This window comes from Spongiactinospora rosea, assembly GCF_003315795.1.
GTDB lineage: Bacteria > Actinomycetota > Actinomycetes > Streptosporangiales > Streptosporangiaceae > Spongiactinospora > Spongiactinospora rosea.
In genome coordinates, this window is the sequence record NZ_QMEY01000001.1 from 114,785 (window position 1) to 225,897 (window position 111,113).

Consider the following 111,113-nt stretch of genomic DNA (forward strand, 5'->3'; position numbering starts at 1 on the left):
CCGTCGATGGTGCTGCTGCGCGGGCTGTTCGGAGCGCGCCTTTCGTACGTGCCCTCGTTGCTCAACACCGTCCAGATGATCGGCTGGGGCGCGTTCGAGCTGTGGGTGATCGCGAACGGCGCGCAGGCGATCTTCGGTACGGCGGTGCCGTACTCCGTCTGGGTCCTGCTCGGCGGGCTGATCACGGTCGCGCTGACCATCTGGCCGCTCGGCTCGATCCGGCTGCTGCGCAGGTTCGTCACCGCCGGGGTGGTGGTGGCGATGATCTGGCTGACGGTGGCGCTGGTCCAGCGGGGGCCGTCGCTGAGCGGCGGGTCGTGGGCCGGGTTCGCGCCCGCCGTGGACTACGTGATCGCGCTGTCGGTGTCCTGGGTGCCGATGGCCGCCGACTTCACCAGGCACTCGCGCTCGCCCCGGGCCGCGTTCGGCGGGGTGTTCGTCGGCTACTCGATCGCCCAGGTGGCCTGCCTGGGCCTCGGCGTGGTGGCCTTGGCGCTGGTCGGCAACGACGCCGACAAGGTGTGGGGGGCGTTCGTGGCGGCCCCGCTGGGCGCGCTGTTCTTCGGGATCCTGGTGCTGCGCGAGACCGACCAGTCGTTCGCCAACACCTACTCGACCACCATGTCGCTCCAGAACCTGATGCCGAGGGTCGATCGCCGGATCATCTCCGTGACGGTCGGCGTGGTGATCAGCGCGCTGGCGCTGGGCGCCGACGTCACCGACTACACCGCGTTCCTGGCGCTGATCGGCGCGGTGTTCGTGCCGATGTTCGCGGTCCTCGCGGTGGACTACTTCGTGCTGCGCGGCATCACCCGCTGGGACACCGGGGAGCAGGCCCCTTCCCGCTGGCTGATGCTGGTGCCGTGGGTGCTCGGGTTCGTGACGTGGTGGCTGGTCGCGGCGCTGCCCGAGGTGGAGTGGTGGGAGTCGCTGTGGACGTCGGCGCGCGCCGCGCTCGGCTTCACGCCGCAGCCGTGGATGAGCGCGGCGCTCGCGGCGTTCCTGGTCGCGGCCGTGGTCACGCTCGTCGTGGCCCCACTTGACCGCAGGCTGCGCCCGGCCCGTTAGGGGCGGGCCTCCAGGCGGAGCAGCAGCTCCTTGGCGGCGGTCCCGCCCGCGTACGCGCCGGGGCCGTCGTCGTCCACCACCCGGTGGCACGGGGAGATCACGCAGACCGGATTGGCCGTCAGGGCGTTGCCCACCGCGCGCAGCGCCCGCGGGCGGCCGATCCGCTCGGCCATCGCCCGGTAGGTCGTGGTCGTGCCGTACGGCACGCCGCTGACCAGGGACAGCAGGCTGCGCGCGAACGCCGCGGCGAGCTGGAGGTCCACCTTTGTGGTGAAGGTGCGCAGCCGACCGGCGAAGTAGGCGTCCAGCTCGCGGCGTACCGGGTCGAGCCGGCGCGGGTCGGGGCCGATGAACGTGCCGATGGCCCGGCTGACCCGCTCGTACACGGTGTGCTCGTCGTCGAAGCTGCACACCGCCACCCCGCGCGCGGTGACCGCGAGGACCAACGTGCCCGCCGGGCTCTCGGTCGTGCCGAACGCGATGTCAGGTGGCCCGTGGCCGCGGTAGCCGGGCGAGGTGACGCGCAGCAGGGCGTCGAGGTCGCCGGACACTGGCCCTCACCCTCTCGCGCCCATCGGCGGCCGTGTGACGGCCGCCGACCATAAGACGCACTAGACACCGCTGAGCGCAGCGTATCGGACGGATCGGCACAACGGACGCGGCGACACCCGCACCTCGCACGGCGGACCGGACGAAAAGGCCAAGATCGGGCTACGGAAACGGGCACTATGGGATTGTGGGTGACGAGAAGGCCGAGAGTGATGACGGCATCGCGCGGGCGGTGCTGGACAGCTCGCCCAATGCCATCGTCGCCCTGGACCGCGACCAGACCGTGGTGCAGTGGAACAGCGCGGCCGAGCGGCTGTTCGGCTGGACGGCGGCGGAGCTGCTGGGCAGGCGCGCGCCGATCGTGCCGCCCGAGCTGACCGCCGAGCACAACGCGGTGCTCGAACGCGTCCGCACCGGCGATGTGGTCTCGCTGCGCACCAAGCGGCTGCACAAGGACGGGCGGCCGATCGACGTCCGGGTGGACATCAGCGCGTTGCGCCACGACTCGGCGGCGATGGTGGGCTACGTCTGCGTACACCACTCGGTGCGCGACGACCAGACCGCCCGGCACCGCGGCGAGCAGCGCGAACGGCTGGTCCGCAGGCTCACCGACGTGGTCGGCGACATCAACGCCGAGCTGGAGCTGCCCGCCGTGCTCGACCGCATCGCGGCCAGCCTGACCGAGCTGACCGGGGCCGACGCCGGGGGCTTCGTGCTCATCGAGGGCGAGCGGCTGCGGCTGGTCAGCGCGCACAAGCTGCCGCCCTCGCTGCGCGGGGCCACCGCCGACCTGCGTACCAGCCTGGTCGGCAAGCTGCTGCGCACCGGCAAGACCGTGCTGCTGGAGACCCAGGAGGTCGGCGACCTGATCTGGGCCGAGCTGCCGGGGCTGCACTCGATCGCGCTCGGCATCGCGGCCGTCGGCGGCCGGCCCTACGGGGCGCTGTACGCGCTGTTCGCCAAGCGCAAGGCCGGGCACGTCGAGCTGGAGCTGCTGGAACTGCTGGCCGGGCACGCCGGGATCGCGGTCGGCAACGCGATGGCCTACCAGGACGTGCTGCGCCAGCGCGCGCACGAGCGGGCGGTGTTCGACGCCAGCGCCGACGGCATCGCGGTCCTCGACCGGCGCGGCGTGGTGATCCAGTGGAACCCGGCGGCGGGCGAGCTGACCGGCCACCACGCCGGCGACGTGCTCGGCGGGCCGCCGCCGTTCCCGCTGCCCGCGCCCGGCGAGAAGGACACCTTCCAGCTCCCCAGCGGCGTGTGGCTGGACGTGGTCAGCGCGGCCATCCCCGAGACCGGCGAGACGGTCGTCGACTTCCGCGACGTCACCCGGGCCAAGGAGCTGGAGGAGGCCAAGGACCTGTTCCTGGCCACCACCAGCCACGAGCTGCGCACGCCGATCACGGTGGTGCGCGGGTTCGCGGGCACGCTCGACGCCCGCTGGGACAAGATGAGCGACACCGAGCGGCGTTCGGCCGTGCGCACGATCGCCGAGCGGTCGCGTTCGCTGGCGCAGCTCATGGACCACCTGCTGCTCGGCGCGCGGGCCGGGGCCGAGGAGCTGGCCGTGCGGGCCGAGCCGTTCGACCTGGCCGAGGTCGTACGCCGGGCGACGCTGGGGCTGCCGGAGCTGTCGGCCAGGCACAAGATGGAGGTCGAGCTGCCCGGCGACCTGCCGCCGGTGCTCGGCGACCCCGCGGCCACCGACATCGTGCTGTCGCAACTGCTGGAGAACGCCTTCAAGTACTCCCCGGACGGCGGGCTGATCCGGGTCGAGGCGTGGCCGGAGGCGTCCTGCGGGAAGGACGGCGTGGTCGTGGTGGTGGACGACGAGGGGGTCGGCATCGCCGCCGCGGACCGCGAGCGGATCTTCGAGCGGTTCGTCCAGATCGACACCGGCGACCGGCGCAGGTTCGGCGGGGTGGGGCTCGGGCTCTACATCGTGCGCAAGCTGGCGCGCGCCCAGGACGGCGATGTGAGCGCGCATCCGCGCCCGGGCGGCGGCACCCGGATGCGGTTGTTCCTGCCGTGTGCCACTACCAGCAGGGACATACGGGAGGGGTAACGAACGGGTAAGCGAAGGCCCGGTCTATCCTCCAATGAGCACAAGCTGTAATCGCCGTTCGGTTTCTCGGGCGGTCTAACGGGGCATTTCGGTCGTACTGGGGTGTGCTCCCCGGGGGACATCAGGGAATGGGGGAGGTGAGTTCGTCGAGCGCCGTGCTGCTGCCCTACGCGCTGTCCAGCGTCGCCGTCGCTCGTCAGCGCATCTATTCCGACCTGCGTGAATGGGGGGTCTACGGCACCGCCGTCGACGATGCCGTGCTGGTGGTCAGCGAGTTGCTGAGCAACGCGCTGCGGCACGCGCACCCGCTGCCGTCCGGTCAGGTGGGGGTCGCCTGGCAGCGGATGGACGGCCACGTCGAGGTCGCGGTGAGTGACGGCGGCGCGACGACGGAGCCGCGGGCCGCGGTTCCCGCGCTGTCCTCCCTCGGCGGGCGCGGGCTGGGCATCGTCGAGTTCCTCGCCGAGCGCTGGGGGGTCAGGTACGAAGGCGAGGTGACCACGGTCTGGGCGGTGGTCGCCTGCCCGCAGTCGATGAACGGCGAGCGTGCGAACAACGACGTGCCCGCCCTGCAGGAGTGACCCGGCGTCAGGCGGCCACGGGCTTGGGGTAGAAGAGCGCCCGCTCCGCGGCCGTCCAGGCCGTGGTGGTGAGCAGGTAGAGCGCCGCCGCGAGCGGCATCACCAGGGCCACGAGCACCGCCCCGTAGGGCAGCAGCGGCGCGATCCTGCGCATGACCTCCGGCTGCCCCTCCACCGCCACGGCCGTCAGCCGGACCCGCCGCGATGAGAGATATGCCACACCGGCGATCAGCCCGATCACCGCCGCGAACACCAGGACCGGCACGCCGAACGGCCCGTACGCGCCGATCACCGACGCCACCTGTGCCCCCAGCGGAGCCCCGAACAACGTGTGGGTGGTGGGCGCCGAGGCCGTCTGGAACAGCAGCATGAAGAACGGCGCCTGGGCCAGCGAGGGAAGAATCCCGGAGAAGGGCGAACCGCCCTCCTTGGCGTAAAGCTCCCTGATCTCCTTCGCCATCCGCTCCGGGCGGTGCTTGAACCGGCTGCGCAGCTTGGTCACCTGCGGGGCCAGCCGCTGCCTGATCCGCTCACCGCGGGCCGCGCGCAGCGTGAGCGGCACCAGCGCCAGCCGTACGGCCAGCGTGAACAGCACGATCGCCAGCGCCGCCGCATTGGGCCCCGCGATCGGGGCGACGAAGTCGGCGAGCCCGGCCAGCAGGCCGGACGTCAACCCGATCAGCCCGTCGAACACGCTCAGCTCACCGGGACTTGCCGAGGATCATGACGACCCCGACCACGACGACCGCGATCACACCGACGACCAGCAGCAGCTTCAGCAGGCCCGCGACCATCGGGACGACGAGCCCGAAGACCACATAGATAGCGAGCAGCACGCCAAGAATGCTCAGCACGATTCGACCCATGCGCTCCACGGTACGTCGCGCCCGACCGCCCCGCGACGCGGTTACCGGCGGCATCGGGTAACGATCAGGTGGCGATCACCGTACCGTTGAGGCATGAACGGCGCAGCGGCCCGCATCCTCGTGGTGGAGGACGATCCCACCGTCGCCGAGGTCGTGGCGAAGTACCTGGAGCGCGACGGGCACACGGTCGACTGCGTGGGCGACGGCGCGGAGGCGCTGCGCCGGGCCGTCGCCGATCCGCCCGACCTGCTGGTGCTCGACCTGATGCTGCCCAAGATGGACGGCCTGACGGTGTGCAGGAAGCTGCGCGAGCGCAGGCCCGTCCCAGTGATCATGCTGACCGCGCTCGGCGACGAGATGGACCGCGTGGTCGGCCTGGAGACCGGCGCCGACGACTACGTGACCAAGCCGTTCAGCCCCCGTGAGCTGGCCCTTCGGGTGCGCTCCGTGCTGCGCAGGGCGCGTGGGGCCACCGTGCCGGCCGGCACCGGCGTGCTGGCCGACGGCGACCTGCGGGTCGACGTGGGCGCGCACGAGGTACGCCTGGCGGGCCGCCCGGTCACGCTCACCGCCCGCGAGTTCGACCTGCTCGTCTACCTGATGCGCAACCCCAGGCAGGCGTTCGGCCGCGCGGCGCTGCTGGACCAGGTGTGGGGCTGGTCGTTCGGCGACTCCTCCACCGTCACCGTCCACGTACGGCGGCTCCGCGAGAAGATCGAGCCCGACCCGACCACCCCGCGCCGCATCGTCACCGTGTGGGGCGTCGGCTACCGCTACGAACCGCTCGACGACGGGTGAGCGGATGATCTGGCAGTCCCTCGCGGCGGCGGCCGGGTTCGCGCTGCTGCTCGCCGGGGCGGGCGTGGGCGTGCTGCGGCTGCTGCGCGGGCGGTCCATCGGCGTGATGTTCGCCGTGGTCGCGGTGATCACGGTGGTGGCCACGCTCGGCGGCGTCCTGGCGGTCACGCTGCGCATGCTGCTCCAGGGCGACTCGCGAGACGTCGTGCTCACCGTGGTCGCGGTGGGCGGGATCGTGGGGTTCGGGGTGGCGCTGGTGATGGCCAGGCGGGTGGTGCTGGCCAGCAGGCGGCTGGTGGGCGCGGTACGCGAGGTGTCGGCCGACGGCGGCGGCTTCACCCCGCCCGAGGGCCTGCCCGCCGAGCTGGCCACGATCGCGGGCGCCCTGGACGAGGCGTACGCCCGGCTGCGCGCGGCTCGCGAACGCGAGCGTGCGCTGGAGTTCGCCCGCCGTGAGCTCGTCGCCTGGGTGAGCCATGACCTGCGCACCCCGCTCGCCGGCATGCGGGCCATGGCCGAGGCCCTGGAGGACGGCGTGGCCGCAGACCAAGAGACGGTCGCCCGCTATCACAGGCAGATCGGCCTGGAGGTCGATCGGCTGACGGCGATGGTGGACGATCTGTTCGAGCTGTCCCGCATCCACGCGGGCGCGCTGCGCCTCGCCCCCGCCCGGCTCGACCTGCGCGATCTGGTCGCCGACGCCCTCGCGGCGGCCGAGCCGCCCGCCCGCTCCCAGGGGGTACGGCTGGCCGCCGACCCCGGCCCCCCGATCGCCGTACGCGCCGACCCGAACGCCCTCGGCCGCGCCCTGCGCAACCTGGTCGCCAACGGGATCAGGCACACGCCCCCCGGCGGTGAGGTGCGCATCCGCGCCGCCGCGCACGGCGAACGCGCCCGCCTGTCGGTCACCGACGCCTGCGGCGGTATCCCGCCGGGCGATCTGCCCCGTGTCTTCGACATCGCCTTCCGCGGCGAGACGGCCCGCACCCCCACCCCAGACGGCGGCGGGGCCGGGCTCGGCCTGGCCATCGCCCGCGGGCTCGTGGAGGCTCACGACGGGGTCATCACCGTCGCCAACGACGGCCCCGGGTGCCGTTTCGACATCGAGATCCCGGCCGGGACCCGTTAAAAGTTATCCACATAGAGGCTGTGGATAACCCTGTGGGCTGCGCGGAGTCGCCATCCCGGTCACGGGGCGATTGGGCTTATAAACCAGCAGTAATGGGACAAAGTCCCCCAATTTCCACCGTCTTGTTATCCACAAGTTATCTGTGGATAACGCTCAGGCGTGCTTGTGGGCGGAGAGTACGCCGCCGGGGCCACGCTCCTCGGCGAGGTCTTCCGGATGGCCCTGGTCGATGGGCCGGGCGCGGCGGTTCCACCAGGGGACGTCGAGCGTCTCGGCGACCGCGCGGAAGGTCGGGCACGGCCAGCGCCACATGCAACTGCGGCAGCGCATGATCGGGTTGGCGGCGTCGCTGGTGATGCCGCCCGCGTCGCGCGGCCGGTGCAGGTCGAGCAGGCGCAGCACCAGCTCGGCGAAACAGCGCACCTCCTCGCGCGCGACCTCAAGGAAGACCAGGTCGTGCGGGGAGAGCGGGGTGCTGACCGTCGCCGCCCCCTCCTGGCCGGGCAGCGGGCACGGTGGCATGGCGCGGTCGCGCCACGGGGTGGACTTCTCGGTGCGCTCAAGGGTCGCGTGCAGCGATTCCTTGAGCCGGAGACATTGTGGATCTTCCGGTTGGTCTGTTTTCATCTTTTTTTGACGGCCGAAACACCGCCCGACGCCTGCCCTTCAGTTGCGAAGGCACGACAGGACGCGAAGCCCCTGGACTCCTGCTGCCGGCCAAGCCGATGTCGCTCTGCGTCAATCTTTGCGCACCCAGAGTTTCCGTGGGGCGTGAATCGGGGACAAAGGCCGGACGACTCCCCGGCAGGCCGGATCTGCCGGAGAGCGTGACCCGGAGCCTTCGCGGCGCTAGTGTGCCCGCTGTGGAGCTAAAGGTCTCGACTCGATCACATGCCGGTCACGCCGTGATGGCCGTCGCCGGTGAAATCGATCTGTATACCGCGCCCCGACTCCAGGCGGAGTTCACCAAGCTGCTCGAAGGCGGGCCGTCGCGGGTGGTCATCGACATGTCCGGCGTCGACTTCTGCGACTCGACGGGCATGAACGTGCTGCTGTCCGCACTGAAACGGCTCAAGGAGCACGGCGGGGCGCTGGAGGTCGCCGCACCCCGTCCGGCGGTACGCAAGATCCTCCAGGTCACCGGGCTCGACTCGGTCTTCACCGTGCACGATTCGGTGCCGAGGGAGATGCCGATCTCCGAGTCCTGACCGCCCGGCCGCGGCTAGCATCGGTCACCATGGACACAGCGGTGATCATTCCGGCCAAGGACGAGGCCGACCGGATCGGCGCCACCGTGACGGCGGCCCGCGCGCTACCGGGCGTCGACCTGGTGGTGGTGGTCGACGACGGCTCGGGCGACGCCACCGGCCGGGTGGCCAGGGCGGCGGGGGCGCGCGTGGTCCGGCACAGCCGCAACCGCGGCAAGGCCGCCGCCATGGAGACCGGCGCGGAGGCCGTCCGCCTGCTCGACCCCGAAGAGGCCGGGCAGGCCAGGCACCTGCTGTTCCTGGACGCCGACCTGGGCGAGACGGCCGGTGCCGCCGCGCCGCTCACCGAGCCGGTGCGGGCCGGTGAGGCCGACATGACCATCGCCGTCTTCTCCACCCGGGTCAAGCTCGGCGGTCATGGTCTGGTGGTCGGCCTGTCCCGCGACGGCATCAAGAAGGCCACCGGCTGGACCGCCGCCCAGCCCCTGAACGGCCAGCGCTGCCTCACCAGGGCCGCCTTCGAGGCGGCCCGCCCGCTCGCGCACGGCTTCGGCGTCGAGACCGGGCTCACCATCGACCTGCTGCGCCGCGGCTACCGGGTGCGCGAGGTCGAGGTGGACATGGCGCACCGGGCCACCGGCGGCGACTGGGACGCCCAGCTCCACCGCGCCCGCCAGTACCGCGACGTCGCCCGCGCCCTCCTCGCCCGCAGGGCACTACCCCGCCCGTCACGCTGAGCGTCGTCAAACCGCTGGCGTTGTGCGGTTTCGCGGCGGCCGCCGTATCTGTGCTGGAATTCCCCCGTGACATTCGTGAGGTCGCCGCTGGCGCTGATCGGTGCGAGCGTGCTGCTCATCGTGGCGGTCGGGCTGCTGGGGCCGTCGGCGATGGTCCCGGCGCTGGACGGGCCCGCGTGGCAGCCGCCGTACTCGCTGGGGCTGCGCCCCGCGGGGCCGTTCGTGATCGCGATGGCCGCGGTGGCGCTCGTGCTCGGCGCGGCCGGCCTGGGCGCGGCGCTGCGGGCGGTACGCCGGGGCCGGTGGGCCGGGCTGCCGCTCGGCCGCTGGCTCACCCTGGCCGGATGCATGGCCGCCGGGGTGCTCGCGCTGCTGCCCCCCTCCGGCTCCTCCGACCACCTCAACTACGCCGCCTACGGCCGGATCGCCGCCCTCGGCCACGACCCCTACGCGACCACCCCCGCCGAGTTGCCGCAGGTCGCCGGGTGGCCCGAGGAGTGGAGGAACACCCCGAGCGTGTACGGTCCGGTGGCCTCGGCGGTCCACCTGCTGGCGGGCCTGGCGGGCGGCGGGTCCGTGCGGCTCACGGTGTTCGCGCTGGAGGTCGCGAACGCCGCCGCGTTCATCCTGACCGCGCTGCTGATCCACCGGCTGACCCGCGGCGACGCGCGGGCCGCGCTGCTGTGGGCGGGCAACCCGCTGGTCCTCTACCACCTGGCCGCCGGGATGCACGTGGACACCTTCGCCGCGTTCGCCGTCGTCGCGGCGCTGGCCGTGGGGGTCGGTACGGCGGGCCGCCGCGCGGGCACCGGCGCGCTGATCGGCCTGGCCATGGCCGTGAAGATCAACGCGGGCCTGGTCGCGCTCGGCCCCGCCTGGGCGCTGCGCCGCGCCCCCGCCAGGCTGGCGATGGTCGCCGCCGTGGCCACCGCGACCGTGGCCGGGACGTACGCGCTGGCCGGTCCGCACTCACTGGACCAGGTCGCGCGGGCCAGTCGCTCCCTGTCGCACGCCACGCCGTGGCAGTTGTTCCAGGCCGCCCTGCAGGGGCTGCTCGGCCCCGGCGGCTACGTGATCTGGATCCAGCTCGCCTCGCTGGCGGTGATCGCCGCCCTGGCCGCGCTGCTGCTGCGGGCCATGCCGGGGGAGGCATCGGCCGCGCAGGTGGCGGCGGCCGTGGTGGTGGCCTACCTGTTCGCCGCGCCGTACGCGTTGCCGTGGTACGACGGCCTGGCGTTCGCGCTGGTCGCGATGATCCCGGCGGCCGGGGCGCTGGACGCCTTCCTGGTCGCCCGGCTGGCGGCGCTGTCGCTCGCGTACCTGCCCGCGCGGGTGGTGGACCAGCCGCCCGAGCTGGCCAAATGGCTGCTCGAAGTGGTCAGGAAGCAGGCGGCGCCGTGGATTCTGCTGGCCGTGACCGTGGCTCTGGCGGTGTGGGCGTGGCGGGCCCGGCGAGTTGCAGCGCCCGTACCGCCGCCGCCAGTGTCAGCGGCACCGCGAACGTGAGCGCCATCGCCGGGATCGCCACCCCGGAGTCGTTGATCAGGAACCCGGCGAGCGCGCAGCTCAGCATCCCGAACAACGCCGGGCGCAGGCTCGGCGCGCGCCGGTAGAGGAGTTCCAGCGCGGAGGCCCCCCAGTTCGACGGCCTGGCCAGGACGAAGAACAGGAACGCCAGCGCGGCCAGTGACAGGACGGTCAGCGGCACGTTGCCCAGGGTGCCGATCATGGCGCTCAGCTTGCGGCCGAGCACCGGCCACGCCTCGCCGTCCAGCACCTGCTGGAAGAACGCCCCCAGGTGGGTACGCCGGTCGGCGGGCCGCCGCCAGTCCAGGAACGCGAACAGCGTGAGCAGCGCCGCCGCCGCCACCCCGACCAGCAGCAGGCGCGACACCGACAGCCTGCGGCCGGACAGCAGCGTGAGGAACACCGCGACGCCGACCACGAACGCGGGCACCCCGCCGAAGTCGGCCCCCCACGACGGCCACCCGTCGGCGAACACCGCCAGCAGGCCGTACGCCCCGCACACCACGAGCGCCAGGCGGCGCCTGCCCCGGGTGACGAGGGGGTGCGCGAGCCCGGCCAGCAGCATGATCGTGGCGGTGGCGAACACCGCGAACGCGATGTTCCCGAACCCGTAGAAGCGCCCGCCGGTGACCGGTTCGTAGCCGGTCACGGCGTTGATCTGGAGCTGGGAGCCGGTGGCGACGTCGAGCATCAGGCACACGGAGGTCACCCCGGCGACCACCGTCAGCGGCCCCAGTACCGCGTGCCGCCAGGGCCCGGCGAAGGCCAGGCCGGTGATCAGGAAGGCGAACCCGAGGATGGTCGCGATCAGCCCGGCCATCGCGCTGCCGGTGCTCCACCACGGCACGAGCTGCGCCAGGAAGCTGGACACCGCCACGGCGGCGCTGACCACGGCGACGACCTGGGTGGCGGCCAGCAGCCGCGAGCCGCCCCTGCCCCGCCGTACGGCGATGGCGGCGGCCAGGTAGAACAGCACCTGGACGATGACCAGGGCGATGTAGAAGGGCGTGCGGACGGTACGCAGGACCTGGCTGGCCAGGTCGGCGTCGGCCAGCTCGCGTACGGTCGCGCCGCCGGGGGCGTTGACGTGCCAGGGCCGGCCGCTCACCCCGGCCGGGGGCCGCTCCAGACCGGCCAGGTACAGCGCGGTGGCGGTCAGGTCGGTGATGGTGACCAGGCCCTGCTGGCGGGTGGAGGAGGCGGTGAGCCGCCCGGCGTATCGCTTGCCGTCCGGGCCGGGGCCGTGCCCGATGGCCACGTGCAGGTGGGCGGCGGTGGAGATGTCGGAGATGCCCGCGACGAGGACCGACGTCCCCGGGGGCAGGTGGGCCAGCAGCGTGCCGATCTCGCGGTCGGCGGTGGCCACGGCGTGCTCCCTGGCCTGCTCGGTGGGCGGGATGGGCTCGCCGGTGCCGTCCACGCCCCGGTCGATCCAGGCCCTGGCGAGCTCGTCGGCCTCCATCACGATCAGGCGGTAGGGGGTGAGGTCGTCGATGCCCTCCGGCGTGGCCGAGTATTTGGCGATATTTCCGCTCTGGTCGGCCGCACCGAGGGCGGCACCGGGGCCGATCGCCGCGACCTTCCACCCCTTGTCCGCCATCGCCTGCCCGAGCGAGCCGATCCGCGCCCGGTAGGACTGGTCGTCGTTGAACGCCCGCAGGTTGTCCCAGCCGGGCACCCGCGCGCCGCCGTCCGCAGTGGGCTCGGGCAGCGGCGGCAGCCCGCACCCGGCCCCCGGCGCGCCCGCCCGCTGGCCCGCCGAGATCGTCAGCCAGCCGGACACCGGGCAGGTGATCGCCCGGTTGGGCGGCGGGATGGTCCGTGTGGACAGCGACCCCACCGCGCCCTCGGCGGCCAGCCTCCACAGGTTGGGGGTGGTCTTCTGGTCGATGTCCGCCCATTCCAGGCCGGGGACGCCGATCACGGCCACCGGCACCGGAATCGGACCCGTCGCCGCCGCGGCGGCCCCGGGGACCGTCAGGACGAACAGCGCGGCCAGCGCCGCGAGCAGGGCGGCGGCGCGGGGGGAGCGGAGCGGGCCGTACGCGGTGCCGGCGTCCGGGCGATGCATGTGATGCCGCTCCTTAGTGCTTGCCTGCTCTGTCTGTGCCCTTGCTGTGTACTTGACGGGGCTTCGGGGGGCCCGCACCGGGCGGAGGCTCCACGGTAACCTCCCACGTCGTGAAGACTGGCGAGGTGCCCTCCGTCGAGCCCACCGTGACCACCGCCGTGAAGGCCGCGCGGTGGTGGGCGTGGCCGCCCGCCGTACTGCTCGTGGCCGCGGCGGTCGCGCCCCTGGTCGGCTACTGGCTCTTCAACGTAGACGACCAACGACTCGTCGATCTCGATGTGTACCGTACCGGGGGACAGGCCATCCTGGACGGCCGTCCGCTGTACGACTTCATCACCCCGGCCCCTCAGCTCCTGCCGTTCACCTACCCGCCGGTGGCCGGGCTGCTGGCCACGCCGCTGGCCGTGCTGAGCTGGCCAGTGGCGCAGTGGGTGTGGACCGTGGGGATCTTCCTGGCGCTCGCGGTGACCGTCGGCCACGCCTTCCGTGCCTTCCGTCCGTCGCTGGCCCGCGCTGGCGGCCTGGCCGTACCGCTGCTGTTCGCGGCCCTCATGATCGCCTGCACCTACCTGATGCCGATCAGGGACCAGGTGCGTTTCGGCCAGGTGGACATCCTGCTGGTCGCGCTCTGCCTGGCCGACTGCGTGGCCCGCCGTCCGTGGTGGCCGCGCGGGCTGCTGATCGGGATCGCCACCGCGGTCAAGCTCACGCCCGGGGTCTTCCTGATCTACCTGCTGATCACGAGCTGGGGCCGCGACCACGACAGAGAGCAGCGCCGGACGCTGTACGTGGCGGTTCTCACAGCGGGCCTGCTGACCGTCCTGCCGTTCCTGGTCATCCCGCAGGACGCCGCGCAGTTCTGGTTCTCCGCGCTGCTCGACAGCGACCGGCTCGGGGCCAACACCGGCACCACCAACCAGTCCATGCGCGGCATGCTGCTGCGGCTCTACTGGCCCGAACCGCTCAGCACCCTGCTCTGGCTGGCGCTGGTCGCCGCGGTCGGCTGGTACGGCTTCCGCCGCGCCCGCGAGGCCCTGGCCGCAGGCGACACGCTCACCGCGGTCGCGCTCACCGCCCTGATGGCCGTACTGCTGTCGCCCGTGGCCTGGATCCACCACCTGGCCTGGGTCGTCGTGGTGCTCGGGGCGCTGGCCGGCGACGGCCGCGACCGGGTGCGGCTGTGGGTCGCGGGCGGGGTGTGGCTCTACTACGTGGTGCCGATCCCGTGGTGGGGGGTCACGATCAGGGCCGCCGAGATCCCCGTGATCAGCCCGGTGTTCGGCAGGATCGTGCAGAACGCCTTCGGGCTCGGCGCGCTCGGCCTGGTCTGGCTGCTCGGTTCGTGGCTGCCCCGGCGGCGGGCATCGGTTGAATCGGACAGGTAGAAATTCGCGTTCACCACGCCGCACAGTGGCTACCCTGGTGATATGTCGAAACTCGCCTATCTGGGGCCCGAGGGCACCTTCAGCGAGGAGGCCCTGCGGATCCTGGCGCCCGAGGCAGAGCGGCTGTCCTGCCCCAATGTGGGGGCGGCGCTCGAAGCCGTACGGCGTGGCGTGGCCGACGCCGCGGTGGTCCCGCTGGAAAACTCCCTCGAAGGCGGCATCGCCTCCACGCTCGACGAGCTGGTCCGCGGTGAGCCGCTGCTCATCACCGCCGAGCTGCTGCTCCCGGTCCGCTTCTCGCTGCTCGCCCGGCCGGGCACCGAGATCCCCCACATCAAGCGCTTGCTGACCCACCCGGCCGCGCACACGCAGTGCCGCGGGTTCATCGCCCGCGAGCTGCCCGACGCCTTGGTGGTCGCCTCCGCGTCCACCGCCGCCGCCGCCCAGGAGGTGGCGCTGCCCGGCTCGCCGTACGACGCCGCCATCGGCGCGTCCATCGCGGGCGAGCACTACGGCCTGCTGGAGATCGCCTCCAACGTCGGCGACCGCGACGACACGGTGACCCGGTTCGTCATGGTGGGCAGGCCCGCCCCGCTGCCCGCGCCGACCGGGGCCGACCGCACCTCGACGGTCGCCTTCCTGGCCGAAGACCACCCGGGCGCGCTGCTGGAGCTGCTGACCGAGTTCTCCGTGCGGGGGGTCAACCTCTCGCGCATCGAGTCCCGGCCCACCGGCGACGGCATCGGCAGTTACTTCTTCTTCTTCGACTTCGAGGGCCACGTGGCCGACGCCCGCGTCGGCGAGGCGATCTCCGGCCTGCACCGGGTGTGCGCCGACGTGCGGTTCCTGGGCAGCTACCCGCGGGCCGACGGCATCGCGCCGCAGATCCGGCGGGGCACCTCCGACACCGAGTTCGCCGAGGCGGGGGAGTGGCTGGCCCGCGTCCGCGAAGGGCGCCTCTGAAAGCCGCCTCCGGCAGGGGCCGCGTCCGCGAGCGGCGCGGCCTTTCCCCCCGGTAGCCTTTGCACTGTGATTGACCTGCGTACCCTTCGAGAAGACCCGGACCGGCTCCGGGCGTCGCAGCGCGCCCGGGGCGAAGACGACTCGATCGTCGACTCACTGCTCGAACTCGACGCGAGCCACCGCTCCGCGCTCAGTTCCTTCGAGAGCCTGCGCGCCGAGCAGAAGTCCATGGGCAAGTCGGTCTCCAGGTCGTCGGGCGCGGAGAAGGACGCGCTGCTGAGCCGGGCCAAGGAGCTGGCCGCGCAGGTGAAGGCCGCCGAGGCGGAGGCCGAGGCGCTGGCCGGGCGGCTCGACGCGGCGGTCGCCGCGGTGCCCAACCTGGTCGACGAGGCCGCCCCGCACGGCGGCGAGGACGACTACGTGGTGCTGGAGGAGGTCGGCGCGAAGCCGTCGTTCGACTTCGAGCCGCGCGACCACCTGGACCTGGGCGAACGGCTCGGCGCGATCGACACCGAGCGCGGCGCGAAGGTCTCCGGGGCGCGGTTCTTCTTCCTGACCGGCGTCGGCGCCCGCCTCCAGCTCGCCATGCTCAACCTGGCCATGCAGCAGGCGGTGGAGGCGGGCTTCGTCCCGATGATCCCGCCTGTGCTGGTCAAGCCCGACGCCATGCGCGGCACGGGCTTCCAGGTCGAGCACGACAAGGAGATCTACCACCTCCCCGAAGACGACCTCTACCTGGTGGGCACCTCGGAGGTGCCGCTCGCGGCCTACCACGCCGACGAGATCCTCGACACCACCGCGCTGCCGCTGCGCTACGCCGGGTGGTCCTCGTGCTTCCGCAGGGAGGCCGGGTCCTACGGCAAGGACACCCGGGGCATCATCCGCGTCCACCAGTTCGACAAGGTGGAGATGTTCTCCTTCTGCCGCCCCGAAGACGCGGCGGAGGAGCACCGCAGGCTGCTGGCCTGGGAGCAGGCGATGCTGGCCAAGGTCGAGCTGCCGTACCGGGTGATCGACGTGGCGGCGGGCGACCTGGGCACGTCGGCGGCGCGGAAGTTCGACTGCGAGGCGTGGATCCCGAGCCAGGGCCGCTACCGGGAGGTCACCTCGACCTCCAACTGCACGGAGTTCCAGGCCCGGCGGCTGTCGGTGCGCCACCGCGGCGAGGACGGCAAGACCCGTCCGGTCGCCACGCTCAACGGCACGCTGGCCACCACTCGCTGGATCGTCGCGATCCTGGAGAACCACCAGCGAGCCGACGGCTCGGTGGTGGTGCCGGCCGCGCTCCGGCCCTATGTCGGTCTCGATGTGCTGGAGCCGGTGAAGAAATAGCCCGGCGCGGGGCTCAGTGGGTCCGTAGGGGCCCGCTGGGCCCCTTCTCGTACTCAGGGATCATTTCCGCATCCCGTGGCCGGAGAAGGGTTTTCAACGGTCCTGACCGGGACCGAACAACCCACTGATTCGCCCGCCGGATGTTTTGCCGTTAGATGCGCGAAAGGCGAGGTTCGCTTTGAGCGAACCCCGCCCTTTACGGCGAAGCCGGTGAGGTCGTCAGATACCGCGTACCTGCGAGGCCTGCGGACCCTTCTGCCCCTGTGTGATCTCGAACTCGACCCGCTGGCCGTCTTCGAGGCTGCGGTAGCCGTTGCCGACGATCTCGGAGTAGTGAACGAAAACGTCCGGCGCGCCGCCGTCCGGGGCGATGAAGCCGAAGCCCTTCTCAGCGTTGAACCACTTGACGGTTCCCTGAGCCATTAAAGCTCTCCCTCAGGATGTGAAACTTGGGATCCACACCTCGTGAATCCCGGTGTGTCGTACCGCGCAGCCCCGGGGTGGCTCAGACAGTCAAGCTGGTATTCACAACGGGATCAGCTAATACAACGTCAACATATCTAACACCATCCGGGGCCGTGGTGTTCCCGCCATCGCAAAGTTTCCTCACCGAGCATGGTTCCGGGCAGACTGTAACCCGTTATGACTAGACCCCGGCTGGTCGCCACCGACCTCGACGGCACCGCACTGCGTACCGATGGAACCATTTCCCCGCGTACGGCCGCGGCCTTCGCACTTGTCGAGCGCGCGGGCGCGCTGCTCGTCTTCGTCACCGGCAGGCCGCCACGCTGGATGAGCGGCGTGGCCGCCGCCGTTCACCACCGCGGACTGGCGATCTGCGCGAACGGCGCACTCGTCTACGATCTGCACACCGAGGCGGTCGTGGAGTCGCATCTGATCACGTCCGGAGTGCTGCGCGAGGCCATCGCGACACTGCGGGATCGGATGCCCGCACTCGCCTTCAGCGCGGAATATGAAGGTGGTTTCGCCCGCGAGGCCCGATTTCGGCCCGACGGTAGAGACAGCCGCACACCGGAAGGGCCCGCGGTGGACGATTCCGCCCTCGTGGCGCGTCCGTGCGCCAAGCTGCTGGCCCAGGACCTCACGATGGCACCCGACCACCTGCTGACGGCCGTACACGACGTGGTGGGGCATCTGGTGACCGCCACGCATTCCAGCCGGGGGGACGGCATCATCGAAATGAGCGCGCACGGTGTGACGAAGGCCACTTCACTGGCGGCGCTCGCCCGGCGGCACGGCATCACCGCGGAAGAGGCGGTGGCGTTCGGGGACATGCCCAACGATCTGCCGATGCTCGCGTGGGCCGGGACGGCGTACGCGGTGGCCAATGCCCACCCGCGGGTCCTGGCCGCCGTCGATCAGAGGACGGCGGCCAACGACGAGGACGGCGTCGCGGCGGTGCTGGAACGGCTCTACAGCGCCGTACAGCCCCTGCCCTGAGAAAGGGGGCGCCCTGGGCCGCTCAGTGCCTCTGAGCGGCTTACAGGCTTCGTGGGGTCACAGGTACGGGCCGGACGCGCGGTGCTGTTGCTGCAGCTGCTCCTCGCCCTGCGGGAAGCCGCCGGGCAGCGCCCGGCGCATCTGCTCAAGCTGGGCGCGGGCGGCCATCTGCTGCGCGAACAGCGTGGTCTGGATCCCGTGGAACAGGCCCTCCAGCCACCCGACCAACTGCGCGTGCGCGACCCGCAACTCCGCGTCGCTCGGCGGCTGATCGTCATTGGTGAACGGCAACGACAGTCGTTCCAGCTCATCGACCAACTCGGGCGCGAGGCCGTCCTCAAGCTCCTTGATGGAACTTTGGTGGATCTCCTTGAGCCGCTTGCGGCTCGCCTCGTCAAGGGGGGCCGCGCGGACCTCTTCGAGGAGCTGGCGGATCATGCTCCCGATGCGCATGACCTTCGCCGGCTGCTCGACCAGCTCGGTGACCGACCGCTCCTCGGAGTCGCCGTTCTCATCCTTGACCGGGACGCCCTGAGGGTCCACGACCACGATGTGCGGGGTGCTCTCCTCAGCATTCATGAATCTCAACCTAGCTCACCGGACCAGCAGGATTTTCCCGAAGTGGGCGCCTTCTTCGAGCGCCTCGTGCGCCCGGGCCGCGTCCGCGAGCGGGACCGTGATATCCACCACAGGGCGGACCGCTCCCGCGCTGATCAGCGGCCATACGTTGTCCACCACGCCCCGCACGATCACGCCCTTCTCATCGACCGGCCGCGAGCGCAGCGTGGTGGCGTGGATCGTGCCGCGCTTGGCCAGCAGCGCGCCGAGGTCCAGCTCGCCCTTCGTGCCGCCCTGCAGGCCGATCACGACGATGCGCCCGCCGGTGTTGAGGGCGCGGACGTTGTCCTTCAGGTACTTGCCGCCGATGATGTCCAGGATCACATCCGCGCCGAACGCCTTGGCGAAGTCGTCGGTCCGGTAGTTGACCCCGTCGTCCGCGCCGAGCTCGCGGCAGCGGGCCAGCTTCTCCGCCGAGCCCGCGGTGACCACGACCCGCGAGCCGTACGCCTTGGCGAGCTGGATCGCCAGCGTGCCGATCCCGCTGGCCCCGCCGTGCACCAGCAGGGTCTCGCCGCGGCGCAGCCGCGCCGTCATGAACACGTTGGACCACACCGTGCACGCCACCTCCGGCAGCGCGGCGGCGTCGGTCAGCGACACTCCTTCGGGCACCGGCATGAGCTGCTGCCAGGGCACGACCACGCGCTCGGCGTACCCGCCGCCGGACAGCAGCGCGCACACCTCGTCGCCCGGCGCGTACCCCTCGACGCCCGGACCCACCTCCGCCACGACCCCGGAGCACTCCAGCCCCGGGTAGGGCGAGGAGCCGGGCGGCGGGTCGTAGAAGCCCTTGCGCTGGAGCAGGTCGGCGCGGTTGACCGCGGAGGCGGCGACCTCCACCAGCACCTCACCGGGCCCTGGGCGCGGATCGGGGACCTCCTCCCAGCTCAGCACGTCGGGACCGCCGGGACGGGAGATGACGATGGCACGCATGCCGTCAACGCTAGCGCCCGGCCAGGGGGGAAGAAGTTGACCGTTGCCCTGTTGGCTGGAACGCGGGGCGATAACCTGCAATGTGTTTGCTGCACCTGATATGCCCAGCCCCTAGGGGGAAAACGGTGGCACGACACGATCGTGAGGATCCCCACTCGCTCGAAGAACAGCTCGCCTGGCTCGACGCGATCAAGGAGAACGAAGAGGCTCCGACCAGTGTCGTGGCCACGGCCGTGGAAGACACCGTGGTCTCCCCTTATCCGAAGGACCCCTGGCTGGCGGCGGCCAACGAGGCCGATCCGGCGGCGCTGTCCCGTACCTCGGGCTCCGCCGCCGCAGCCGACCCTGCTCCTGCTCCTGCTCCTGCTCCGGCTCCTGCTCCTGCTCCGGCCGAGGAGTGGAAGCAGGCCGCGGAGGTCTCCGGGGCCTTCACGCTGCCGCCCGCCCCTCCTGAGCGTTCTGAGGCCGGGGAGGGGGCGGAGACGGGCGACGAGGCATTCCTGGAGCCGCTGCGCCCGCTGCCCCGGCAGGAGGCAGCCGAGCCCGCTCCCGCGCCGGACGTGCCCTCCGAGGCGTCGCCGGAGGTGTCCTCGCCCGATGTGACGCCGCCCAGGTCCGTGGCGGAGTACGAGAACACGTTCGGTGCGGTGCCGCCGTTGCGTCCGGGGGAGCGCGGCCTGTTCGAGCCGCCGGAGCAGCAGCAGGAGACGGCGGCGGCCCAGCCGTCCGGCTCGTCGTCCACGACGGCGGAGGACCTTTCGCCTCCTCCGGCGTCCCTGCGGCTCCCGGAGGAGGAGCCCGCGGCGCAGGAGCAGAGCCAGTGGAGTTCGTGGAGCCCGTCCGCCCCGGCCACCGGCCCGACCAACCCCACCAATCCCTCCCTGCCTTCGCTGCCCTCCGAGTGGTCACTGACCCCACCAGGCGTCTCTGAAGGCACTTCGCCAGGGATGTCGGGGGGCACTTCGCCCGGGATCTCCGCGGGCACTTCGCCGGGCATCTCCGCGGGCACCGATCCCGGTGGTTCGGAGGCCGCCGAGCGCCCGGCGTACCAGGCCCGCCGCCGCCTCGCCGAGCCCCAGCCGCCCGCGCAGGCCCCGGCCCCCGCCCCCTCTCCACAGCCACAGGCACAGCCGGAACGGCCCCCGGTCGCGCCGACGTTCAGCCCGGCCCCGGCCCAGCACTCCACGCGGCGCGCGCGCAAGCCCGCCTCCGCCGTCCCCGACCTGTCCGGCCGCCCCAACGCCGACAGCCTCGACCCCGACTCGCTGCTGCGCGGCCGGCGCAACGGCCCCTCGGGCGGCTGGCGCAAACTGGTCTACAAGGCGTCCGCCGGCTGGATCAAGCCCGGCGAGCCCGCCGTCGTACGCCGCCGCAGAGAGCTGATCGCCCGCGCCCGCATCCCGGTCGCCAGCGGTCACCACCGCGTCGCCGTGCTCAGCCTCAAGGGCGGCGTCGGCAAGACCACCACCACGGTCGGCCTGGGCTCCACGCTCGCGCAGATCCGCGGCGACCGCGTGATCGCCGTCGACGCCAACCCCGACCGCGGCACGCTCTCCGACAAGGTCGAGCTGGAGACGTCGGCGACCGTACGCGACATGCTCAACGAACGCGCCCAGATCAAGCGCTATGTGGACATCAGGGCCTTCACCTCACAGGCCCCCTCGCGGCTGGAGATCCTGGCCTCCGACCGCGACCCGTCCGTGTCGGAGGCGTTCAGCGCGGGCGACTACCAGGCCGTCGCCCAGGTCCTGGAGAACTTCTACTCGATCTGCATCACCGACTGCGGCACCGGCCTGCTGCACTCGGCCATGTCGGGCGTGCTCGGCCTCGCCGACCAGCTCGTACTGGTCAGCTCGCCCTCGGTGGACGGCGCGCGGGCCGCCTCGGCGACCCTCGACTGGCTGGAGGCCCACCACTACGAGGAACTGGTGCGCAACGCCAACGTGGTGCTGTGCAGCGTGCGCCCGAGGTCGAAGTCGACGGTCGACCTCGACAAGCTGGAGGCCCACTTCGCGGCCCGCTGCCGGGAGGTCGTACGCGTGCCGTACGACCCGCACCTGGAAGAGGGCGCCGAGATCGACCTCGACCGCCTCCAGGAGGCCACCCGCGACTCCTACCTGCGCCTGGCCGCCTCGGTCGGCGACGGCTTCGCCCCTGTGCCCACCACGGTGGTCCGCTGAAAGGAGATCTGCGGAGGGTGTGGGATTCGAACCCACGAGACCATCGCTGGCCTGGCCGCTTTCAAGGCGGCTGCACTAGTCCACTATGCGAACCCTCCCGTGGACACCAACGATAGCGCTGCCGCCCCCCTGCTCGCGGCCCTTTATCCACCCCTTGATCTGTCAGAGCTGGTCGAGCAGCCAGCGCGGGCCGGTCACCGCCGCGTGCAGTTCGTTCACCCGCCGCCGCAGCTCGCGGTCCGCGGTGACGACAAGGACCCGCTCCCAGGCCGGGAGGTCGCGTACGGTGTGCACGATCGCGTCGTCGCCGCTGCCCTCGGCCCGTACCACGCCGACCCCCGGAGGCCCGCTCACCCCGCGCGCGGCCCCCTCCACCACGGCGACCACGCGCGGGAACCACCGTGCCAGCCGTGGAAACCCCTCTGGCGCGGCCCGCAGCCCGTCGTCCGCCAGATCGCGTACCGCCGACAACAGCTTCGCCGCCGCTCCGGCCCGATCCCGCCACCACCCGTGCTCGGCCCGCGCCCCGACGATGTTCGCGATGTCCAGCACCAGCACCACGGGGCTCAGCGCCGGCCGGATGTCCGGCCACGTCTCCACGAACCCCGGATGCAACCGCCGGTCCGCGACCTCGTCGGCGGCGACCCACACCAGTTCGTCGCTCTCCGCGCTCGCCGAGACCGGGAGCAGGCTCGCCGCCTCCGCGATGACCGTGTCGAAGGTCCACCCGCCGTGGTCGTCGTGGTACACCCCCTGCACCCGCAGCCCCTCGCCGTCGAGCCCGGCCTCCTCCCGCGCCTCGCGCAGCGCCGCGACGACCGGGTCTTCATGGCTGTCCCGAGCACCCCCGGGAATCCCCCACGTCCCCCCGTAGTGGCTCCACCATGACCGTTTCTGCATGAGGATGTAAGGCGTGCCGGTCATGTCATGATGTACGGCCAGCAGCCCCGACGCGCCGTGGACGCCCCAATGCCGATGCCCGCGCCCGCACTGAGCCCACCCGTCGCCGTCGTTGGCCGCCATGGGCTCCATCTTGCCCCAGCCATCAGCTCGCCACCGTCCGCTCACGGCGGATGACGGCGGCCGCATGGGGATCGCTTTACCTTCCGTCTCTGGGAAATCCCGGCCTTATTCGACAACCGTCGCCAAACGGTAAGTGGGCCCACATTCAATTATCACCGCCCGGCAACCGAGCTCCTTCCCTATACTGCGGCCCATTCGAAAGGGAAGGGACGTCATGCCGGATAAAGATCGCTGGACGACGCCACTGGGCATCGCCACCGCCCTGGTGGCGGTCGTCGGCACCACCCTCGCCGGACTGGCGTACTGCGACAGCCACCGCACCACGGATATAGCGCTCGAAGACAAGGAAAAAAACGAAAAACTCGAATCAGGAGACCCGATCCTTGTCTCCGAAGGGACCTCCTGGTTCGGCCCGGCCTGGTACGCCAGCGACCAAGTCCATTCCGTCGCCGGAATGCGGTTCCCGATGAACGGCTACGAGATCATCCACTGGCTCCAGGCGAACACCATCCACCTGGGCGTCACCGGCACCGCCATCACCGTCACGGCCCAGCACCCCACAACGGCCCTCATCCACGGCGCCGAACTCAGCGACCTGAAGTGCGCCGCCCTCTTCCACGGCACCGCCGTACGCCTCCCCGCCATCGGCGACGGCGGCGAGACCGCCCCACCGGTCACCATCGGCTTCAACCTCGACGCCCCACGCCCAATAGCCCAGAACGTCACCCGCTCCGGCACCCTCTCCGGCCCTTTCACCCAGCAGGTCGCCCTCGACAAAGGCGACTCACGCGAATTCGTCCTCAACTTCACCACCACCCGCAGCACCTGCACTTTCCGCGCCGCCTTCACCGTCACATCCCAGGGCGGAAAACACGCCATCCCCATCCCCGCCACCTGGCGAAACGGCAAACCCTCCAGCTACCTCTTCAAAGTCACCGCCCCCGCCAAGTCGTACACCCGCGCCTACATCACCGAGGGCGGCTCCGACTGGCACTTCAAATCCATCAATCCCCACCACCTGATCCCCGACAACGCCACCCTCACCTACACCAAAGACCGCTGACCCCTCACCTCCGCCACGGCTAATGGGGGAAATCGGGATATGACTGATCGCTTCGGCGGCGGCTGCCAAGGCCCGGAGAAAGGCACGCGATACCGAACCGAAGGCCACACAGGAAATGCCCGTTGATCGACGCGGAGCACGGCGGCGACCGGCCTTCACCGTCCTGGCCTTCGCCGTGATCGTGGCCTGCACATGATCGGCGCTCACCCTGCCCCTCCCGCAGTGGGCACGATGGGTCCTGATCGGCATCGCCCGGGCGTCCAGGGGCCAGCCGGGGGCCTGCTCATCTCCCAGTGAACGAAATCGGGGCGTCCAACAGATCACATCGGGAAGTCGGCCCCGGCGATCCGTGTTTCGGGCGATGCTTGTGGCGATCGGGACGTGGCTGTCGAGGAGGCGATATGGACGAGCTCGGACGGCGGTTTCATCGGGCCATGGTGACCGTTTACGAGACGGCGAAACGGGAGCTCGGCTACGACGCCAGGCGTTTTCTGCAGATGCTCAGCGAGCATGGCGGGGTCGCGACCGCCAAGCAGCTCGTGTGGGCCGACACGCCGTCTGACGGTTTCACGACGCTGTGGACCCGTGGCCGCCTGGACCTCACCGTCGAAGCCCACATGGTGCAGGCCGAATACGAAAGCCTGTTCACCGAAGAGGAACGCCTGAAGGCGGCCCGGCGGCTGGACGACTACGGCTGGACGGAGCATCGCCGGCACTGACGAACGGGCGGGTGTCAGCCGCCGCCCTTGCTGAAGTGCTGATAATCCTTGGTGCCGGACCAGGTGCCGCCCCATTCCCAGCCGAGGCGCTGGAAGGCGCGGACGACGCGGTCGCCGGGGTTGATCACGCCGGGCTTGTCGATGGGGCGGGTGGCGAATTTGCGGGCGTTGGCGTGGGCGACGGAGCCGCTGGCCGTGACGTAGGGGTTTTCCCTGGGGTTGATGTCGATGGCCTGGCCGTAGGCGTGTTTGGACCAGTTGCCCGAGCCGGTGGCGGCGCGGCAGTTGAAGGCGGAGGTGTTGTCGGCCTCGATGGAGTCGAAATCGCTGCCGCGGTAGGCGTCGACGCGCTTCATCTGCTTGATGGGGAAGCGCCATTCGTACAACTGCTTGAAGACGGTCTCGATGTCGTCGGTGACCGCGCGGTGGACGACGAGTTCGCCGGTGTGCGCCTTGTCGTCGAAACCCCAGTGGGTCAGGGTCACCAGGCGGAGGTCGCGCAGGGGGACCGGGCAGCCGGGTCGCCAGGAGTGGGGGACGTCGGCGCGGGCGACCTTGGAGACCTTGGCGGTGTACTCGGGAGGCCCGGTCGGAGTGGGGGACGGGCTCGGGGTCGGGGTGGCGGGCGGGGGCGCGCTCGTCACCGGGGGCTGGGGGGTGGTGCCGCCGGTGGGGCCGAGCGCGTTGCCCGCGCCGCAGGCCGTCGCGAGTGCCAGGCACCCGGACAGCAGAAGTGCCGGCTGGAGTGTTCTCCCACGTGAGGCCACATACGCAGCTTAAGCGACGAGTGACCGGCTCAGCCCGCAGGGTGATCGTGGCGGCGCAGCGCGTCGCCGATCCACCGGTGGGCGGTGACCTGCTCCGGCGGCCACTGCAGGCCGCGGATGGTGTAGATCAGCTCCCAGTACCGGTGCGAGCGTGGGTCGTGCTCGTCGTACTCCTTGCGCAGCGTCCGCCAGAACGCCGCGTCGTACGGCTGGCGGCGTCCCTCCGCGTTCAGGGCGACGATGCGCGCCAGGATCGGCGCGGCGGCCGGTGAGTCAGGTTCCACCCCGGCCCGGAGCGCGGCCGTGGCCTCCTCCATGACCCGCGCGCTGGCCTGCTGCCACGCCGCCAGGTCCATTTCGTTGGCGTCGTCCCAGAAGTCGGAACCCTGGCCGCGCAGGCTCTCGCGGTAGTCGTCGGTGGCCAGGAGTTCGGTCAGCTCCAGCCAGGCGTCGAGCTGTTCGATGGTGGGCTCGTCCGGCAGGTCGGGCACCATGGCCTCGCGCAGGCAGGCGAACCACTCGTCCAGCGCGGCGTTACCGCTGGCGACGTCGTCGGCGAAGTCGTTCGCGAGGCGGCGCATCTCCGCGGCGCCGTACCTGCCGAGGGCGTTGAGCCTGCGCAGGTCCTCGTCGGTCGGGTCGGTACGGTCCAGGGTGGCGCGCAGTACCGCGCGGGTGCGCTGGAGCGACCGCAGCCGCGTCTCGACCGCCTCCAGGTGGAGGGTGAGCACGTCGCGCAGGTCGCGGTCGCCGAGGCCGCGGATGGTGGATAGGTCCACCCCGATCTCCCGCAAGGTCCTGATGACCTCAAGCCGGGCCCTGTCCTCCTCGCGGTAGAGGCGGTAGCCGGCGGGGGTGCGCTCGTACTCGGGGAGTACGCCGCTGTCGGAGTAGAACCTGATCGTCTTGACCGGTAGCCCGGAGAGTCTGGAGAGCTGGCCGATGGTGTACATATTCGCTTGAGCCTCCCGTAACTGGAGACTTTAGCGTGCCGCTCATGGCAAAGAAGATCAGTCGCGTAGTGAAGATCCAGTCCAGGGCCGGTGAGGCGAACCCGGCGTCGGTGGGCAAGGACCTCGGCCCGCTCGGCGTCAACCTGATGGAGTTCTGTAAGCGGTACAACGCCGCGACCCAGGACCTTCGCGGGTTCGACGTCACGGCGGTGCTCACCGTCTTCGACGACCGCTCCTTCGAGATGGTGACCAGGAAGCCGACCACGGCGTCGCTGCTGCGGCACGCCGCCGGGCTGGCCGCGGGCAGCCCTCGGCCCGGCCACACGCCGGCGGGGACGATCACCCGGGAGCAGCTTCAGGAGGTGGTACGCGGGAAAATGTCCGATCTCAACACCGATGACCCGGTGGAGGCCGAGAAGATCATCGTCGGCACGGCACGCTCGATGGGCCTGGTCGTGAAAGGGTAAGGGGCTCTGACCTGCGGCGACGCGAGCCAGCAAGATCTTTACTCGGAATTCGGCGAAAAACTCGCGCAGGTGTTCGATGCCGCGCTAAAGTCGATAGCAATCGGATCGAACACGGGTTCGGACCACGATCTTACCTGCGAGGGGTGCGCCATGGGAAGAGCGATCATCGCGACGCCCGTCCCCGCGTGCGCTATGACGCTCAACGTGGCACCGCACCTGCTCGCTCCGAAGGCTCCGGGTCGGCCGCGGGCGACACGCCGTAGCACTTTCTACGGAAATCTACGACGGCCGCTATATCCCGTCATAAAGTCCGAGAGCGTGGATCCCGTGCGCAACCCCTATGCCCCCGGGGCCGGGCAGCGTCCGCCCGAGCTGGCCGGCCGCGATCGTGAGCTCCAGCAGTTCGAGGTCGTGCTGGAACGGGTGGCCCGTGGCCGCCCCGAGCGCAGCATGGTCCTCACCGGGCTGCGCGGCGTCGGCAAGACCGTGCTGCTCAACACGTTCAAGTCGATGGCGATGCAGCGCCTGTGGGGCACCGGCAAGATCGAGGCCCGGCCCGACCAGTCCATCCGGCGGGCGGTCGCCGCCGCGATGCACATGGCGATCCGGGAGCTGGCCCCGCGCCACCGCGCCCCCGAGCGCATCGAAGACTTCCTCGGCGTGCTCAAGGCGTTCGCGATGCGCGACCCCTCGGCCGCCAAGGGCACCTCCCACTGGTCGCCCGGCATCGACGTGCCCGCGAGCCGGGGCCGCGCCGACTCGGGCGACCTGGAGATCGACCTCACCGAGCTGTTCGTCGACGCCGCCTCGGTGGCGACCGACCTCGGGGTCGGCATCGCGCTGTTCATCGACGAGATGCAGGACGTGCAGGCCGCCGACGTCTCGGCGCTGTGCGCGGCCTGCCACGAGCTGTCGCAGAGCGGCGGCCCGCTGATCGTGGTCGGCGCGGGCCTGCCTCACCTGCCGAGCGTGCTCAGCGCCAGCAAGAGCTATTCCGAGCGGCTGTTCCGCTACGCCCGCATCGACCGTCTCGATCGCGCGGCGGCCGACCACGCGCTGATCGCGCCGGCCGAGCGTGAGGGGGTCGAGTTCACCCAGGAGGCGCTTGACGCGCTGTACACGGCGGCCGACGGCTACCCCTACTTCGTCCAGGCGTACGGCAAGGTCACCTGGGATCTCGCGCTCGGCTCGCCGATCACCGCCGACGACGTGCGACTGGCCGCCCCCGAGGCCGAGGCCGAGCTGGCGGTGGGCTTCTTCGGCAGCCGCTACGAGCGCGCCACCCCCGCCGAGCGCGACTACATGCACGCCATGGCCTCCATCGGCGACGAGCCGGTGGCCACCGCCGAGGTCGCCGAGGCGCTGACCAGAAAGCCGTCCAGCCTGTCCCCGGCCCGCGACAGCCTGATCAAGAAGGGCCTGATCTACAGCGCCGAACGGGGGTTGATCGCGTTCACCGTCCCGCACTTCGGCAAGTTCCTTCGCGCGCAGCCCGTCTGAACTGTGCGGCCCTGATCTGTGCGGCCCTGATCTGTGTGGCCGAGCCGGCCTCCTAGACCTCTATACGGCTCTCTAGTGGGGAAGCTAGAGAGCCGTATAGAGCTATATCGAGCTGTCCTCGGTTCCTAGGTTCCTAATTCTGGGCTTCTATATGGCGTTCTAGCGTCAGGCCGATACGGGGATAGATTCCCGTAGCGGCTCTACCGGCACGCCGTCCGCGCTCACCACCGCCGCCCGCACCGGCGGTCGTCGGCCGCTCAGGTAGACGGCGAAGACCACGTCGACCGGTGCCCCGTCGGGCGTCCGGCCGGCGAACGCGAAGAACCGCCAGCACAGTTCCCGCCAGCTGTCCACCGGCTCGCCGCCGGTGAGCAGCATCCGGTGGTCGTCCCAGGCCGCGCTGGCGCGCAGCCGGGAGAGCGCGGTGCCCGGCGCGAGCGGGCGCTGTTCGCACGGCGCGCGATGCCGGAGCCGCGCCAGCGCCTCCTCCAGCTCCGGCGAGAACACGGCCAGCAGCGCGAGGCCCACCGCCATGCATCCCGCCATCGTCCAGGTGATGCCGGACATCGCCGCCCATCCGGTGCCGGGGTACACGAGCGTGCCGGCGGCCATGGCGGTCAGCAGTACCGTCCGGCCGATCGAGCGCACCCCGATCGGACGCGAACTGACCTCGCCGAAGCAGCCGCACCCCACGTCGGGACGCCGCCGCCGCAGATCGACGAGCACATAGGTGGACATGGCGAAGAATCCCGCCGTCGCCCAGCGGAAGAACGGATGTGTCGTGAACGTCATCCCGGCGGCGAGCGTCAGCTCGCCCGCCGCGCATATGGCGAACGCCGGCACACGCCAGCGTTCGGGCACTAGTACGGCCGGTCCGAGCCTGGTCAGCCCGCCCGGTTCGGCGTCGGCGCGGATCGTTGCCACCTTCGCGGCACTCCCCAGCGCCAGCAGTAACACCACCAGCGGCAGTTGCGCCGAGGCGACCGTCGCCGGCATGTCACCCCAATCCGATCCTGGCATTGAAACACCCCTTGATCAGGTCTCCACCCAGTTCGACGAAAGAGACGGGCGACACCTCCGCAATTCTGCCGCGCGGTGATGTGTCGCATTCCACGCACCGGTCACAGAATCGCCCGGCGAGGCAGCCGCAGGCGACGATCGGGATCGACATCGCGCGTCCGGTGCAGGTGTTCTGCACATTGAGCAGCGAACCCAGCGCGAGGTACGGCAGGCCCGCGCACGATGTCCCCGCGTCGTCGCAGCCGCTGTCGGACCGTTCCAGCATGGGGTAGGCGGCTCCGTGGCCGTCGCCCGAGATGTACTGGTCCGTGGTGCTTCGGTGTCCGTTCCGTGCCCGGCGCCCGCTCTCTACTCGGTGTCCGCTCTCCGGGATGGCGTCCGACCAGGTGACCGTGCCGGCCACGCGGGACTGCGCCCCGCCGTACGCGGGCGGCGGAACCGGTACGGCCCGCGCCCGGTAGGGCGGTTGCGAGGTGGCGGGCAGCCGCGCGGACAGTACGTCGCCCTCGCGCACGCCGATCGCATCGAAGAGGTACCCCGGCTCGAATTTCGGATGCCGTACTCGGAGTCTTCCAGACGCCCGATAAGGGATGACGATCGTGTGCCGGCCCCGGTGCGGACCGGCGTCCAGTTCGACGAGCTGGTCCTTGCCGTCCGGGCGGATCGACACGATCGTCCCGGTGATCCGGGTCGTGTCAGCCCATATCCGGTCAACGACCTTGCCTTCGTGAACCGTACGCATGACCACGTTCGTCCCTGCGGGCAGATCCGTGACGGGCACGTCACCGCCGCGCCAGGCGACCGCCCACGGGGCGACCACCAGGCGCTCCTCCGTCCCGTTCCCGGCCTCGACGACGATCATGTGCGGGCTCGCGTCGAGGATCCGCCCGGTGACCGCGCGCAGCGGCTCTTGGCCGCCGTCCGGGCTCTCCGGCCGCTCGGGAGTGCGCCCGAGTGCGGCCGCGGCGAGGGCGCGACGCCGGTGAACGGTGGTCGGGTCGGTCATCCGCCTGTCCCAATCGTCTTTCTGGTCGTCCGTGCTCACCGGCGTCCTCGCGGTGCACGAGGTCCGGCGATCCCCTCTCTCGGCCACAGGGCTGGCCGCTGCGAGGCCCCTCCATGACCTCTCAGGAGACAGCCTCACACGGGCAGAGGGTGTATCGAGTATGTTCTGCTGATATTTCCCGACGGATGGTGTGGCAGATAGACATTTCCGTCCCTGAGTGGAAAAGTACGCCTACCGCTTCTCAGCAATCCTTACCCTGACCAGGGGTATCGGCTACCTGGCGGTTTCTCGCGGTTTGTGCTCCGGCTGTCCACAGCGCCGGCCGATGCCGCTGTGGCTGGATGGCCCGCTCTGGCCTCTGGTCGCCGAGTGGGTCCTGTTGCTCCTGTCTCGTTAGTTGGCCCTTCTTTGCTGTTGGCAGGGCGAAACCTGGATTTCGGTTCAGCCGTATCAGGCGGTCCGGCTGCGATTCTGGCCACAAGGGAGGTGTCCGGCAAATGCTGCCCGGCGTGGGGGCTATGGCCGTGACACGGTACCGAGGCGCACGGGCAAGCCCCTCTGTTGTCGGCGGGTGATCGTGATGGACGTGCAAACCGATGACTTCCGCGCGTACGTCGAGGCGCGCGGACCGGCGCTGCTCCGTACCGCCTGCCGGCTCACCGGCAACCCCGTGGACGCCGAGGACCTGCTCCAGTCCGCGCTCGCCAAGACGTACCTGGCCTGGGACCGCATCCAGGACCGCGCGGCCCTCGACGGATACGTGCGGCGGGCCATGGTCAACATCAACATCTCCTGGTGGCGGCGGCGCAAGCTGGAGGAGTACCCGGCCGAGGAACTGCCCGAGCCGCCCGCGGCCCCGCACGCCGGCCACGAGCACGCGTACGAACTGCTGGAACAGGCCCTCGACCGGCTCCCGGAGCGGATGCGGGCCGCGGTCGTACTGCGCTACTACGAGGACATGACCGAACCGGAGATCGCCAAGACGCTGGGCATCAGCGTCGGCACGGTCAAGAGCACGGTCTCGCGGGCCATGGCCAAACTCCGCGGCGAACTCGTCGTCCCGGCACAACGCCGCGCCTGACTAGGCCGAATGCCGTGGCCATGCGCCCGCTATGCGCCCTCTTCGCCGCTCGCCCCCGCGGTCGCGCACGGCCGTACGACGTCACGGATCACGCGCAGCGCCGCCAGCAGGCCGTCCAGCTGCTCGGGGGTGAGCAGCCCGGTGAACCACCGCTCGATGTCGTCGAGGTGCTGCGGAAGCACCTTCGCCAGCGCGTCGGCCCCCGCGCCCGTGAGCGCCGCGTACGAGGCCCGCCGATCGGTCTCGCACGCCTGGCGCTCGACCAGGCCGTCGCGCTCCAGCCGGTCGACGACGCGGGTCATGCCACTGGTGGACAGGGTGGTCTGGGCGGCGAGGTCGCTCATCCGAAGCCTGCGGCAAGGCGAGCGGGACAGCCGGATCAGCGTCTCGAAGTCGATCTCCGACAGCCCGGCGGCGGCGAACGACGGCTCCATCTTCGCGGACAATCCGGTCTGGACTTCGGTAAGCAGGCCCATGGCGGTGAGTCTGGGGTCGTCGAACGAGTGCATTCGAACAGTGTAGACGACGTTAGTTGACGAGAGGAATAGTGGTCCGATAGAAATCTGAGTGAGCAACCATCCGCTCTTCAACTATCCTCGCGAGGAGAAGACCATGGGCACCCGTGCATGGGAAGGTCTCACGATCCCGACCGCCGGCACCTACACCATCGACGCCGTGCACTCCAACATCGGCTTTGTGGTGAAGCACATGATGGTCAGCAAGGTCCGCGGCAGCTTCACGAAGTTCTCCGGTAGCATCACCATCGCCGAGAACCCCACGGAGTCCACGGCCGAGGTCACCATCGCGTCCGACAGCATCGACACCGGCGTCGCCGACCGCGACGGCCACCTCCGCGGCGACGACTTCCTGGCCACCGAGAAGTACCCGGAGCTGAAGTTCCGCACCACCCGCTTCATCGGCCGCTCCGGCGGCGAGTTCACCGTCGCGGGCGACCTCACCATCCGGGAGGTCACCAAGGAGGTCCAGCTCACCGTCGAATACGGCGGTACCGGGACGAACCCGTGGGGGCAGGAAGTATGGGGTTTCTCCCTCACCACGGAGTTCGACCGCGAGGACTTCGGCCTCACCTGGAACCAGGCCCTGGAGACCGGCGGCGTCCTGGTCAGCAAGAAGGTCAAGGTAGAGATCGAGGCCGAGGCCCAGCCCGCCGCCTGACCACCCCGCCACTTGCCCACATCCTTTGTCCACAGGTTGTGGACAAAGGATGTCGGGCCCTGCCCCTTGGTGGAGTCGAGAGGTGGTTTCGCCCCTCCACCTGCCAATCCGCTTTGCCGCTTGGCCCCGCTGCCGGTACGCTGTCGTGAGCCACAGTGGCAACCAGGAGGCTTCGCCTAGTCAGGTCTATGGCGCCGCACTGCTAATGCGGTTTGGGTTCACGCCCATCCCGGGTTCAAATCCCGGAGCCTCCGCACATCAAGGGCCCTCTCCCGCGTTCGGGAGCAGGGCCTTTTCGATCTCCATGGATGTCGTGGTTGCAGTTGCCCAGGTATCGCCCGAGAGAGTGCCCCCGATGCGGCCGGCCGTCGGGTGGCCCGGTGGACGTACGGCCGGACCTCGATGCCGTCGAACTCGGCGGGCGCGATGGGCAGGCCCGGTAGCACAGGGGGTGGGGTCGGCGTCCATCACCGGTACCTGCCTGGCGGGGCAGGCCGGTGGTTTCGTCCTTGGCCTGTACGTCGCCTTTGGCGTCGAAGTCGCGTGCCTTGACGATCTCGCGGAGGATATAGCAGCCGATGCTCGACCTGTCTACGGAAGGCAGTAGGCGGCGGTGGCGTCGTCGAACGGCTTGCCGCGTGGCCGGCGTTCGCCGTGCGGGTCGGAGTGTTCCGCGTGCCGTACCGCCTCGATCAATGCGGCCGGGCCGTCGTCGCGCAGGAGGTCCATGGTCTGACGCCAGGTCGCCAGCGCGAACAGATCGACCAGCCGGGACGCGCCGTCACTGAGCACCGCCGCCGCCTTGACCGCCGTGGCCGGTACCGAGCCGGTGAGCGCGTGTTCGGCGGCGAGTGGATCGACCGAGGCGACCCAGAACCCGCTCTCCCGGTTGCCGGAAGGACCGCAACGTCTCGATGTAGTCGCGCAGGGCGCGATCGTGCTCGGTGTTGTCACCGGGCGGGCACCGCGCGCCTGCTCCGCCGTACGGAGCGAACGCGCCGGCCGGGGTTGCCTCGCCGCCACACAGATACAGCCCTACGATCGCCACTACATCACCGGCCTCCGTAGATGGCTGGGGGCGATCGAGGATCCGTGCTTCGTACCTCGGCACGGCTCACCGAGTGACGTGGTTGAGGTCTGCTAGGGCGCGGCAGTCCTGCTTCGGATGGTGGTGACGGGCGCCCGCGCATCATGATGGACGGGTGCTGACTGAGCCGGAAGCGCGACGCCTTGCGGAAGCCGAGATAGCCCGCCTCTGCGAAGAAGGACGTGCGTACTTTGATCCGGAGGACACCTTCGTCGTGTCCGCCATGGAAGAGTGCTCAATCGGCTGGGTTTACCACTACCAATCTGCCCGGTACCTACGAACCGGAGAGTCCACCGCCGCGTTGGGTGGTAACGCGCCGATCCTCATCGGCCGCCGCAACGGTGCGATCTTGCCCACAGGCACCGCCTACCCGATTGAGCACTACATCCGCGATCACGAGGTATCGGGGGAGTAGTGGCAGGCGGCGGTCCTATGCGGCCGAGACGGGCTACTCTGCACCCCAGGTCGAAGCCTGTATCGCCTTTAGAGCGGTCACGAGCTGTAAAACCATCGGCAGTTCGACGCCGTGCCCGCCGCGCGCCGATGGGGCGGGAACGAGGGGGAACAGCGGGAACACGATCAGCGTGCTGAGATGCGTCTTCACAGGTCAAGGAAGATTGACATCTGTCTTTGTAAGCAGGGAATCGCCGAGGTCAGTGCTCGGCCCCCGCTCACCAGGGTACGGCGGTGCGGGCCGCCGCACAAATGCACCCTTATGGTCGTCACGGCATGGCCGGTCGCCGAACCTGGCCCGGGGCGATCGACGATACTCGATGTCCCGGAGGTGGAACAGCGACGAGAAGGGCAGCCCGACAGAGCTTGCGACTTTCCCGTGCCGTCAACGGCGCCCCCATCGGGCGAGAGCGCGAATGACGCTAGGGATGTCCTCTTGGCGTGCACGCATGAGCGCGACCAGACCGAGCACCAACCAAGGGATAACGGTGATCAAGACAGCGAAAGCCAATGACACGACAGAGTCACCTCCGGAGTCGGTGTCTGTCGCTGGAGCCTGCAACGCATCATGCACGGAGGCCGCGCACCCACAAAACAGAATCCAGCGCTCAGAACGCTGAGTTGAGAATCACATGTCGCATCGCCTCCCGTCAACCGCCCAAGTCAGCGGCCCACGGGCAATGCGAGCCCTGTGGGTCCGCCGGAACTCCTGCCCATGGATCGGGCCGAGCGCGACAGGGTCGGCGACACCTGGGAAGCAACTGGAAGGACCGCTCAGTCCTTATTCATCGTCGGCGTCACTCGTGTACGCGTCGTACAGCTTGCGGCGGAGGAGGTCGGTGCGGACGGTCAGGGCACCGAGGAGTTCTTCGTCGCTCAGTCCGTCGGTGGTCCTGAAGGCCCAGGAGGAGTGGCCTTCCTCATCGAGGCACTTCACGAGGACTATCGCGCCCAGGGCCGTCCATCCTTGGGGAAGCGGGTAGACGTCAAGGCCGTTCAGGGCCTGGCCTATGGGTACTTCCTCCTCTTCCTCGGCCACGGGGTCTCCTGCTGCTGGTCAATGGTGCCACGAAGGGAAAGTGCGGCTCAAGCGCGGCATGGTGGACGCCGGGACGGCCGTGTTTCCGATCATGTGCCGTCGGCTCCCCTCTATGCAACTGCTTTGATTTTCGGCGGCCCGGCCCTGGTGCTGGTTCGGTCCGGGGGCTCGTACGTCTCCGGCCTCCTGCTCGCGTCGGATGGGGCCGCCACTGTCCCCGCCCAGGGTCTGGGGTCGCCATTGTGGGGGATCGTCGTGGGGCTCCCGAGCATGACCTGCGTGGATAGGTGGCTAATAAATGGATAATAAGTGGATAGCGGAATGGGCTGTCGAACTTCCTTGGGGCTGATCATCATGATGGTGCCGAAAGTGCGAAGGTTCTGGAAGGAGATAGGCAGTGCGAAAGCTATTTCGCGGGGCTTTGGGTGCCGCGGCGGCTGCGCTGACCGTTCTGGTGGCCATGCCCGCCACCCCGGCGCATGCCACCAACGCGGTGAAGTGCCCCTCGTGGGTCTATTCGGAGTATCTTGAGTTCCATAACGACTACAGGGTGTGTTTCGCTAACGGCGGAGCCCTGTCGGTGGCCATTTACGGTGTGCACACCGTGTGGTCCGGGAACAACAGGGTCCGTTATGCGTTCCAGCGTAATATCGGAAGCCCCGTAGAATGGGGGCAGATCGACCGCAAGAACGGGGTGGCTTATCACCAGCCGAGGATTCACAAGATCACGGCCATCCAGGTCTGGTGATCAGTAGGGCGTAGGCAAGGGCCGCGTGTTCGTCGCGCGGTCCTTGCGCCGGTTGTGCGGAGTCTCCGCGACCACCCGGGTCACGCCCGATGTCCTCTGGGCGACCCGCTGTCAGCGTGGTCAATTCGGTTGCTCGGTGGGGGCGTGGTTCTCCATTGTCGGTGGGGTGAACATCCTGTACCGGCAGATTCGTGCCGCTTTCACCGACGAGACCATCACCGTGTACCAGGCCTACGATCCGGCGATCGCGGTGCCGGCGGTCGTCGCTCAGCGGTTCGTGGCGCCGTTCAAGCGGGAGCGGATGACCTGGATCAAGCCGTCGTTCCTCTGGATGATGTATCGCTGCGGCTGGGGGACGAAGGCCGGGCAGACGAGGGTGCTGGGGATTGACATCACGCGGGAGGGTTTCGAATGGGTGCTCCGGCATTCCTGTCTCAGCCATCCGGCGGATGGCGTCGATCAGGCGGCGTGGAAGGAACGGCTGCGGGCGAGCCCGGTACGGATTCAGTGGGACCCTGAACGCGATCCGCACCACAATCCTCTGGCGTATCGGTCGATTCAGGTGGGGCTCTCCGGGGAGGCCGTCACGCGTTACCTCGACGAGTGGATCGTGGGGATCAACGACCTCACTGATCGAGTCCACGAGATTCACCGGGCACTGCGCGACGGCCAGGACGTCACGGAGATGGTGCCCCGCGAGAGCCCCTATCCCTTGCCGGCGGACCTTGGCCGGGCCATTGGTGCCACGAGTCCCGCCGATTCCGGCCGGGACCCTGGCTAGGTGGCGCGTTCGTGTCAGGGGCGGGCCCCCGATAGCGTGCACTCCATGTTCGATGAGGGAAGCGGCGAGCTGGGGCGGTCCGGTCGGGTGGTGTTGCGGCGGATCAACTTCGGTGATCAGGAGGAGTTTCTGGAGCGCGTACGGGCCAGTGCTGAGTTGCACCATCCGATGGTTTCGCTGCCCGCTACCGCGAAGGAGTTTCTGGACTTCCTCGACCGGTTCGATGCGGGGCGCTCCGCCGAAGGGTTGCTGGTGTGCCTGCTTGATAGCGGGGCCATCGCGGGGAGTGTGAACATCAACAGCATCATTCGGGGGCGCTTCCAGAACGGCTCGCTCGGCTATGCGGCCTTCACTCCCTATGCCGGGCAGGGGTACATGTCGGAGGGGCTTGGGCTGGTGTTGCGGTACGCGTTCGAGGAACTGCGGTTGCATCGGCTGGAGGCGCAGATCCAGCCTGACAACCACGCCTCCACCAAGCTGGTCCAGAAGCACGGTTTCCGTCATGAGGGTTATTCGCCCGACCTGCTGTTCGTCGATGGGGCCTGGCGGGGGCATGAGCGGTGGGCCATCACCAATGACATGGCCGGGATCTCCGGTCTTCCGCATCCCACTCTGCCTGCTCGTTGAAAGTGGCTCCGACCTGTGCCGGGGCTAAGCCCCGGCACAGGTCGGAATGGCGCAGGTGTCAGTCGGCGGGGGTTATCCGGGTGAAGTGGAAGGGGCAGTGGGAGGCGCCCAGGCCGATGGTGGTGGGGCGGTCGAAGCGGAAGCCGTGCGCTTCGGGGTCGATGGCGTCGATCCAGTTGGCGTCGAAGGCGCACATCATGGGGGTCAGCTCGGGGGCGGAGTTGGCCGTCAGGACGTCGTGGTAGAAGCAGCGGCGGACATCGAGGTGGTAGCGCTGGTCGTCGTCGATCGTGCGGTCGAAGACGAACGTGGTGCCGAAGGCGTGTTCCTCACGGGACCTGGACATGGCGACCATGGCCGCGAAGGGATCTGGGGCGGCGTCCAGCATCGCGCGGGTGCCTGCCTGCATGGTGTCGCTGAGGGGTTCGATGAACGCCGTGCGTACGGCGTGCATGGCCGTCTCCCGGCCCAGGTGCGGGGTGAGGATTTCGTAGGCCGCGACGAGGGCCAGCGTGAGGCGGAGGTTGTGGCGGGAGGGCTCGTCGGCGATCAGGTGCCGGTTGGCCGCTTCCAGTTCGGACTGGCGTGACCGCATTTCGGTCACCAGGGCCGGGGGGAGCGCGTGGTCGCGCAGAGCAGCGGCGATGTGCGCGTAGTAGCCGTCGAGCAGGATCGTGGTGTCGCGGTCGGGGTCCGGGACGTAGTCGCCCTCGGAGAGGTGGAATCTGTCGGTGGACATCGTGCGCCTTTCGGGTACGGCTCGGCCGCACACGACCAGGTCACGCCTGGAGGCGTCTCTGGTCGCACTCGCGGGACGAGCGAGCACGCCAGCGCACTCCACCGACCGACCAGGCGCTGACAAGCATGATTGATGTTGTCCCGGCCAGTTTCGCACGCCTTCGCCGCCGCGTCGAACCGGCCGGGGTTGTCAACCGGAGCCTCCCTCCGATAAATTCGGAGGAAGGCTCCGGTTAGCTTTGCGAGAAAGTAGGGTCGCCATGCCGCGAGAGCTTGATGAATGGCATGCACGTACCGGTGGCTATGTGCCGCGGCCCGCCTTCGCGGCGTATGCGGAGAAGTACGCCGAGTACTTCAGGATGCGGCGCCGTGACGGAATCATCGAGGTGCGGATGCACACGGGGGATGGGCCCGCGCGGTTCGGGTTCGCCATGCACAATGCGTGGGGGCAGGCGTGGCAGGAGATCGGCAACGATCCGGACAATGAGGTGTTGATTCTCACCGGTACCGGGGATCAGTGGCTCGCCGCGCCGTCCGCCGCCACGGGGGCTGAGGGGACGCGGGAGTTCATGCGGGAGCCGCGGCCCAAGGATTTCGCGTACGAGCACACCTACTACGATGCCGTGAAAGTGCTGGAGAATTTCATATTCGGCATCGACATTCCCACGATCGCGGCCGTCAACGGGCCGAGTGTCGCCCATACCGAGTTCGCGTTGCTGTGTGACATCACGCTGGCGGCCGAGTCCGCGACCATCGTCGATCCGCATCTGCCGACCGGGGTCGCGCCCGGCGACGGACAGCAACTGACCTTGCAGCATCTGATCGGTACCAAGCGGGCGGCGTACCACCTCTACACCGGCGAGCCGATCGGCGCGCGGCAGGCGCTGGAACTGGGGTTGGTCAATGAGGTGCTGCCGGGCGAACGGCTGTTGCCGCGCGCCTGGGAGATCGCCGAGCAGATCATGAAGAGCCCGCGGGCGGCGCGACGGCTCACGCACGCGATCGTGCAGCGGCCCTGGAAGCGGCGACTGGTGGAGGATCTGGGCTTCGGCGTCGCGCACGAGATGTTCGGCATCGCCGCCGATCGCCTCAGGGGTTGATCGGGGGCGGGCAGGCTGAAGGCGTCCTCCCGGTTGGAAGGACGCCTTCGGTGCCCGGTGGGGGCCGCCGTCGGTGGCGCGGCGGCTGACGCATGCGATCGTGCAGCGGCCCTGGAAGCGGCGGCTGGTGGCGGATTTGGGTTTCGGCGTCGCGCACGAGACCTTTGGCGCCCTGGTGGGGCCGCCGTCAGTGGGCGGCGCGGCGGATGAGGTCGGCGACCGTTCCGGGGGCGGAGACGGCGACCGCGTGGGAGGCGTTCTTGGCGCTGACGGTGCGGGCGTGGGCGCGTTCGGCCATCCAGTACTGCGCCTTCGGCGGGATGTTCTTGTCCTTCCCGGCGACCAGCGCATAGGAGGGGACGGTCTTCCAGGCCGCCTTGGTGGCCTTCTCCTCCAGGGCCGCGATGGAGACTGGGCGCTGGGTGGCGGCCATGATCGCGGCGGTGCCCGCGGGGACGTCGTCGGCGAACTGCTTGCGGAACTTGTCCTGCTGGATGGTGGCCTCGGTGCCGGTGCCACCGCCCGGCAGCGGGTAGGAGGAGGTGGCCAGGGTCTCGCCCAGCGTGCTGCCCGGGTACTTCGCGGCCAGCGCGGCGGCGCTCTCCCCGGCGTCGGGGATGAAGGCCGCGATGTAGACCAGGGCCTTGACGTCGGGGTCTCCGGCCGCCGCCTCGGTGATCACCGAACCGCCGTAGGAGTGGCCGGCCAGCACCACCGGCCCCTTGACGCTGTCCAGGACGCTGCGGACGTAGGCGGCGTCGCTGCTCAGACCGCGCAGCGGGTTGGCGACGGCGATGACGCGGTAGCCGTCGCGGTGCAGCCGGGTGATGACCCCGGACCAGCTTGAGGCGTCGGCGAAGGCTCCGTGCACGAGCACGATGGTGGGCTTCTCCTTGGCCGCGCCGGCGGTCTGCGCGGCGGCGGCGCTGCCGCTGGTCGCGGTGGCGGCGAGCAGCGAACCGGCCAGGACGGGGGCGAGCGCCAGACCGGCGACGGTACGGCCGAAGGTGCGGGCGGCGGAGGGGTTCTTGCGGGACATCGTGTGGCTCCTTGCGGGTGGTGCGCTCTCTCTGTGGGCAAGACAATAGAAGACAACTAACTTGTGTGCAAGTCAATTGGCCACGCCTGGATCGCGCGCCACCATGAACGCCTCAGGAGGGCCGGCCCTCCACGACCCGATCCAGTTCCGCATCCGGACACGGCCCCGCTGAAGCGGGTTGAACCCCGCGTTTGAGGCTCGGACCCCCGCCACCTGCGCACGAGCACTCCCGACCTTCCGGGATCACTTCAACGGAAGGCTGGAATCCATGCTGATCACAGACAAGCGCTGGTGGACCCTCCCCGTGGTGAGCGCCGCCCAGCTTCTCGTGGTGCTGGACGGCACGATCGTGAACATCGCGCTGCCCTCCGCGCAGCAGGATCTCGGCATGTCCGACGCCGGACGACAGTGGGCGATCACCGCCTACGCGCTCGCGTTCGGTGCGCTGCTGCTGATCGGTGGCAGGGTGAGCGGCGCGTTCGGGCATCGGCGGACGTTCGTCGTCGGGCTGGCCGGTTTCGCCGCCGCCTCCGCGGTGGGCGGGTTCGCGGTGAATCCCGGGATGCTGTTCGCCGCCCGGGCGGCGCAGGGGGTGTTCGCGGCGGCGCTCGCGCCCGCGGGACTGTCGTTGCTGACCACCACGTTCACCGACTCCCGCGAACGCGGCCGGGCCTTCGGCGTGTTCGCCGCGGTGGGGGCCGCCGGGTCGGCGGTGGGGCTGGTCGCGGGCGGGCTGCTCACCGAGTACGCGAGCTGGCGGTGGTGCCTGTACATCAACGTCCCGGTCGCGGTGCTCGCGGTCGCCGGTGCGGCCCTCGTCCCCCCGGATCGGAAGACGAACTCCGGCGGGCGGCTCGACATCGCGGGCGCGCTGCTCAGCGGGGCCGGCTTCGCCGCCATCGTGTACGCCTTCAGCGAGACCGAGGCGCTCGGCTGGGGCTCGCCGAAGGTGCTGGGCCCGCTGGCCGCGGGCGTGGCGCTGCTGGGGGTGTTCGCCCTGGTGGAGAGCCGGGCGGCGAACCCGCTGCTGCCGATGCGGCTACTGCTGCACCGGGCCCGCGCGGGGGCCTTCGTGGCGATCACCCTGATGTTCACGGCGATGTTCGGCTTCTACCTGTTCATGAGCTTTTACACGCAGACCGTACTGGGCTACTCGCCGGTCCAGGCAGGCCTGACACTGATCGTCAACGCGCTGGCCACGCTCGCCGCGTCGACGTTCATCGCGGGGCGGCTGCACGGGCGCGTCGCGCCCGCCGTACTGATCGTGCCGGGCCTGCTCGCCGCCGCGGCCGGGATGCTGATCCTGACCCGCCTGACCGCGCAGAGCACGGACGTCCTGCCGCTCTACCTGACGCCCGCCCTCGTGCTCACCGGGCTGGGCCTGGGCTGCGTGCTGCCCCCGACCGCCGCCCTGTCCACCACCGGCCTGAAGTGGCAGGACATCGGGGCGGGCGCGGCGGCGTACAACGCCTTCCAGCAGCTCGGCGCGGCGCTCGGCACGGCCCTGCTCAACAGCGTCGCGGCCGGTACCGCCGCCGCCTACCTGGCCGAGAGCCGGGCGAGCACGGCGGCGGCCTCGGTCCACGGCTACACCACCGCCCTGACCGTCGCCTTCGTCATCCTGCTCGCCGCCGCCTGCCTCACCGCCCCGCTGACCATCGCCAGAACATCCCCGAAGGAGGCGAATGTCCATGTCTGACCCCACGCCGTTCCCGATGCCCCGCGCCACAGGCTGCCCGCTCGACCCGCCGCCGGAACTGACCCGGCTGAGCCGCGACCGGCCCGTGACCCGCGTACGGCTGTGGGACGGGAGCACGCCGTGGCTGGTCACCCGGTACGCGGACGCCCGCGCCCTGCTGGCCGACCCCCGCGTCAGTGTCGATGTCGCACAGCCCGGCTTCCCGCACACCAACGCCGTGAGCAGGGCCCGCGACGCGCGCATGAAGACGCTCATGCAGATGGACCCGCCCGAGCACACCGCGCACCGGCGGATGCTCATCCCCGGATTCACCGTCAGGCGCATGCGGGAGCTGCGGCCCCGCGTGCAGCGGATCGTGGACGACCTCATCGACGGCCTGCTCGCCGGCCCTGATCCGGCCGACCTGGTGGAGGCGTTCGCGCTGCCGGTCCCGTCGCTGGTGATCTGTGAACTCCTCGGCGTGCCGTACGCGGACCGCGGCTTCTTCCAGGACGTGGCCCGGTCGCTGGTCATGGACCGGGCCGACCCCGGCCAGGCCCTCGCCGCGAGCGAGAGCCTGAACGCCTACCTGGAGGACCTGGTGGTCAAAAGGAGCGCCGACCCCGGCGAGGACATGCTGAGCGGGCTGGCCGTGCAGCGGTACCGGACCGGCGCGATGTCGGCGACGGAGATCGCCACCATGGGGCAGCTCCTGCTGGTGGCCGGGCACGACACCACCGCCTCGATGATCGCCCTCGGCACCTTCGCCCTGCTGACCCATCCGGCCCAGCTCCGCGTCGTACGCGAGGGCGACCCCGCGATGATCGCGGGCGCGGTCGAGGAACTGCTGCGCCACCTGTCGATCACGCACACCGAGGCCCGCAGGGTCGCCACCGAGGACATCGAGATCGGCGGCCAGGTCATTCGCGCGGGCGAGGGCGTCATCGTGGCGAAAAGCACCGCCAACCGCGATCCCGAGGTTTTCCCCGATCCCGATGTCCTGGACGTCGGCCGTACCGGCCGTTCGCACATCGCCTTCGGCCACGGCGTACACCAATGCCTCGGCCAGTCGCTGGCCCGGATGGAACTCGAAGTCGTCTACGGCACCCTTTACCGGCGCATTCCCTCGCTCGCTCTGGCCGTGCCCCCGGCTGATCTGGAGTTCAAAGAGAAGGCGGTCTTCTATGGCGTAGGCGAACTGCCCGTGACCTGGAGCAGAACGGAAAATCGGAACCACCGGGCCCCTTGATCGGGCACACTTGCCTGCGTGACCACCCCCACTTCGGTTTCGGCCGAACCTGTCATCGCGGCCCGGCGGCATCGGGTGGCCGCGGCCATTATCGACAATGTGACCGTCGTCATCGCGTTCACCTTGATACGCACGGCTCTCGGCGGAGAGGAGACGTTCGAGGAATCGTCGCCCACTTCATGGCTCAACCTCTATGCGGGAAATCCCGGCTGGGTCACCGAAATCATGCTCCTGGCCCTCACCATCGGATACTTCTGGTCCCAGCACGCCGTATGGGGGCAGACGCTCGGCAAGCGGCTGTGCCGGTTGAAGGTCGTCGCCGCGTCGACCGGCGAGGCCCCGGGGGTGGTGTGGGCCGGGGTGCGGACCCTCGTCTACCCCGCGCTGAGCACGGTCCCGTACGTCTGGCCGGCCGTGTACGTGGTGATGCTGTGGTCGTTCGCCGACCGCAGGCGGCGCGGGCTGCACGATGTGGCGGCGCGGACCATCGTGGTGGACCTGACCGGGCCCGGCTCGGTGCGGGAGCAGGTGCGGGGCGCGCTGTTCCGCGTCGGGCTGCTCGTGGCGGTGTTCGCCGCGCTCGTGCTCATCTCTGTCATCGTGGCCAGGTGACGACGGAGCATCTGCTCGGGGTGGCCGGGAGCCGGCTGCGGTTCGGGTGTGGGGCGGCGGGGATCGAGCGGCTGGAGGCCGCGCTGGTCGGGGCGGCGTTCTCGCCGCACCGGCACGACACCTACGCGATCGGCATGACGCTGGCCGGGGTGCAGACGTTCCGCTACCGGGGGGAGCGGCGGGTGTGCCTGCCGGGGGAGTGGCACATCCTGCACCCCGACGAGCCGCACGACGGGGCGGCGGGCGGCGCGGAAGGGTTCGGGTACCGGATCCTGTACGTCGATCCGTTCCTGGTGCGGGAGGCGCTGGGCGGCGGGCCGCTGCCGTTCGTGGCCGACCCGGTGGTACGGCCGCAGCGGATGCATCCGGCGCTGGCGGGCTGCCTGCGGCGGATGGACGAGCCGCTGGACGAGTTCGCCCGGCTGGAGGTCGCGCTGCTGGTCGCGGCGGCGCTGACCCGGCACGCGGACGCGCCGCCGCGCGATGCCGCCACCAGACCGGCGGTGGAGGCGCTGACCCGGGTCCGCGAGCTGATCGCCGCCGATCCGGCCGCCGGGCACACGCTCGCCGACTGCGAGCGGGTGTCGGGGCTGGACCGCTGGACGATCGCCCGGCAGTTCCGGGCGGTGTTCGGTACCAGTCCGACCAGGTTCCGCACGATGCGCCGCCTGGACCTGGTGCGGCGCGCGCTGCGGCAGGGCACGCCGCTGACGGAGGCGGCGCTCGCCGCGGGGTTCGCCGACCAGAGCCACATGACCCGGATGTTCAAGCGGGCCTACGGCCTCACGCCGGGGGAGTGGGCCGCCGCGCTCGTCTGAGGGCCCTACAGCCCGCCGGTGACCTCCAGTACGGCCCCGTTGACGTACGACGCCTGCTCCGACAGCAGCCACACGATGGCGTCGGCGATCTCGCCCGGCTCGCCGGGGCGGCGCAGCGGCACCCGCTGCTCGGCCAGCCGGAAGGCCCGGCCCGGCTCGCCCGCGCGGGCGTGGATGGTCGTGTCGATGAAGCCGGGCGACACGGCGTTGACCCGCACGGACGGGGCCAGTTCCTTGGCCAGGCCCACCGTCATCGTCTCCACCGCTCCCTTGGTGGCCGCGTAGGCGACGTACTCGCCGGGGGAGCCGGTACGCGCCGCCACCGACGACACCGTGACGATCGCCTTGCCCGGCCGCCCCTTCCACCGCCGGGCGGCCTCCCGGCACAGCCGTACCGGGGCCACCAGGTTGACCTCGACGATCCGCCGCAGGTCGTCGTCCGCGAGGTCGGTGAACGGGCCGATCCTGCCGGTGATCCCGGCGTTGTTCACCAGCCCGGACACCTCGCCCAGCTCCTCGGCGAGGTCGAACAGCAGGCCGGGGGCGTCGTCGCCGGTGATGTCCAGCCGGACGCCGCGGACCTGCGGGCCGAGCCGTTCTTCCAGCTCACGGGCCTCGGCGTCGGAGGCGGAGTGGGTGAACAGCACGGGGACGCCGGTCGCGGAGAGGCGTTCGACGACGCTGCGGCCGATGCCGCGCGAGCCGCCGGTGACGATCACCGTCATGCCGGGGCCTCCTGCCCGGCCGTCCTGGCCTCGATGGCGCGGATGACGGCCGCCATGTCGAGCCCGCCGTGCCCGAGCGCCAGGGTCTCGGTGAACAGCTCGTGGCAGACGTCGATCAGCGGCGAGGCCGTACCGGAGGCGCGGGCCGCCTCGGCGATCAGCCGGTTGTTCTTGAGCACGTCGGCGATGGCCGCCTGGGCGGCGAGGTCGCCCTCGGCCAGTTTGCGCATCTTCACCCGGGACACCGCGCTGGCCATCTGGCCGGAGTCGACAACATGCCGGAAGCTTCGCATATCCAACCCGTGCCGTGCCGCGAAGTGCGCGGCCTCGGCCAGTCCGGTGACCGTCGTGAGCAGGAAGATGTTCGCCGCGAGCTTCATCAGCAGGCCGCCGGGCACCTCCCCGCAGTCGATGGCCTCGCGGCACATCGGCGGCAGCAGCGCGCGTACCTCCGCCACGGCGGCGGGCTCGCCCGCCGGCATGGCGACCAGCTCACCGGCCTCCGCGGGTTCGCGCGAGCCGGACACCGGCGCCTCGACGTACTCGCCCCCGGCCTCCCGTACGGCGGCGCAGAGCGCGGCCGAGTACGTCGCCGACGTCGTGCCCATGTGGACGATGATGTGCCCGGAGACGTTCGCCGCGAACGCCGCCGGGGCGCCCCGCTCCAGCACCGCGTCCATCGCCGCCTCGTCGGCCAGCATCAGCAGCACCACGCGCGCCCGCCGGAAGACCTCGGCCGCGCTCGCCGCCACCGACGCGCCCGCGGCGCGCAGCGGCTCGCACCTGGCGGCGGTGCGATTCCACACCACGAGCGGCGTCCCCGCCCTGGCCAGGTTGAGCGCCATCGGCCGCCCCATGATCCCCAGCCCGATGAACCCCACACCCATCGACCGACCTCCGCCCGCATGTCCGTTGGATGCCCTGTTGTACTGCGCACGCGGGCCGGGCGTCTTGAACGATTGTGATACCGCCCTGACCAGCGTTCATATCGAAATCCGCAACCTGTCCGCCCGCATATCGATATTTGACACTGACTGGATTGCCCGCTTTGCTGCTCGCCACGGGGTTCGATGGGGGAGGGGCGTAAATGTCCAGCAAGCGACTCGGTGCGCTGGCCGCGGCCGGGGTGGCGGCGGGACTGCTCGTCGCCGGGATCACGCTGCCCGCGGTCGGCGGGGTGGGCGTCGGCCTGATGGCGGCCGTGAACGAGGTCGGGATCGAGCCGAAGGCGCTCAGCGAGCCGCCACCGGCCGAGGTCTCGGTGGTCCGAGACGTCAAGGGCGGGCAGATCGCCCGGTTCTACGAGCAGTACCGGGTCGCGGTCGGCCTCGCGGACGTGGCCCCGGCGATGCGGAACGCGATCGTGGCGATCGAGGACTACCGCTTCTACCAGCACGGCGCGCTCGACATCGAGGGCACGATCCGGGCCCTGGCCAAGAACGTCCAGGCGGGCGGGGTCAGCCAGGGCGGTTCGACGATCACCCAGCAGTACGTCAAGCAGGTCCTGTTCAACTCCGCCGCCACCAAGGCGGACAAGGAGAAGGCCCTGGCCGCGAGCTATGCGCGCAAGCTGGACGAACTTCGCCACGCGCTCTGGGTGGAACAGAAGTACACCAAGGACCAGATCCTGGAGAAGTACCTGAACATCGCCTATTTCGGGGCGAGCGCCTACGGGGTGGAGGCGGCGGCCAAGCGGTTCTTCGGGGTCACCGCCGCCGAGCTGACCCTGGCCCAGGCGGCCACGCTCGCGGGCGCGGTTCAGGACCCGAACGCGACCGACCCCAACCTCGGCCGCGAGCAGCAGGAACGGCTCCGCAAGCGGCGTGACGTGGTGCTGGACCGGATGGCCGAGCTGGGCAAGATCAGCAAGGCGGAGGCGGCCACCGCCAAGGCCGGCAAGCTCGGCTATGTCGGGACGAAGCTCCCGGGCGGCTGTGAGACCAGCAAATATCCGTACTTCTGCTTCTATGTCCGCCAGGAGATCCTGCGCGACCCGGCCTTCGGCCGGACGAAGGACGACCGCCGCAGGTACCTCGAACGCGGCGGACTCACCATCAGGACGACCCTCGACCCGGGCATGCAGCGGGCGGCGGAGCGGGCCATCCGCGCCCGGGTGCACCCCACGGACGGCCCGGTCGCGGCCCAGGCGCTGGTCCAGCCGGGCACCGGCGCGATCCGGGCGATGGCGGCGAGCCGGGAGTACGGCTCCAAGAAGCACCAGATCTCCTACAACGTGGTGGCCGACGCCGCGCACGGCGGCCTCATCGGTTTTCAGGCGGGCTCCACGTTCAAGACGTTCACCCTGCTCAACGCGCTGAGCAAGGGCATGCGGCTGGACGACGGGCTGACCGCGGGGGCGGGCTTTCGCGCATCCGCGCCGTCCGACTTCGTCGACTGCGCGGGCAAGGCCGTCGGCGACCCGTCCCACACCGTCACCAACGACGAGGGCTCGCCCGGCTGGAAGACGCTGCGGACCGGCACCCGGCACTCGGTGAACACGTTCTTCATGGAGCTGGAGAAGCGCGTCGGGCTGTGCGACACCGTCAAGACGGCCAAGTCCCTGGGCATCCGCCGGGCCGACGGGCGTCCGCTGCAGGAGTACGAGACGTTCGTGCTGGGCATCAACGAGACCGACCCGGTCACCGTGGCCAGTGCGTACGCGGGCATCGCGGCCCGCGGCCGGTACTGCGCGCCGATGGCGATCACCCGGATCACCGGCAGGGACGGCAAGGCGGCGAACTATCGCCCGTCCTGCCGCCAGGCCATCGACCAGGGCGTCGCCGACGCGGCGGCGGAGGTGCTGTCGGGGGTGTTCACCGAGGGCACGATGAGCGGCGTGGGCGGCATCGGCCGCCCGGCGGCGGGCAAGACCGGCACCACCGACGGGTACGCCACGGCGTGGTTCGCCGGGTTCACCCCGGACCTCGCGGGCGCGGTCAGCATCGGCGACACCCGCGGATCGAGCCGGTACAAGCTGACCGGCGTGACCATCGGCGGCCGGTACTACGGCTCGGTACAGGGGGCGAGCATCCCCGGCCCGATCTGGAACGCCACCATGCGCGAGGCGCTGCGCGGCATCGCGCCGACGCCGTTCCCGCAGGTGGACCGGACCCGCTTCGGCGGCTGCGCCCAGGACTGCCGCAGCGAGCCCGAGGCCCCAGAGGACTCGGAAGACACAGAGGAGATCGGCTGATCAGGGGAACGGAGGGGCCAGGCGGGTGAGCGCGCGGATGATCGCGTCCGGTATCAGCAGGTCGGCCCGGTGCCGGGTGGCCGCGATGAGGTCCGCGTTGCGCTGGTCGGTACCGGTGGCCCAGGCCATGGCCGCGTCCGGGGCCTTGCCGAACCGCACGTGCCTGGCCACCAGGCGGCGCAGCCGCTCGCCGGGATCGAGGTCGCAGTACCACACCTCGGCCAGCAGGGGCCGCACCCCGGCCCAGTCCCCCTCGTCGTGCAGCAGGTAGTTGCCCTCGGTGATGACCAGCCGGGCGGCGCGCGGGACCGGGATGCTGCCCGCGATCGGCTGTTCCAGGTCGCGCTCGAAGGCGGGCGCGTAGACGACGTCGTCCCGCTCCTCGTCCAGGCGGCGCAGCAGCGCCGCGTACCCGGCCGCGTCGAAGGTGTCCGGCGCGCCCTTGCGGTCGCGCCTGCCGAGCCGGTCGAGTTCGGTGTCGGCGAGGTGGAAGCCGTCCATCGGGACGTGCGCCACCCACTCCGGCCCCGCCGTACGGCGCAGTTCGCGCAGCAGGTGCTCGGCCAGCGTGGACTTGCCCGCCCCCGGCGCGCCGGTGATGCCCAGTACGGCCCGCCGCCCTCCGTCGGCCAGCGCTCGGGCGCGCGCGGCCAGGTCCGCGAGGCCGGTCATCGGGCCGCGGCGGCGTGGAGCTGACCGGCGATGAACGCCCGCGCGTGCCGGGCCAGGTCCTCCCCGTCGGACCACAGGTTGCGCCAGATCGCCAGGTCGTTGGACAGCCCGCGCATGACCACGGCAGAGGAGAACGACTCGAACGTGATCGGCCCCCGGTACCCGATGTCGCCGAGCGCGTGGAAGAAGGAGGTGAAGTCGAGGTGCCCCGACCCGAGATAGCCCCGGTGGTTCTCCCCGATATGGACGTATCCGAGCCGTTCGCCCACCTCGTGGACCGGCCGGACGAGATCGTCCTCCTCGATGTTCATGTGGTAGGTGTCCAGGTGGATCAGCACGTTGCCGGCGCCGATGTCGTCGGCGAGCCGCAGCGCGTCGCGGGCGGTGTTCACCACGTTGGTCTCGTAGCGGTTGCAGATCTCCAGCCCCAGCGTCATCCCCCGGGCCTGCGCCTCGGCGGCCAGCCGCCGCAGCACCGCCACCACGTTGCGCCGCCCGGCCTCGGTGAGCGGGTGACCGTACTTCCCGAGCGCGCTGTACAGCGCCCCGGTCAGGTGCGTGCCGCCGAGACCCTGGGTGACCGCGAGCGAGTCGTGCAGCAGCTTCTCGCCGCGCTCCACCACGGCCGGGTCGTCGCTGGAGACGTCGGCGTCGAAGGCCAGCCCGCGCGAGCAGGCCACGCCGAGGCCCGCCGCGCGCAGCGCGTCGCGGGCGGCGGCGACGTCCAGGTTGACCGAGTCGTGCAGGGACAGCTCCAGCAGGTCGAACCCGGTGGCCCTGGTCTTCTCCACGGCCAGCGCGAGCGAGGCGGGGCTGGTGTCGCCGACCCACACCAGGGCGTGTACTCCGATGGGGTTGGTCAGCGTGTCGGTGGCCACCATGGGTGCCTTTCTCGGAGTGGTCGGGTCAGTTCTCGATGGCGCCGGTGATCAGGCCGACGATCTCCTCGCCGGAGGTCTCGGCGGTACGCCGTCCGCCCACCCGGCGGCCCGCGCGCATCACCCACACCTGCTGGCTGAGCCGCATGACCTGCGCGAAGTTGTGGCTGATCAGGAGTACGGCGTGGCCCTCGTCGCGGAGCCGCACGATCAGCTCCTCGACCCGGGCGGTCTCCTGTACGCCGAGCGCGGCCGTCGGTTCGTCCATGATGACCAGTTTGGAGCTGAATCCCGTCGCCCGGCAGATGGCCACGGCCTGCCGCTGCCCGCCCGACAGCCGCCGCACGCGGGAGCGTACCTCGGGCACGTTGACCGCCAGCGCCGAGACCATCTCCCTGGCGCGGGCCTGCATGGCCCGGCGGTCCAGCAGCGCCACCGGGCCGAACCGGCGGACGATCTCCCGGTTGAGGAACAGGTTCTGCCAGACCGTGAGGTCTTCCACCAGGGCGAGGTTCTGGTGGACGGTCTCGATCCCGGCGTCGCGGGCGTCCTCGGGGGAGTGGAACGCGGTCCCCTCGCCGTCGAACAGGATGCGCCCGCCGTCCGGCCGGTGGATCCCGGACACGCAGCGGACCAGCGTGGACTTACCGGCCCCGTTGTCGCCGACCAGCGCGGTGATCTCGCCCCGCCGTGCGGTGATCGAGACGTCCACCAGGGCGCGGACGCTGCCGAAGGTCAGTGAGACGTCCCGGCAGTCGAGCAGGACGTCTTCGTCGGTTGGTGCGTTCACTTCTGGAACCTCGTCATCAGCGCGGCCAGCACCACCACGATGCCGACGGCGAGCGGCTGGTAGAACTGCGCGACGCCGAGCAGCGTCAGCCCGTTGACCAGGGCGGTGAGCAGCAGCGCGCCGAGCACCGGGCCGACGATCGTGCCCCGGCCGCCGAACAGGCTCACCCCGCCCAGCACCACGGCCGCCACGGAGTTGAGCAGGAAGGAGGTGTTGGAGGCCGGTTCGGCCGCGCCGACCCTGGCCACCAGCAGGATCGCGCCGAGCCCGGCCAGCGCGCCGCTGATCGAGTACACCGCGATCTTGATCCGCCGGGTGCTGATGCCCATCGCCGCCGCCGACTCCGGCGCGCCGCCGGTGGCCAGCAGGTGGGTGCCGAACCTGGTGTGGAACAGCACGACGTGGGCGATCACCGCGACGGCGAGCGCGATCAGGAACGTCCAGCCGAAGATCCCCAGCCCGCCGGTGGACAGCCGCAGCAGTACCGGATCGACGATCGTCACCGGCTTGCCGTCCGCGAGGATCAGGGCGAGCCCCGAGGCCGCGGACAGCATGCCCAGCGTGACGATGAAGTCGGCGATCTTGCCCCAGGCGATGATCACGCCGTTCACCGCGCCCGCCACCCCGGCGGCGGCGACCGCGAGCAGACAGGCCGTGCCCAGCCCCCACCCTGCCGTGTAGGACAGGCCGAAGGCGACCGCGCCCATGGTCATCACCGAGGCGATGGACAGGTCGATGCCCGCGGTGGCGATCACGAAGGTCTGGCCGATCGCCAGGATGATCAGGATCGCCGCGGCGACCAGCATCGAGGCGATGTTCCCCGGGCTCAGGAAGGTGGGGTTGAGCGCCTGGAAGACGATCACCAGGGCGATCAGGCCGACCAGGGCCGCCCATTCCGCCCAGAGCGCCGGGTCCTTCAAGCGGGCCGCGATGCTCATCGGACCTCTGTCCCGGTCACTGGATGAGCGCCTTGAACGGGTCGTCGTACTCGCCGAACGGCTTGGGCGTGGCCGCCAGCGCCTGGTCGGCGTTGTCCTTGGTGACCATCTCGACCGGGGCCTTCACGTTCGGCGGGAGCGGCTTGCCCGCCGCCGCGGCCTGGCACGCCTCCACGCCCATCAGCCCGATCGCGTACGGGTACTGGGCGACGGTGCCGTCCAGGGTGCCCGCCTTGACCGCCTCCAGGGCGTCCTTGATGCCGTCCACGCTGATCACCTTGACCTGCCCGGCCTTGCCGGAGTTGGCGACCGCGCGGGCCACCCCGAGCCCCATGTCGTCGTTGGCGACGAAGAAGCCCTTCAGCTCGGGGTGGGCGCGCATCAGGTCGGTGGCGGCGGTGAGCGCGGCCTGGCGCTCCCAGTTGGCCGCGACGGTCTGGACGACCTTGATGTTCGCGGGCACCCCCTTCTGGAAGCCCTCGACCCTGGCCCCGCTGGTCACATCGCCCGCGATGCCGCCCACCACGGCGACCTGCCCGCCCCCGCGCAGCAGCTCGCCCATCCGCCGTCCGGCCATCGCGCCGGCCTCGGCGTTGTCGGTGCCGATGTAGGTGGCGGGCTTGACGCCCGCGCTCTCGGCGGCCTTCGCGTCCACGGGACTGTCGATGTTGACCACGGTCTTGCCCAGCGCGGACAGCTTGGCGAGGCCCTGGACCAGGTTGGTGCCGGAGATCGGGTTGACCACATAGCAGGAGAAATCCTGACCGGCCAGTCCGTCCAGCTTGTCGGCCTGCCCCGTGGTGTCGGTGATGGCGTTGGCGGCCTGCACGGTGACCTGCACGCCGCTCGCCTTGGCCTGCTCGTCGATGCCCTGCTTCATGGTCTGGAAGAAGGGGTTGTCCAGGCCCTTGATCACTGCGGCGATCCGGGGGGTCGCGGTGGTCGCGCCCGCCGTCTGACCGGCCGTGCCTGCGGGCTCTCCCGAACCGCAGGATGCCAGTGCGAGGGCGCCCGCGGCCACGAGCGCGCCGGCCGCCGCCAGGCGGCGGCCTCGGGCGTTGGCATGCATCGGATATCCCTAATCCCCGCTTCTGGCGTCTGGCAACCCTTCTTTCAACTTTTCCCGTCGAAAGTCGGGTGACTTACGGACAGTCTCGGTCATAGCTAGAGTGTCCGCATGGGCACTGTCCGGATGGGCGCGACGAGTCTCGCCGGGGCGCGGATGGGGGTCGGTTCGGGCGAGATCCTCGGCCTGTTCCGTGACGTCGCCGAGGGGCTGACCAAGGCGGAGGTGGTCAGCCGTACCGGGCTGTCGCGCACCACGGTCAACCAGCGGCTGGACGGCCTGCTGGCGGCCGGGCTCCTGATCCCGTCCCCCGTGGACGCGCGCACGCGCGGGCGTCCGGCGGGCCGGTTCGTCGTCAACCGGGGGCGCGGGGTGCTGCTGGTCGCCGACATCGGCGCGACCGGGCTGCGTACCGCGCTGTGCGACCTGGCCGGTGAGGTACTGGTCGAGCGCGAGACCAGGGCCGATGTCACCGAGGGGCCGCGGGCGGTGCTCTCGGTGGTGGACGGGCTGTTCGGCGAGATCCTGGCCGCGACCGGGCGGACGCCCGGCGACGTGCTCGGCATCGGCCTGGACGTGCCCGGCCCGGTCGACTTCGCCAGCGGGCGCGTGGTCAGCCCGCCGATCATGACCGGCTGGGACCGCTACGACATCCCGGGGTGGTTCGCGGCCGGCTACGACTGCCCGGTCCTGGTGGACAAGGACGTCAACGCCATGGCGTACGGCGAGCACCGGCTGCGCTACCCGGACGTGCCGCACCTGCTCATGGTCAAGATCGGCACGGGGGTCGGCACCGGGCTGGTCGCGGGCGGGCGGGTGCACCGCGGCGCGGACGGCGCGGCCGGCGACGTCGGGCACGTCCAGGTCCATGTGGACGACGTGGACGAGCCGCCGGTCTGCCGGTGCGGCAACGCCGGGTGCGTCGAGGCGTACGCGGGGGGCTGGGCGCTCGTGCGCGACCTGCGCGCGGCCGGGCGCGCGGTGACGACCGTGGACGACGCGGTCGGCCTGATCCGGGGCGGCGACCCGCTCGCCGTACGGCTGGCCCGGCGCGCCGCGCGCATCCTCGGCGGGGCCATCGCCGACACGGTCAACCTGTTCAACCCCCGGGTGATCGCGATCGGCGGCCAGCTCGCGCACATCGACGAACAGCTCTTCGCGGGCGTCCGCGAGATCGTGTACCGGCGTTCGCTGCCGCTGGCCACGCGCAACCTGCAGATCGTGCGCAGCGACCTCGACCCGCACGCGGGGGTGCTCGGGCTCGCGCAACTGCTCGCCGACGGCCTCTACACCCCCGAGCGCGTCCAGGAACTGGTGGACCGGGCCGGCCTCAGCGATGTCTCACCTCCATGAGGATGTCGTCGGCGGCCCACAGCACGAAGCGCTCCACCGGCACCACCGGGTGCCCCGCGACCGGGGCGAACTCCAGCCGTTTGAGCAGGACCGCCAGCACCAGTTCGGCCTCCACCATCGCCAGCCCCGACCCCTCACAGGCCCGCGGTCCCAGCCCGAACGGGACGAACGCGTGGCGGGGCCGGGCGGCGATGGCCTCCGGAGTGAAGCGTTCCGGGACGAACGCCTGCGGATCCGGCCAATACTGTGGATTCAGGTGTATCGCCCAGAACGGGTAGAAGATCGTCGTCCCCGCGGGGATGTGGTGGTCGCCGAGCGTGAGGTCGTGGGTGGCCTCGCGCGCGCCGTACGGGCCCGGCGGGTAGAGCCGCATCGACTCCTTGAGCGCCATCTCCAGGTAGGTGAGCCGCCTGAGGTCGGCGTACGCGGGCGCGGGCCGGTCGCCGAGCACGTCGTCCACCTCGGCGGTCACCCGGGCGGCGACCTCGGGGTGGCGGGCCAGCAGGTGCAGCGTCCACGACACGGCCACGCCGGTCGTGTGGTGCGCGGCCAGCATGATCACCAGCACGGTGTCCCTGATCCGCGCGGCGCTCATCCCGGCGGCGGCCAGCGCGCCGATCAGGTCGCCCTGGTCGCCGTTCAGGATGTCGTCCACGACGCTCCGCAGGTACGCCAGGGCCTGTCCGGCGTCGCCTTCCAGGACGGCCTGGAAAGCGCTCACCACGCGGTCGGCCGTACCGGGGTCGTCCAGGCCGCCGAGCGCGTAATCGCAGATCATCCGCAGCGACAGCGCACTCAGGTCCTTCTGCGACGCGACCGGCCCGTCGTGCGCCGCCCACCGGTCGGCCAGTCCGGTGGCCAGTTCGGTGAACCGCGCGAACCGCGCCTGGTGCGAACGCCGCCCGGCCAGCACCGAAAGCAGCACTTTGCGCCACGGCGTGTGCTCGTCGGCGGGCAGCGTTTGCAGATTGCCCGCCTCGCAGAGCGGGGCCAGGAACTCGAACGGCTTTTCCGGCCGTTTGTCGATATGCGCGGTGGCCTCCAGTAACACCGGATCGGCCACCGAGACCGCGGGCAGCCCGCCGGGCAGCCGGAACCGCGCGACCGGCCCGTATTCGGCGTGCAGCCGCAGCTGGTACTCGTGCAGGCCGCCCACCGGCGCCAGGTCCGCGCCGGGGCCGGGGCCCGGTATCGAATTCTCCGGCATTTCACTTCCTTTCTCCATGAACTAATCTGGGGGTGAGCCTGAGCGAGGGCGGGCACATGTCCAAGTGGCCGGATAGTGACCGAAATCCAGCGGAAAACACCCATAATGAGATGGCCGGAATGGCATTCGGATCGGTCGTCCAATTCCGCGATGTGCTCGGCGGTCTGCATTTGCACGAGCCGACCTCCCTGCCGGTGCCCAATCAGCTTCTTCCCCGTCCGCGGCTGGTCGATCGCCGGGCCACGCTCGCCGAACTCGACGCGATGCGGGAGGAGCACGCGCTCGCCGGAGTACCCGGGACGGCGCTGATCACCGGTTCGGCGGGCGTCGGCAAGAGCGCGCTGGCGCTCGCCTGGGCGCACAACGTCCGCGCGCACTACCCCGACGGGCAGCTCTACGCTGACCTGCGCGGGCACGCCGACGACAAGCCGGTGTCGCCCCTGACGGTCCTGGGGGACTTCTTGCACGCGCTCGGCGTACCGATCGAACTCATCCCCGGCGAACTGGCCGGGCGCGCCGCCCTCTACCGCACGGTGACCCACGACCGGCGGCTGCTCGTCCTGCTCGACGACGCGATGACCGCCGCCCAGGTACGCCCGCTGCTGCCCGCCTCACCGGCCGGCGTCACCCTGGTCACCAGCAGGCTGCGGCTGGCCGGGCTGCTGGCCGGGGGCGCGCGCGGCGTGTACGTGGACCGGCTCGACACCGCCGCCGCCCTGGACCTGCTCCGCGACACCCTCGGAGCCGAACGCGTGGACCGCGAACCCGAGGCGGCCACCGAACTCACCGAACTCTGCATGCGCCTGCCGCTCGCGCTGAGCGTCGCGGCCGCCCGGCTCGCCTCCCGGCCCAACTGGACGCTCGGCGAGATGGCCGCCGTCCTGGCCGGGGAGCAGCGGCGGCTCGCCGTGCTGACCATCGGAGACGACATGGCCGTACGGTCCGCCCTGGACCTGTCCTACCGCGCGCTGCGCCCCGACGCCGCGCGGACCTACCGGCTGCTCGGGCTCGTCCCCGGCACCACCTTCAGCGGGGGCGCCACCGCCGCGCTGGCCGACATCCCGGCGGTGGAGGCGCGGCGGCTGCTCGGCATCCTGACCGATGCCAACCTGCTCACCGACACCGCGGGTGGCCGGTACCGGTTCCACCACGCGCTGGTCCGGCTGCACGCCGTCCAGCTCGCCGACGCGAACGAGCGGGCCGAGACCCGCGAGGAGGCGGTGGTCCGGCTGCTCGGCTGGTACCTCGGCACGGCTGCGCGGGCGGAACGCCGGCTCCGGCCGTACCGTACGGGCCTGCCGCGCGACGCCGAACCACGGCCGTCCGAAGTCACCGATTTCGGCGGACCGGATGACGCCCTGGCCTGGCTCGAATCCGAACGCGCCAACCTCACCGCCGCCGTCACCACCGCCCACGACCGGGGACGGCACGCCACCGCCTGGCAGCTCACCGACGCGATGTGGAGCCTGTACCTGTTCCGCGGCCACCACCTGGAACGCCTCGACGTCGAACGCACCGGCCTCGCCGCCGCCCGCGCCTGCGGCGACCCTGTCGCGGAGGGAAAGATGCTGGGCAGGGTCGGCCTCACCCTGAACGCCCTCGGCGAGCCCGACGAGGCCGCCGCCCACTTCAACGTGGCCCTGGACCTCTGGCGCCGGCTCGGCGACCGCGACCGCGAGGCGGGCTCCCTACGCCGCCTCGGCGTGGTCGCGGCGGCCCAGGGCGACCACACCCAAGCCATCACCCGCTTCCTCGCCGCGATCGAGCTCTACCGCGAGGAACGCGCGGACCGCAAGGCGGCCCTGGCCCTGGTCGAACTCGGCGGAGTCCTCATCACCCAGGGCCGCGGCGCCGACGCGGTCATCTACCTGGAACAGGCCCGCCCTGGCCTGGCCAAGGTCGACGACGAGTACAACCAGGCCCGCCTGGAGATCATGCTCGGCCGAGCCCACACCAACGCCGGCGCCCTCCCCACCGCCGCCGCCCACCTCCACCACGGCCTCGCCCAGATGACCACCCTCGGCTCCTCGGTAGGCCGCGCCGCCGCCCTTGAGGCCCTAGGCGAACTCGCCCAAAAATCCGGCCACCGCGAAGAGGCCCGCCACCACTGGGAACAGGCCCTCACCATCCTCAACGACCCCACCACCGCCACCACCACCCGCCTCCACACCCACCTGGCCTCACTGAGTGAGGCGGCGACGGAGAGCGCGGATGGCCAGACGGGCGGAGCGCGTGCGCAGTAGCAGGGCGGTCAGGAGCAGGCACGCCAAGGACACTGTGACGATGAGCCACAGGTCATCGGTCTCCAAGACCTGCAACAGCGCGAGCGCGATGCCGACCGGCACGGTGAGGAGGGTGAACACCACCACCGTGGCGTTGACGCTGCGGTTCTCGTCGTCGCGGGCGAGGCGGTTGAAGTCGCTGATCTCCGTCAGGACCTGGTCGAAGCGCTCACGGAGCGCGTGTTCGCGCTGATAGGCGCTGAGCAGCCGGTTGGGTACGCCGTGCGGGGTCAGATGCTGGGCCCACAGCTGGTGGCGGAAGGAGCTGACGTCTCGTTCCAGGGCGGCCATCGTGGCGGCCATGGAGGAGTCCAGCGCCGCCATCATCCGTTCCTCCAGCGCGGTCAGCGCCTGGTCCTGAAGAAGACCGAGGAGTACGGCATCAAGGTAGATCGACCGCACATAGACCGCGGCATAGCCGAAGAAGGGGTCCTGGTGCCCCTGGTCGGGGCGAAGCCCGATCACCGCTGTCCCGTCGCGCAGGACGATCGCCTGCCAGTCCACCGACAGGCGGATGATGTCACTGTCGGCGGGTTCGAGGTTCTTCGGGTCGGGCGGGTAGTCCGCCAGGCTGGTCCGTGAGGCCAGGGACCACAGCCACTGGCCGGCGACCGGCCAGCGCCGGTACCGCACCGAGCGGTACAGCCGGGGCAGTCCGCCCTTGCCGTGCGTGGCGAAGGAGACGGTGTACGGCCGGGTGCCCGGCTCCACCTTGGCCTGGCCGTCCACAAGCGTCTGCGGGTCGAACGGCATCGGCGCGGCGTCACGGCGTCCGGCCAGGGATCTCAGCAGCTCGATCGGCGTACTGTGCAAGCACCGCAGATGGACGGCGATCAGGCCGTGTCCCTCGTCCATGCGCAGGGCCTCGACGCCCAGAATCTCGATGTCTCCGATGCGCTTGCGAGCGGCGTCGTGCCAGCGGCGCGGGGCGCCGGGGGTGCCGTACAGGATGCGGGCGGCTTTGGCGCGGTAGTAGTCGCTCCGGGCGGCGGCGGTGGAACTCATGCTGCGATGCCGCAGGACCAGAGGGCCTTCGGCCCAGGTGGGTGTCGTGGGAAAGTGCGCCGGGTAGACGGCGATGAGGCAGTGCCGAGCCAGGCCGGTCACCGGTAGTAGTCCTCGACGTCCGGCAGGTCCAGGCGGATGACGTACGCGGCGCGTTCGGGATCGTCGGCCGGCACGGTGAAGCGGACGCGTTCGCCGGTCCGGATGGTCCGGAACCCCTCGGTCACGATGTCGGCGTACATGAAGCTGTGCCGGGTCCCGGTCTCGCCGTCCTCCACGACGTAGGTGCCCTGGCGGCCGCCACTGCCGCTGCCGTGCGGCATGCGATCGACGATGCGGCCGAATCTCTGGCTCATCACACCTCCTCCACACAGCGGAACCCCACCGCGTTGCTGCTGACCCGTCTGCGGGCCAGCCCTTTGGACGAGGCCTGCAGCGCGCGGAAGGGATTGTCGTAGGAGCCGCCGCAGATGACGACCTCGCCGAGGTCGTTCAGCAGGGTAGAGGTGATCTCCCACACGTTGCCCGCCATCTCCCTGATGCCGTACGGCGAGACGTTGCCGGGGTGGTCGTCGACCGGGCCCGGCATGGCCCGCCCCAGCCGCCCGCCGTCGAGTTCTTCCCGCCACGCCTCGTAGGTGATCAGCGGCCGGCCACTCCAGGAATCGGCGCAGTTGACGACGCTCAGGTCGATGTCGTCACCCCAGGGGAACAACCTGCCATCGGTGCCGCGCGCGGCGGCCTCCCACTCGGTGGAGGTGGGCAGCCGCTTGCCATCGAAGGCGGCGAACGCGTACGCGCTCCAGGAACTGACGCAGATCGCCGGGTGGTTCGCATACGCGGGGTCGGTGTAGTAGCCGGGCACACGCAGGCGTTCCAGCCACGGCTCGTGCGTGATGCCGTCGGGCATGTCCGGATGGTCCCACTGCTGAGAGCCGTCCTGCCGTACGGCATCCAGGAACCGGTTGTACCGCTCGACGGTGACGGGGAACCGATCGAACCGCACCGGGCGCTCGATCGTGCGGAGCATCAGGTGGTGGCTCGGCCCGACCAGGTACGTCCCGGCGGGCAGCACGCAGTCATCACTGATCGCCGACGCCTGTGCACGGCGGAAGAAGAACTCACGGACCTGCTCGGTCAACCGGGGCGGGAGGGGATCGGCGAGCGCCGCCTCCCGGCCGGCCTGCAGGCGGAGGTGGTCGGCGGCCATGAGCTCCTGGTAGGCGCTGTGGGTGAAGGCGACACTGGAGGCGTCGGCGGGGCGGAACAGCGGACGCAGCCGGAACGCGTCATAGCTCAGCCGCCCGCGATCGAACACTTCGATGCCCAGGTGGTTGACGATGTCGATGAAGCCGAAGGTGGCCTGGTCGCGTAGGAACGCCGAGCCGAAGTAGCCGGCGATCTCGGGCAGGCGGTGGCTCAGCCCGGCCTCCGCGCAGGTCTGCTCGATGTGCTGCCAGGCCAGCTCGGCGAGGTGCGCAGGCTGCTCGCCGCCGGCGGCGAGCCGGTGGGACAGGCGTCGTTGCAGCGGTGTCGCGCTGGACGGGTCGTCGTGCAGCCGCAGCGCCGAGAAGCGGGGCACCTGCAGCGGGTTCACCCCTTGGGCGTGGAGCTGCTGGACGAGCTTCTCCGACACCAGTGCCGTGCCGTCCAGCAGCCGTCGTACCTGCGGGGTGTCCTCCAGGAACGAAACCCGCGAGGTGGTGACGACGGCCGATTCGGCCGAGAGTACCTGGGCGAGCTCGGTGAACAGCTCCAGGAAGCCCGCCTGGGTCATGGACGGCACCGCCTCGTCGATGCCGTCCAGCGCGCACAGCACCGACCCGGAACGGGCGAAATAGTGGAACACATCGAACACATGGGTGTTCTCCACCGACATGTACGGCGCGAGCGTGCGCGTCACGAAGTCGCGGAAGTCCTCATCACGCCGTTTCAGGCTCATGTCGAAGTAGAAGCGGTACCGCCGTCCGGCCGCCGCCGAGCGAATGACGAGCTGCTTCAGCAGCGTCGTCTTGCCGGTGCCGGACCGGCCGACGATCAGCAGGTTCCCGCCCGTGGTCGCCACCTCGTCCAGCAAACGGTCGGCGGCGCCCACCTGGACGATCCTTTGCTCGCCGGTCTGCTCGTCCGTAGTGAGCAGGTCGCCGGAGATGGTGATCTGCTCGGTGTCCGAGGGCTTCGGGTAGGCGTCGGCGACGTCGGCCAGATGGCGATCCAGGTCGACGAAGGCGTCCATGAACCGCTCGTATGTCACCACCCGGAAGTCTTCGCCCAGTGGCCCCGGCCGGTTCATGGTGCCGTTCTGTTCCAGGATCAGGAAGCGGGTGAGCTTGGGCAGCCGGGTCTGCAGCAACTCGCCGCCGGTGGTGTCGAAGACCTGGATGACATCGTCGACGCTCTTGCTGAGCAGCAGCTCGATGTACTCACTCCGCAGCCCGCGCTCCCGGAAGAAGAGCTGGTAGAGCGTGTTGCGCGACAGTTCGAAGCGTTTGACCGGCTTGAAGTCCAGGGTCAGGTACAGGCCGGCCAGGAACTCCGCCTTGACCGCGACATCCGGCGCGAGCTTAGGCACGTCCCCGCTGAGAATGCCGCTGCCGGTGCTGCTGAACCACGCCAGCACGTCAAGCAGCCGTCGTACCGCCGTCAGCCCGTCTTCATCGGCGATCTCGTACCCGTCGTGGGTGGATCGGTTCCGCAACCGCTGGATGTCCCGGAAGGCGTCCACGACGTTGTTACTGCGGATGTACGGCAGAGCGCCTTTGATCAGTTCGTTCAGCGCCTTGCTTCCTGGGTCGCCCGGAACGTTGTGGTGCCGCCAGAGCTGCTTGAGGATCCGCTCGGCGATCTTCCCCACCAGAGCGATCGCGTTCTCCGGATAGCCGTCGCCGATGGACTTGATCGGCCGCTCCAGGTCCAGTCCGAGGTGCCGGGCCACGCGGGAGTGGTCGTCCAGCTCGTTGCGGAGCTGGTGCAGGCGGCTGTCGAGTTCCACGCTCATGGGGCCGTCCCCAGAACGAACGCGAACCGGTCGGTGAAACGCACTTCCGGGCCGGGATGGCGGGCCAGGATCTCCTTGACGCCCTGTTCCAATTCGGCATCGGTGAAGCTGGACAGCAGCGACATGTAGCGGCTGCGGACCATGTTGATGTAGCGCTCACGGGTGAATACGAGTGGGAATCCTTCGTAGGTGACCTCGGCCCGCAGGCCGGAAGCGGTCATGGCCTCGGCGATGTGCTGAGGGTCCGGCTGGCGTTGCCTGAAGAGCCTCAGCGCCGCGTCGAACAGCGGATAGTCGATCATCGTGGGCAGCATGACCACGAGAATCCGTGCCCCTGGCCGTAATAGGCGGGCAAGACCGGCGAGGATGCGGGCGGGGTCGTCGAAATGGTGGACGACCTCCTTGAGCAGGATGGCGTCGTAGGCCTGGTGCGGGAGCCGTACTTTTGCATCGACGATTTCTTCGGCTCCCGCGTGCAGGGGGCTGAGCCGGGTGTCGGAAGGCAATTGCGCCAGCATGCCATTGGAGGGGTCGGCGCAGACCACCATGGCGGCATGCTCGGCCATGCCCCGCGAGTACAGGCCGGTGCCGCCGCCGAGATCGAGGACCGTGTCGGTGGGGCGCAGGCCGAGCCGGTTGACGATCGTGCCGGTCATCCACGCGATGAAATCCGGACTGTAGGCCCAATTATCCTCGTAGCTGGTCGCAAGCCGGTCATAGTGTGCCCGCGTGACATCACTGCGCACGTTCCCTCCACACCACGGCACCAGGGCATCCTCAGCATCTGACGGGGCCCGATCATAGTCAAGAAATGGTCACGGCCGGGCTGGGATCGGTGTTGGAGATGGGATTTTATTGGGATAAATGGCCGAAGAGGATAAATTGGTGCTCGGTGTAGCCGTGCGGGCGTCGCACCGCGCCGGATGACCGGACTTGCCGCGAGCGCCTCCGGAAAGGGGGGATCGACGGTTGAAGAAATTGGCCACCTGTCTCGTGCTGGCATCGGTAGCGGTGGCGTCGTGCGGCTACCTGACGGATCAGCGGGTCATACGCTCCTTCCCCGAAATGGAGCGGGTGGCACGGGCGACCGTGCCGGATGACCGGATGAGGGCTCGGCCGCAGAGGATCGGGGAGGTCGAGTTTCAGAATGTCCATCGGGAGGGCGACCGCGTCTATTTCGAGGTGGGCGGCAATGGCGTGGATCCCTATGGGTACGTGTGGAGCCCTGGGCGGGTTCCGGTGGACGACTCCAATCCGGCGGTCGCCTCGACGTTCCGGCACATGCAGGGGCCCTGGTATCGCTGGAGTGACAGCTACTGAGACGGGTGGCCGGTACGGCTGTGGGCGGCGGTGAAGGCGAGCAGGGGAGTGGCGGTCCTTGGGGGGTCTTCGAGGATGGGGGAGTGGCCGAGGCCGGGGAGCAGCTCGATCTTGGCGGCCGGGACGATGCGGTAGTCGGCGGCGGATGTGGAGCGCCATCTGCGGTCGTCCTCGCCGAAGATCACGAGGAGTGGCTTGCCGAGGGCGGCCAGCCGGTCCGGGAGGGGCTGCTCGGTCAGGTACTCGATGGTGGCCTGCATGGTGGCGGTGAGGGTGTGGAAGGTCATGAGGCGTACCTCGTCCAGCAGTTCCCGCGGGATCTGGTAGCCCGGACGGCTGAAGCCGGTGCTCGCGAAATCGCGGAGCTGTTCGTCCGATGGCGGCCACTGCGCGGCCGAGATGCCGCCGGGGCGCGGGATGTAGGCGTCCAGGTGGGGGCCGGTGTTGATGAGGACGAGCGCGTTCACCAGGTCGGGGCGCTGTTCGGTGAAGGCGGTGGCGGCGGCGCCGCCGCTGGAGTGGCCCGCGACGGTGGTGTGCCGGATGCCGAGCCGGTCCAGTACCGCGCCGATCCGGCGGCCCTGGTCGGGGAGGGCGTAGCTGCGGTCGGCGGGTTTGGCCGAACGGCCGTGTCCGAGCAGGTCGATCCGGATCACATGGTGGGATCCGGTCAGCAGCGGGACCATCGCATCCCATGAGCGGGTCGAGGACGCGGACCCGTGGAGGAGCAGGAGGGCGGGCGCGTCGCGGGGGCCGTCCTGCGACACGTGGATGTCGCCGTCGTCCAAGGACATGATCGTGGATTCGGTCATGAGGTCACTGTCTCCGCTGGTACGTGCCGCTGTCTTGAACGAATGTTCCGTGCGTAGCATGGGGTCGTGCGGACGTTCGTGCACGGTACGGCGGTGTGGGAGGTCGCGTGCCCGGGGTGGCCCAGCCGGGTGGGCGGGGTGGGCATGGCCGGGTTCCGGGTCCGTGACCTGGACGCCCTGCGGATGGTGCCGCACACGGCCGTGACCATGATCGTGGAGTTCGGCAGCGGTACGCCCGTCGTGGACCACGCCGCAGGCCGGGAGCGTGGCAGCATCGTGGCCGGGCCGGGGATCGGGTACGGCGGGGCGGTGTGGGCGCGCGGCGAGAACATCGAGTGCGTGCAGGTACGCCTGTCGCCGCAGATCGCCCGCGCGGTCCTGGGCGTCTCCCCGGCCGACCTGGAGGGTGCCGTCGTCCGCCTGGACGACCTGTGGGGCCGCGAGGTCACCCGGATCCGGGAACGGCTGAGCGACATCTCCTCCTGGGACGACCGCTTCGCCCTGCTGGACGCGCTGCTCGCCCGCCGGTACGCGGCCGGGTCGCCGGTGGACCCGGAGGTGGCCCATGCCTGGCACCGGATCGTCGGCAGCCGCGGCCTGGCCCGGGTGGACGGGCTCGCGGCCGAGGTGGGGTGGAGCCGCAAGCGGCTGTGGTCCCGGTTCCGGTCGCAGATCGGCCTGCCGCCCAAGCGCGCCGCCAGGCTCGTACGCTTCGACCACGCCGCCCACCGCCTCGCCGCGGGCGAGGAAACGGCCCGGGTCGCGGCCGAGACCGGCTACGCCGACCAACCCCACATGCATCGGGACATGGTGGCTTTCACCGGGGCGACCCCGGCGACCGTGGCCGACGAGCCCTTCCTGGCGGTCGATGACATCGCCTGGCCGGCCGGGGTACCGGCCACCGCCGGCGAAGGCGTGCCCCGCTAGTCCAGGCGCTCTCGGCGCAATCCTCATCATCCTCGACCGGCGAACCAGAAGGGACCCGCATGGCTAACCGCCCTCGCCGCCCAGGTGCGATGAGGGGCACCGTTCACCCCACCGCACCCAGGCAGACCGCTACACCACTTCGGCGGCCTTCCACTCCGTTTCCGACTCCGCATCACGCCCAGCCGGAACGGTCTTGTACGTCATCATGTACGCCTGCCCGCCGTTGAAGAAGGTCACCACGACGCTTTGGTCCTTCGCTTCAACGCGTTCGATTTCATCCGATCCCGCGTTCACGATCACAGCGGCGACGTAGGCCAGCACATCAGCAGTACGCACCTTGCCGCCGGTTACCGGCACAGCAGGCAGCGGTACCGGCTCCAGGACCGGCCCCCGCTCTGTCTCCGCCGCTTCACTGCCCTTATTACCGCCCCGTGGTGCGCCGCCAATGGTGCGCAGCAGCACACCGGCCCCCGTCCCCAGGCCCACGCGCACACCGGCCTCCGGCAGCGACGGCACCCCGAAGACCGTCACATCCTTAATGACGTCACCGCCCGCGGTGCTCAGCCATTCGACCAGCAGTCCACGAAACCGCGCAATCCGCATTGACCTCTACCTTTCTCCGCCTCAGCCCCACCTGACGACCGGCCTGAACACCCTACTGCCCGCCCCAACTCGCTACCTCCGCTTCTAACCCCCGCTTCGGAAACGCAACGAGCCCCCGGCAATGACCGGGGGCTCCGACGCCGCCCTACCAGCCCGGCGTATCCGGCAGGATTGGCTTGCCGACCCCCGAACACCGCTCACGCGTGCCCTTCTTCTGATGCTGAGGCGTCGGCTTACCCTGCGAGCCCGTCACCCGTAACCCGCAGTCCGGGCATTTCCCATCAGCAGCCATGAACCGTCTCCCATCACTAGTTGCTCTACCAGTCCCGCCATCGAGCCAACTGCACGCAGGCCACATGTCAAGGTCCCGTGCGCACGTGCGCTGGGGGACGGCAGAGCAGAGCGCACCCTGGTTCGCGCCGGTCACGTCCATTGCATCGCCCGCCCTCTCGCTCCCACCCGGGCGCGTCTACACATGATCGAAATCGCCGTGTTTGACCGCCTCCTCAACCTCCCTCCAGTGATCCAAGGTCGTCAGCACCGGCAGCCACACCCCCGGCACCGCGTCACCGACCCGCGCCGCGATCAGGTCCGTACCATCGACCGCCACCTCCGGCACCAAACCGCCCGATTTCACCCGCGCCAGGAACAGACCCCACCGGGCCCGGCTCACCCACACCGCGGTACTGGCCGTCAGGCGGCTCGGTGCCGAACGCGTCATCGCGATGAGCCGCCACGCCCCGCGCCAAGGAACTGGCCCGCTCCTTCGGCGCCACCGACATCGTCACTGAGCGCGGTGACGACGGCGTGGCCGTGATCAAGGAGCTGGCGAACGGGCTGGGCGCACACAGCGTCGTCGAGGCGGTCGGCACCCGGGAGTCGATGATGCAGGCCATCCGCTCCACCCGCCCCGGCGGTCACGTCGGCCATTTCGGGGTCGCCCACGACGTGGCGCTGCCCGGCGACGAGCTGTTCTTCTCTCTGGTGCACCTGCACGGCGGCCCTGCCCCGGTACGCCGGTTCCTGCCCGAGTTCATCGACCTGATCTGGAACCGCCGGATCGACCCCGGCAAGGTCTTCGACCGTACCCTTCCGCGCCCTCTGTCAGGTGAGGGGCAGTTCCGCCATGGCGTCCGCCAACTGCCCGGCAGTGTCCCCGGCGGCCCACACGTGCCCGTCCGGGCGGACCAGTACGGCGGCCGTGGGCCAGGGCAGTTCGGTCTCGTGCAGCCGGAGGTCCGTGCTCGTGGCCAGGTCCTTCAACTCCGGGCCGGCTTCCTGGGCCAGCAGCAGCGGGCGGCCCTCGCGCAACAGGTGCAGCTGCTCGCGGGTGGCCGGGAGGCGCCGGCCCGCCAGGGGATGGGCGCCCGGATAGCGCACGTCCAGCGCGGTCACCATATCGGCCAGCGCGCTCGCCACGCCGGGATGGGCGCGCAGCAGGTCCGCCATGAACCGGCGCAGGGACAGGCCCTCCTCGGTGGTGGCGGTGATCAGGGCGGTCTGGGCCTTGGTGTGTTCGCCCAGGGCCACGCCGACGGGGTGGCGTTCCTGGTGGTAGGTGTCCAGCAGGGCCGCGTCCGCCCGGCCCCGTTGGACCGCGGCCAGCTTCCAGCCCAGGTTCATCGCGTCCTGCAGGCCCACGTTCAGCCCGACGCCGCCCGCCGCGAAGTGCATGTGCGCGGCGTCGCCCGCCAGGAACACCCGGCCCTTCCGGTACTCCGCCGCGAGCCGGGTGGCGTTGCCGAAGCGGGACAGCCACACCGGGGAGTGCAGGCCGAAGTCCGTGCCCGCGATTCGTTTCGCCGTCTCCCGCAGGAACTCCAGGGTCGGGGCGGGGACCGACGGGGCGGACCCGGTGACGCGGTAGCGCCCGCCGGGGATCGGGGCCACGATCAGCGCGCCGTGTTCGTTGTGCCAGGAGCCCGGCCGCTCTGGCGGGTCGGTCAGCTCGACGTCGCCGAGGAAGCCGAAGATGGTCGAGTCGGTTCCGGGGAAGTCGATGCCCACCGCCTGGCGCACGATGCTGCCCGCGCCGTCCGCCCCGACCACGTGGTCCGCGGTGATCTCGTACTCGCCGTCCGGCCCGCTGACCCGGAGCATCACGCCGTGGTCGTCCTGGCTCAGCTCGGACACCTGGTGCCCGCGCCGGATCGCCACCCCGAGGGCCAGGGCGTGCCGTTCGAGCAGTTCCTCGGTGCGCACCTGCGGGTGCGCGAGCATGAACGGGAACGGCGTGGCCAGCTCCCGGAAGTCCAGGCGAGCGGGCAGCATGCCGAAGTGCCCGTCCGGCACGGCCACCCCGCCGTCGAGGAAGGGCTGTTCCTGCCCGCGCATCGCCAGTACCTCGATCGTGCGCGGGTGGACGGCCAGCGCCTTCGAGTGCGGGCTGCGCCGCTCGGCCCGTTCCAGGACCAGCGGCCGCCCGCCGCCCAGGGCCAGCTCCGCCGCCGCCCACAGCCCGACCGGGCCCGCGCCGACCACGATGGTGTCGTGTGCGTTCACAGTGATCACCCTCCGTTGGGCCGCGCCGAGCGACCCGTAGGTGTTACATACTGGTAGTGCGGTTGCACCCGGATGAGAGGTAATGGAGATGGCGTCAGCGCGGCAGATCACCGGTCCGTGCCAGGCATGGCCGCAGGACAGCGCCTTCATCCGTGAGGTGCTCGACCGCATCGGCGACAAGTGGACCGTGCTGGTCGTCAGCACCCTGAACGCCGGCTCGCTGCGCTACTCCGACCTGCACGCGAGCATCCCCGGGATCTCCCAGCGGATGCTGACCCAGACGCTCAAACATCTCGAACGCGACGGCCTGATCACCCGGACCGCGTACGCCGAGGTCCCCCCGCGAGTGGAGTACGAGCTGACGGACCTAGGCCGGTCGCTGAGGGACGCGGTGATGGCGATGGCCGGTTGGGCCGCCGCCCACCACAGCGAGATCGCCGGCAACCGGGCCGCCAGCGACCTGACCGGAGTCGGCCGGGGCAAGGCCCCGGCGTCGGCGGGCTGACGTGTCGGTGACGCTCATCGCTCGGTAGCGGCGGGCGCATCGCCCGCGGCGTCCTCGTTGTCCGCCTCGGCGCTCGGTACCTCGTCGGCGGTGTCCATGTGGCACACCCCGGTAGCGGGCTCGCACCACCCGCCGGCGGGGTCTACCACGATCTGAATCCCGTCCCTGGCCCCGCTCATGACACACGCTCCTCCGGCGCCGGCCCGGCCACCTGCTCCAGCAACTGGGCATAGCCCGCGACCTTCCGGGCGCCCGGGGCGGCCACCCGGCGGTCGAGGACGACGAACGGAACGCCGGTCGCGCCCAGTTCCAGGCCCTCGGCCCGGTCGGCGCGCACGCGGTCGGCGTACTCGTCGCCCGCGAGGATCTCGCGGACCCGCCGCCCGTCCAGCCCGGCCGACTCCGCGACGCCTGCCAGAGCGTCCGGGTCGAAGGGGTTGAGGGCGCCCGTGAAGAAGCCGTCCTGGACGTCGGAGAAGAACTCGAACCCGCGGCCCTGGTCGCCCGCGTACTGCACCACGCGGTGCAGGTCGAACGTGTTGGCGTTCAGGCGGTCTATGGAGTACTCCAGCCCCTCCTTGCGGGCCATGGCCTGCATCTGGCGCTCGGCCTGCAGGACGTGGGCCACGGTGCCGCCGTGGGTCCGGATGAAGCTGTCCTCGTTCTTCTCCAGCTCCCGCGGCGCCCCCGGGTCCAGCTCGAAGGATCGCATCCTGATCGTGAACCTGTCCGCGTCCGGACGCTGTGAGATCGCGGCCTGGAGCCGGTGCTTTCCGACGTAGCACCAAGGACAGCCCAGGTCAGCCCACATCTCGATGACGATCTGCGACCCCTCGGGTTGCGTTACCCGCTCACTCATCTTCCTCACCTCACTAGTAGTGCGTAACACCATCATGAGTGAGTAAGAGAGGGTGTACAAAAGGCACTTTCAAGTGCGTAGGCACCCCCGGCGGAGGGGCGGCCGGAGCTTACCGCCCCACGACCGTATTCACCGGAAAGCACCTCAAGCCACATGGAAGCGGGCGTCTGCCGCAGCTTTAACGCCATATCGCTCGAACACTGACCGAATCACAGAAAACACATGATCCCGCCCCCCGCAGGTCGGCGGCCAGGAAGTCACGCGTGCCAGGCGGCGGCCTGTATGCAAGATCGCATAAGCCCGCGGTGCTCGCGATGTCCGGACAATTCCGCCGGTGCCGGTGCTCTGGCACGGCGCGCCCTCCCGGCAGCCCGATCACATTGTTCGGGCTGGTCACAGCAGCCTCATAGGGCAGTCCTGGCCCCCTCATCACATAGGAGGCCAGAACTCCTCAAGCCGGGTGAACCGGAGGTGAAACGTGTTGGTGCGTCCGGGCCTCGGTGGTCATGGGAGGCCGTGGTGCAAGTCGGATGCGCAGGGCGCGGCAATTTGTCGAGACCTGGTCAAGGGATTGTAGTAGCCATGATCGACCTTTCCCGGAAAGGGGTCGGCATCAATGATCCGCTATAGACCGGTCGATATAAGGGCCTGAACGGTTTCGGCCGCCACTCTGGCCACGTCCATCATCATTCCATTCACGATGATGTCCATCATCATCCAATGAAGGATGCTGTTCGCCACCATTATGACAAACATTCCACTCCTTGATCGATCCTCAGAGGTGCAGCGTCAACGGCAAACCCTCCCAAAGCCGGTTCAACGTTACCACGTTTCAGTCCGGTGTTGGCTGGGAAATATGGTATGCAGAAATATTGCGATCTATCGGGGTTGATGGAAAAATGCCCCACTTCCATACCTTATGTCCGGGTTGTGTGGGAGAAGCATGAACCTGACGAGGTTGAACGTTCATTGAGCCCTCGATGTGGATCATGCGGCGTGGTGCAAGGTCATCGGCGGGCAGCTCCTATAACGGACACAAGACTGATCATAGTCAAGGCAGTCAAGGCCGCCATCGGGAATGAGAAAGGACGCTATTTCAGCGCGGTATACCAGGAAATGTTCAACGTGGTATGAGATTCTCCAAGCTTCCGAACCTCAATTGCCGGATACGACGCCTGGAAGGCCCGCGCTCTCAGGGGTGGCCCGGCGAACCTCTCGCGACCTCGTGCCGACGGTAGACGAGCCGGCGGTCACGCCGCCGTTCGGGCGGGTGCGGGACCGGAAACGTGCCTCGTTGTCACTCTTCGCCGTGACACGTTTGACCAAGGGCAACGTCGCCCTACCGTGGCCTTTGCATCGTAGCCGATCCCTTTCTCGGGCGCGGCGTCCGGAAATGGCCGGACGAACCTCAGCCGCGCAGGCTCGCCCGGACGGCCTCCGCCTCCGGGGACCCGAGCCGCTCGTAGATCGCCAGGGCTTCTCGCCAGTGGATCTCCGCCTGGTCGCGTCCCTTGGTGTGCAGCAGCGCCTCGCCGAGTCCCTGGAGACAGCCCGCCTGCAGGAGCGGATTGTCCACCTCGCGGGCGATCGCCAGCGCGCGCTCGTACGTCTCGTAGGCCAGGTCGTACTGCCCGTGCCGTTGTCGGCCGTCACCGAGGCCCCGCAGCGCCAGGGCCTGCCCGTAGGGGTCTCCGATCTCCTCGGCGACCGTCAGCGCCTTGTGGAAGTGGGTCAGCGCCTCCGAGACGAGGTTCAGCAGCAGGTAGCTGGCTCCGATGTTGTTGTGGGCGTCCGTCTCGTTGCGGCGATCACCGGTGGCCTGGTACTCGGAGAGCGCCTGCCGGTAGAAGTACAGCGCCTCCTGAAGAGCGCCCTGGCGCCGGAGTACGTTGGCGATGTTGTTCAGGGCCACGGCCTCGTTCTGCCGCCACCCCGCGGCGCGCAGCGTCGCGAGCGATTCCCTGAACAGGTCGAGGGCTCGCTGCAGGTTGCCCCGGTCGAGTTCGAGATCGCCCAGGTTGTTGAGGGCCAGCGCCATCGTCGCGCGGTCCTTTGTGACGCGGACGATGTCCAGTGACCTCTGGAAGGCGCTTGCGGCCTCTTCCGTCCGTCCGAGATGGAAGAGCGCTATCCCTCGATGTAGGTGCGCCTTTCCTTCCCCGTACCGGTCCTTCGTGTGCTGGTACAGGTTCAGGGCCTTGTCGGCGTAGGCGAGTGAGAGGCGGCTGCGGCCGGTGTGCCAGCAGACCCTGGAAAGGTGGCACAGTACGTCGGCCTCCCCGTGGAGGTCGCCGAGGGCGCGGAAGGTGGTGAGGCCGTGCTGGGCGAGTTCCATGGCGTCGTGGTAGCGGCCGGTACGGCTCCGGATGAGGCTCAGCTCCAGTTCCACGTGCGCGGTCGCGCCGCGGTCGCCGGTCTTCTGACTCAGGCGGCGCGCGGTCTCGTGCAGGCGGGCGGCGTCGGCCCAGTGCGCCGAGCGCTCCAGGTAGGTGGCGAGCGCGATGGACAGGTTCACGGTGTGGGACGGAAGGCCGTGCTCTGCCGCGTGATAGGCACAACTGAGCAGGTTGTCGCGCTCGGTGCGCAGCCATTCGGCCGCCGAATCCGGATCGCTCACGGGCAGTGGGTCGGCGGGCGGGCGGGCGATCCACAGCGCGGTACGTCGCCGATGCGGGTACAGGGCGCGGTCGGCCTGGTCGGCGGTGTAGAGGTAGAAGTCGAGCAGGCGGTGGACCACGTGGCGCAGCTCGCCCGGCGACTCCTCCTCGGAGGCCCGCCGCCTGGCGTACTCCCTGAGCAGGTCATGGAACCGGAACCGGCCGGAGTGCGGCTCCTGGATGAGATGGTGGTCGAGCAGCTCTTCCAGGGCGCGCTCTGCCGTGCGCAGGTCACTGCCGATCATGGCCGCCGCCGACGCGGCGGTGAAGTCCGCGCCGATGTGCAGGCTGAGCCGGCGGAAGGCCCGCTGACGCGGGCGGGACAGCTCGCGGTAGGACAGCTCGAAGGTGCTCGTCAGATCATTGTCGCCGGTGTGCATCTCGGCCAGCCGGTCCTGGGACAGCCGGGTCACGAAGTCGCCGACGGCGCGGGCCGGGCGATGACGCAGCCGGTCGGCCATGATCGTCACGGCGAGCGGCAGGTGCCCGCACAGCTGTACGAGCCTGTTGACATCGGGAGCGGCGAGGGGCCGGTCGTGGCCGACGATGCGCCGGAACAGCAGGGACGCGTCGTGGGGTGCGAGGACGTCCAGGGAGAGCGGCCGGATGCCCTCCAGCCCGGTGAGCCGGCGTCTGCTGGTGATCAGGACGAGGCAGCCCGGCGCGCCGGGCAGGAACGGCCGGACCTGATCGGCATCGGCCGCGTCGTCCAGCACGATCAGCATGCGCCGCTCGGCGAGCCGCGCCCGCCACAGAGCGGCCCTCGGCTCCAGTCCTTCGGGGATGCGGCGCGGATTCTCACCGATGTCGCGTAGCAGGATCTGGAGCCCTTCGGCGGGGGAGAGCGGCGGATGGTTCGGGTCATGGGCGCGCAACGAGAGGAACCAGCGGCCGTCCTTGTAGCGGTCCGCCAGTGCGTGAGCGGCATGTATGGCGAGCGCGCTCTTCCCGATCCCGGCCATCCCGTCAATGGCCTCGATCGTCACGGCCGTCAGGCCGGTGTCCAGCGCCTCGTACAGATGCCGTAGATCCGCCTCCCTGCCGGTGAAGTCCGGGATGTCGCGGGGCAGATTCTGGGTCACCGGGGCGCTCGGCGCGGGCGGCGGGATGTGCGGCGCCGCGAGTTCGGGGTCACCGCGCAGGATGCGCTGGTACATGGCGCGCAGGGAGGGCGCCGGGTCCGTGCCGAGCTGTTCGACCATGCGGTGGCTCATCCGATGGTACGTTTCCAGGGCGTCCCGCTGGCGGCCGCAGCGATACAGGGCGATCATCAACTGTTCGATGAAAGACTCGTCGTAAGGATGCCCGTCGACCAGCCGGTACAGTTCGCCCAGCACCTCGGTATGGTGGCCCGCGTCGAGTTCCAGCTGCAATCGCATTTTAGTGGCGGCCTGATGGTCGCTTTCCAGACTTGTCCGAATAGTCGATATCCATTCGCCGTGGAGTCCGGAAAGCGGCTCGCCTCGCCATAATTCCGCCGCCTCATTGAACAGGCGCAGTGCCTCGTCGGTATTCCCGACGTGTGCGAGGGTGCGCGCACGGTCGTTCAGCCTGTGGAATCGGTGCAGGTCGATCTGCTCCGGATCGACGTTGAGCACGTAGCCGCCGGAGCGCCTGAGCACCGCCTTGTCGTCGCCGATCCTGCCGCGCAACCTGTGGACATAGGTGTACAGATTTCCGCGCGCGTTTGTCGGCGGCGTATCGCCCCAAACCCAATCGATAATATTTTCGATTAGTACCGGCTGGCCGGGGGTGAGGAGCAGTATGGCCAGCACATATCGTTCTTTGGCCGTGCCGAGATCACGCATCTGCCCTTCGGCCCACATCTCCACGGAGCCGAGTATTCGGAACTCCACGAGTGTCCTTTCGGCAGGTAAATGCCCCACTTCCCGATAGCTTCTCGCGTTTTTTGGTAACGGTCCACAACGCTTCTGTGATCGATGCCAGGTCGCGACATCCCCACCACCCCCGCAAGGCCGCCGGCGGGGCCGCATCACGGTTGCTGCAAGGTTTCGTTCAGGCTTGCGGCGCAGGCTCGATACAGGCCGTGACGACGGGGACCACACACGGCCGGGGGATACGGCGCGCAGTGCGCCCGCGCCATGGTGAAGGGGAGTTAGAAAGCGCGATGTCCTGTACTGAGGGGTTCCACGTGCCGGTCGGGCCCGATGCGCAGCGGTGGGTGACCCGCCGTAGCAGGCGGACCGCACTCATGATCGTACACACGGTTACCTCCGGGCAGCGTCTGATGGACGTTGCCCACCTGCTCGCCGCCGATCTGCGGATCCAGGTGGTGTTCACGAACGGCCCGGACGTGTTCGGCAACGGGGTCGCCGAACTGCTCGGGAGGCTCGGCGGCGCGGTGTTGCCCTGGCACGTCGCCGTCCGTACCGATTTCGATCTGGCGATCTCCGCCGCCTATGGGGGGATAGAAAGGATTCACTCGCCGCTCGTCGTCCTTCCGCACGGCGCCGGCTACAACAAGCGGGTGAGCCGCCGGCTGGGCGGGGGCGCGGTGGCGGGCCACCAGGGTGTGTACGGCCTCAGCGCGCAGCAGCTCGTCAGGGACGGGATGGTCCTTCCCTCGGCGATCGTGCTCACGCACGAGGCCGAGCGCAAACGGCTGGCGAGGAGCTGCCCGGAGGCCGTTCCGGTGGCCGAGGTCATCGGCGATCCGGTGTACGACCGGCTGGTGGCGAGCGCCGCCGAGCGGCCCGCGTACCGGCGGGCCCTCGGGGTCGGTGACGGCCGCGAACTCGTGGTGGTCACCTCCACCTGGGGGCAGCGGTCGCTGTTCGGCAGGCAGGCGGAACTGCTCCGCTGGGTGCTGGCCGAACTGCCCAAGGAACGCTACCGGGTGGCCGCGCTGCTGCACCCGAACATCTGGTTCGGGCACGGGGTGTGGCAGGTCCGCGGCTGGCTGGCCGACTGCGTGCGGGACGGCCTCGTGCTGGTCCCGCCGGAGGCGGAGTGGCTGGGGGCGCTGGTCGCGGCCGACCATGTCGTGGGGGACCACGGGTCGGTCACGGTGTACGGCGCGGCGGCCGGGGCCCCGGTACTGCTGGTCGACGGCACGGAAGAAGAGGTCGATCCGGAGTCGGCCGGCGGGCTGCTCGCCGCCACCGCGCCCAGGCTGCGGTTCGACCGGCCGCTGGCCGCGCAGCTCGGGGAGGTCGCCGCGAGTCACCACCCGGAGCGGTACGCCGCGGTGACGGCCCGGTTGACCTCGGCCCCCGGCCGGTTCGACCGGAACATGCGCAGGCTGCTCTACCGCCTGATGCGGCTGCCCCAGCCGCCGTCGATCCCACGGGCCGAACCCGTTCCGGCCCCGTACCTGACCCACACCGACTGACCCACACCCGGAGGAGAGATGCCCAACAGGGTCGTCGTGGCCGGAGTCACGAGTCTCTACATGGCGGTGCCCGTGGCGGGGTTCCCCATCGCGTACACGCCGCAGCGGTTCCCCGAATGGACGCGCGCCGAGGTGTCGGGGGCCGCGTGCCACATCGCCGACACCATGCGCACGCTCGGCGACGAGACCAGCCTGTGCACGTTCGTGGGCACCGACATCGCGGGCGAGGCCATCAGCGCCTCGCTGCGGGCGCGTGACCTGCACGGGGACGGGGTGATCCCGGCGCCGAAGTCGTCGCTGGGCGTCGTGCTCGTCGCCCCGGACGGCAGGCGTTCCGGCCGGCCGTACGTCGCCGCCGTCAACATGCTCCAGTACCCGACCGACGTGTTCAAGCGCGTCATCCAGGGGGCGGACCTCGCGGTGCTGACCAACACCGCGTTCGTCCGGCCGCTGCTGTGGCACGCCTGGTCCGCGGGGGTGCCCATCGCCGTGGACGTCCATCTGATCAGCGATGTCAACGACCCGTACAACCGGCCCTGGCTGGAGGTCGCCGACATCGTCTTCTGCAGTCACGAACGGCTGCCCTGCTCGCCGCGGAGCTGGGTGGCGCAGGTCTTCGAGCGCTACCCGGGCTGCGAGATCGCCGCGGTCGGCGCGGGCCGGGACGGGTGCCTGATGGGGCTGCGGGACGGACGCCTGATCGAGGTGGCCGCGGTCGCGCCGCGCGGGGTGGTGAGCACGTCGGGCGCGGGCGACGCGCTGTTCGCCTCGTTCCTGCACGGCTGGCTCGCCACCGGCAATCCGGTGACGGCGCTCCGCCAGGCCGTACTGCACGCGGGCTGGAAGATCGGCGACACCTTCCCCGGCGCGGTCTCGCTCACCGAGCCCGAACTCGCCCGGCTGGGCGAGTGCCATCCGGTGACCGCGACCATCGGCCGATGGGACGTGCAAGAGCCGTGAATCGGGGTACCAAAACTACGGAAAGTATCGGTCCGGTAACTCACCGGTAATGGCCCGGTGGGGGCGACGGCCGACCCTGCCCCGAAGGAGGATCTATGGCTCTCGGTGACCGCGTTCGGTGCCTGCTCCACGGGCTGGCGGCGGCGATCGGGCTGATGGCGAGGATCGGGCGGGGGCGCGGGCGGCATCGGGCGCCCGCGCGGGCCGTACGCGGCGAGGGCCGGGACAAGGTACGCCGGGCGGGCCCGACAGGGGCGGACGTGCTGCCGGTCGTGCCCGCCCCCCGCGCCCCGATGCACGACACCCGCCGCACCATCTGACCCTTGCCCGAAGGCGGCGCGCGACTCCATCCGCGCGCCGCCGCCGTCACTCCTCGCCGGGCTCCGGGGGGCGGGGGGCCGGGTGCTCGACCAGGGCGAGCAGGCGGCTGGCCATGAAGCGGGCCGTGCGCACCGGTGTCCCGGTACGCGTGACCTCGGCCACCTCCACGACGCCCCGGCCGATGGTCACCTCGACCCGCCGCCCCGCCCGCGTCGCCACGATCTCGTAGGTCCGCGACCCGTCGTGGGTGTCCACAACGATCTCGACCCGATCACCCTTCATGTCTGTTCTGTACCCCGCTGGGGTCATTGCGAAGGGTCACAACACCGCGCCCGACCCGCTCCTCCCCGGGGAAGCCTTGCGCTTGGCGGGCGCGACCGGCGGACGCCGGTCGAACCGGCCCAGCGCCACCGCCGCGGGCCCCGCCACGAACGCCGACGACAGCGTGCCCGTCACGATCCCGGCCACCAGCGCGATCGCGAAGTCGCGCAGCGAGTCGCCGCCGAACGCCATCAGCGCCACCAGGATGAACAGCGCGCCCAGCCCGGTGTTCACGGTACGCGGCAACGTCTGCACGATCGCCCCGTCCACCGCCGTGGCGAGCGGTTCCTTGGGCCTGGCCGCCCAAAGCTCCCGGACCCGGTCGAACACCACCACCTTGTCGTTGACCGAGTAGCCGACGATCGTCAGCATCGCCGCCACGAACACCCCGTCGATCGGCTTGCCCAGCCAGGCGAACAGGCCCACCACGATCGCCACGTCCACCAGCAGCGCCAGCACCGCCGCCGCCCCGAACGTCCAGCGGAACCGGAACGCCAGGTAGACGAGCTGCATGGCCACCGCCACGCCGAGCGCGATGAGGGCGTTGCGGCGCAGTTCCTCGCCCAGGCTCGGGCCGATGAACTCCTCGCGCCGCTTGGTCACCTCGCCGCCGTGCGGCTCAAGGGCCTGCTCGATCCTGGCCGTCTCGGCGAGGCCGAGTTCGGCGGCCCGCACGGTGACGCCGTCGTCGGCCGCCTGCACCACCGCCGCCGGGAACCCGGCCTGCGCGACCGCCCGCCCCGCCACGTCGGCCGGTACCGGCCTGCTGGTCGCGAACTCCACGAGCCGCCCGCCGGTGAACTCCACTCCGACGTTCAGCCCGCGTACCACCAGCCCGGCCAGGGCGACCACGGCCAGCCCGCCCGCGACCGTCAGGAACAGCTTCCCGGCCCGCATCAGCCGCGGCTTGCGATGCGCCAGCCAGGTACGCACGGCCCCCTGGGACGCGAGCCCGGAGACCCGCGGCGAGATCCGGCCGACCGCGGCCTGCACCAGCACCCGGGTGATCAGCATGGCGGACACCAGCGACGCCAGCACACCGACGCCCAGCGTCACGCCGAAGCCCTTGACCGGGCCGGAGGCCAGCCAGAACAGCAGTCCGGCGGCGATCAGCGTGGTCACGTTGGAGTCGGCGATGGCGCTCCAGGCGTTCTTGAAACCTCGGTCGAGAGCGCCGCGCAACCCCACGGCCTTGCCGTACTCCTCGCGGGCCCGCTCGAACACCAGCACGTTGGCGTCGATGGCCATGCCGATGGCCAGCACGAACCCGGCCAGTCCCGGCAGGGTGAACGTCGCGCCCATCGCGACCAGCGCCGCGTAGGAGATCAGGCCGTAGCAGGCGAGCGCGATCGTGGCGAGCAGCCCGGAGATCCGGTAGACGAGGATGATGAAACCGGCGGTCAGCACCAGCCCGACCAGCGCGGCCTTGGCGCTGGCCTCGATCGCCGCCGCGCCGAGCGTGGGGCCGACCGTGCGCTGTTCGACCAGGTCGAGCGGCACCGGCAGGGCGCCGCCCTTGATCAGTACGGCGAGTTCGCGGGCGTCCTCGTAGGTGAACGAGCCGGTGATGTCGGCACTTCCGCCGGGCATCCCGGCGCGGCACGGCACCGACGGGTCCACCTGCGGGGAGGAGATGACCTCGCGGTCCAGCACGATGGCGATCCGGCGCTTGGGGTCGCCCTCCGGCTCGCAGGCGGCGGTCCCGGTGAGCCGCTGCCAGGCGTCGGCGTCGCGGAAGTCGACCGTCACCCACCAGCCGGGGCCGCGCTGCGGGTCGCTGCGCTCGGCGGCGCCGGTGACGCCGTCGCCGGTGATGGCCGCGGGCCCGATCTTGAGCGGCGTGCCGTTCTCGTCCTTCACGGCGTCGCGGTCGCCGGCCTCGGCGACGCCGAGCACCGGGTGGAAGGCGAGTTGCGCGGTACGGCCGATGACCTCGGCCGCCTGCCGCGGGTCGAGGACGCCGGGCAGTTCGACGATGATCCGCTTCTCGCCGGAGCGGACCAGGGTGGGATCGACCACGCCGAGCGCGTCGGCGCGGCGGCGCAGCACGTCAAGGGCGCGGTCGGTGGCGGCGGCGTCGGCCTTGACGGTCGCCGAGTCCTTGGACTCGAACACGAGCTGGGTGCCGCCGCGCAGGTCCAGGCCGAGGCGCGGGGTCATGGTGAACGCCAGAACTGCTGAGATCGCGATGACGGCGAACGCCGCCACCGCACGCCATAGCGGCGCACGGTTCATTGAACCCTCCACAGGTTCGGAAGTGCGGAAAGGGGATCTTCAGCACCTTGTGGAGGGAGGTCCGCGGGCCGGAGTGGTCGTGACCCGGCGTCCGTCCGGCGTGCGGACGGCTGCGCGCACGGTGATGACGGCCCAGGCCGGTCGCGGGGCCGCCAGGCCCGCGGGCAGTACAGCGGGGCCGGTGAAACCGGCGGGACCGAGCAGCAGGTGGCGGGCCTGCGCCACGCCGTGGTGGTACGGCTCGCGCCCGAGCCCCGGCTGCTGGCGCGCCTGCTGCGCCGCCACCTGCTCGGCGACGGCGGGCCATCCGGGCGCGGCGGAGGCCGCCGCGCTCGTGGGCACCGCCCAGGGCACCAGGACGAGCCACGACAGCAGGAGCAGACGAACGGCGGGCAGCTTGCTGCGCACGTCGCCTCCTCCTCGCCGGACGGACCCGTTGGCCGCCAACGTACCCGCCCCCGGCCCTCCCGCACCAACCCCGCCACCGCCGGGGCCAGGAAAACGAACGGGCCTTTTCCTACCGGCTGGGCTATGGTCGGCCTTATGAGGGGGTCAGGACCGATGTCACGGGGGTCCGGCACGCTGAGCGGCGTGCTGGGCCTGGTCCTGTTGTCCCTGCTGGTGGCCACCGCGTTCCCCGGCGCCGCCGCGGGCCCCGCCGCCGCACCCGCCGCGCCCGCGGCGGTGCAGGCGTGGAGCTGGAGTCCGCTGGACGACGGGCTGATCGGCCTGCCGCCGCAGCCGGCGAACGTCCGTGAGCACCATGTGCAGTCGCTGTGGCCGCCCCCGCCGCGCGGCGACCGGTACGCCGCGGCGGCGCACCCGATGCCGCCGGCCGCGCCGGGCGCGCCCGACGACACGATCCGCGATCCGCAGCAGTTCGCCCACCGCGCGGCCGGTTCGCGCAGCCCCCCACTCGGCTGACGTCACCGCTTCACCACGACGCCACAGAAGCCGGATGCCCTGTGGCGTGTTCGCGTACGCCGGGCACGTCGAGTACGTCGAGCTCGTCGAGGCCCGGATCTCCCTTTCTCTTCGGCGTGCCCGCACGCCGCGCAAGGAGTCGATCGTCGTCATGACCGAGACCAGCCACTCGCCCCACCTGAGCAGCGTCCAGCTCCAGTCACTGCGTCAGGACCTTGAGGAGCAACTGAACCGCCGTACCCAGCACCTCCGCGGCCTGCGGGCCGAGGCCGGGGTGGGCAGCGGGAGCGATGGCACCTGGCAGGAGCTGCTCGCCTCGCTCGCCGCCGCCGACCGGGCCATCGCCGAGCTGACCCAGGCCCTGGACCGGCTGTCGGCCGGTTCCTACGGCCGCTGCGCGCACTGCGCGACCGGCATCCCGTTCGAGCGGCTCAAGATCCGGCCGCTGGCCCGGTACTGCATCAAGTGCCAGCGTCAGCACGAGGCCGCATAGCGGGTGCCCCGAGGACGCGGGCGGGAACGCGCCGCCCGCGTCCTCACCAGGAGACGGGCAGCGCGTCCACGCCGAAGACGGTCGCCGAGTACTTGAACGACAGCTCCTCGTCCGGGGCGTCCACGCGCAGGCCCGGGATGCGCTCGAAGAGGGTGCGCAGGGCGATCTCCAACTCGGCGCGGGCGAGGTTCTGGCCCAGGCACTGGTGGATGCCGTACCCGAAGGCGACGTGCGGGCGCGCCTCGCGGTGGATGTCGAACCGGTCGGGGTCGGGGAAGACCCGCTCGTCGTGGTTGGCGGACGCGCCGAGTACGAAGATGCCGTCGCCCGCGCCGAGCTTCCGGCCGCCGATCTCGATGTCCTGGGTGGCGGCGCGGTCGAAGCCGGCCCAGTCCACGATCGAGTGGAAGCGGAGCAGTTCTTCCACCGCGCCCGGCCACAGACCCGGGTCGTCAAGGAGCTGACGGAGCTGGTCCGGGTGGCGGACCAGGGACAGCACGCTGAGCGGGAGCATGTTGGCGGTGGTCTCGTGCCCCGCGACCAGCAGCAGGAACATCATGCCGACCATATCCTCGTGCGGCACGGCCCGCGCGGTGACGAGCCGTCCGAGCAGGTCGTCGCCCGGGGCCCGCTCCGCCTCGGCGACCAGGCCGCTCAGGAACTCGCGCAGTTCCCCGACCGCGGCCATCTGGCCCACCTCGTCGGGCGCGGTGAGCAGACGGCGGGTGCTGTTCTGGAAGAACTCCCGTTCGGAGTACGGGACGCCGAGCAATTGGCAGATCACCAGCGAGGGCAGCGGCAGCGCGAACGCCTCCACCAGGTCGGCCTGGGTGCCCTGGGCGAGCATGTCGTCGATCAGGCGGTCCGCGGTCGCCTGCATACCGGGCTGCATCTCCTTGATGCGCCGGTAGCTGAACTCCGGGATGAGCAGCTTGCGGTAGCGGGTGTGCTCCGGCGGGTCCATGTCGATGAACACGCCGTGACGCTGCCCGGCCAGCTCTTCGAGCATCTCGGGGGTCGGCGGGTCGGGGGACATGAGGGGCTTGGGGCTGCCGGGCGTGGTGGTGGCGGTGCTGATCGCCGGGCTGCTGAGCACTTGGCGGGCCTCGGCCCACCGGGTGACCAGCCACGCCTCGCCCCTGGGCAGTTTCGCCCGGACGACCGGCGCCTCGTCCCTCAGCTTCGCGTACTCCGCCGGTGGCGCGAACGGGCAGGTCCGTTGGACGGGAAAGTCCTGAGCCATAGTGTTGCTCCCTACTAGCCGGATCGCATTGCTTACTTACATGAAAGTAAGCAACGTGAAGCCGGTCGTCAAGCGCGGGAGAGATCATGGCAGGTCGGCGTTCGGACACTCGGGTACGGATTCAGCGGGTCGCCCTGGAGCTGTTCGCCGAACAGGGATACGAGAAGACGACCCTGCGCGAGGTGGCCGACCGGCTGCGGATCACCAGGCCGGCGCTCTACTACCACTACAAGGCCAAGGAGGACATCCTCGCCGGGGTCATGGCCGACCTGGCCGACTCGGTCGACGAACTCAACGACTGGGCCCGCGCCCAGCCCGCCACCGAGGAGGCCAGGCGGGAGGTCCTGCGGCGGATCTTCGAGCTGCTGGACGGGCAGTGGCGTCCGCTGTTGCGGTTCATACAGGTCAACCAGGCGGTCATGCGGAAGATCCCGGCCGGGCAGCGGATGCGCGACAGCTTCCTGGCGATGCTCGCCATCTTGGCCACGCCGGAGATGGACCCGGCCCAGCGCTTCCAGGTGATGCTCGCGGTGGTCGCGATCCTGCTGGGCAGCGTCCCGATCATCGACATGGGCCTGACGGACGACGAACGGGCCGGAGTGGCGTTGCAGGCGGCTTTCAAGCTGATCGGCGGCCTGCCCGGGGACGACGGTGATGACGTTACCGCCGGTCCGGACGGCGGAAAGGGGCCGGTCGCGAGGTAGAATATTTGCATGGTTGCGCAAGTTCCTTCCGAATCCCCGGTCGTGTCCGTCGACTCGGTCGTGGAAGTGTTGAAGGCGATCGCCGATCCAATCCGTTTCCAGATCCTGCACGCGGTCTCGTCGCAGGAATACCGCGTCGGGCAACTCGCCGAGAAATTGGGCGCGCATGTCGCCGCGGTCTCCCAGCATCTGGCCAGACTACGCGCGGCGGGGTTGGTCAGTTCCCGCCGCGATGGCACCCGGGTCTACTACCGCATCGCCAATTCGCACGTCGGCGGCCTGCTCGCCGAGGCCGGACTGCTGACCGGCTATGTCACGGGCGTGATCGAGGACGACGATCCACCGCCTCCTCTCGTCCCGCCCAGGCCCAACGTCCCGCTCGATCCCCGACTACACGCCGTCTGATCCGGCGGGCAGGCATCGCATTCTCGGCCCGATTTCCGAGTTAATGGGATTGATCCTGACAAGGCGGGGTCTTATCGGGATTATCTCCGGTGACGCGTGATTTTGGGCCGGGAATACCCTTGGTTGGGAGCCGAGTTGTGCGGCGGCTGTAATCGTTTCCTTTCAGAGGTTTCCATGGGCTGCGGGGATGAATGTCCATCGCATTCCCCAAAGGCCGGTATTTCTGGAAGGAACGCGATTAATGGGGGAAAATCACCTTTCCGTGGCGGTGCGCGGCACGGCCGCCGTACTGGGCGTCCTGTGCGCCGCGGCAGCGGCCCTGCCTGCGGCGGCGTCCGGTAAGCCGGTGCCGGGCAAGCCGGCGGGCGGCCACCACTACCTGGTGGCCGTCCACAGCGGTCACGTGCTGATGGCCGAGACCAGGGGGGACGCCGACCGCCGTGGCGTGCTCCAGGCGGGGTTCGGCGAGGACGCCACCCGGCAGTGGCGGATCGTCCGGCTGGCCTCCGGGTGGGGCCTGGTCAACCGGCGTACCGGCAAGTGCGCCGGCGTGCCCGGGCGTCCGCACGGCCGCCTGCTGCAGATCGCCTGCGGCGAGGACGGCGTGGCCGACCGGCGGGCCGCCTGGGAGTTCTCCGACTACCGCGCGATGCGCGACGGCGATCCCGTCATGCTCCGCTCCCGCCACAACGGCCAGTGCATGGACGTCTACGGCGGCTCGCGCGACGAGTACGCCGTCGTCCAGCACTATGGCTGCCACGGCGACGCCCACCAGCGCTTCCGCGTCGTGAACGTGCCTGGGGACTGACCCCCGCAGGCCGGCGGGTCCGTCCCTCAGCGGGCGGACGCGCCGGCCGGCTCCGGGGCGGGCACCAGCCCGTGCTCGGTCAGCTCCCAGTGGTGCCTGCGGCTGCGCCGCATGAGCTGGACCAGCGCGCGGAAGGCCGCCGCGCTCATCAGCACCCAGTACAGCGGGACCACCAGCATCGTGCGGACCGCCCCGTGCAGCCCGCGTTCCATGCACCCGGCCATGTGCGCGAGCACCAGCAGCAGGTTCCCGGCGATCATCGCGATCGTGCCCGCGTAGAGGGCCGGGGCGCAGAACAGCGCCTCGATCGGGCGCGGACCGGCGGCCAGGTAGATCGCGGTCAGCACCCAGAAGACCGGATTGAGCAGCGGGGCCAGCGCGGCGAAGCCCACGGTGAACTGGAAGCTCCAGAACCCGCGCCAGCCCAGCTCGCGCCGGAGCGCGCCGGGCGAGCGCATGTGCACCAGCCAGGTCTGCAGGTAGCCCTTGATCCAGCGGCTGCGCTGGCGCAGCCAGTTGCCGAGGCGACTGTTGGCCTCCTCCTCGGTCACCGAGTCCATGATCCGCACGCTCCAGCCGCGCCGCGCGATGCGAATGCCGAGGTCGGCGTCCTCGGTGACGTTGTACGGGTCCCAGCCGCCCAGATCCCGCAGCGCGTCCCCCCGGAAGTGGTTGGAGGTCCCGCCGAGCGGGATCGGCAGCCGGTACCGGTCCAGGCCGCGCAGGAACAGGCTGAAGTTCACCGCGTACTCGGCGGCGAAGCACCTGGTCAGCCAGTTCGTCCACGGGTTCCAGTACTGGAGTTCGGCCTGCACGCAGACCATCCACCGCGGCGAGCCGCGGAACACCGCCACCGCCTTGCGCAACTGGTCGGGGTCGGGCCGGTCCTCCGCGTCGTAGATCACGCAGAACTCGCCGGTGGCCATGCCCAGCCCCACGTTGCACGCCTTGGGCTTGGTACGCGGCCCGCCCGGCGGGACCGGCACGACCGTGCAGGCCGGTGGCAGTACGCCGGGCAGCGCGGCGGCGGTCTCCTCGTCGTCCTCCTCGATCAGCAGCAGGATCTGGAGCCGGTCGGCCGGGTAGTTCAGCGCCGCCAGGTGGCCGAGCAGCGCGGGCAGCACCCGGCCCTCCCGGTGCAGCGGGACCAGCACGGTGTACCGGGGCAGCGCCTCGTCGGGGGGCAGTTCGGCGACGCGCAGCACGCGCGCCTCCCCGGACCCGAAGATCAGGAACAGCTTGACGCCGATCCCCACCACGTAGAGCACCGCCGCCGCGACCACGGCCGCGGTCACCACGGCCATGCCCGCGTCCAGCAGCACGGCCAGGGCGAGCCCGCCCGCCAGTACGCCGAGCGCCACCCGCTGCCCCCGGCTGAGCGTGACCCGGGCGCTGCCGTCGTCCATCGGCTCGTTCACGATCCCGCCTTGGCCCGGTAGACGACCCGGTCGGTGTCGATGTACGCCCGCGTGTAGTCGCGCAGCGCCGTCGTACCGTGCAGCGCCCGGAACACCCGGTCGGTGTTGCCGGGAGTGCGCCGCATATGAATCCACTGGATCCCCGCGCCGCGCGGGTCGGCCAGCGCGGCGGCCCACCGCCGGAAGCTGCCCTCGTAGACGATCGAGCGCGTGGGCAGATGTGAGTGGAACATCACGGTCTCGTTTCCGAAGGAGTGCATGAGCACGGCGCCGCCGTCGTAGTTCGCCCGCAGCCAGGAGGCGGCCCCCAGCGCGCCGCGCGCCACCCGCCCCGCCTGGAACGCCTCCGCCTCGCGCCGGGCGTCCACGCCGTGCGCGACCGTGGCCGCCGTGGCCACCGCGCAGGCGGCGACCACGACGCCGGGCACCGCCCAGCCGCGCGCCCAGCGGGTCGCGCGGGTCGCGTGGGTCCAGGTCGTACCGGCGGCGAGCCCGCCGGCCAGCAGCGCCACCGGCAGGATCATGACCAGCCCGAACCGCACGTTGTAGAGGTCGCCGGTGATCTCCTCGACGTGCAGCGGACGCTGCCCGGTACGCAGCGCCCACACGAACACCGGCACCAAGGCCAGCACCAGCAGCGGCGCGGGGTCGCGGCGGCGCAGCACGTACGCGGCCAGGCCGGGGACGGCCAGCAGCAGGACCAGCGGGCCCAGGTTGCCGAGCACGGCGTAGCCGTAGGTGAGCAGTGCGGTCCACCAGTCGTTCGCGGCGGCCTCGCCCTGCGCGACCCACAGGGACGGCTTGGCGAACTCGCCGGAGTAGAAGTACAGCGGATCGTTGAAGATGACGGCGTTCCAGATGACCCACAGCGCGATGCCGGCGAAGGCCGGGGTGGCGTAGAAGATCACGTTCGCCTCGACTCCGCGCGGCTGCCTCGCCGGGCGTGCGTCCCGCCAGGTGGTCCAGGCCACGACCGCCATCACGAGCAGGGCCAGCGCCCATGCCTCGTAGCGGGTGAGCGTCGCCGCGAGCGCGGCGATCGCGGTCGCGGCCAGGGACCGGTAGGAGCGGGTGGCCCGCCAGCGGGTGAGGTGGTGGACGGTGGCCGCCACGCAGCAGAGCAGCAGCGACTCGGTCATGGGGGTGCTCTGCAGGTAGAGGACGCCGGGGCAGAGCGCGAACACCGCGCCCGCCGTGATGCCCGCCTTCCGGCAGTCGGTGAGGTCCCGGGCGGTCTTGTAGACGTAGCGGGTGGCCAGGACGTAGGCGGCCATCGAGATCAGCGTCGCGGCCAGGCCGGAGTGGTACCACGCGTCGATCCACACCAGCGGCAGCGAGAGCAGGTGGGGGAGCGGCAGCCACACGCCGCCGAGCTGGGCCAGGCCGGGCGTGGGGGAGTCGACGACGCGCCGCGCGATGAGCAGGTGGGAGATCGCGTCGGGGTAGGCGAGCCGGGACGCGGCGAAGCCGTGCCACGCGGCCAGCGACAGCACGATGGCGGCGAGCGTGACCAGGGCGAGGGTCCGGTCCCGGGCCTTCGGCCGCCTGGGCCGCCATGGCATGGCCTTGCCCAGGGAGGGCGGCGGGCCGAGGCGGGTCAGCGCCGCCCGCAGGTGGTGTCTCCAGGGGGCGGCCGGGGGTGGTTCGGTGCGGGGCGGGCGGGGTTCGGCCGGGGCCGGGGGCTGCGGGTCGCGTGGGGTGAACGGCCGGGTGCTGCCCGGACGCCTGGCGGGCACCCTGCTCGGCGGCTCCAGCGGGCGGCGCAGGATGCGGATGTCCCCGCCGTGGCTCCTGGTCAGCAGCCGCAGGGACAGCGTCGCCGCCTCCACCCCCAGGTCATGCCGTTCCAGGACGTGGCGGTCGAACAGCTTGTACGCGCAGTCCGCCTCGCGGGCCCGGCCGAGCAGCGTCCGGGGCGGCCGGAGCCGGTACCCGACCACCACGTCGGCCCGTTCCCGCCCGGCCTCCTGGATGATCTCCGGCAGCCGGTGCGCGCCGAACCGGGCGTCCGGGTCGATCAGGAGGATCCGCTCGGCGTGGGTGCGTTCCAAGGCGAAGGCGACGCCGGTCCGCACGGCCGATCCGTGTTCCGCGCCCGGTGTCTGGTACGCGACGCGCACCCGGCCGGGGAACCGGGCGGCCAGGTGTTCCGCCATCCGGCCCTCGCCGGGGTCCCGGCCGGTGTCGTCGGCGACGATGATCACGCAGTGCTCCGCGTCCTCCATCGTGGCGAGGAGGTCCTCGACGGTGGCCGCAAGGTCGGCTTCGTCGCGGCATGTGGGCATCACAATGGCCACGCTCACGCGAAACCCCCCAAATCACAAAAGCCCCACCAGTTCCCTCACGACTCCCCGAAGAGCCGCCACACATATCCGACGTGTAGCAAGCTGGCGGATCCCGGCCGACAGTACGCATGCGACAGGGCCGTATCTCGCCGAACACGCCGGACAACAGACCCTGTTGGCGGAAGGGTCGGTATTTCCGGGATTTCATGCCTGCTGGATGGGCTGGCGGATAACGTTTCCCGGGCGGGGGAGATCCTTCGCCGGGCGCGAAGAGATCGCACGTCAGGCCGCTGTAGGCCGCTGTAGGCCGCGCCGGGCGGGGCGCGCCCGGGGGTGCGTATCTGAGTCTTGCAAGCAGTCGGGTATACCGGATGAATGACATTTCATTCGCAAGTCGCAAATAACGTCATCTCGCATCGTTTAGCCGGATTATTACCACAGAAACGTAATCGTGCTGTGACATGTCCGCTTTATTCTTCCGGAGAGATTCGCAGCGGCTCGCGGGTGGGGAGGGAGTCGTGCGCCTGGCGGCCGGGCGAGTGGCGCTTGTCCAGCGACGCGCTCACCCCGGAAGACGGACCGGGCCCGTTCTGGCGGGCCCGGTAGGGGGAGCGATGACGTTCGTGCAGATGGTCGTACTGCTGGCGGTACTCGGTTCGGGCGGCCTCGCCGCCTATCTCGCCGGTCGCTGGATCGTTCCAGAGGGCCATGTGGGCGTGGTCCGCCAGATCCGGGGCCCCGCGCACGGCGATCCGCGGTTCCGCCGGGTCACCCCCTACCGGGCCCGGGGCATCCACGCCGCCACCCTGCCCGCCGGGCGGACCGCCTGGCTGATGCCCGGCTTCTGCACCGTCGAGTTCGTGCCCTGGGTGCGCATCCCGGAGGGCCGGATCGGCCTGGTCACCGCGCTCGAAGGGAGCAGGCGCCCGGCCGAGCGGCCATTCGGCATGCCGGTCGCGTGCGACGACTTCCAGGACGGCGTGGCCTTCCTGCGCGGGGGCGGCGAGCAGGGCAGGCAGGTCGCGACGCTGCCGGGCGGCGCGTCGTACCGGATCAACACGCTGCTGTTCGAGATCGAGACCGTGCCCCGGACGTACGTGCCGCCCGGCACGGTCGGGCTCGTCCTGGCCGACGCGGGGCTGCCGTGCCCGCCGGGCATGCCGTTCGCCCGGCACGTCGCGTGCGACGACTTCCAGGACGGCGCGGCCTTCCTGCGCGGGGGCGGCCAACGCGGCAGGCAGCCGGCGATCCTCGCCGGTGGGGCGCATTACGACATCAACCGGGCGCTGTTCGAGGTGATCACCACCGATGACGCCGACATGCTCAACGACCAGGCCGCCGCCCGGCAACTACGGGAGATCGCGATCCCGGCCCGGCACGTCGGTGTGGTGATCACCTCCGCGGGAGCCGAGCCGGGGGCGGGGGAGCCGGTCGGGCCCCTGGTCGAGGGCCATGACGGCTACCGGCTGCCGTGGGTGTTCCTGGAACGCGGCGGCCGGCGCGGGGTGCAGCGGGAGACCCTGCCGCAGGGCTCGGTCCACCCGCTCAATCCGTGGTTCGCGGCGGTGCTGCCGGTCCCGGTGCACCCGCTGACCGTGCGGTGGGGCCCTGGCGCCGGTGACCTGGTACTCCCGCCGATCGACCTCGCGATGGCGGGCGGCGGGCTGGTGCGGCCCAGGCTGGCGATGACGTTACGCGTGCCGCCGGAGGCCGCGCCGGGAGTGGTGGCGGAGTTCGGCGGCCTGCGCGAGGCGGACCGCGACTGCCTGGGCGGCCTGCTGGAGGACCCGCTGACCATCAGGCGTTTCGCGGCGGGCGTGCTCGGCCCCGTGGTGGCGGAGTGCTTCGCCGACGTCGTGGCCGAAGCCACGGTGGGCCTGGTCGAGGCCCTGGAGTACCGGATCGGTGCGGCCCTGCGAACCTGGGGGGTCGAGGCGATCCGCATGGATTTCGCGGGTTTTGAGGTGGTCCGGTACGGCAGGGCGGTCCCGGCGGGTTCGTCGTCCGCCTCGCCGGGCTCATTCGGACAGGGCACTGGCCTCCCGGCCGTGGACGATGATCGCGTACAGGACCAGTACGTCAACGGCGATGATGACCAGTGACCACCACGGGTTCACCGCGAGCCAGATGAGCTGGGTGACCGCGTTGATCACCACCAGCACGACCGCGACCAGGCGTGCCCAGGTCTGGCCGACCGACAGGGCGATGCCGGTGGCCAGCAGCAGCGCGCCGAAGATCAGGTGGATCCAGCCCCAGCCGGCGATGTTGAACAGCAGCAGGCGGGACGGCGTCTGCACGTACAGGTTGCTGTTCACGATGGCGTAGAGGCCGCTGACGATGTTGAAGATGCCGACCATGATCAAAATGATCCCGGCGAACCACACCCAGCCGACCCAGCCCGTGATGGCCTGCCTCGGATGTCCGGTCTGATAGGTCATCGCGTCCTCCCCCTTGAACCTGCTCCGTACCGCTGAACCTGCTCCGTACCGCGTCGGGGGTCGCGCGGTGCCGGTGGATGGTGATTCCTCCTATATCGGTGACCTTAGCAACGCCTGCGGGACCCGGCCGGAGGCGCGGACAAAAGTACGGATGTGTTTGCCCAATGCCGGATTTACCGGCACGGTTGCGGGCGACTTTCGCGAAACCTGGTGCGGGTGCGCGCGGGCGGCGTAGCGTTGCCGCCATGGCCAAGGTTCGGCTCTCCGGCGCGCAGGCCACGATGCTCGCCACCCTCTACGGCAGAGCGGTGGACGCCCGGTCCCCCCGGCCGCTCCTGCACGACACGGCGGCCCTCGAAGCGGTCGAGCGGCTGGAGTTCGACTTCGCCACGACCGGGATGCGCCGCGGCGACGAGGTCGGCGTCGCGCTCCGGGCCGCTCACCTGGACACCTGGACCCGCGAATACCTGGCCGCCCACCCCCAGGCCACCGTGCTGCACCTGGCCTGCGGCCTGGACAGCCGGGTGCAGCGGGTCGATCCCGGGCCGGGCGTCCGCTGGTACGACGTGGACTTCCCCGACGTGATCGACCTGCGCCGCCAGGTCTTCCCCGACCCGCCGGGCGCCCACCCGTACGAGATGGTCGCCTCCTCGGTGACCGACCCCGCGTGGCTCGCGGACGTGCCCGGCGACCAGCCGGTCCTGGTGGTCGCCGAGGGCCTGACGATGTACCTCAAACCGGACGAGGGCGCGGCGCTGCTGCGCCGGATCGTGGACCACTTCCCTTCCGGGCAGTTCGTGTTCGACGCGTTCAGCAGGCGGGGCATCAAGTGGCAGAAGCTGAACGGGCCGGTTCAGGCCGCCGGGGCGACCCTGTACTGGGGGATCGACTCCCCGGCCGAGCTGGAGGCGATCCAGCCGGGGCGGCTGCGCTGCGTGACGTCGATGGGCGCGTTCGACCTCGATGGGTACGACCGGCTGCCGGCGCGGCTGCGGGTGGTCGCGGCGATCGGCAGATGGCTGCCGCTGATACGCGATATGTCGGTGTTCTACCGGCTGGAGTTCTGAACACCTGGTGCCGGACCCTTGGGGCCGGGCCCGTTTTGGAACGAAACACTCAGCAAACCCGCAGGGAGAAGCGCTGGTACGGTACAGGTCGGCGACATAGCGTGGTCGAGGTCTGACCGGAGTGCGGCCGCTGTGGCCGCCGAGCTTGGAAGGGGACGGATGGCCTCCCAATCGAGCAACGCGGGAGGCCGGATGCGCCGGCTCGCCATCTTCATCGCCGCCGCTGTGGTGGTGGTCGTGGTCGCCACTGTGATCTTCGTCCGCTCCCAGCAGTCCGGCGGGCCCGGTGGGTCTAGTGGGGCCGCGCAGGGTCCGCGTCTGACGCCGCCGACCGGTGCGTGGTGGGGCATGTACGTGCCGCCGCCCCGGGAGGGCACGCTGCTGTCAACGATCACCGGCGTGGAACGGACGATCGGCCGCCGGCTCGACATCGTGTTCACGTACCACGACATGTCGCCCACGGACAACGGCATGCTGCTCAAGGCCGACGAGCCGCAGATCGGCGAGGACCGCATCCTCCTGCTGAGCTGGGAGGCCAAGGTCTGGTCGGAGAACCGCGAGATCCCCTGGCGGCAGATCGCCGACGGCTCGCTCGACGCCACGGTCATCGACCCGCAGGCGCGGCGGGTCAAGCAGTACGGCAAGCCGGTCATGATCGGCTTCGACGGCGAGATGGAACGCAAGACCGGCAGCGGCGAACCCGCCGACTACATCGCCGCCTACCGGCACATCCACGACCGCTTCAAGGAACTGGGCGTGACGAACGTGGACTGGGTGTGGGCGGTCACCGGGTACGAGGAGTACCAGTCGAAGTGGAAGGCGTTCTACCCCGGGCACGAGTACGCCGACTGGATCAGCTACGACCCCTACAACTTCGGGCCCTGCAGGGACGCGCCCTGGAAGAGCTTCGAGGAGACGCTGAAGCCCACGTATGACTGGTTCCAGAAGAACGGGTTCGCGGAGAAGCCGATCGTGATCGGCGAGTACGGCACCGAGGCCGATCCGGACCGTCCGGACGCCAAGGCCGAGTGGTATCGCGGCATTCCGGACGCGCTGGCCAAGATGCCCAACATCAAGGCGCTGTTGCAGTGGAACGCGGTCCTTGAGGACCAGCGCGGCTGCGACTTCCGCCTCCAGGGGCCGGGCGTGATGGAGGCGTTCGGGGCGGCGGGCAAGGACGCGCACGTCAACCAGCCGCTGCCGTAGGCAGGTTGCCGGGGAGACTGGTGCGGGGGCGACTGGACAGGTAGGAAATTTCCTACCTATAGTGGGTCGCATGAACATCACCCATGCTCAGTTCGTGACCCTGCCCGTCGCCGACCAGGACCGCGCCAAGGACTTCTACGTCGGCACCCTCGGCTTCGACCTGGTCGCCGACCAGCGGATGGGGCCGGTCCGCTGGCTCCAGGTCGCCCCCAAGGGCGCGCAGACCGCCTTCACCCTGGCCGCCGCCGAGCAGGGCTTCACGCCCGGGACCGCCCGGGGCATCATGCTGCAGACCACCGACCTCGACGCCGACTGCGCCCGCCTCGCCGAGGCCGGGGCGGCGGTGGAGGGCCCGGCCGACCACCCGTGGGGACGCCAGGCGACCGTCACCGACCCCGACGGCAACGCGTTCATCCTCGCCGCTCCCGCCGCTCCCGCCGCTCCCGCCGCTCCCGCCGGTGCCTGATCCGCGATGACTCATGTCGATGTGACCGAGGAGGACCGGGTGTTCGCGGCCCTGGCCAGCCCGGTGCGCCGCGAAGTACTGCGGATGCTGCGCGACCAGGGACCGCAGCCGGTCGCGGAGATGGCCGGGCACTTCGACATGGCCAGGCCCAGCTTCTCCGAGCACCTGCGGGTGCTGCGCGAGGCCGGGCTGGTCAGCGAGCGCAAGGAGGGCCGCCGGCGGTTCTACCGGCTGGAGGCGGTGCCGTTGCACGAGGTGCAGGAATGGCTCAACCCGTTCGAGCGGTACTGGCGGGAACGCCTCGCCGGGCTGCGCGACGTACTCGACTCGCTGCCTGACGATCCGGAAGGGGCTGCTTCCCGATGAACGATACGGACATGCCGATCACCATGGACGCCGACGACCTGACCACCGTACGCGTCGACCAGTTCCTGGCCCATCCGCCGGGCAAGGTGTGGCGGGCACTGACCGAGCCGGAGCTGCTGGCGCGCTGGCTGATGCCGGGGGACTTCCGGCTGGAGGTCGGGCATCGGTACACGATGAAGGCGGCGGCGGTGCCGGTGACGGGGTTCTCCGGCACCGTACTGGCCGAGGTACTGGGGTTCGAGGCTGGGAGGATGCTGCGAATCGGCTGGCGCGACGCCGACCCGGCGGGCGGGATCGAGGTGGACTGGACGATCACCTGGACCCTCGAACCGGAGGGCACCGGCACCCGCCTCTTCCTGCTCCACGAGGGCTTCGACCCCGACCACCCGCTCCAGCAGAAGGCCCGCGCCATCATGGGCGGCGGCTGGCGCACGGGCGTCATGCGCAGCCTTCGCACCACGCTGGAATCCATGTGACGCCCTGATCCGCCGTGCCGGGGCGGTGAGGCCAGTACGGCGGAGCCCAGTACTCCCGAAGCGCCGTGCTCCCTCCCGCCCGGTATCCGGCATCCCCCGTGCGCCGTGCCCCTCGCCGTCCCCCCACCAGCCACAAGCCCCCTATCCACCCTTCACACCGTTGAAGAGCGCGCCACCGTTCGATGGCGTCCCACCGCCCCTCCGGGGCACCGCCCGCCTCCGGCGGAACGGCGCGCTCCCACGCGCAAAGGCCCTCGCTGACGCTCGGCCTGTTCTTCCTCATGTCGGGCTCCGCCCGACGCTGGCGCTCCTAGTTGGTCACCCCCACACACGTGGGGGTGAATCTCAGGTGCGCGTCAATGGTGGCGTCCTGAAGTTGTGCTCCCCACACCTGGGGGTGAATCGAACCCTGGCCTACGCATTACGAGTCGGTTCGGGTGGTTCGATAGGTTGGCCGGGGTTCGGAACTGGAAAGACGAACCTCGGTGAACCCCCCTGAACTCCTGTGAACTGCAACCGTGGAGCGCTTCCTCGCTCCCTCCCGGACACCAGAGCCTCCCCTTGCCCACCTTCCTGCGTAGCCGTACTGTCACGCTAGGCAGTGGGCGAGACGAGGGGGCAAGATGAGCGCCACATACGGTGACCACGAAGGCAAACCAAAAGAGGACAAACCCTTCGACCCCAAGGCCGGCAACGCTGACGGCAAGGACACCGCAGACGGAGTACCGCCGCCGGGCAAGCACGCGAAGCCCAAGCCCAAGAAGGACGAGGACAAAAAGTAGCCCCTGTGGACCCCTCCATCGGCCGGCGGATCGACGACATGATCGCCGACCTCCCCGGCCCTCTCAGCCCGAAGGTGCAGGCAGCGCTACGCGCCGTACCACGCCACCTGTTCGTGCCCCCGATCGCGGTCGCCGACGACTCGCCCCGCCGCGTCATCGACCGCGACACCGACCCGGACGAGTGGTGGCGCACCGTCTACGCCAACGTTCCGATCATCACCCAACTGGACGACGGCGCCTCCCCTCTGGCCGATGCCACCGGGCGGGCCACCTCCTCCACGTCCGCCCCCGGCACCGTCGCCGACCTGCTCGGCCTGCTGGAAGCCGGTCCCGGCCAGCGCGTCCTGGAGGTCGGCACGGGCACCGGCTGGACCGCCGCGCTGCTCACTCACCTGGTCGGCGAGACCGGCACGGTGACCTCCATCGAAGTGGATCCAGCGGTAGCCGAGCAGGCCGCGAAGAACCTCGGCGAGGCCGGAGCCCGGCCTCGCCTGGTCGTCGGAGACGGCGCGCACGGCCACCCCGGCGGCGCGCTCTACGATCGGGTACACATCACCTGCGGTATCCGCTATGTGCCGTACGCCTGGGTCGAGCAGACCCGGCCGGGCGGGGTGATCGTTCTGCCATGGTGCCCGGAGTTCGGTGAGGACCACTCCCTCCGGCTCGTGGTCACGCCGGACGGCATCGCGCACGGCCGGTTCCCGGGCTACGCCTCCTACATGCTCATGCGATCCCAGCGGGTCCAGCCGTGGCAGGCCGGTGACGGCATCCGTGCCACCTCCCAGCTCGACCCGCGCGTCGTGTGGCACGCACCGCCCGGGGCTCATCTGGCCATCGCGGCCATCACCGGGTTGCGCTCCTACGCTGAGGAAGACGACGGCGAGCTGACCCTGTGGGCGATCGATCCCGACACCCCGGGCCGGTGGGCAGCCGCCCGGTCCGCGCCCGGCGACGTCGAGTTCGCCACCTATCAGGTCGGAGACCGGCCACTGTGGGACGAGGTCACCGACGCCTACCGCCGGTGGGTGGACCGGGGCCAGCCCGGCCGCGACCGTTTCGGGATGACGGTCACCCTGGATGGGCAACAGGTGTGGCTGGACACGCCGGAGCAGCCGATTGGGTAACCGATCGGCTGGAGCCTCCCCTTGATCAGGGTGTGATCAGCGCGCACAGCTCTATCGCGACCGGTAGGGCTCGCGCCTGCTCCGGCAGCGCGGAAATAGCCCAGTCATCACCGCGGATGCCGCGGGCCCGCTCGACTGGGAAGGTGATCGGATCGTCGCCACCGTGGCGGTCGGTCCTGCCATGTTCCTGTACACCTTGGCGAAGGCCCGATAGTCCTCCACGGTGGTCCTGGCTGGTGTGAACGCCTTGACGGTGGCGGGGATCAGATCCCATTCGGGTGGTCCGACCGAGCATCGCTTCAGGTCCAGGGGCACCATGCGGCCGTCACTTCGAGCGTGGTTCCGTGGCGGTGGGGTGGCGGTTCTCGCCTCCAGGTGACCGCCTGCCCGTTCACGTTCACAGGCTGCCGGATGCCGGGCAGGGCCTGGGCGGCGGGCACCTGGCGGGCACGAGTGGGCTGAAGGCTCTGCCGGGCTTTGTGCCGGAGCGGAGGCAGGTCAGGGGTGGGTCGAGGGGCGTACCAGGCCGGTCTCGTAGGCGAAGACCACGACCTGTGCCCGGTCCCGTAGTCCCAGCTTGAACAAGACGCGGCTCAGATGCGTCTTCACCGTGGCCTCGGCCAGGTGCAGCGCTGTGGCGACCTCGGCGTTGGACAGCCCGTGCGCCACCTGCACCAGTACCTCGTGCTCGCGGGCGGTCAGTAGTGCCAGCCGTTCGTCACGCGCGGGCGCGCCGGGCATGAGCTGGGGCGCGAACCGTTCCAGCAGGCGGCGGGCGATGCGCGGCGACAGGGCGGCCTCGCCGGACGCCACGTTGCGGATCGCGGTAAGCAGCTCGACGGGCCGGGTGTTCTTCGGCAGGAATCCCGCCGCGCCCGCCCTCAGCCCGGCGAAGGCGTACTCGTCCAGGTCAAAGGTGGTCAGGATGAGCACACGTGAACGTGGGCAGTCCCTGACGATGCGCCGCGTGGCCTCGATGCCGTCCAGGCCGGGCATGCGCACGTCCATCAGTACCACATCAGGACGCAGCCGCCTGGCCATCGTGGCGGCCTCCTCTCCCTCGCCCGCCTCGCCGGCGACCTCCATGTCCGGCTCGGCCTCGATCACCATGCGAAAGGCCGAGCGCAGCAAGGACTCGTCGTCGGCGATCAGTACCCGGATCGTCATGCCCCTCCGCCCTTCAGGTCGAGACCGGCCGCCACGCGCCAGCCGCCGCCACGCAGCGGACCGGCCTCCAGCATCCCGCCGTAGGCGGCCACACGTTCGCGCATCCCGGCCAGCCCCCGCCCATGGGCCGCTTCCCGCCCGAAGCGTCCGGGGCGTCCGTCGTCGATGATCTCCACCTCCGCGCGCTGCGGCGTCAGGTTGACCCGTACCTCGGCCGTCGCGCCCGGTGCGTGCTTGAGCGTGTTCGTCAGCGCCTCCTGAGCCAGCCGATAAATGGTGAGCTGCGCTGTGGGAGGGATCGCCTCGGCATCGCCTGCCACATGCAGGTGGGTCGGCAGCCCGGCCGCGCGCATCTGGTCGGCGAGCGGGACCAACTGGGCGATCCCGGGCGCCGGATCGAGCGACGGTTCCCCGCTGAGGGAGCGGCGCATGTCCGCGAGCGCCTGGCGGCCGGTCTCGGCGATCCGCTCCAGGGCGGTGCCCGCCTGCTCAGGGGCGCGGTGCCGTACATGGGCGGCGCTGTCGGCGAGGGCCACCATGACCGACAGGTTGTGGGTGACGATGTCATGCATGTCGCGGGTGATCCGCGCCCGTTCCTCCGCCGCGGCGAGGCGTTCCCGCTGCTCACGGTCGCGTTCGAGCGAGTCGACGTACGCCCGCCGCGCCCCCGCCCACAGTCCGGTGGTGAGGGCGGCGGCGCCCATCGCGGTCATGGCCAGCACCGAGATGGGGAACTGGCCGGGCGGTGCCCACCGCGCCGCGGCCAGCACCACCCCGGCCTCCAGTACGAGGGCCGCGAGCAGCCTCTGCCGCCCCGGGCGGTACGCGGCCACGGTGTAGAGGGCGACCAGCAGGCTGACGTCGGCGGGAAGCTGCACGCCGGCGGCCCACTGGAGCGCGGCGGCCACGGAGATCGCGCAGAAGACCACCAGCGGAGCGCGCCGCCGCCACACCAGGGGCGCCACCAGGGCCACCTGAAGCGCGAGCACCCGTATGTCGCCGGTGGTCATGACCTGCCCGGGGCCGAGTGTGGTCAGGAAGATCACGGCTGCCAGCAGCGCGTCGGCGAGAACGGGCTTCATGCGCTCACCCTAGTTGGCCTGGGGGTTCACCCCCATCCTGCGCAAGGTGGACCATATGGGCGTCTCATCCGAAAGTCGCACCCCCGGGTCAGCCGTCCGCCGGTCGTCCGGCATCGAGGCTCGCTGCGAACCTGGCCGCATGTTCCTCTTCACGAAAGCCGTCGCGGTCACGAAGGCCGTCGCGGTCATGAAAGCCGCCGTGGTGTCCCTCGCGGTGTCCATGACGCCCGCCGGCCCCGTCACCCTGACCCTCCCTGAGCCGTACGGGCCGTACGCCGTCGGCACGGTCGCGATGCGCCTGGTGGACCGCTCACGCCCCGATCCCCTGGTCAGGTCGAAGTCCTACCGGGAGCTGATGGTCAGCCTGTGGTACCCGGCGAAGAACACCGGCCGGGCACCGGCCCCGCACATGGCCCCCCTGGCCGCGGCCGACTGGAACCGCCGCTCCGCACCGCCCATGGGCATCCCGAAGGGCACGGTGAACTGGGCGGCCACCGCCACCCACGCCCGCCCCGGTGCGCCGGTCGACGGCCGTGCGGGCAGGCTGCCCGTCGTACTCTTCAGCTCGGGGGACGGCGGGCCCCGAACCCTCGGCACCACGCTGGTCGAGGACCTGGCCTCGCGCGGGTACCTGGTCGTGACCGTGGACCACACCTACGAGGCCGACCAGGTGGAGTTCCCGGGCGGGAGGCTCGTGCGCGCGCTTCCCCTGCCGGACAAGCTGACCCCGCGGGTCCTCGCCAAGCTGCTCATCCAGCACAGCAAGGCCCGTCTGGCCGACGTCCGCTTCGTCCTCGGACAGCTCAAGGAACTCGGGCAGCTCAGGGGACTTGGACAGCTCAGGGGACTTGGACAGGTCGGCGCGGGACGCGGGCAGCTCGGCGGACTCCGGCTGCCCGAAGGGTTGCGTGGCGCGGCCGACCTGTCCCGGGTGGGGGTGCTCGGGCAGTCGCTGGGCGGCTCGGTGGCCGCCCAGCTCGCCCACGACGACGCCCGGGTGGACGCGGGCGTCAATCTCGACGGCGCCTATGTCGGCCCGGTCGCCAAGACCGGCGTGGCCAAGCCGTTCCTGCAGATGGCGGCGGAAGCCCACACCCGGGAGAGCGAGCCCACCTGGAAGTCCTTCTGGCAGGCTTCGCGCGGGTGGAAGCGGGAGTTGCGGTTCAAGGGCGCGGCCCACGGTTCGTTCACCGACCTGCAGGCATTGCTGCCACAGATCCCGGGCGAGACGCCTTTCGGCGACTTCGTGGGCACGATCGACCCGCAGCGCTCCCTCGCGGCGCAACGCGCCTATATCGCCGCCTTCTTCGACCTGCACCTGGCCGGCAAGTCCACTCGCATGTTCGACGCGCCCGATGAGCGCTTCCCCGAGGTGTCCCTCATCCCCTGAGAAGACCGTCCCACGACCTCCTCGCGCAGTCCGTCAAAGGATGTACGACGATTCATCACCCGCGACGAGGTGACCGCCCCCAGACTCGGCCATCATCGAAGGCAATGGGGGTTCAAAGGGGGATAGTTTCGTGATCCTAGCGATCATCATCGCCTGTGAGATCGGGTTCTGGGCCCTGCTCGGCCTCGGCCTGGCCGCCCGCTACCTGTGGCGGATGCGGAGGCTCAGCAATGCTCTCCTGCTGAGCCTCCCGCTCCTCGACCTGGTCCTGCTCGTGGCAGCCGTGATCGACATGCGCGCGGGAGCCGTGGGGAGCATTCAGCATGGCCTCGCCGCCGCCTACATCGCGTACTCCATCATGTTCGGTCACCGCACCATAAAGTGGGCCGACGCGAAGTTCGCGCATCGTTTCGCCAGCGGCCCGCCGCCGCGCAAGCCGCCCACCGAGAAACGAGCCAGGGCGCGCTATGAGTGGGGCGTCTGGCTGCGCATCATGGCCGCCTACGCGATCACCTGTGCCGTACTGCTCGGCGTCATCTGGATGGTCGACGACCATTCGCGTACTTCGGCCCTCATCGAGTTCATGGCGAATCTGGGAAAGGTTCCGCTCATCGCGCTCATCTGGCCGGTCAGTTACTCGTACCAAGCCCGCAAGCCGACGGATGATTCCCCGTCAGAGGAGATCCCCGCCGAGCCGCCGAGGCATTGATGGAGACCGGCTTACCCCCGACCAAAGCCCCGACATAGGCGCCAAGGCAGCAGCCGGTCTCCTCATCGTGCTCGGCATTGCGGCCGCCCGCGTCGCCGATCCCCGGCCCGCGCTGCGCCGCGTCACCGCGCCCGTGCTGGTACTGCGCGGCTCGTGCGACTACCTGGCGCCCGAGGTCGCCCGGGAGTACGCCGACGTACTGCCGAACACCGTCCTCCGCCCGATCGACGGCGCCGGGCACGACATCGGCCACGACCGGCCGGACCGGTACCGGGAACTGCTCACCGCGTTCCTGCGCGGTGAGCGCCGGTGACCTATGGGGACCACTCCGGGGCCAGGATCGAGTGGACCACGGAGTCGCGGTACGAGCCGCCGATCAGCAGATGGCCCCGGATGCGGCCCTCCTCGATCATGCCCAGTTTGACCATGACGTGCCCGGAAACGACGTTCCGTGGCGACCGCGCACCCCACACCCGATACAGCCCGAGGTCGTCGAACCCGAGGCGGAGCAGCAGCCGGGCCAGCTCGGTGCCGAGCCCGCGTCCCCACAGATCGGCCCGCAGCGCGAACCCGATCTGCCCGCTGTTCTGCCCCGGATGCTGGGTGTCGATGGCCAGGCGGGCGAACGCGACCAGCTCGTCCGTGGCCGCGTCCACGGCCGCCAGCGAGTACTCCGTGCGCGGCTCGGCCAGCGCCGCCGCGATCACGGCCCGGACGGTCGTCTCGACCTGTTCCCTGCTCCGGGGCTCGAACGACATGTGCTCGACCACCTGGGGATCGCCGTAGACGCGCAGCAGCGCGTCCACATCCCCTTCGGTGAACTCGCGCAGTCGCAGGCGCTCGGAGTCGATCGTCACGGGATGCATGCGGCGAGGTTAGCGCCCGCGCGACAGCGCCGTACGCACTGAGACCTGACTGTACTGTTCGATCTCCTCCCGCAGGTCACGGGCCTGCGGGGTACGTGCGTACGCCGGGACGCGCAGGGCGTTGTGGACCCGCATGGCGCTCGCGACGATGCCCGCGTTGCGCTGGTCGGCGGGCAGGTCGAGTACGGGCCGCAGCGCCTCGGCCGCGCCGTCCAGGTCGCCGGTGTGCACCCGGGCAAGCGACTGATCGGCCCGCGCACCCGCCTCCCCCCCGAACGCCCGTTCGGCCGGGTCCGCCTCCGCATAAGCGCTCAGCGCCTCCCCGGCCAGCCGGTCCGCCCGCTGTTCGTTGCCGGGCAGCCAGACGAGGGTGTCGGCCGTGTAGTAGAGCTGGCGGGGGCGGTTGAAGCTCAGCACACCGCCGAATTCGTCCAGGTCATCGCTCTCCACGGCCTCGCGGGCGGCCTGGGCCCGATCAAGGGCCGCCTGGGCCTGCTCGCCGTCGCCGAGTACCGCCCAGGCCCGTGCCTCCTGCGCCGGTAGCCACACCGAGGACGAACCTCGGGTACGCGCGGCGAACTCCACCCCCGCCATCGCGTACCGGGCCGCGTCGTTCGGCCACCCGGCCCAGTAGGCGGTCAACGACTGGAGCCCGCGCGTCCACGCGCGCAGTCCGTCGTGCCCGGCGTTGTCGGCGCAGACGAACGCGGCACGGGCCTGGGTCAGGGCGGTGTGCGGGTCGCCCATGTCGTGGCTGGCCTTGGCCAGCATGCCCGAGGTGATTCCGGCGAGCAGATACAGTTCGACGGATTCTGTGGGTCGCTGGCGGCCCTCAAGCAGCCGGAACGCCACATCCTGACACTCGATCAGGTCGAACAGCAGAGTCGGGAGCGGTTGCAGCAGGTAGGCCCCCGCGATGCGGGCGGTCTCCTCGCGCAACTGGGTGAGCGTTTCCGGACCGACATTGCTGGCCTCGCTGGACGCCACGAATCTCCGTGCTCTGCGAGCGGCCATCTCTACCTCCGGTTGCAGACCGCCGACCGGCCGCCGCAGCGGTGGCACGATCGACGAGGGGATGAGCGGTTGCGGTTGTGGTTGCGGCTCTGGCGCGGCTTCGCTTACTTGATCACCAGGTACGGCGGCGTGGCCGGGGTCGCAGCGGATGACGATCTCTCGCTCGGCGGGCGGGAGCCGGTCCAGCGCCTCGGGGGCGAGCAGCCGCCTGGGCGTGGTCTGGTAGATCTCCGCCAGCGCGATGATCTGAACGGCGGACGGCGGGCGCGACGAAGGCCCCGGAAACAGTTCGATCCACGACAGGCCGGCCTGCGTGATCACCGTGGTAGGCGACCGTACCCGAATTCGGGCGGCCACTTCCTCCTGACTGAGCCCATGAGCCAGCCGGAACGACGCGAGAAGTGATCGCCCGGTTTGTGCCCGAATCTCTGCCGCTATTTCCTCCATACCGCGCCCTTGGGCGATCATTTGCGCCCTCAGCCGGTTTATATCCTGCCTGCCCCACTGTTTCCGCATTGAGAACTCCCTGGACGAGGCTCTGATAGCAGGTTTCCCCGCTCGTCCCGCGCAGGCAACCAGACGAATCGGACGTTCGCCGGGTTGATCGAGTGAAGGCGGCTCTGGGTGCCGGATCTCGGCAGCTCAGAGGTACTGCGGCCGGTATGGAAAGCACTTCGTGACCCTTAGTGACAGGGCGACTACAGATGGCATTTACTTGCGGGCACCGCAGCGCGGCGGCGGGAGTGGTTCTCGCCGGCCCGAATCGAGCGCGACAGAGGTGACGATGAAAGCCGGTATTCGCTCACAGCCATCCCAAAGATGGGCCATCGCCACCAATCATCCGATGCTTATTCACCCCTTTCTCGGGCAGTTCGGCCGTTGAGATGGATTCCCTCCTGCTGGCCTATCCAAGCGTCCGGACATCGGCGGCACCTGTCTCTCCCGCCGAACGTCTGCGAGCCGCGCTCACCGCGCGCGGCATCGGGTGCGTCCGCGTCTCCGGCACCGCCGAACACACCCGGCTGTCCTTGACCCCCGACCTCGTCGCGATCGTGGAGCGGGCGGGCCTGATCTGGTGGCGCAGCCCGCGTGTCAGCCGCCGTGGCCTTCCGCTGTACTGCGTGCGGTTCACGATCAAGGGCGCGGCCGACGGCCTCACCCGCGACTACGAACTACTCCTCCGGCCGACCGCACTCGACCGCCCAGAACTGGGCCGGACCGTACTCGCCCGCGCCACGCACCAGCAGAAAGGACGCCCGTGACTCCGCAGCCCCGCACCCGGATGGCGAGCCTCATGTATGTGATCGGAGGACTGAACGGTGAGCAATACTGAGGCCGTTGTCATGCCCAGACACCAGCCCACGGAGTACACCCTGGGCACGGTCACCCTCCCGGGCACCCACCGCGCCGTCGCGGTCGGCCGCCACTGGGCGGAAGCCCTGCTTGAGGCGGGCGGACGCAAGGGCAACGACGACGCCCTGCTCGTCCTGGACGAACTGGCCGCGAACGCGGTCACCCACACCCGCTCGGGCACGACGGGCGGACGGTTCGTGGTCGCACTGGTGGAGGCGGAGGAGGGCGGCGTACGGATCGAGGTGACGGACGAAGGCGCGGACACCGTTCCGGCTCCCCGCCACGACGACATGGACGCCCTGTCGGGACGCGGCCTCCAGATCGTGGCGGCCCTGGCGGCGGACTGGGGGGTCCGCGCAGCCGGGAAGGGGCGGCTGGTGTGGGCGCTACTGCGACCGGACACCGCCGATCCGGCCGTCGCCTGAAGCGCCCGCCGTCCGGACGCCGAGTTCAGCCGACCCGCTGGAGCGCGCGGGCGCGGCGGGCGGCCACGCTCGAACCGGACTCCCCGCGCGCCATCCGCCGCAACAGGACCGGCGCCAGGAGCAGGCCGAGCACCGCCCAGGCGCCCAGCACCCCCACGGTCTCCAGGTGCCGCCAGGACTCGCCGACCTCGACGGCGACCGCCGTGTCCGGCAGCAGGGCCGAGCGCATGCCGAGCCCCATCCAGTAGACCGGGAAGACCTGGGCGATCCACTGCAGCCACCCGGGTAGCGCGGTGAGCGGGTAGAAGATGCCGGAGATCCCGATCACGCCGAGGAACAGGAGCTGGATCAGCCCCAGGCCGCGGGCGCTGGGGAAAAGCGAGCCGAGTACCGCGCCCAGCGGCAGGGTCGCCAGCAGGCCGAGCGCCAGCACCCAGGCCAGGGTGGGCCAGGAGCCGGGGCCGATCCGCAGGCCCTCGACGAGGAGCATCCCGGGCACCAAAAAGATCACCAAGTCGGCGAGCAGGCCGCCGGACACGAGGATCACCTTGCCGAGAAGGTAGGCGGGCATGCCGTGCGGGGTGGCCTTGGCCCGCAGCAGGGTGCCGTCCTCACGGTCGGCGGTGAGCTGCTGGCCCATGCCGATCATGGCGGTGGCGGCGTTCATGCCGAGGATGCTCGGCAGCGCCAGCGCGCCCAGGAGCAGCCCACCGGTCCCGATCGGCAGATCCCTGATGAAGAACATGGTGACGATCATCAGCGCGGGCCACAGGAAGTGCGAGAACAGTTCGCCGCCGTTGGTGAACGACTGCCGCAACTCGATGCGGCCACGGGACCAGCCGGCGCGCAGTGCGGTCGTCGCGGGGTTCATCGGGTTCCCTCCTGGATCGTCTCGGCCTCACGGACCAGGGCGAGGTAGGTGTGCTCCAGGGAGGCCCGGTGGACCTCAAGTTCCTGAACCTCTTCGCCGTGGCGGGCGAACAGGTCGCGGGCGAACCCGGTGGAGTCGGTGGTCCGCTCCGTGAAGCGCCGCCCCGCGCACAGCCAGCGCACCTCGTCCTGACCGGCGATGCGGCGCGCGAGCTGGTTGGCCGTGCCGTCGGCGACGATACGGCCGCCGTTCAGGACGAGGATGCGGTCGGCCAGCTTCTCGGCCTCGTCCAGGTCGTGGGTGGTGAGCAGGACGGTGGTGTGGTGGTCGTCGGCCAGCCTGCGGACGAGGTCGTGGAACTCGTGCCTGGCCTGGGGGTCGAAGCCGGCCGTCGGCTCGTCGAGGAACAGCAGCTCGGGGCGGCCCACGATGCCGATGGCCACGTCCAGCCTGCGGCGCTGGCCGCCCGACAGCGTCTTGAGCTTCCTGTGCGCGTGCTCGGTCAGGCCGACGGCGGCGATCAGCTCGTCAGGGTCCCAGGGGCGCTGGATCTCGGGGGTGGTGTAGGCGGTGTAGTAGGTGCCCAGGTGGGCGAGAAGCTCGCGTACGCGCCATTTGCCGTGGTCGCGCCAGGACTGCAGGACGACGCCGATGCGGGCCCGCCACCGCTCGTCGCCGTGCGCCGGGTCGGTGCCGAGCACCGCCACCCGGCCCTGCGAGCGTATACGGAAGCCCTCAAGGATCTCGATCGTGGTGGTCTTACCTGCCCCGTTGGGACCCAGTAGGGCCAGGACCTCGCCGTGGCGGGCCTGGAAGGTGACATCGTGCAGGACGTCGACCGTGCCGTAGCGCATGCGCAGCCGGTCGACGTCGAGCGCGACTCCTTCGCTCTCCGTGCTCATTATATCTCTCTTCGTGTTCGTTCGGTGGCGCGGCGGGGCGCGATGACCGGTGCCGCCAAGGCCGTGCCGGGGAGGAGGGCGGTGAGGCCGGCCTACCAACGCTCGTGTTCGAGGGCCTCCCGGGTCTGTGCCATCAGCTCGGCCCGGTCGATGCCGGCCAGGGCGAGCGCGCGGGGGACGGTGCCGATCTCGGTGTCCAGGATGCCGAGCAGCAGGTGGGCGGGGCGCAGGTCCTTCTTGCCGGTGGCGGCGGCGAAGCCGCGTTCGATCGCGAGCCGGGCCGACGCCCCGAGCTTCGGCGGGTTCTTGCCCTCCCGGCTCGGCTCCGGGAGGTGGTAGGCGGTGCGGGACACGCCGACGGCGTTCAGGCTGTGCTCGAACTCCCGGTCAAGGGCCTGCCCGATCTCCTGTCCGCCGAGACCCGCCGCGCTCAGGACCCTGTGCGCGGCGGTGCCCTCGTGGGCGGCGATCGCCAGCAGGAGGTGGTGGGCCTCGGTCGCCGCGGAGCCGTCCGCCAGCGCCTCGGCCGCTCCGCGGACGATGACGTCGTTGATGTAGTGGTCCATCGCGCTCACTGTCGTCTCCTCAGCTTCACGCCGGCGGCGATGAGCCGTTTGACGTGCTTCTTGTGGACCGCCTGGCGGGTGACGCCGAGCGCCTCGGCGACGTCCGGCCAACTCCAGCCCGCGCGCATGGCCTGCTCCACGGCTGCGTCCTCCAGTTGGTCGGCCAGGCGCCGCAGTGCCGCCACGGCGGCCAAGGCGTCGGCGGGGTCCTGGGGTGCGGGTGCGTCTTCTGCCGACATGTAGCAACCGTAGTTGACTATTCTGCTGATAGTCAACTCCGGTTGCTTAATGGCGGCCTCAGGCCGGGGCGTCCCATAGGTCGAGGGCGTGCGCTGCGGTCAAGCCCGCGATCCGCTGCACCGCCTCGCCCACCGGCATCGCGTCCAATTTGCGGCCGTCACGGAGCCGCAGGGCCACCGCGCCCGCGCCCGCCTCCCGCGCGCCGATCACCGCCGAGTACGGCACCAGTCGCGCGTCCCGGATCCGGGCCCCCAGGCCGCCCGCCTCAGGCCCCGCCAAGCGGGCGCGGAGGCCCGCGTCCACGCAGCGGGCCACGAAGGTCGCGGCCTCCGGGATCTCCGCCTCGGAGATCGGCAGGGCCACCACCTGGACCGGGGCCATCCAGGCCGGGAACGCCCCGCCATGCACCTCGATGAGGTGCGCGACCGCGCGTTCGAGGCTGCCGATGATGCTGCGGTGGACCATGACCGGCCGGTGCCTCCCGCCGTCCGCCCCGGTGTACTCAAGCCCGAAGCGTTCCGGCTGGTGAAAATCGATCTGGACGGTGGACAAGGTGGACTCCCGCCCCGCCGGATCGGCGATCTGCACGTCGATCTTCGGCCCGTAGAAGGCCGCCTCCCCCTCCACCGCCACATGATCCACCCCCGAAAGCACCTCACCCAGCAGCCCCCTGGCCCGCTCCCAGATCTCCGGATTCGCCACGTACTTCCCGCCCGCACCCGGCAGCGAAAGCTGGTACCGCACCGGCCGGATGCCCAGGTCACGATGCGCGCGGCCGATCAGTTCCAAGGCGGCGCGGGCCTCGTCCACGGCCTGGTCCAGGGTGCAGAAGATGTGCGCGTCGTTGAGCTGGATGGCCCGTACGCGGGTCAGCCCGCCCAGCACCCCCGACAGCTCCGACCGGTACATTCCGCCCAGTTCGGCGATCCGCAGCGGCAGTTCGCGGTAACTGCGCCCACGCGACCGGAAGATCAGCGCGTGGTGCGGGCACAGGCTCGGCCGCAGCACGACCTCCTCCGCCCCCACCTTCATCGGCGGGAACATGTCGTCGCTGTAGTGATCCCAATGGCCGGATATCTGGTACAGCTCCTTCTTGCCCAGCACAGGCGAGGAAACGTGCTGGTACCCGGCACGCCGCTCCGCCTCCCGCACGTAGTCCTCCAGCGCCTGCCGCACGGCGGCACCGGCGGGCAGCCAGTACGGCAGGCCCGCGCCGATCAGCGGGTCGGTGTCGAAGAGTTCCAGCTCGCGGCCCAGTTTGCGGTGGTCGTTCATCATGCTCGCTCTCGATCGAAGTGAGAAGTGAGAAGTGAGAGGCGAGTCACCGCAAAGCCGAAGCCCCGGGGCACTCGCCCCGGGGCTTCGGTGTGAAGATCAGCTCAGCGCGCCGGGACGGACTCCGGCGTCGTCGTCGACAAGAACGCGATCATCATCGCGGCACGCTGCATACGACCGAGGCTAGCAGCAACCCCCACGCGCTACAGCCCGGTTTCCGCGTTCATCAGCGCCTCGGCGACCGCCGTGCGCGTGTAAAGGACCCGCCGCCCGGCCCGGTGCGCGCTCGCGAGCCCCGCCCGGCGCAGTGCCGTGAGGTGCTGGTTCGCGCCCGCCTCCGACAGCCCCGTACGCCCCGCCAGTTCCTTGGTGGACACCGGCTGGTCCAGCGCGGCGAGCAGCCGGGCGCGGGTCCGGCCGAGTACGGCGGCCAGCGCCTCGGGCGCGTCCGGCTCGGCCGCCCGCCGTTCCCACAGCGTGCCGATCCCGCGCGGGGTGTAGCGGAGAGTGGGCTGCCACGGCGGGGTACTGACCGAGAAGACGTCAGGCCAGGCGAACGCGGACGGCACCAGCAGCAGCCCGCGTCCGCGCAGCGGCCGGGTCCCGGTCGCCCACCGGTGCCTGATCCGCAGCGTGTCGCCCGCCCAGTACACCTGGGCGGCCAGGTCGGCGAACACCCGCGCCACCCCGCCTTCGGCCAGCAGCCGCGACCGATACAGCACGTCGGACTCCAGCAGCGCGGCGATCCGCGTCCAGTAGGGAGCCAGCGCCGCCTCCCAGTAGCCGGCGATCTCGGCGGCCAGCCGTTCCAGGCCGTCCTCCGGATCGTCCAGCAGCGGCCGGAGGGCGGCCGGTACGTCCCCGGGCAGCTCACCGCGCACCTGGCTGCCCATGCCGCGCATGGCGGCCAGTTCGGTGCCGAGGTCGGGCGCGCTCGTGGACGGCGGCGGGCACACGAACCCCACGATGGTCCTGGTCGGTACCGGTACCAGCGCGTGCAGCATCGGCCACCGCACCCGCGCCAGACGCGGACGCACCCGCTCCACCCACGGCCGGTGCACGGCGTGCGCGGCCGGGTTCTTGACCACCCGGACGCTGGCCACCACCTCCCACAGCGGCGAGATCGCGAACCGGGTGTTCGCCACATCGGCCACGCCGAAGGCCAGTTCGACATCACCCACGCCGTGCCCCCGTGACGCCGCCACTCATGGATTCGCTCCTGACTTAATCATTGGCCGTCCCCGACCCGACCTCAGCATCGTTGCGCCATGACGGCAACCCTCCCGGCCCGCCCTTCGGGCCACCTCCTGCGCGAGCGCGGTTTCCGCGGGCTGTATCTGTCCGCCGCGGTCAGCCAGTTCGGCAGCCAGCTCACGCTGGTCGGGCTGCCGCTGCTCGCGGTGAGCGCCCTCGGCGCGGGCGCGGGCGAGGTGGGCCTGCTCAGCGCGCTGGCCACCCTCACGGCGCTGGTCGTCGGCCTGCCCGCGGGGGCGTGGGTCGATCGGGCGGGCAGGCGGGGCGTGATGATCGCGGCCGATCTGGGGCGCGCGGCCGTACTGGGGTCGGTGCCGCTCGCCTGGTGGGCGGGTGGGCTGAGCATGGCCCAGCTCTACGCGGTCGCGGTGCTGACCGGTGTGGGCCGGCTGTTCTTCGAGGTCGCGGCGCAGAGCGTGCTGCCGGACGTGGTCGGCCGCGATCGGCTCACCGCGGCCAACTCGATGCTGGTCGGCACCTCGGCCGCCATGGACGTCTCGGGCAACGGCCTGGCGGGCGTGGTGGTCCAGGTCGCGGGTGCGCCGGTGGCCATCGTGATCGACACGCTGACCTACCTGTGGTCGGCCTGGTGGCTGCGCGCGGTACCGTCCCCGGCCCCATCGCGGGGGCGGACCGGGATGGGCCGGCAGATCGCGGACGGGGTCCGGTTCGTGCGGGGCAGCCGGGTCCTCGTGGTGATCATGATCCAGGGGGCCATGGTCAACCTGGGCATTCCGCTGGTCACCGCGCTGCTGCCGGTGCTCATGGTCGGCGAAATGCACCTGCCCGCGTGGACGCTGGGGGCGTACTTGTCGGCGTCCGGCCTCGGCGTACTGGCGGGTTCGGCGTCGGCGCACCTGCTCTCCCGGTGGCTGGGGCAGGGACGGGCGACCTGGCTCGTCGGCGTGTGGACGGCCCCGGCGGCGCTGGCCCTGCCGTTCATCGCGCCTGGTCCGGGACTGTGGGTGTCGGCCGCCGCGTACTTCGCGGTGACCTTCCGGATCGGCGTCAACAACGTGACGCTGACCAGCTTCCGCCAGCAGGTCACGCCGGACGCCCTGCTCGGCCGGGTGAACGCCACCATGCGCATGGTCCTGACCGGCGCGGTCGGGCTCGGCGGGCTGCTCGCGGCGCTGGTCGGCGAGCTGTACGGCGTGCGGGCCGCGCTGTGGTGCGGGGCCGTCGTACTGGCGCTGAGCTGGGTGCCGATCGCGTTCTCCAGCACCCTCCGCCGCTGATGGCCCACCACCCGCCGCCACGGCTTTGACCCGCGTATTCGCAAACTTGGCACGGGGCGGGCGGAAGCGGGAGGCGTTCCTTCAGGTCAGTCCGCTATAGGGCATATGTGGTGATAAAGGCATATTTAGGGAGAGATGCGGCTTTTTCTGGGGCACACCGTACTCGCTGGACTCGCCGGAACCAGGATCCGGCGTACATCGGCTCGAAGGAGAACACCAGCCCCAAAGGAGAAACGACCGTGAAGAGCAGCACCGTACGTTTCGCGTCGGGCCTGGCCGTACTGGGCCTGGCCGCCGCACTCGCTCCGCCCGCCCAGGCGTCCGCGCAGATGTCCGCGCAGGTGGTGAGCCCGCCGTACCTGATCACGCCCGCTCCGCCCGAACCGACCCCACCGGACGAGGGCACGCCGCCCGACGAGGTCTCCCCGACGGACGGCGAGACCATGCCCCCTGAGGACACGGCGTCCCCGGAGGAGACGCTGTCGCCCGAGGAGACCGCCACGCCGGGAGAGACGGCCTCTCCGACCACCTCACCGACCAACGGCGAGGGCGCGCAGCCGTTCGGCCCGGCGTGTGCGCAGTTCCCGGCGTCCGGCAAGGGCAGCCTGGCCAGCCTGGCGCAGCAGCCCGCCGCCTCGGCCGTGGCCGAGCAGCCGCAGCTCGGCACGCTGAGCAAGGCGATCGACGCGGCCGGGCTGAAGGAGAAGCTGAACTCCGCCGAGAACGTCACGCTCTTCGCGCCCACCGACGAGGCGTTCCAGCAGATTCCCAGGGAGGACCTGGACCGCCTGCTGAGCGACAAGGAGGCGCTCGGCAAGCTCCTGAGCGGCCACGTCGTGGAGGAGAAGGTCAGCAAGGAGGACCTCTCGGACGGCAGGTTCACCACGGCGGCGGGCACCGAGCTGACCGTCAGCGGCTCGGGTGACGAGTTCACCGTGAACGACGAGGCCAAGATCACCTGTGGTGGCATCCCGGTGAAGAACGGCACGCTGTTCCTCATCGACAAGGTCCTCATGCCGGAGTGAGCCCCCCTGCCGGGTGAGCCCCGCTCGACGCACCCCCGGTCAGGTGGGCCGGGGGTGCCCTGGGGGTCGGCTAGGGGACAGGTCCGGGGGTCGTGCCAGGGGGAATCCCGATGTGCGACAGACCCCTACAAGGGCAGTCTTGACCACATGAACGACTACACAGGAGTCAAGAAGCTACAGCGCACCCGCGACGGGCGAATCGTGGCAGGCGTGGCGTCCGGCATCGGCCGCTACATCGGCGTGGACCCCAACATCATCCGCATCGGGCTCGGCATCGCGACCTTCTTCGGCGGCCTGGGCGTCGCGATCTACGCGGCCGGCTGGCTGCTGCTCCCGGACGAGGGCAAGGACACCTCCATCGTTCAGGACCTCGTGGAGAAGCAGAAGGCCGGTACCGCGCCCTGGCAGCAGCACGGCCCCAAGAGCGGCCACCAGGCCGGCGGCTGGGCGCAGGAGACCAGCGGCGGCTCGCCGTACGAGTACCCGGGTCCGACCGGTCCCACCGCCTCCGGCACCTACACCGACCCGCTGAAGGACGCCCCGGTGGACCGTCCGGAGACGCCGCCGCAGTCCGGCGAGCAGCGCCCCCAGGGGTGACCGCGCGGACGTGATCACGTGGTCGAACCGGAACGCACCCTAGGCACGGCCTCCGCGCGGGGCTCGGCCCAGAGCACGGTCAGCACCGCCGCCGTCGCCAGCCCGGCCACCCCGGCCAGGGCCACGACCAGCTCGGGACCGAGCTGCTGCGCGGCGAACCCGCCGACCAGGATGCCGAGCCCCTGCACGGCCAGCAGCCCCGACTGCACGAGGCCGAACGCCTGGCCCCGCCGTT

General features: G+C 70.5%; 111 protein-coding genes, 2 tRNA genes and 2 pseudogenes (2 of these 115 running past the window's edge). 60 read left to right on the top strand and 55 right to left on the bottom strand.

Features of this window, described 5'->3' with window-relative positions:
- Positions 1-1,068: the 3' portion of a purine-cytosine permease family protein gene (locus DP939_RS00510; protein WP_113977516.1), read on the top strand. Its footprint begins 294 nt before the window's first position; the window shows 1,068 of its 1,362 coding nt (coding positions 295-1,362); the start codon falls outside the window, past its left edge; it ends in the stop codon at positions 1,066-1,068.
- Here DP939_RS00510 and DP939_RS00515 read toward each other — a convergent pair.
- Positions 1,065-1,619 (bottom strand): methylated-DNA--[protein]-cysteine S-methyltransferase, encoded by a 555-nt coding sequence (locus DP939_RS00515; protein WP_113977518.1) that lies wholly within the window; start codon positions 1,617-1,619, stop codon positions 1,065-1,067. The two genes, DP939_RS00510 and DP939_RS00515, sit on opposite strands and share 4 nt — an antisense overlap.
- 185 nt (positions 1,620-1,804) lie before the next feature.
- Here DP939_RS00515 and DP939_RS00520 point away from each other — a divergent pair, with 185 nt between their 5' ends.
- Together DP939_RS00520 and DP939_RS00525 are read left to right on the top strand one after the other, a co-directional pair.
- On the top strand, positions 1,805-3,685 hold the full coding sequence (locus tag DP939_RS00520) for a sensor histidine kinase (RefSeq protein ID WP_113977521.1): 1,881 nt from the start codon (positions 1,805-1,807) through the stop codon (positions 3,683-3,685).
- Between the two features lie 128 nt (positions 3,686-3,813).
- Positions 3,814-4,266 (top strand): ATP-binding protein, encoded by a 453-nt coding sequence (locus DP939_RS00525; protein WP_113977524.1) that lies wholly within the window; start codon positions 3,814-3,816, stop codon positions 4,264-4,266.
- A 7-nt stretch (positions 4,267-4,273) separates the two neighbouring features.
- On the opposite strand, the gene DP939_RS00530 is transcribed toward DP939_RS00525, so the two are convergent.
- Positions 4,274-4,960 (bottom strand): YidC/Oxa1 family membrane protein insertase, encoded by a 687-nt coding sequence (locus tag DP939_RS00530; RefSeq protein ID WP_199564883.1) that lies wholly within the window; start codon positions 4,958-4,960, stop codon positions 4,274-4,276.
- Positions 4,961-4,967: 7 nt separating this feature from the next.
- Positions 4,968-5,132 (bottom strand): hypothetical protein, encoded by a 165-nt coding sequence (locus DP939_RS45910; protein ID WP_158578413.1) that lies wholly within the window; start codon positions 5,130-5,132, stop codon positions 4,968-4,970.
- Positions 5,133-5,225: 93 nt separating this feature from the next.
- Here DP939_RS45910 and DP939_RS00535 point away from each other — a divergent pair, with 93 nt between their 5' ends.
- Together DP939_RS00535 and DP939_RS00540 are read left to right on the top strand one after the other, a co-directional pair.
- Entirely contained in the window at positions 5,226-5,930 is a 705-nt protein-coding gene (locus DP939_RS00535) for a response regulator transcription factor (RefSeq protein WP_113977530.1), read from the top strand.
- A 4-nt stretch (positions 5,931-5,934) separates the two neighbouring features.
- Entirely contained in the window at positions 5,935-7,059 is a 1,125-nt protein-coding gene (locus tag DP939_RS00540) for a sensor histidine kinase (RefSeq protein WP_113977532.1), read from the top strand.
- A 153-nt stretch (positions 7,060-7,212) separates the two neighbouring features.
- On the opposite strand, the gene DP939_RS00545 is transcribed toward DP939_RS00540, so the two are convergent.
- Positions 7,213-7,686: a hypothetical protein gene (locus tag DP939_RS00545; protein ID WP_199564884.1), complete on the bottom strand. Its 474-nt coding sequence runs from the start codon at positions 7,684-7,686 to the stop codon at positions 7,213-7,215.
- 236 nt (positions 7,687-7,922) lie between these two features.
- Between DP939_RS00545 and DP939_RS00550 the strand changes: the two genes are divergently transcribed.
- The 6 genes from DP939_RS00550 (at position 7,923) to serS (ending at position 16,282) form a co-directional block, all read left to right on the top strand.
- Positions 7,923-8,267, top strand: coding sequence for an STAS domain-containing protein (locus DP939_RS00550; protein ID WP_199564885.1), 345 nt, complete (start codon positions 7,923-7,925; stop codon positions 8,265-8,267).
- Positions 8,268-8,296: 29 nt separating this feature from the next.
- A complete protein-coding gene (locus tag DP939_RS00555) occupies positions 8,297-9,004 on the top strand; it encodes a glycosyltransferase family 2 protein (protein ID WP_113977537.1) in 708 nt (235 codons plus the stop codon).
- A 66-nt stretch (positions 9,005-9,070) separates the two neighbouring features.
- On the top strand, positions 9,071-10,510 hold the full coding sequence (locus tag DP939_RS00560; RefSeq protein ID WP_225877976.1) for a hypothetical protein: 1,440 nt from the start codon (positions 9,071-9,073) through the stop codon (positions 10,508-10,510).
- 2,202 nt (positions 10,511-12,712) lie between these two features.
- Positions 12,713-13,987 (top strand): glycosyltransferase 87 family protein, encoded by a 1,275-nt coding sequence (locus tag DP939_RS00585; protein ID WP_225877977.1) that lies wholly within the window; start codon positions 12,713-12,715, stop codon positions 13,985-13,987.
- 42 nt (positions 13,988-14,029) lie between these two features.
- A complete protein-coding gene (gene pheA / locus DP939_RS00590; protein WP_113977549.1) occupies positions 14,030-14,950 on the top strand; it encodes a prephenate dehydratase in 921 nt (306 codons plus the stop codon).
- A gap of 66 nt (positions 14,951-15,016) precedes the next feature.
- Complete coding sequence (gene serS, locus DP939_RS00595) at positions 15,017-16,282, top strand: serine--tRNA ligase (protein ID WP_113977551.1); 1,266 nt, start codon at positions 15,017-15,019, stop codon at positions 16,280-16,282.
- A gap of 219 nt (positions 16,283-16,501) precedes the next feature.
- Here the strand turns inward: serS and DP939_RS00600 are convergent, their stop codons facing one another.
- On the bottom strand, positions 16,502-16,705 hold the full coding sequence (locus tag DP939_RS00600) for a cold-shock protein (protein WP_111170261.1): 204 nt from the start codon (positions 16,703-16,705) through the stop codon (positions 16,502-16,504).
- Between the two features lie 219 nt (positions 16,706-16,924).
- Here DP939_RS00600 and DP939_RS00605 point away from each other — a divergent pair, with 219 nt between their 5' ends.
- The gene (locus tag DP939_RS00605; protein ID WP_113977553.1) at positions 16,925-17,743 is read left to right on the top strand and encodes an HAD family hydrolase; all 819 of its coding nucleotides are present in this window, start codon (positions 16,925-16,927) and stop codon (positions 17,741-17,743) included.
- Positions 17,744-17,800: 57 nt separating this feature from the next.
- Here the strand turns inward: DP939_RS00605 and DP939_RS00610 are convergent, their stop codons facing one another.
- Both DP939_RS00610 and DP939_RS00615 read right to left on the bottom strand, forming a co-directional pair.
- Positions 17,801-18,322 carry a bacterial proteasome activator family protein gene (locus tag DP939_RS00610; protein ID WP_113977556.1) on the bottom strand — a complete coding sequence of 174 codons (522 nt, stop codon included), beginning with the start codon at positions 18,320-18,322 and terminating at the stop codon, positions 17,801-17,803.
- Between the two features lie 15 nt (positions 18,323-18,337).
- Positions 18,338-19,294, bottom strand: a complete 957-nt coding sequence (locus tag DP939_RS00615) for an NAD(P)H-quinone oxidoreductase (protein ID WP_113977558.1) — start codon at positions 19,292-19,294, stop codon at positions 18,338-18,340.
- Positions 19,295-19,419: 125 nt separating this feature from the next.
- Between DP939_RS00615 and DP939_RS47505 the strand changes: the two genes are divergently transcribed.
- The gene (locus tag DP939_RS47505) at positions 19,420-21,474 is read left to right on the top strand and encodes a MinD/ParA family ATP-binding protein (protein WP_225877978.1); all 2,055 of its coding nucleotides are present in this window, start codon (positions 19,420-19,422) and stop codon (positions 21,472-21,474) included.
- 11 nt (positions 21,475-21,485) lie between these two features.
- On the opposite strand, the gene DP939_RS00625 is transcribed toward DP939_RS47505, so the two are convergent.
- Both DP939_RS00625 and DP939_RS00630 read right to left on the bottom strand, forming a co-directional pair.
- Positions 21,486-21,572, bottom strand: a tRNA-Ser gene (locus tag DP939_RS00625).
- A gap of 64 nt (positions 21,573-21,636) precedes the next feature.
- Positions 21,637-22,497, bottom strand: a complete 861-nt coding sequence (locus DP939_RS00630; protein WP_113977561.1) for an NUDIX hydrolase — start codon at positions 22,495-22,497, stop codon at positions 21,637-21,639.
- Positions 22,498-22,711: 214 nt separating this feature from the next.
- Here DP939_RS00630 and DP939_RS00635 point away from each other — a divergent pair, with 214 nt between their 5' ends.
- Together DP939_RS00635 and DP939_RS00640 are read left to right on the top strand one after the other, a co-directional pair.
- On the top strand, positions 22,712-23,560 hold the full coding sequence (locus DP939_RS00635; RefSeq protein WP_113977563.1) for a hypothetical protein: 849 nt from the start codon (positions 22,712-22,714) through the stop codon (positions 23,558-23,560).
- A gap of 401 nt (positions 23,561-23,961) precedes the next feature.
- A complete protein-coding gene (locus DP939_RS00640) occupies positions 23,962-24,279 on the top strand; it encodes a hypothetical protein (RefSeq protein ID WP_113977565.1) in 318 nt (105 codons plus the stop codon).
- Positions 24,280-24,293: 14 nt separating this feature from the next.
- Here DP939_RS00640 and DP939_RS00645 read toward each other — a convergent pair whose 3' ends face one another.
- Together DP939_RS00645 and DP939_RS00650 are read right to left on the bottom strand one after the other, a co-directional pair.
- The gene (locus DP939_RS00645; protein ID WP_225877979.1) at positions 24,294-25,046 is read right to left on the bottom strand and encodes a M15 family metallopeptidase; all 753 of its coding nucleotides are present in this window, start codon (positions 25,044-25,046) and stop codon (positions 24,294-24,296) included.
- Between the two features lie 29 nt (positions 25,047-25,075).
- Complete coding sequence (locus DP939_RS00650) at positions 25,076-25,999, bottom strand: MerR family transcriptional regulator (protein WP_113977568.1); 924 nt, start codon at positions 25,997-25,999, stop codon at positions 25,076-25,078.
- Between the two features lie 44 nt (positions 26,000-26,043).
- Here DP939_RS00650 and DP939_RS00655 point away from each other — a divergent pair, with 44 nt between their 5' ends.
- Together DP939_RS00655 and DP939_RS00660 are read left to right on the top strand one after the other, a co-directional pair.
- Positions 26,044-26,466, top strand: a complete 423-nt coding sequence (locus tag DP939_RS00655) for an uL11 family ribosomal protein (RefSeq protein WP_113977570.1) — start codon at positions 26,044-26,046, stop codon at positions 26,464-26,466.
- A gap of 318 nt (positions 26,467-26,784) precedes the next feature.
- Complete coding sequence (locus DP939_RS00660) at positions 26,785-27,966, top strand: ATP-binding protein (RefSeq protein WP_113977572.1); 1,182 nt, start codon at positions 26,785-26,787, stop codon at positions 27,964-27,966.
- Positions 27,967-28,131: 165 nt separating this feature from the next.
- Here DP939_RS00660 and DP939_RS00665 read toward each other — a convergent pair whose 3' ends face one another.
- Together DP939_RS00665 and DP939_RS00670 are read right to left on the bottom strand one after the other, a co-directional pair.
- Complete coding sequence (locus DP939_RS00665) at positions 28,132-28,962, bottom strand: MauE/DoxX family redox-associated membrane protein (RefSeq protein WP_113977575.1); 831 nt, start codon at positions 28,960-28,962, stop codon at positions 28,132-28,134.
- Position 28,963: 1 nt separating this feature from the next.
- Positions 28,964-29,992: a hypothetical protein gene (locus tag DP939_RS00670; protein WP_113977577.1), complete on the bottom strand. Its 1,029-nt coding sequence runs from the start codon at positions 29,990-29,992 to the stop codon at positions 28,964-28,966.
- 580 nt (positions 29,993-30,572) lie between these two features.
- Here DP939_RS00670 and DP939_RS00675 point away from each other — a divergent pair.
- Complete coding sequence (locus DP939_RS00675; protein ID WP_113977579.1) at positions 30,573-31,073, top strand: SigE family RNA polymerase sigma factor; 501 nt, start codon at positions 30,573-30,575, stop codon at positions 31,071-31,073.
- Positions 31,074-31,102: 29 nt separating this feature from the next.
- Here DP939_RS00675 and DP939_RS00680 read toward each other — a convergent pair whose 3' ends face one another.
- On the bottom strand, positions 31,103-31,582 hold the full coding sequence (locus DP939_RS00680) for a MarR family winged helix-turn-helix transcriptional regulator (RefSeq protein WP_113977581.1): 480 nt from the start codon (positions 31,580-31,582) through the stop codon (positions 31,103-31,105).
- Positions 31,583-31,685: 103 nt separating this feature from the next.
- On the opposite strand from DP939_RS00680, the gene DP939_RS00685 reads away from it, so the two are divergent.
- Both DP939_RS00685 and DP939_RS00690 read left to right on the top strand, forming a co-directional pair.
- On the top strand, positions 31,686-32,249 hold the full coding sequence (locus DP939_RS00685) for a YceI family protein (RefSeq protein WP_113979439.1): 564 nt from the start codon (positions 31,686-31,688) through the stop codon (positions 32,247-32,249).
- 165 nt (positions 32,250-32,414) lie between these two features.
- A tRNA-Ser gene (locus DP939_RS00690) sits at positions 32,415-32,503 on the top strand.
- Positions 32,504-32,840: 337 nt separating this feature from the next.
- Here the strand turns inward: DP939_RS00690 and DP939_RS00695 are convergent.
- Positions 32,841-33,203 (bottom strand): hypothetical protein, encoded by a 363-nt coding sequence (locus DP939_RS00695; protein ID WP_199564886.1) that lies wholly within the window; start codon positions 33,201-33,203, stop codon positions 32,841-32,843.
- Positions 33,204-33,451: 248 nt separating this feature from the next.
- Between DP939_RS00695 and DP939_RS00700 the strand changes: the two genes are divergently transcribed.
- On the top strand, positions 33,452-33,751 hold the full coding sequence (locus DP939_RS00700) for a YrhB domain-containing protein (protein ID WP_113977584.1): 300 nt from the start codon (positions 33,452-33,454) through the stop codon (positions 33,749-33,751).
- A gap of 819 nt (positions 33,752-34,570) precedes the next feature.
- Here DP939_RS00700 and DP939_RS00705 read toward each other — a convergent pair.
- Complete coding sequence (locus DP939_RS00705) at positions 34,571-34,828, bottom strand: hypothetical protein (RefSeq protein ID WP_113977586.1); 258 nt, start codon at positions 34,826-34,828, stop codon at positions 34,571-34,573.
- 397 nt (positions 34,829-35,225) lie between these two features.
- Here DP939_RS00705 and DP939_RS00715 point away from each other — a divergent pair, with 397 nt between their 5' ends.
- The 3 genes from DP939_RS00715 (at position 35,226) to DP939_RS00725 (ending at position 36,984) form a co-directional block, all read left to right on the top strand.
- Positions 35,226-35,576, top strand: coding sequence for a beta/gamma crystallin domain-containing protein (locus DP939_RS00715; RefSeq protein WP_147267802.1), 351 nt, complete (start codon positions 35,226-35,228; stop codon positions 35,574-35,576).
- A 166-nt stretch (positions 35,577-35,742) separates the two neighbouring features.
- A complete protein-coding gene (locus tag DP939_RS00720) occupies positions 35,743-36,357 on the top strand; it encodes a DUF4291 domain-containing protein (protein WP_113979440.1) in 615 nt (204 codons plus the stop codon).
- Between the two features lie 45 nt (positions 36,358-36,402).
- Positions 36,403-36,984 (top strand): GNAT family N-acetyltransferase, encoded by a 582-nt coding sequence (locus tag DP939_RS00725; RefSeq protein WP_113979441.1) that lies wholly within the window; start codon positions 36,403-36,405, stop codon positions 36,982-36,984.
- Between the two features lie 58 nt (positions 36,985-37,042).
- On the opposite strand, the gene DP939_RS00730 is transcribed toward DP939_RS00725, so the two are convergent.
- Entirely contained in the window at positions 37,043-37,723 is a 681-nt protein-coding gene (locus tag DP939_RS00730; RefSeq protein ID WP_113977593.1) for an L-2-amino-thiazoline-4-carboxylic acid hydrolase, read from the bottom strand.
- Positions 37,724-37,982: 259 nt separating this feature from the next.
- Between DP939_RS00730 and DP939_RS00735 the strand changes: the two genes are divergently transcribed.
- Positions 37,983-38,822, top strand: a complete 840-nt coding sequence (locus DP939_RS00735; RefSeq protein ID WP_113977595.1) for an enoyl-CoA hydratase/isomerase family protein — start codon at positions 37,983-37,985, stop codon at positions 38,820-38,822.
- A gap of 187 nt (positions 38,823-39,009) precedes the next feature.
- Here DP939_RS00735 and DP939_RS00745 read toward each other — a convergent pair whose 3' ends face one another.
- Complete coding sequence (locus DP939_RS00745; RefSeq protein ID WP_113977597.1) at positions 39,010-39,861, bottom strand: alpha/beta fold hydrolase; 852 nt, start codon at positions 39,859-39,861, stop codon at positions 39,010-39,012.
- Positions 39,862-40,129: 268 nt separating this feature from the next.
- On the opposite strand from DP939_RS00745, the gene DP939_RS00750 reads away from it, so the two are divergent.
- From DP939_RS00750 to DP939_RS00765, 4 genes are read left to right on the top strand one after another with little or no spacing between them, the layout of a single operon-like run.
- Positions 40,130-41,560 (top strand): MFS transporter, encoded by a 1,431-nt coding sequence (locus tag DP939_RS00750; protein ID WP_113977600.1) that lies wholly within the window; start codon positions 40,130-40,132, stop codon positions 41,558-41,560.
- Positions 41,553-42,788: a cytochrome P450 gene (locus tag DP939_RS00755; protein ID WP_113977602.1), complete on the top strand. Its 1,236-nt coding sequence runs from the start codon at positions 41,553-41,555 to the stop codon at positions 42,786-42,788. Before DP939_RS00750 ends, DP939_RS00755 begins: the two co-directional genes overlap by 8 nt.
- Positions 42,789-42,806: 18 nt before the next feature.
- Complete coding sequence (locus tag DP939_RS00760) at positions 42,807-43,400, top strand: RDD family protein (protein WP_113977605.1); 594 nt, start codon at positions 42,807-42,809, stop codon at positions 43,398-43,400.
- Positions 43,397-44,218: an AraC family transcriptional regulator gene (locus tag DP939_RS00765; protein ID WP_113977607.1), complete on the top strand. Its 822-nt coding sequence runs from the start codon at positions 43,397-43,399 to the stop codon at positions 44,216-44,218. Before DP939_RS00760 ends, DP939_RS00765 begins: the two co-directional genes overlap by 4 nt.
- 5 nt (positions 44,219-44,223) lie before the next feature.
- Here the strand turns inward: DP939_RS00765 and DP939_RS00770 are convergent, their stop codons facing one another.
- Complete coding sequence (locus DP939_RS00770) at positions 44,224-44,943, bottom strand: SDR family NAD(P)-dependent oxidoreductase (RefSeq protein ID WP_113977609.1); 720 nt, start codon at positions 44,941-44,943, stop codon at positions 44,224-44,226.
- A complete protein-coding gene (locus DP939_RS00775) occupies positions 44,940-45,830 on the bottom strand; it encodes an NAD(P)-dependent oxidoreductase (RefSeq protein ID WP_113977611.1) in 891 nt (296 codons plus the stop codon). The genes DP939_RS00770 and DP939_RS00775 overlap by 4 nt, the downstream gene beginning before the upstream one ends.
- A gap of 200 nt (positions 45,831-46,030) precedes the next feature.
- Here DP939_RS00775 and DP939_RS00780 point away from each other — a divergent pair, with 200 nt between their 5' ends.
- Complete coding sequence (locus DP939_RS00780; protein ID WP_113977613.1) at positions 46,031-48,136, top strand: transglycosylase domain-containing protein; 2,106 nt, start codon at positions 46,031-46,033, stop codon at positions 48,134-48,136.
- Here the strand turns inward: DP939_RS00780 and DP939_RS00785 are convergent, their stop codons facing one another.
- From DP939_RS00785 to DP939_RS00805, 5 genes are read right to left on the bottom strand one after another with little or no spacing between them, the layout of a single operon-like run.
- On the bottom strand, positions 48,137-48,808 hold the full coding sequence (locus tag DP939_RS00785; RefSeq protein ID WP_113977615.1) for a nucleoside/nucleotide kinase family protein: 672 nt from the start codon (positions 48,806-48,808) through the stop codon (positions 48,137-48,139).
- The gene (locus DP939_RS00790) at positions 48,805-49,689 is read right to left on the bottom strand and encodes a sugar phosphate isomerase/epimerase family protein (RefSeq protein ID WP_113977617.1); all 885 of its coding nucleotides are present in this window, start codon (positions 49,687-49,689) and stop codon (positions 48,805-48,807) included. The genes DP939_RS00785 and DP939_RS00790 overlap by 4 nt, the downstream gene beginning before the upstream one ends.
- A gap of 25 nt (positions 49,690-49,714) precedes the next feature.
- Positions 49,715-50,476 carry an ATP-binding cassette domain-containing protein gene (locus tag DP939_RS00795; RefSeq protein ID WP_113977619.1) on the bottom strand — a complete coding sequence of 254 codons (762 nt, stop codon included), beginning with the start codon at positions 50,474-50,476 and terminating at the stop codon, positions 49,715-49,717.
- Positions 50,473-51,414 carry an ABC transporter permease gene (locus tag DP939_RS00800; protein WP_113977622.1) on the bottom strand — a complete coding sequence of 314 codons (942 nt, stop codon included), beginning with the start codon at positions 51,412-51,414 and terminating at the stop codon, positions 50,473-50,475. Before DP939_RS00800 ends, DP939_RS00795 begins: the two co-directional genes overlap by 4 nt.
- Positions 51,415-51,430: 16 nt before the next feature.
- Complete coding sequence (locus tag DP939_RS00805) at positions 51,431-52,483, bottom strand: substrate-binding domain-containing protein (RefSeq protein WP_113977625.1); 1,053 nt, start codon at positions 52,481-52,483, stop codon at positions 51,431-51,433.
- Between the two features lie 108 nt (positions 52,484-52,591).
- On the opposite strand from DP939_RS00805, the gene DP939_RS00810 reads away from it, so the two are divergent.
- The gene (locus DP939_RS00810) at positions 52,592-53,833 is read left to right on the top strand and encodes an ROK family protein (RefSeq protein ID WP_113977627.1); all 1,242 of its coding nucleotides are present in this window, start codon (positions 52,592-52,594) and stop codon (positions 53,831-53,833) included.
- On the opposite strand, the gene DP939_RS00815 is transcribed toward DP939_RS00810, so the two are convergent.
- On the bottom strand, positions 53,811-55,040 hold the full coding sequence (locus tag DP939_RS00815) for a cytochrome P450 (RefSeq protein WP_113977630.1): 1,230 nt from the start codon (positions 55,038-55,040) through the stop codon (positions 53,811-53,813). The two genes, DP939_RS00810 and DP939_RS00815, sit on opposite strands and share 23 nt — an antisense overlap.
- Positions 55,041-55,159: 119 nt before the next feature.
- On the opposite strand from DP939_RS00815, the gene DP939_RS00820 reads away from it, so the two are divergent.
- Positions 55,160-57,283, top strand: a complete 2,124-nt coding sequence (locus tag DP939_RS00820) for an ATP-binding protein (protein WP_158578414.1) — start codon at positions 55,160-55,162, stop codon at positions 57,281-57,283.
- Here the strand turns inward: DP939_RS00820 and DP939_RS00825 are convergent.
- The 4 genes from DP939_RS00825 to DP939_RS00840 are packed head-to-tail and all read right to left on the bottom strand — an operon-like array spanning position 57,221 to position 62,071.
- The gene (locus tag DP939_RS00825; protein ID WP_113977636.1) at positions 57,221-58,429 is read right to left on the bottom strand and encodes a hypothetical protein; all 1,209 of its coding nucleotides are present in this window, start codon (positions 58,427-58,429) and stop codon (positions 57,221-57,223) included. The two genes, DP939_RS00820 and DP939_RS00825, sit on opposite strands and share 63 nt — an antisense overlap.
- Positions 58,426-58,683, bottom strand: coding sequence for a hypothetical protein (locus DP939_RS00830; RefSeq protein WP_113977638.1), 258 nt, complete (start codon positions 58,681-58,683; stop codon positions 58,426-58,428). The genes DP939_RS00825 and DP939_RS00830 overlap by 4 nt, the downstream gene beginning before the upstream one ends.
- Positions 58,683-61,325: an SUMF1/EgtB/PvdO family nonheme iron enzyme gene (locus DP939_RS00835; RefSeq protein ID WP_113977641.1), complete on the bottom strand. Its 2,643-nt coding sequence runs from the start codon at positions 61,323-61,325 to the stop codon at positions 58,683-58,685. Before DP939_RS00835 ends, DP939_RS00830 begins: the two co-directional genes overlap by 1 nt.
- Positions 61,322-62,071: a class I SAM-dependent methyltransferase gene (locus tag DP939_RS00840; protein ID WP_199564887.1), complete on the bottom strand. Its 750-nt coding sequence runs from the start codon at positions 62,069-62,071 to the stop codon at positions 61,322-61,324. Before DP939_RS00840 ends, DP939_RS00835 begins: the two co-directional genes overlap by 4 nt.
- Positions 62,072-62,294: 223 nt before the next feature.
- On the opposite strand from DP939_RS00840, the gene DP939_RS00845 reads away from it, so the two are divergent.
- Positions 62,295-62,645, top strand: a complete 351-nt coding sequence (locus DP939_RS00845; RefSeq protein ID WP_147267803.1) for a hypothetical protein — start codon at positions 62,295-62,297, stop codon at positions 62,643-62,645.
- On the opposite strand, the gene DP939_RS00850 is transcribed toward DP939_RS00845, so the two are convergent.
- A complete protein-coding gene (locus DP939_RS00850; RefSeq protein WP_113977660.1) occupies positions 62,639-63,457 on the bottom strand; it encodes an alpha/beta fold hydrolase in 819 nt (272 codons plus the stop codon). The two genes, DP939_RS00845 and DP939_RS00850, sit on opposite strands and share 7 nt — an antisense overlap.
- 66 nt (positions 63,458-63,523) lie before the next feature.
- Here DP939_RS00850 and DP939_RS00855 point away from each other — a divergent pair, with 66 nt between their 5' ends.
- Positions 63,524-64,384, top strand: a complete 861-nt coding sequence (locus DP939_RS00855; RefSeq protein WP_113977662.1) for a helix-turn-helix domain-containing protein — start codon at positions 63,524-63,526, stop codon at positions 64,382-64,384.
- A gap of 129 nt (positions 64,385-64,513) precedes the next feature.
- On the opposite strand, the gene DP939_RS00860 is transcribed toward DP939_RS00855, so the two are convergent.
- Together DP939_RS00860 and DP939_RS46685 are read right to left on the bottom strand one after the other, a co-directional pair.
- Positions 64,514-64,987, bottom strand: coding sequence for a hypothetical protein (locus DP939_RS00860; RefSeq protein ID WP_113977664.1), 474 nt, complete (start codon positions 64,985-64,987; stop codon positions 64,514-64,516).
- 469 nt (positions 64,988-65,456) lie between these two features.
- On the bottom strand, positions 65,457-65,660 hold the full coding sequence (locus DP939_RS46685; RefSeq protein WP_199564970.1) for a hypothetical protein: 204 nt from the start codon (positions 65,658-65,660) through the stop codon (positions 65,457-65,459).
- A 7-nt stretch (positions 65,661-65,667) separates the two neighbouring features.
- Between DP939_RS46685 and DP939_RS00865 the strand changes: the two are divergent.
- Positions 65,668-66,082: pseudogene (locus DP939_RS00865) on the top strand (zinc-binding dehydrogenase); the annotation flags it as partial.
- A gap of 9 nt (positions 66,083-66,091) precedes the next feature.
- Here the strand turns inward: DP939_RS00865 and DP939_RS00870 are convergent.
- Positions 66,092-67,489 (bottom strand): FAD-dependent monooxygenase, encoded by a 1,398-nt coding sequence (locus DP939_RS00870; protein WP_225877980.1) that lies wholly within the window; start codon positions 67,487-67,489, stop codon positions 66,092-66,094.
- A gap of 82 nt (positions 67,490-67,571) precedes the next feature.
- Between DP939_RS00870 and DP939_RS00875 the strand changes: the two genes are divergently transcribed.
- Entirely contained in the window at positions 67,572-67,994 is a 423-nt protein-coding gene (locus DP939_RS00875; RefSeq protein WP_199564888.1) for a winged helix-turn-helix transcriptional regulator, read from the top strand.
- Positions 67,995-68,008: 14 nt separating this feature from the next.
- Here the strand turns inward: DP939_RS00875 and DP939_RS45915 are convergent, their stop codons facing one another.
- The 3 genes from DP939_RS45915 to DP939_RS00885 all read right to left on the bottom strand — a co-directional run bounded on the left by DP939_RS45915 (position 68,009) and on the right by DP939_RS00885 (position 73,366).
- Positions 68,009-68,173 (bottom strand): hypothetical protein, encoded by a 165-nt coding sequence (locus DP939_RS45915; protein ID WP_158578415.1) that lies wholly within the window; start codon positions 68,171-68,173, stop codon positions 68,009-68,011.
- The gene (locus DP939_RS00880; protein WP_113977672.1) at positions 68,170-68,853 is read right to left on the bottom strand and encodes a DsbA family oxidoreductase; all 684 of its coding nucleotides are present in this window, start codon (positions 68,851-68,853) and stop codon (positions 68,170-68,172) included. Before DP939_RS00880 ends, DP939_RS45915 begins: the two co-directional genes overlap by 4 nt.
- Positions 68,854-70,261: 1,408 nt before the next feature.
- Positions 70,262-73,366 carry an AfsR/SARP family transcriptional regulator gene (locus tag DP939_RS00885; RefSeq protein WP_158578416.1) on the bottom strand — a complete coding sequence of 1,035 codons (3,105 nt, stop codon included), beginning with the start codon at positions 73,364-73,366 and terminating at the stop codon, positions 70,262-70,264.
- Positions 73,367-73,758: 392 nt separating this feature from the next.
- Between DP939_RS00885 and DP939_RS00890 the strand changes: the two genes are divergently transcribed.
- From DP939_RS00890 to DP939_RS00900, 3 genes are all read left to right on the top strand, one after another.
- Positions 73,759-74,862, top strand: coding sequence for a hypothetical protein (locus tag DP939_RS00890; RefSeq protein ID WP_225877981.1), 1,104 nt, complete (start codon positions 73,759-73,761; stop codon positions 74,860-74,862).
- Between the two features lie 18 nt (positions 74,863-74,880).
- Positions 74,881-75,822: a carbohydrate kinase family protein gene (locus DP939_RS00895; RefSeq protein ID WP_113977681.1), complete on the top strand. Its 942-nt coding sequence runs from the start codon at positions 74,881-74,883 to the stop codon at positions 75,820-75,822.
- 95 nt (positions 75,823-75,917) lie between these two features.
- Positions 75,918-76,142: a hypothetical protein gene (locus DP939_RS00900; protein ID WP_113977683.1), complete on the top strand. Its 225-nt coding sequence runs from the start codon at positions 75,918-75,920 to the stop codon at positions 76,140-76,142.
- A gap of 46 nt (positions 76,143-76,188) precedes the next feature.
- On the opposite strand, the gene DP939_RS00905 is transcribed toward DP939_RS00900, so the two are convergent.
- From DP939_RS00905 to DP939_RS00915, 3 genes are read right to left on the bottom strand one after another with little or no spacing between them, the layout of a single operon-like run.
- Positions 76,189-76,425, bottom strand: coding sequence for a hypothetical protein (locus DP939_RS00905; RefSeq protein WP_113977686.1), 237 nt, complete (start codon positions 76,423-76,425; stop codon positions 76,189-76,191).
- A 36-nt stretch (positions 76,426-76,461) separates the two neighbouring features.
- The gene (gene secD, locus DP939_RS00910; RefSeq protein ID WP_113977689.1) at positions 76,462-78,699 is read right to left on the bottom strand and encodes a protein translocase subunit SecD; all 2,238 of its coding nucleotides are present in this window, start codon (positions 78,697-78,699) and stop codon (positions 76,462-76,464) included.
- Positions 78,700-78,738: 39 nt separating this feature from the next.
- Positions 78,739-79,107: a hypothetical protein gene (locus tag DP939_RS00915; RefSeq protein ID WP_113977692.1), complete on the bottom strand. Its 369-nt coding sequence runs from the start codon at positions 79,105-79,107 to the stop codon at positions 78,739-78,741.
- 153 nt (positions 79,108-79,260) lie between these two features.
- Here DP939_RS00915 and DP939_RS00920 point away from each other — a divergent pair, with 153 nt between their 5' ends.
- Positions 79,261-79,623, top strand: a complete 363-nt coding sequence (locus DP939_RS00920) for a hypothetical protein (RefSeq protein ID WP_113977694.1) — start codon at positions 79,261-79,263, stop codon at positions 79,621-79,623.
- A gap of 34 nt (positions 79,624-79,657) precedes the next feature.
- Positions 79,658-80,116 carry a TraR/DksA family transcriptional regulator gene (locus tag DP939_RS00925; protein ID WP_225877982.1) on the top strand — a complete coding sequence of 153 codons (459 nt, stop codon included), beginning with the start codon at positions 79,658-79,660 and terminating at the stop codon, positions 80,114-80,116.
- A gap of 43 nt (positions 80,117-80,159) precedes the next feature.
- On the opposite strand, the gene DP939_RS00930 is transcribed toward DP939_RS00925, so the two are convergent.
- Entirely contained in the window at positions 80,160-81,359 is a 1,200-nt protein-coding gene (locus DP939_RS00930) for a cytochrome P450 (protein WP_113977697.1), read from the bottom strand.
- Positions 81,360-81,445: 86 nt separating this feature from the next.
- Between DP939_RS00930 and DP939_RS00935 the strand changes: the two genes are divergently transcribed.
- The 3 genes from DP939_RS00935 to DP939_RS00945 all read left to right on the top strand — a co-directional run bounded on the left by DP939_RS00935 (position 81,446) and on the right by DP939_RS00945 (position 83,276).
- Positions 81,446-82,063 (top strand): TetR/AcrR family transcriptional regulator, encoded by a 618-nt coding sequence (locus DP939_RS00935; RefSeq protein WP_113977700.1) that lies wholly within the window; start codon positions 81,446-81,448, stop codon positions 82,061-82,063.
- A gap of 9 nt (positions 82,064-82,072) precedes the next feature.
- On the top strand, positions 82,073-82,468 hold the full coding sequence (locus tag DP939_RS00940) for an ArsR/SmtB family transcription factor (RefSeq protein WP_113977702.1): 396 nt from the start codon (positions 82,073-82,075) through the stop codon (positions 82,466-82,468).
- Between the two features lie 241 nt (positions 82,469-82,709).
- Positions 82,710-83,276 (top strand): RICIN domain-containing protein, encoded by a 567-nt coding sequence (locus DP939_RS00945; RefSeq protein ID WP_158578417.1) that lies wholly within the window; start codon positions 82,710-82,712, stop codon positions 83,274-83,276.
- Positions 83,277-83,302: 26 nt separating this feature from the next.
- Here DP939_RS00945 and DP939_RS00950 read toward each other — a convergent pair whose 3' ends face one another.
- Together DP939_RS00950 and DP939_RS00955 are read right to left on the bottom strand one after the other, a co-directional pair.
- Positions 83,303-84,694 carry a glycosyltransferase family 2 protein gene (locus tag DP939_RS00950; protein WP_199564889.1) on the bottom strand — a complete coding sequence of 464 codons (1,392 nt, stop codon included), beginning with the start codon at positions 84,692-84,694 and terminating at the stop codon, positions 83,303-83,305.
- Complete coding sequence (locus DP939_RS00955; protein WP_147267805.1) at positions 84,691-86,997, bottom strand: glycosyltransferase family 2 protein; 2,307 nt, start codon at positions 86,995-86,997, stop codon at positions 84,691-84,693. Before DP939_RS00955 ends, DP939_RS00950 begins: the two co-directional genes overlap by 4 nt.
- 596 nt (positions 86,998-87,593) lie before the next feature.
- Here DP939_RS00955 and DP939_RS00960 point away from each other — a divergent pair.
- Positions 87,594-89,081, top strand: a complete 1,488-nt coding sequence (locus DP939_RS00960; RefSeq protein ID WP_113977713.1) for an SPFH domain-containing protein — start codon at positions 87,594-87,596, stop codon at positions 89,079-89,081.
- On the opposite strand, the gene DP939_RS00965 is transcribed toward DP939_RS00960, so the two are convergent.
- Positions 88,998-89,417, bottom strand: a complete 420-nt coding sequence (locus tag DP939_RS00965; RefSeq protein WP_113977715.1) for a DUF7144 family membrane protein — start codon at positions 89,415-89,417, stop codon at positions 88,998-89,000. The genes DP939_RS00960 and DP939_RS00965 overlap by 84 nt on opposite strands.
- A 245-nt stretch (positions 89,418-89,662) precedes the next feature.
- Here DP939_RS00965 and DP939_RS00970 point away from each other — a divergent pair, with 245 nt between their 5' ends.
- The 7 genes from DP939_RS00970 (at position 89,663) to DP939_RS00995 (ending at position 94,904) form a co-directional block, all read left to right on the top strand.
- The gene (locus tag DP939_RS00970; RefSeq protein WP_113977717.1) at positions 89,663-90,484 is read left to right on the top strand and encodes a class I SAM-dependent methyltransferase; all 822 of its coding nucleotides are present in this window, start codon (positions 89,663-89,665) and stop codon (positions 90,482-90,484) included.
- 159 nt (positions 90,485-90,643) lie between these two features.
- On the top strand, positions 90,644-91,690 hold the full coding sequence (locus tag DP939_RS00975) for a glycoside hydrolase family 26 protein (protein ID WP_147267806.1): 1,047 nt from the start codon (positions 90,644-90,646) through the stop codon (positions 91,688-91,690).
- A 70-nt stretch (positions 91,691-91,760) separates the two neighbouring features.
- A complete protein-coding gene (locus DP939_RS00980; protein ID WP_113977721.1) occupies positions 91,761-92,156 on the top strand; it encodes a VOC family protein in 396 nt (131 codons plus the stop codon).
- Positions 92,157-92,162: 6 nt separating this feature from the next.
- Positions 92,163-92,522: an ArsR/SmtB family transcription factor gene (locus tag DP939_RS00985; RefSeq protein WP_113977724.1), complete on the top strand. Its 360-nt coding sequence runs from the start codon at positions 92,163-92,165 to the stop codon at positions 92,520-92,522.
- Positions 92,519-92,998, top strand: coding sequence for an SRPBCC family protein (locus tag DP939_RS00990; RefSeq protein ID WP_225877983.1), 480 nt, complete (start codon positions 92,519-92,521; stop codon positions 92,996-92,998). Before DP939_RS00985 ends, DP939_RS00990 begins: the two co-directional genes overlap by 4 nt.
- A 623-nt stretch (positions 92,999-93,621) precedes the next feature.
- Positions 93,622-93,780, top strand: a complete 159-nt coding sequence (locus DP939_RS45920; protein WP_158578418.1) for a hypothetical protein — start codon at positions 93,622-93,624, stop codon at positions 93,778-93,780.
- A 5-nt stretch (positions 93,781-93,785) separates the two neighbouring features.
- Positions 93,786-94,904 carry a methyltransferase domain-containing protein gene (locus DP939_RS00995; protein ID WP_113977729.1) on the top strand — a complete coding sequence of 373 codons (1,119 nt, stop codon included), beginning with the start codon at positions 93,786-93,788 and terminating at the stop codon, positions 94,902-94,904.
- 498 nt (positions 94,905-95,402) lie between these two features.
- On the opposite strand, the gene DP939_RS01000 is transcribed toward DP939_RS00995, so the two are convergent.
- Positions 95,403-96,071: a response regulator gene (locus tag DP939_RS01000; RefSeq protein WP_113977732.1), complete on the bottom strand. Its 669-nt coding sequence runs from the start codon at positions 96,069-96,071 to the stop codon at positions 95,403-95,405.
- Complete coding sequence (locus DP939_RS01005) at positions 96,068-97,153, bottom strand: sensor histidine kinase (protein WP_113977734.1); 1,086 nt, start codon at positions 97,151-97,153, stop codon at positions 96,068-96,070. Before DP939_RS01005 ends, DP939_RS01000 begins: the two co-directional genes overlap by 4 nt.
- Before the next feature lie 139 nt (positions 97,154-97,292).
- Between DP939_RS01005 and DP939_RS01010 the strand changes: the two genes are divergently transcribed.
- The 3 genes from DP939_RS01010 to DP939_RS01020 all read left to right on the top strand — a co-directional run bounded on the left by DP939_RS01010 (position 97,293) and on the right by DP939_RS01020 (position 99,565).
- Positions 97,293-98,543, top strand: coding sequence for an alpha/beta hydrolase family protein (locus DP939_RS01010; RefSeq protein WP_113977736.1), 1,251 nt, complete (start codon positions 97,293-97,295; stop codon positions 98,541-98,543).
- Between the two features lie 130 nt (positions 98,544-98,673).
- Positions 98,674-99,252, top strand: coding sequence for a hypothetical protein (locus DP939_RS01015; RefSeq protein ID WP_199564890.1), 579 nt, complete (start codon positions 98,674-98,676; stop codon positions 99,250-99,252).
- Positions 99,253-99,319: 67 nt separating this feature from the next.
- The gene (locus DP939_RS01020; RefSeq protein WP_113977738.1) at positions 99,320-99,565 is read left to right on the top strand and encodes an alpha/beta fold hydrolase; all 246 of its coding nucleotides are present in this window, start codon (positions 99,320-99,322) and stop codon (positions 99,563-99,565) included.
- A 1-nt stretch (position 99,566) separates the two neighbouring features.
- Here DP939_RS01020 and DP939_RS01025 read toward each other — a convergent pair whose 3' ends face one another.
- Positions 99,567-100,118: a GNAT family N-acetyltransferase gene (locus DP939_RS01025; RefSeq protein WP_113977740.1), complete on the bottom strand. Its 552-nt coding sequence runs from the start codon at positions 100,116-100,118 to the stop codon at positions 99,567-99,569.
- A gap of 9 nt (positions 100,119-100,127) precedes the next feature.
- Positions 100,128-101,453 carry a hypothetical protein gene (locus DP939_RS01030; RefSeq protein WP_225877984.1) on the bottom strand — a complete coding sequence of 442 codons (1,326 nt, stop codon included), beginning with the start codon at positions 101,451-101,453 and terminating at the stop codon, positions 100,128-100,130.
- A 563-nt stretch (positions 101,454-102,016) separates the two neighbouring features.
- Between DP939_RS01030 and DP939_RS01035 the strand changes: the two genes are divergently transcribed.
- Both DP939_RS01035 and DP939_RS01040 read left to right on the top strand, forming a co-directional pair.
- Positions 102,017-102,394 (top strand): hypothetical protein, encoded by a 378-nt coding sequence (locus DP939_RS01035; protein WP_113977743.1) that lies wholly within the window; start codon positions 102,017-102,019, stop codon positions 102,392-102,394.
- A 57-nt stretch (positions 102,395-102,451) separates the two neighbouring features.
- Positions 102,452-102,910, top strand: a complete 459-nt coding sequence (locus DP939_RS01040; protein WP_225877985.1) for an ATP-binding protein — start codon at positions 102,452-102,454, stop codon at positions 102,908-102,910.
- A 25-nt stretch (positions 102,911-102,935) separates the two neighbouring features.
- Here DP939_RS01040 and DP939_RS01045 read toward each other — a convergent pair whose 3' ends face one another.
- The 6 genes and pseudogenes from DP939_RS01045 to DP939_RS01070 all read right to left on the bottom strand — a co-directional run bounded on the left by DP939_RS01045 (position 102,936) and on the right by DP939_RS01070 (position 107,945).
- A complete protein-coding gene (locus tag DP939_RS01045; protein ID WP_113977748.1) occupies positions 102,936-103,781 on the bottom strand; it encodes an ABC transporter permease in 846 nt (281 codons plus the stop codon).
- Positions 103,778-104,683: an ABC transporter ATP-binding protein gene (locus tag DP939_RS01050; RefSeq protein ID WP_113977751.1), complete on the bottom strand. Its 906-nt coding sequence runs from the start codon at positions 104,681-104,683 to the stop codon at positions 103,778-103,780. The genes DP939_RS01045 and DP939_RS01050 overlap by 4 nt, the downstream gene beginning before the upstream one ends.
- A 92-nt stretch (positions 104,684-104,775) precedes the next feature.
- A complete protein-coding gene (locus DP939_RS01055) occupies positions 104,776-105,249 on the bottom strand; it encodes a Clp protease N-terminal domain-containing protein (protein ID WP_225878056.1) in 474 nt (157 codons plus the stop codon).
- A 5-nt stretch (positions 105,250-105,254) separates the two neighbouring features.
- Positions 105,255-105,488 carry a winged helix-turn-helix domain-containing protein gene (locus DP939_RS01060; protein ID WP_113977756.1) on the bottom strand — a complete coding sequence of 78 codons (234 nt, stop codon included), beginning with the start codon at positions 105,486-105,488 and terminating at the stop codon, positions 105,255-105,257.
- A gap of 58 nt (positions 105,489-105,546) precedes the next feature.
- A pseudogene (thrS, locus tag DP939_RS01065) lies at positions 105,547-106,785 on the bottom strand (threonine--tRNA ligase); the annotation flags it as partial.
- A gap of 182 nt (positions 106,786-106,967) precedes the next feature.
- Complete coding sequence (locus tag DP939_RS01070) at positions 106,968-107,945, bottom strand: ArsR/SmtB family transcription factor (protein ID WP_199564891.1); 978 nt, start codon at positions 107,943-107,945, stop codon at positions 106,968-106,970.
- Between the two features lie 87 nt (positions 107,946-108,032).
- Here DP939_RS01070 and DP939_RS01075 point away from each other — a divergent pair, with 87 nt between their 5' ends.
- The 3 genes from DP939_RS01075 to DP939_RS01085 all read left to right on the top strand — a co-directional run bounded on the left by DP939_RS01075 (position 108,033) and on the right by DP939_RS01085 (position 110,878).
- Positions 108,033-109,256 (top strand): MFS transporter, encoded by a 1,224-nt coding sequence (locus tag DP939_RS01075; protein ID WP_113977762.1) that lies wholly within the window; start codon positions 108,033-108,035, stop codon positions 109,254-109,256.
- 239 nt (positions 109,257-109,495) lie between these two features.
- Entirely contained in the window at positions 109,496-110,281 is a 786-nt protein-coding gene (locus DP939_RS01080; RefSeq protein WP_113977765.1) for a fasciclin domain-containing protein, read from the top strand.
- 147 nt (positions 110,282-110,428) lie between these two features.
- On the top strand, positions 110,429-110,878 hold the full coding sequence (locus tag DP939_RS01085; RefSeq protein ID WP_113977767.1) for a PspC domain-containing protein: 450 nt from the start codon (positions 110,429-110,431) through the stop codon (positions 110,876-110,878).
- A 14-nt stretch (positions 110,879-110,892) separates the two neighbouring features.
- Here the strand turns inward: DP939_RS01085 and DP939_RS01090 are convergent, their stop codons facing one another.
- A protein-coding gene (locus DP939_RS01090; protein WP_113977769.1) for an MFS transporter crosses the window boundary here: on the bottom strand, positions 110,893-111,113 show its 3' end. The gene runs 1,168 nt beyond the window's last position; only the last 221 of its 1,389 coding nucleotides appear in the window; its start codon lies beyond the right edge, outside the window — the gene reads right to left on this strand; its stop codon occupies positions 110,893-110,895.

Bases quoted from the DNA above. Each gene is read 5' to 3' on its own strand.
- DP939_RS00525 (WP_113977524.1), top strand. From the start codon at position 3,814: ATGGGGGAGGTGAGTTCGTCGAGCGCCGTGCTGCTGCCCTACGCGCTG.
- DP939_RS45910 (WP_158578413.1), bottom strand. From the start codon at position 5,132: ATGGGTCGAATCGTGCTGAGCATTCTTGGCGTGCTGCTCGCTATCTAT.
- DP939_RS00535 (WP_113977530.1), top strand. From the start codon at position 5,226: ATGAACGGCGCAGCGGCCCGCATCCTCGTGGTGGAGGACGATCCCACC.
- DP939_RS00540 (WP_113977532.1), top strand. From the start codon at position 5,935: ATGATCTGGCAGTCCCTCGCGGCGGCGGCCGGGTTCGCGCTGCTGCTC.
- DP939_RS00545 (WP_199564884.1), bottom strand. From the start codon at position 7,686: ATGAAAACAGACCAACCGGAAGATCCACAATGTCTCCGGCTCAAGGAA.
- DP939_RS00555 (WP_113977537.1), top strand. From the start codon at position 8,297: ATGGACACAGCGGTGATCATTCCGGCCAAGGACGAGGCCGACCGGATC.
- pheA (WP_113977549.1), top strand. From the start codon at position 14,030: ATGTCGAAACTCGCCTATCTGGGGCCCGAGGGCACCTTCAGCGAGGAG.
- DP939_RS00600 (WP_111170261.1), bottom strand. From the start codon at position 16,705: ATGGCTCAGGGAACCGTCAAGTGGTTCAACGCTGAGAAGGGCTTCGGC.
- DP939_RS00605 (WP_113977553.1), top strand. From the start codon at position 16,925: ATGACTAGACCCCGGCTGGTCGCCACCGACCTCGACGGCACCGCACTG.
- DP939_RS00610 (WP_113977556.1), bottom strand. From the start codon at position 18,322: ATGAATGCTGAGGAGAGCACCCCGCACATCGTGGTCGTGGACCCTCAG.
- DP939_RS00615 (WP_113977558.1), bottom strand. From the start codon at position 19,294: ATGCGTGCCATCGTCATCTCCCGTCCCGGCGGTCCCGACGTGCTGAGC.
- DP939_RS00630 (WP_113977561.1), bottom strand. From the start codon at position 22,497: ATGGCGGCCAACGACGGCGACGGGTGGGCTCAGTGCGGGCGCGGGCAT.
- DP939_RS00635 (WP_113977563.1), top strand. From the start codon at position 22,712: ATGCCGGATAAAGATCGCTGGACGACGCCACTGGGCATCGCCACCGCC.
- DP939_RS00640 (WP_113977565.1), top strand. From the start codon at position 23,962: ATGGACGAGCTCGGACGGCGGTTTCATCGGGCCATGGTGACCGTTTAC.
- DP939_RS00650 (WP_113977568.1), bottom strand. From the start codon at position 25,999: ATGTACACCATCGGCCAGCTCTCCAGACTCTCCGGGCTACCGGTCAAG.
- DP939_RS00655 (WP_113977570.1), top strand. From the start codon at position 26,044: ATGGCAAAGAAGATCAGTCGCGTAGTGAAGATCCAGTCCAGGGCCGGT.
- DP939_RS00665 (WP_113977575.1), bottom strand. From the start codon at position 28,962: ATGCCGGCGACGGTCGCCTCGGCGCAACTGCCGCTGGTGGTGTTACTG.
- DP939_RS00670 (WP_113977577.1), bottom strand. From the start codon at position 29,992: ATGACCGACCCGACCACCGTTCACCGGCGTCGCGCCCTCGCCGCGGCC.
- DP939_RS00675 (WP_113977579.1), top strand. From the start codon at position 30,573: ATGGACGTGCAAACCGATGACTTCCGCGCGTACGTCGAGGCGCGCGGA.
- DP939_RS00680 (WP_113977581.1), bottom strand. From the start codon at position 31,582: ATGCACTCGTTCGACGACCCCAGACTCACCGCCATGGGCCTGCTTACC.
- DP939_RS00685 (WP_113979439.1), top strand. From the start codon at position 31,686: ATGGGCACCCGTGCATGGGAAGGTCTCACGATCCCGACCGCCGGCACC.
- DP939_RS00725 (WP_113979441.1), top strand. From the start codon at position 36,403: ATGTTCGATGAGGGAAGCGGCGAGCTGGGGCGGTCCGGTCGGGTGGTG.
- DP939_RS00730 (WP_113977593.1), bottom strand. From the start codon at position 37,723: ATGTCCACCGACAGATTCCACCTCTCCGAGGGCGACTACGTCCCGGAC.
- DP939_RS00735 (WP_113977595.1), top strand. From the start codon at position 37,983: ATGCCGCGAGAGCTTGATGAATGGCATGCACGTACCGGTGGCTATGTG.
- DP939_RS00745 (WP_113977597.1), bottom strand. From the start codon at position 39,861: ATGTCCCGCAAGAACCCCTCCGCCGCCCGCACCTTCGGCCGTACCGTC.
- DP939_RS00750 (WP_113977600.1), top strand. From the start codon at position 40,130: ATGCTGATCACAGACAAGCGCTGGTGGACCCTCCCCGTGGTGAGCGCC.
- DP939_RS00755 (WP_113977602.1), top strand. From the start codon at position 41,553: ATGTCTGACCCCACGCCGTTCCCGATGCCCCGCGCCACAGGCTGCCCG.
- DP939_RS00770 (WP_113977609.1), bottom strand. From the start codon at position 44,943: ATGACGGTGATCGTCACCGGCGGCTCGCGCGGCATCGGCCGCAGCGTC.
- DP939_RS00775 (WP_113977611.1), bottom strand. From the start codon at position 45,830: ATGGGTGTGGGGTTCATCGGGCTGGGGATCATGGGGCGGCCGATGGCG.
- DP939_RS00780 (WP_113977613.1), top strand. From the start codon at position 46,031: ATGTCCAGCAAGCGACTCGGTGCGCTGGCCGCGGCCGGGGTGGCGGCG.
- DP939_RS00785 (WP_113977615.1), bottom strand. From the start codon at position 48,808: ATGACCGGCCTCGCGGACCTGGCCGCGCGCGCCCGAGCGCTGGCCGAC.
- DP939_RS00790 (WP_113977617.1), bottom strand. From the start codon at position 49,689: ATGGTGGCCACCGACACGCTGACCAACCCCATCGGAGTACACGCCCTG.
- DP939_RS00800 (WP_113977622.1), bottom strand. From the start codon at position 51,414: ATGAGCATCGCGGCCCGCTTGAAGGACCCGGCGCTCTGGGCGGAATGG.
- DP939_RS00805 (WP_113977625.1), bottom strand. From the start codon at position 52,483: ATGCATGCCAACGCCCGAGGCCGCCGCCTGGCGGCGGCCGGCGCGCTC.
- DP939_RS00810 (WP_113977627.1), top strand. From the start codon at position 52,592: ATGGGCACTGTCCGGATGGGCGCGACGAGTCTCGCCGGGGCGCGGATG.
- DP939_RS00815 (WP_113977630.1), bottom strand. From the start codon at position 55,040: ATGCCGGAGAATTCGATACCGGGCCCCGGCCCCGGCGCGGACCTGGCG.
- DP939_RS00820 (WP_158578414.1), top strand. From the start codon at position 55,160: ATGGCATTCGGATCGGTCGTCCAATTCCGCGATGTGCTCGGCGGTCTG.
- DP939_RS00830 (WP_113977638.1), bottom strand. From the start codon at position 58,683: ATGAGCCAGAGATTCGGCCGCATCGTCGATCGCATGCCGCACGGCAGC.
- DP939_RS00835 (WP_113977641.1), bottom strand. From the start codon at position 61,325: ATGAGCGTGGAACTCGACAGCCGCCTGCACCAGCTCCGCAACGAGCTG.
- DP939_RS00850 (WP_113977660.1), bottom strand. From the start codon at position 63,457: ATGACCGAATCCACGATCATGTCCTTGGACGACGGCGACATCCACGTG.
- DP939_RS00860 (WP_113977664.1), bottom strand. From the start codon at position 64,987: ATGCGGATTGCGCGGTTTCGTGGACTGCTGGTCGAATGGCTGAGCACC.
- DP939_RS00875 (WP_199564888.1), top strand. From the start codon at position 67,572: ATGGAGATGGCGTCAGCGCGGCAGATCACCGGTCCGTGCCAGGCATGG.
- DP939_RS45915 (WP_158578415.1), bottom strand. From the start codon at position 68,173: ATGAGCGGGGCCAGGGACGGGATTCAGATCGTGGTAGACCCCGCCGGC.
- DP939_RS00880 (WP_113977672.1), bottom strand. From the start codon at position 68,853: ATGAGTGAGCGGGTAACGCAACCCGAGGGGTCGCAGATCGTCATCGAG.
- DP939_RS00890 (WP_225877981.1), top strand. From the start codon at position 73,759: ATGGACGTTGCCCACCTGCTCGCCGCCGATCTGCGGATCCAGGTGGTG.
- DP939_RS00895 (WP_113977681.1), top strand. From the start codon at position 74,881: ATGCCCAACAGGGTCGTCGTGGCCGGAGTCACGAGTCTCTACATGGCG.
- DP939_RS00900 (WP_113977683.1), top strand. From the start codon at position 75,918: ATGGCTCTCGGTGACCGCGTTCGGTGCCTGCTCCACGGGCTGGCGGCG.
- DP939_RS00905 (WP_113977686.1), bottom strand. From the start codon at position 76,425: ATGAAGGGTGATCGGGTCGAGATCGTTGTGGACACCCACGACGGGTCG.
- secD (WP_113977689.1), bottom strand. From the start codon at position 78,699: ATGAACCGTGCGCCGCTATGGCGTGCGGTGGCGGCGTTCGCCGTCATC.
- DP939_RS00920 (WP_113977694.1), top strand. From the start codon at position 79,261: ATGTCACGGGGGTCCGGCACGCTGAGCGGCGTGCTGGGCCTGGTCCTG.
- DP939_RS00925 (WP_225877982.1), top strand. From the start codon at position 79,658: ATGCCCTGTGGCGTGTTCGCGTACGCCGGGCACGTCGAGTACGTCGAG.
- DP939_RS00930 (WP_113977697.1), bottom strand. From the start codon at position 81,359: ATGGCTCAGGACTTTCCCGTCCAACGGACCTGCCCGTTCGCGCCACCG.
- DP939_RS00935 (WP_113977700.1), top strand. From the start codon at position 81,446: ATGGCAGGTCGGCGTTCGGACACTCGGGTACGGATTCAGCGGGTCGCC.
- DP939_RS00940 (WP_113977702.1), top strand. From the start codon at position 82,073: ATGGTTGCGCAAGTTCCTTCCGAATCCCCGGTCGTGTCCGTCGACTCG.
- DP939_RS00945 (WP_158578417.1), top strand. From the start codon at position 82,710: ATGGGGGAAAATCACCTTTCCGTGGCGGTGCGCGGCACGGCCGCCGTA.
- DP939_RS00960 (WP_113977713.1), top strand. From the start codon at position 87,594: ATGACGTTCGTGCAGATGGTCGTACTGCTGGCGGTACTCGGTTCGGGC.
- DP939_RS00965 (WP_113977715.1), bottom strand. From the start codon at position 89,417: ATGACCTATCAGACCGGACATCCGAGGCAGGCCATCACGGGCTGGGTC.
- DP939_RS00970 (WP_113977717.1), top strand. From the start codon at position 89,663: ATGGCCAAGGTTCGGCTCTCCGGCGCGCAGGCCACGATGCTCGCCACC.
- DP939_RS00975 (WP_147267806.1), top strand. From the start codon at position 90,644: ATGGCCTCCCAATCGAGCAACGCGGGAGGCCGGATGCGCCGGCTCGCC.
- DP939_RS00980 (WP_113977721.1), top strand. From the start codon at position 91,761: ATGAACATCACCCATGCTCAGTTCGTGACCCTGCCCGTCGCCGACCAG.
- DP939_RS00985 (WP_113977724.1), top strand. From the start codon at position 92,163: ATGACTCATGTCGATGTGACCGAGGAGGACCGGGTGTTCGCGGCCCTG.
- DP939_RS00990 (WP_225877983.1), top strand. From the start codon at position 92,519: ATGAACGATACGGACATGCCGATCACCATGGACGCCGACGACCTGACC.
- DP939_RS45920 (WP_158578418.1), top strand. From the start codon at position 93,622: ATGAGCGCCACATACGGTGACCACGAAGGCAAACCAAAAGAGGACAAA.
- DP939_RS01000 (WP_113977732.1), bottom strand. From the start codon at position 96,071: ATGACGATCCGGGTACTGATCGCCGACGACGAGTCCTTGCTGCGCTCG.
- DP939_RS01005 (WP_113977734.1), bottom strand. From the start codon at position 97,153: ATGAAGCCCGTTCTCGCCGACGCGCTGCTGGCAGCCGTGATCTTCCTG.
- DP939_RS01010 (WP_113977736.1), top strand. From the start codon at position 97,293: ATGTTCCTCTTCACGAAAGCCGTCGCGGTCACGAAGGCCGTCGCGGTC.
- DP939_RS01025 (WP_113977740.1), bottom strand. From the start codon at position 100,118: ATGCATCCCGTGACGATCGACTCCGAGCGCCTGCGACTGCGCGAGTTC.
- DP939_RS01035 (WP_113977743.1), top strand. From the start codon at position 102,017: ATGGATTCCCTCCTGCTGGCCTATCCAAGCGTCCGGACATCGGCGGCA.
- DP939_RS01045 (WP_113977748.1), bottom strand. From the start codon at position 103,781: ATGAACCCCGCGACGACCGCACTGCGCGCCGGCTGGTCCCGTGGCCGC.
- DP939_RS01050 (WP_113977751.1), bottom strand. From the start codon at position 104,683: ATGAGCACGGAGAGCGAAGGAGTCGCGCTCGACGTCGACCGGCTGCGC.
- DP939_RS01055 (WP_225878056.1), bottom strand. From the start codon at position 105,249: ATGGACCACTACATCAACGACGTCATCGTCCGCGGAGCGGCCGAGGCG.
- DP939_RS01060 (WP_113977756.1), bottom strand. From the start codon at position 105,488: ATGTCGGCAGAAGACGCACCCGCACCCCAGGACCCCGCCGACGCCTTG.
- DP939_RS01075 (WP_113977762.1), top strand. From the start codon at position 108,033: ATGACGGCAACCCTCCCGGCCCGCCCTTCGGGCCACCTCCTGCGCGAG.
- DP939_RS01085 (WP_113977767.1), top strand. From the start codon at position 110,429: ATGAACGACTACACAGGAGTCAAGAAGCTACAGCGCACCCGCGACGGG.